Annotated in this window: 115 protein-coding genes and 1 other annotated feature (1 of these 116 running past the window's edge); of the genes, 54 read left to right on the forward strand and 61 right to left on the reverse strand. The window is 55.8% G+C overall.

The genetic code is table 11. The features are described from left to right. Both USH94_RS10690 and ppsA read right to left on the reverse strand, forming a co-directional pair. Positions 1 to 161: the start of an MFS transporter gene (locus USH94_RS10690; RefSeq protein WP_048977420.1), read on the reverse strand. 1,240 nt of this gene lie to the left of the window's left edge; the window shows 161 of its 1,401 coding nt (coding positions 1-161); the start codon lies at positions 159 to 161; its stop codon lies off the left edge, out of view. Positions 162 to 394: 233 nt separating this feature from the next. Next, entirely contained in the window at positions 395 to 2,773 is a 2,379-nt protein-coding gene (gene ppsA, locus USH94_RS10695) for a phosphoenolpyruvate synthase (protein ID WP_111965625.1), read from the reverse strand. A gap of 335 nt (positions 2,774 to 3,108) precedes the next feature. Here ppsA and USH94_RS10700 point away from each other — a divergent pair, with 335 nt between their 5' ends. Together USH94_RS10700 and aroH are read left to right on the forward strand one after the other, a co-directional pair. Continuing rightward, on the forward strand, positions 3,109 to 3,942 hold the full coding sequence (locus tag USH94_RS10700; protein WP_023311315.1) for a pyruvate, water dikinase regulatory protein: 834 nt from the start codon (positions 3,109 to 3,111) through the stop codon (positions 3,940 to 3,942). A gap of 152 nt (positions 3,943 to 4,094) precedes the next feature. After that, entirely contained in the window at positions 4,095 to 5,141 is a 1,047-nt protein-coding gene (gene aroH, locus USH94_RS10705; protein WP_008500645.1) for a 3-deoxy-7-phosphoheptulonate synthase AroH, read from the forward strand. A gap of 19 nt (positions 5,142 to 5,160) precedes the next feature. Here aroH and USH94_RS10710 read toward each other — a convergent pair whose 3' ends face one another. Beyond that, complete coding sequence (locus USH94_RS10710; RefSeq protein ID WP_181574048.1) at positions 5,161 to 6,063, reverse strand: LysR family transcriptional regulator; 903 nt, start codon at positions 6,061 to 6,063, stop codon at positions 5,161 to 5,163. Between the two features lie 140 nt (positions 6,064 to 6,203). Here USH94_RS10710 and USH94_RS10715 point away from each other — a divergent pair, with 140 nt between their 5' ends. From USH94_RS10715 to USH94_RS10735, 5 genes are read left to right on the forward strand one after another with little or no spacing between them, the layout of a single operon-like run. Further along, positions 6,204 to 6,911, forward strand: coding sequence for a CoA transferase subunit A (locus tag USH94_RS10715; RefSeq protein ID WP_111965623.1), 708 nt, complete (start codon positions 6,204 to 6,206; stop codon positions 6,909 to 6,911). A 2-nt stretch (positions 6,912 to 6,913) separates the two neighbouring features. After that, the gene (locus USH94_RS10720; RefSeq protein WP_111965622.1) at positions 6,914 to 7,570 is read left to right on the forward strand and encodes a CoA transferase subunit B; all 657 of its coding nucleotides are present in this window, start codon (positions 6,914 to 6,916) and stop codon (positions 7,568 to 7,570) included. A 9-nt stretch (positions 7,571 to 7,579) separates the two neighbouring features. Next, positions 7,580 to 8,761 carry an acetyl-CoA C-acetyltransferase gene (locus tag USH94_RS10725; protein WP_111965621.1) on the forward strand — a complete coding sequence of 394 codons (1,182 nt, stop codon included), beginning with the start codon at positions 7,580 to 7,582 and terminating at the stop codon, positions 8,759 to 8,761. A 43-nt stretch (positions 8,762 to 8,804) separates the two neighbouring features. Further along, positions 8,805 to 10,196: a GntP family permease gene (locus tag USH94_RS10730; protein ID WP_111965620.1), complete on the forward strand. Its 1,392-nt coding sequence runs from the start codon at positions 8,805 to 8,807 to the stop codon at positions 10,194 to 10,196. A gap of 10 nt (positions 10,197 to 10,206) precedes the next feature. Then, complete coding sequence (locus USH94_RS10735) at positions 10,207 to 10,977, forward strand: 3-hydroxybutyrate dehydrogenase (RefSeq protein WP_111965619.1); 771 nt, start codon at positions 10,207 to 10,209, stop codon at positions 10,975 to 10,977. Between the two features lie 44 nt (positions 10,978 to 11,021). On the opposite strand, the gene selO is transcribed toward USH94_RS10735, so the two are convergent. The 14 genes from selO to thrS all read right to left on the reverse strand — a co-directional run bounded on the left by selO (position 11,022) and on the right by thrS (position 23,660). Continuing rightward, complete coding sequence (selO, locus tag USH94_RS10740; RefSeq protein WP_111965618.1) at positions 11,022 to 12,464, reverse strand: protein adenylyltransferase SelO; 1,443 nt, start codon at positions 12,462 to 12,464, stop codon at positions 11,022 to 11,024. Between the two features lie 61 nt (positions 12,465 to 12,525). Further along, entirely contained in the window at positions 12,526 to 13,242 is a 717-nt protein-coding gene (locus USH94_RS10745; protein WP_111965617.1) for an EAL domain-containing protein, read from the reverse strand. A 294-nt stretch (positions 13,243 to 13,536) separates the two neighbouring features. Next, positions 13,537 to 14,001: a C40 family peptidase gene (locus USH94_RS10750; RefSeq protein ID WP_111965616.1), complete on the reverse strand. Its 465-nt coding sequence runs from the start codon at positions 13,999 to 14,001 to the stop codon at positions 13,537 to 13,539. 74 nt (positions 14,002 to 14,075) lie between these two features. Next, entirely contained in the window at positions 14,076 to 14,831 is a 756-nt protein-coding gene (gene btuD, locus USH94_RS10755; protein ID WP_111965615.1) for a vitamin B12 ABC transporter ATP-binding protein BtuD, read from the reverse strand. Beyond that, complete coding sequence (locus USH94_RS10760; RefSeq protein WP_111965614.1) at positions 14,831 to 15,382, reverse strand: glutathione peroxidase; 552 nt, start codon at positions 15,380 to 15,382, stop codon at positions 14,831 to 14,833. Before USH94_RS10760 ends, btuD begins: the two co-directional genes overlap by 1 nt. A gap of 22 nt (positions 15,383 to 15,404) precedes the next feature. After that, a complete protein-coding gene (btuC, locus tag USH94_RS10765; protein ID WP_111965766.1) occupies positions 15,405 to 16,385 on the reverse strand; it encodes a vitamin B12 ABC transporter permease BtuC in 981 nt (326 codons plus the stop codon). Between the two features lie 103 nt (positions 16,386 to 16,488). Beyond that, positions 16,489 to 16,788, reverse strand: a complete 300-nt coding sequence (ihfA, locus tag USH94_RS10770; protein WP_003857805.1) for an integration host factor subunit alpha — start codon at positions 16,786 to 16,788, stop codon at positions 16,489 to 16,491. 4 nt (positions 16,789 to 16,792) lie between these two features. Next, positions 16,793 to 19,180 (reverse strand): phenylalanine--tRNA ligase subunit beta, encoded by a 2,388-nt coding sequence (pheT, locus tag USH94_RS10775; protein WP_111965613.1) that lies wholly within the window; start codon positions 19,178 to 19,180, stop codon positions 16,793 to 16,795. A 15-nt stretch (positions 19,181 to 19,195) separates the two neighbouring features. After that, on the reverse strand, positions 19,196 to 20,179 hold the full coding sequence (gene pheS / locus USH94_RS10780) for a phenylalanine--tRNA ligase subunit alpha (RefSeq protein WP_020884406.1): 984 nt from the start codon (positions 20,177 to 20,179) through the stop codon (positions 19,196 to 19,198). A gap of 62 nt (positions 20,180 to 20,241) precedes the next feature. Continuing rightward, positions 20,242 to 20,366, reverse strand: a sequence feature (Phe leader region). After that, on the reverse strand, positions 20,317 to 20,361 hold the full coding sequence (gene pheM, locus USH94_RS10785; protein WP_001386830.1) for a pheST operon leader peptide PheM: 45 nt from the start codon (positions 20,359 to 20,361) through the stop codon (positions 20,317 to 20,319). Its footprint overlaps the feature before it by 45 nt. Positions 20,367 to 20,483: 117 nt before the next feature. Next, complete coding sequence (gene rplT, locus USH94_RS10790) at positions 20,484 to 20,840, reverse strand: 50S ribosomal protein L20 (protein ID WP_000124850.1); 357 nt, start codon at positions 20,838 to 20,840, stop codon at positions 20,484 to 20,486. A 50-nt stretch (positions 20,841 to 20,890) separates the two neighbouring features. Beyond that, positions 20,891 to 21,088 carry a 50S ribosomal protein L35 gene (gene rpmI, locus USH94_RS10795; protein WP_003030583.1) on the reverse strand — a complete coding sequence of 66 codons (198 nt, stop codon included), beginning with the start codon at positions 21,086 to 21,088 and terminating at the stop codon, positions 20,891 to 20,893. Between the two features lie 97 nt (positions 21,089 to 21,185). Further along, positions 21,186 to 21,728, reverse strand: a complete 543-nt coding sequence (gene infC / locus USH94_RS10800; RefSeq protein ID WP_014069901.1) for a translation initiation factor IF-3 — start codon at positions 21,726 to 21,728, stop codon at positions 21,186 to 21,188. A 3-nt stretch (positions 21,729 to 21,731) separates the two neighbouring features. Continuing rightward, on the reverse strand, positions 21,732 to 23,660 hold the full coding sequence (gene thrS / locus USH94_RS10805) for a threonine--tRNA ligase (protein WP_008500657.1): 1,929 nt from the start codon (positions 23,658 to 23,660) through the stop codon (positions 21,732 to 21,734). Between the two features lie 322 nt (positions 23,661 to 23,982). Here thrS and yncL point away from each other — a divergent pair, with 322 nt between their 5' ends. Beyond that, the gene (yncL, locus tag USH94_RS10810) at positions 23,983 to 24,075 is read left to right on the forward strand and encodes a stress response membrane protein YncL (protein WP_021241082.1); all 93 of its coding nucleotides are present in this window, start codon (positions 23,983 to 23,985) and stop codon (positions 24,073 to 24,075) included. Between the two features lie 98 nt (positions 24,076 to 24,173). Continuing rightward, entirely contained in the window at positions 24,174 to 24,281 is a 108-nt protein-coding gene (gene yniD, locus USH94_RS10815) for a small membrane protein YniD (protein ID WP_008500658.1), read from the forward strand. 80 nt (positions 24,282 to 24,361) lie between these two features. On the opposite strand, the gene USH94_RS10820 is transcribed toward yniD, so the two are convergent. Beyond that, complete coding sequence (locus USH94_RS10820) at positions 24,362 to 25,120, reverse strand: YdiY family protein (RefSeq protein WP_111965612.1); 759 nt, start codon at positions 25,118 to 25,120, stop codon at positions 24,362 to 24,364. Between the two features lie 295 nt (positions 25,121 to 25,415). Between USH94_RS10820 and pfkB the strand changes: the two genes are divergently transcribed. From pfkB to USH94_RS10835, 3 genes are all read left to right on the forward strand, one after another. Beyond that, positions 25,416 to 26,348, forward strand: a complete 933-nt coding sequence (pfkB, locus tag USH94_RS10825; protein ID WP_111965611.1) for a 6-phosphofructokinase II — start codon at positions 25,416 to 25,418, stop codon at positions 26,346 to 26,348. 106 nt (positions 26,349 to 26,454) lie between these two features. Then, a complete protein-coding gene (gene ghoS, locus USH94_RS10830) occupies positions 26,455 to 26,745 on the forward strand; it encodes a type V toxin-antitoxin system endoribonuclease antitoxin GhoS (protein ID WP_111965610.1) in 291 nt (96 codons plus the stop codon). A 105-nt stretch (positions 26,746 to 26,850) separates the two neighbouring features. Next, positions 26,851 to 27,711, forward strand: coding sequence for a fructosamine kinase family protein (locus USH94_RS10835; RefSeq protein ID WP_024909435.1), 861 nt, complete (start codon positions 26,851 to 26,853; stop codon positions 27,709 to 27,711). 36 nt (positions 27,712 to 27,747) lie between these two features. On the opposite strand, the gene USH94_RS10840 is transcribed toward USH94_RS10835, so the two are convergent. After that, positions 27,748 to 28,284 (reverse strand): YniB family protein, encoded by a 537-nt coding sequence (locus USH94_RS10840; RefSeq protein WP_023311291.1) that lies wholly within the window; start codon positions 28,282 to 28,284, stop codon positions 27,748 to 27,750. A gap of 148 nt (positions 28,285 to 28,432) precedes the next feature. On the opposite strand from USH94_RS10840, the gene hxpB reads away from it, so the two are divergent. From hxpB to USH94_RS10855, 3 genes are all read left to right on the forward strand, one after another. After that, a complete protein-coding gene (hxpB, locus tag USH94_RS10845; RefSeq protein ID WP_111965609.1) occupies positions 28,433 to 29,104 on the forward strand; it encodes a hexitol phosphatase HxpB in 672 nt (223 codons plus the stop codon). Positions 29,105 to 29,205: 101 nt separating this feature from the next. Next, a complete protein-coding gene (locus USH94_RS10850) occupies positions 29,206 to 29,796 on the forward strand; it encodes a metal-dependent hydrolase (protein ID WP_014883483.1) in 591 nt (196 codons plus the stop codon). A 127-nt stretch (positions 29,797 to 29,923) separates the two neighbouring features. Next, positions 29,924 to 31,315: an L-cystine transporter gene (locus tag USH94_RS10855; RefSeq protein WP_111965608.1), complete on the forward strand. Its 1,392-nt coding sequence runs from the start codon at positions 29,924 to 29,926 to the stop codon at positions 31,313 to 31,315. A 49-nt stretch (positions 31,316 to 31,364) separates the two neighbouring features. Here the strand turns inward: USH94_RS10855 and cedA are convergent, their stop codons facing one another. Then, complete coding sequence (gene cedA, locus USH94_RS10860; protein ID WP_072032690.1) at positions 31,365 to 31,619, reverse strand: cell division activator CedA; 255 nt, start codon at positions 31,617 to 31,619, stop codon at positions 31,365 to 31,367. 188 nt (positions 31,620 to 31,807) lie between these two features. Here cedA and katE point away from each other — a divergent pair, with 188 nt between their 5' ends. After that, complete coding sequence (gene katE, locus USH94_RS10865) at positions 31,808 to 34,057, forward strand: catalase HPII (protein ID WP_111965607.1); 2,250 nt, start codon at positions 31,808 to 31,810, stop codon at positions 34,055 to 34,057. 87 nt (positions 34,058 to 34,144) lie between these two features. On the opposite strand, the gene chbG is transcribed toward katE, so the two are convergent. The 7 genes from chbG to osmE form a co-directional block, all read right to left on the reverse strand. Then, positions 34,145 to 34,894, reverse strand: coding sequence for a chitin disaccharide deacetylase (gene chbG, locus USH94_RS10870; RefSeq protein WP_111965606.1), 750 nt, complete (start codon positions 34,892 to 34,894; stop codon positions 34,145 to 34,147). A gap of 11 nt (positions 34,895 to 34,905) precedes the next feature. Further along, on the reverse strand, positions 34,906 to 36,261 hold the full coding sequence (locus USH94_RS10875; protein ID WP_111965605.1) for a 6-phospho-beta-glucosidase: 1,356 nt from the start codon (positions 36,259 to 36,261) through the stop codon (positions 34,906 to 34,908). Between the two features lie 109 nt (positions 36,262 to 36,370). Next, a complete protein-coding gene (gene chbR, locus USH94_RS10880; RefSeq protein WP_029740446.1) occupies positions 36,371 to 37,189 on the reverse strand; it encodes a transcriptional regulator ChbR in 819 nt (272 codons plus the stop codon). A gap of 29 nt (positions 37,190 to 37,218) precedes the next feature. Further along, entirely contained in the window at positions 37,219 to 37,566 is a 348-nt protein-coding gene (chbA, locus tag USH94_RS10885; RefSeq protein ID WP_111965604.1) for a PTS N,N'-diacetylchitobiose transporter subunit IIA, read from the reverse strand. A 47-nt stretch (positions 37,567 to 37,613) separates the two neighbouring features. Next, positions 37,614 to 38,972: a PTS N,N'-diacetylchitobiose transporter subunit IIC gene (gene chbC, locus USH94_RS10890; protein WP_032657878.1), complete on the reverse strand. Its 1,359-nt coding sequence runs from the start codon at positions 38,970 to 38,972 to the stop codon at positions 37,614 to 37,616. A gap of 79 nt (positions 38,973 to 39,051) precedes the next feature. Further along, positions 39,052 to 39,369, reverse strand: a complete 318-nt coding sequence (chbB, locus tag USH94_RS10895; RefSeq protein ID WP_111965603.1) for a PTS N,N'-diacetylchitobiose transporter subunit IIB — start codon at positions 39,367 to 39,369, stop codon at positions 39,052 to 39,054. 281 nt (positions 39,370 to 39,650) lie between these two features. Beyond that, a complete protein-coding gene (gene osmE / locus USH94_RS10900) occupies positions 39,651 to 39,995 on the reverse strand; it encodes an osmotically-inducible lipoprotein OsmE (RefSeq protein ID WP_010430142.1) in 345 nt (114 codons plus the stop codon). A 232-nt stretch (positions 39,996 to 40,227) separates the two neighbouring features. On the opposite strand from osmE, the gene nadE reads away from it, so the two are divergent. Continuing rightward, positions 40,228 to 41,055: an ammonia-dependent NAD(+) synthetase gene (gene nadE / locus USH94_RS10905; protein WP_111965602.1), complete on the forward strand. Its 828-nt coding sequence runs from the start codon at positions 40,228 to 40,230 to the stop codon at positions 41,053 to 41,055. Positions 41,056 to 41,157: 102 nt separating this feature from the next. Further along, entirely contained in the window at positions 41,158 to 42,048 is an 891-nt protein-coding gene (gene cho, locus USH94_RS10910) for an excinuclease Cho (RefSeq protein WP_181574047.1), read from the forward strand. Here the strand turns inward: cho and ves are convergent. From ves to USH94_RS10945, 7 genes are all read right to left on the reverse strand, one after another. Next, positions 42,026 to 42,583: an environmental stress-induced protein Ves gene (gene ves / locus USH94_RS10915; protein ID WP_111965601.1), complete on the reverse strand. Its 558-nt coding sequence runs from the start codon at positions 42,581 to 42,583 to the stop codon at positions 42,026 to 42,028. The two genes, cho and ves, sit on opposite strands and share 23 nt — an antisense overlap. 297 nt (positions 42,584 to 42,880) lie before the next feature. Then, positions 42,881 to 43,375, reverse strand: a complete 495-nt coding sequence (spy, locus tag USH94_RS10920) for an ATP-independent periplasmic protein-refolding chaperone Spy (protein ID WP_047651943.1) — start codon at positions 43,373 to 43,375, stop codon at positions 42,881 to 42,883. A gap of 338 nt (positions 43,376 to 43,713) precedes the next feature. Further along, positions 43,714 to 44,679: a succinylglutamate desuccinylase gene (astE, locus tag USH94_RS10925; protein WP_111965600.1), complete on the reverse strand. Its 966-nt coding sequence runs from the start codon at positions 44,677 to 44,679 to the stop codon at positions 43,714 to 43,716. A 10-nt stretch (positions 44,680 to 44,689) separates the two neighbouring features. Continuing rightward, a complete protein-coding gene (gene astB / locus USH94_RS10930) occupies positions 44,690 to 46,015 on the reverse strand; it encodes an N-succinylarginine dihydrolase (RefSeq protein WP_111965599.1) in 1,326 nt (441 codons plus the stop codon). Continuing rightward, a complete protein-coding gene (gene astD, locus USH94_RS10935; protein WP_111965598.1) occupies positions 46,002 to 47,489 on the reverse strand; it encodes a succinylglutamate-semialdehyde dehydrogenase in 1,488 nt (495 codons plus the stop codon). Before astD ends, astB begins: the two co-directional genes overlap by 14 nt. Further along, positions 47,486 to 48,520, reverse strand: a complete 1,035-nt coding sequence (gene astA / locus USH94_RS10940; protein WP_111965597.1) for an arginine N-succinyltransferase — start codon at positions 48,518 to 48,520, stop codon at positions 47,486 to 47,488. The genes astD and astA overlap by 4 nt, the downstream gene beginning before the upstream one ends. Then, positions 48,517 to 49,737, reverse strand: coding sequence for an aspartate aminotransferase family protein (locus USH94_RS10945; protein WP_111965596.1), 1,221 nt, complete (start codon positions 49,735 to 49,737; stop codon positions 48,517 to 48,519). Before USH94_RS10945 ends, astA begins: the two co-directional genes overlap by 4 nt. A gap of 433 nt (positions 49,738 to 50,170) precedes the next feature. Between USH94_RS10945 and xthA the strand changes: the two genes are divergently transcribed. The 6 genes from xthA to USH94_RS10975 all read left to right on the forward strand — a co-directional run bounded on the left by xthA (position 50,171) and on the right by USH94_RS10975 (position 56,346). Next, positions 50,171 to 50,977, forward strand: a complete 807-nt coding sequence (gene xthA / locus USH94_RS10950) for an exodeoxyribonuclease III (protein ID WP_111965595.1) — start codon at positions 50,171 to 50,173, stop codon at positions 50,975 to 50,977. A gap of 6 nt (positions 50,978 to 50,983) precedes the next feature. Then, on the forward strand, positions 50,984 to 51,667 hold the full coding sequence (locus USH94_RS10955) for a TVP38/TMEM64 family protein (RefSeq protein WP_111965594.1): 684 nt from the start codon (positions 50,984 to 50,986) through the stop codon (positions 51,665 to 51,667). 15 nt (positions 51,668 to 51,682) lie between these two features. Further along, the gene (locus USH94_RS10960; RefSeq protein WP_414146657.1) at positions 51,683 to 52,843 is read left to right on the forward strand and encodes an ABC transporter substrate-binding protein; all 1,161 of its coding nucleotides are present in this window, start codon (positions 51,683 to 51,685) and stop codon (positions 52,841 to 52,843) included. Next, positions 52,816 to 54,345 carry a thiamine ABC transporter permease gene (locus USH94_RS10965; protein ID WP_111965592.1) on the forward strand — a complete coding sequence of 510 codons (1,530 nt, stop codon included), beginning with the start codon at positions 52,816 to 52,818 and terminating at the stop codon, positions 54,343 to 54,345. The genes USH94_RS10960 and USH94_RS10965 overlap by 28 nt, the downstream gene beginning before the upstream one ends. Further along, entirely contained in the window at positions 54,345 to 54,965 is a 621-nt protein-coding gene (locus USH94_RS10970; protein ID WP_111965591.1) for an ATP-binding cassette domain-containing protein, read from the forward strand. Before USH94_RS10965 ends, USH94_RS10970 begins: the two co-directional genes overlap by 1 nt. Positions 54,966 to 55,038: 73 nt before the next feature. Then, positions 55,039 to 56,346, forward strand: a complete 1,308-nt coding sequence (locus tag USH94_RS10975) for a sulfurtransferase (RefSeq protein ID WP_111965590.1) — start codon at positions 55,039 to 55,041, stop codon at positions 56,344 to 56,346. Here the strand turns inward: USH94_RS10975 and USH94_RS10980 are convergent. Then, entirely contained in the window at positions 56,343 to 56,960 is a 618-nt protein-coding gene (locus USH94_RS10980; protein WP_111965589.1) for a CDP-alcohol phosphatidyltransferase family protein, read from the reverse strand. The genes USH94_RS10975 and USH94_RS10980 overlap by 4 nt on opposite strands. Then, positions 56,953 to 57,522, reverse strand: a complete 570-nt coding sequence (locus USH94_RS10985; protein WP_111965588.1) for a carboxymuconolactone decarboxylase family protein — start codon at positions 57,520 to 57,522, stop codon at positions 56,953 to 56,955. The genes USH94_RS10980 and USH94_RS10985 overlap by 8 nt, the downstream gene beginning before the upstream one ends. A gap of 75 nt (positions 57,523 to 57,597) precedes the next feature. Between USH94_RS10985 and USH94_RS10990 the strand changes: the two genes are divergently transcribed. After that, on the forward strand, positions 57,598 to 58,014 hold the full coding sequence (locus USH94_RS10990; protein ID WP_111965587.1) for a pyrimidine (deoxy)nucleoside triphosphate diphosphatase: 417 nt from the start codon (positions 57,598 to 57,600) through the stop codon (positions 58,012 to 58,014). On the opposite strand, the gene USH94_RS10995 is transcribed toward USH94_RS10990, so the two are convergent. Continuing rightward, the gene (locus USH94_RS10995; RefSeq protein ID WP_111965586.1) at positions 57,974 to 58,252 is read right to left on the reverse strand and encodes a DUF1496 domain-containing protein; all 279 of its coding nucleotides are present in this window, start codon (positions 58,250 to 58,252) and stop codon (positions 57,974 to 57,976) included. The two genes, USH94_RS10990 and USH94_RS10995, sit on opposite strands and share 41 nt — an antisense overlap. A gap of 229 nt (positions 58,253 to 58,481) precedes the next feature. On the opposite strand from USH94_RS10995, the gene gdhA reads away from it, so the two are divergent. Beyond that, on the forward strand, positions 58,482 to 59,825 hold the full coding sequence (gene gdhA, locus USH94_RS11000) for an NADP-specific glutamate dehydrogenase (protein ID WP_111965585.1): 1,344 nt from the start codon (positions 58,482 to 58,484) through the stop codon (positions 59,823 to 59,825). 71 nt (positions 59,826 to 59,896) lie between these two features. Here the strand turns inward: gdhA and USH94_RS11005 are convergent, their stop codons facing one another. The 3 genes from USH94_RS11005 to USH94_RS11015 all read right to left on the reverse strand — a co-directional run bounded on the left by USH94_RS11005 (position 59,897) and on the right by USH94_RS11015 (position 63,520). Then, entirely contained in the window at positions 59,897 to 61,804 is a 1,908-nt protein-coding gene (locus USH94_RS11005) for a DNA topoisomerase III (RefSeq protein ID WP_111965584.1), read from the reverse strand. Between the two features lie 4 nt (positions 61,805 to 61,808). Beyond that, positions 61,809 to 62,852, reverse strand: a complete 1,044-nt coding sequence (gene selD / locus USH94_RS11010) for a selenide, water dikinase SelD (RefSeq protein ID WP_111965583.1) — start codon at positions 62,850 to 62,852, stop codon at positions 61,809 to 61,811. A 116-nt stretch (positions 62,853 to 62,968) separates the two neighbouring features. Further along, positions 62,969 to 63,520: an NAD(P)H nitroreductase gene (locus USH94_RS11015; protein WP_111965582.1), complete on the reverse strand. Its 552-nt coding sequence runs from the start codon at positions 63,518 to 63,520 to the stop codon at positions 62,969 to 62,971. Between the two features lie 167 nt (positions 63,521 to 63,687). Here USH94_RS11015 and sppA point away from each other — a divergent pair, with 167 nt between their 5' ends. The 3 genes from sppA (at position 63,688) to pncA (ending at position 67,274) form a co-directional block, all read left to right on the forward strand. Further along, on the forward strand, positions 63,688 to 65,544 hold the full coding sequence (gene sppA / locus USH94_RS11020; RefSeq protein WP_111965581.1) for a signal peptide peptidase SppA: 1,857 nt from the start codon (positions 63,688 to 63,690) through the stop codon (positions 65,542 to 65,544). Between the two features lie 62 nt (positions 65,545 to 65,606). Continuing rightward, positions 65,607 to 66,623 (forward strand): asparaginase, encoded by a 1,017-nt coding sequence (gene ansA / locus USH94_RS11025; RefSeq protein WP_008500705.1) that lies wholly within the window; start codon positions 65,607 to 65,609, stop codon positions 66,621 to 66,623. 9 nt (positions 66,624 to 66,632) lie between these two features. Beyond that, positions 66,633 to 67,274: a bifunctional nicotinamidase/pyrazinamidase gene (pncA, locus tag USH94_RS11030; protein ID WP_111965580.1), complete on the forward strand. Its 642-nt coding sequence runs from the start codon at positions 66,633 to 66,635 to the stop codon at positions 67,272 to 67,274. Positions 67,275 to 67,319: 45 nt separating this feature from the next. On the opposite strand, the gene USH94_RS11035 is transcribed toward pncA, so the two are convergent. Together USH94_RS11035 and msrB are read right to left on the reverse strand one after the other, a co-directional pair. Beyond that, positions 67,320 to 67,583, reverse strand: a complete 264-nt coding sequence (locus tag USH94_RS11035; RefSeq protein WP_411800869.1) for a YeaC family protein — start codon at positions 67,581 to 67,583, stop codon at positions 67,320 to 67,322. A gap of 56 nt (positions 67,584 to 67,639) precedes the next feature. Beyond that, positions 67,640 to 68,053, reverse strand: a complete 414-nt coding sequence (gene msrB / locus USH94_RS11040; protein WP_008500710.1) for a peptide-methionine (R)-S-oxide reductase MsrB — start codon at positions 68,051 to 68,053, stop codon at positions 67,640 to 67,642. A 340-nt stretch (positions 68,054 to 68,393) separates the two neighbouring features. On the opposite strand from msrB, the gene gapA reads away from it, so the two are divergent. Together gapA and USH94_RS11050 are read left to right on the forward strand one after the other, a co-directional pair. Continuing rightward, on the forward strand, positions 68,394 to 69,389 hold the full coding sequence (gapA, locus tag USH94_RS11045; RefSeq protein WP_014831506.1) for a glyceraldehyde-3-phosphate dehydrogenase: 996 nt from the start codon (positions 68,394 to 68,396) through the stop codon (positions 69,387 to 69,389). Between the two features lie 73 nt (positions 69,390 to 69,462). Continuing rightward, entirely contained in the window at positions 69,463 to 70,347 is an 885-nt protein-coding gene (locus tag USH94_RS11050; protein ID WP_111965578.1) for a D-hexose-6-phosphate mutarotase, read from the forward strand. A 78-nt stretch (positions 70,348 to 70,425) separates the two neighbouring features. Here the strand turns inward: USH94_RS11050 and USH94_RS11055 are convergent, their stop codons facing one another. After that, positions 70,426 to 71,172, reverse strand: a complete 747-nt coding sequence (locus tag USH94_RS11055) for a MipA/OmpV family protein (protein WP_111965577.1) — start codon at positions 71,170 to 71,172, stop codon at positions 70,426 to 70,428. 431 nt (positions 71,173 to 71,603) lie between these two features. On the opposite strand from USH94_RS11055, the gene yeaG reads away from it, so the two are divergent. The 3 genes from yeaG to USH94_RS11070 all read left to right on the forward strand — a co-directional run bounded on the left by yeaG (position 71,604) and on the right by USH94_RS11070 (position 75,495). Next, positions 71,604 to 73,538, forward strand: coding sequence for a protein kinase YeaG (gene yeaG / locus USH94_RS11060; RefSeq protein WP_008500713.1), 1,935 nt, complete (start codon positions 71,604 to 71,606; stop codon positions 73,536 to 73,538). Positions 73,539 to 73,612: 74 nt separating this feature from the next. Continuing rightward, positions 73,613 to 74,896 carry a YeaH/YhbH family protein gene (locus USH94_RS11065; protein WP_032651499.1) on the forward strand — a complete coding sequence of 428 codons (1,284 nt, stop codon included), beginning with the start codon at positions 73,613 to 73,615 and terminating at the stop codon, positions 74,894 to 74,896. A 98-nt stretch (positions 74,897 to 74,994) separates the two neighbouring features. After that, on the forward strand, positions 74,995 to 75,495 hold the full coding sequence (locus USH94_RS11070; RefSeq protein WP_111965576.1) for a YbaK/prolyl-tRNA synthetase associated domain-containing protein: 501 nt from the start codon (positions 74,995 to 74,997) through the stop codon (positions 75,493 to 75,495). Between the two features lie 20 nt (positions 75,496 to 75,515). On the opposite strand, the gene yoaI is transcribed toward USH94_RS11070, so the two are convergent. Next, positions 75,516 to 75,620: a small membrane protein YoaI gene (yoaI, locus tag USH94_RS11075; RefSeq protein ID WP_111965575.1), complete on the reverse strand. Its 105-nt coding sequence runs from the start codon at positions 75,618 to 75,620 to the stop codon at positions 75,516 to 75,518. A gap of 144 nt (positions 75,621 to 75,764) precedes the next feature. Between yoaI and USH94_RS11080 the strand changes: the two genes are divergently transcribed. Then, a complete protein-coding gene (locus tag USH94_RS11080; RefSeq protein ID WP_024908579.1) occupies positions 75,765 to 76,211 on the forward strand; it encodes a DUF441 domain-containing protein in 447 nt (148 codons plus the stop codon). Here the strand turns inward: USH94_RS11080 and USH94_RS11085 are convergent. After that, positions 76,195 to 76,986 (reverse strand): AraC family transcriptional regulator, encoded by a 792-nt coding sequence (locus tag USH94_RS11085; protein WP_111965574.1) that lies wholly within the window; start codon positions 76,984 to 76,986, stop codon positions 76,195 to 76,197. The genes USH94_RS11080 and USH94_RS11085 overlap by 17 nt on opposite strands. Positions 76,987 to 77,085: 99 nt before the next feature. On the opposite strand from USH94_RS11085, the gene USH94_RS11090 reads away from it, so the two are divergent. Further along, positions 77,086 to 78,273, forward strand: a complete 1,188-nt coding sequence (locus tag USH94_RS11090; RefSeq protein ID WP_111965573.1) for a CynX/NimT family MFS transporter — start codon at positions 77,086 to 77,088, stop codon at positions 78,271 to 78,273. A gap of 31 nt (positions 78,274 to 78,304) precedes the next feature. Here the strand turns inward: USH94_RS11090 and USH94_RS11095 are convergent, their stop codons facing one another. Then, positions 78,305 to 79,012, reverse strand: coding sequence for a CTP synthase (locus USH94_RS11095; protein ID WP_111965572.1), 708 nt, complete (start codon positions 79,010 to 79,012; stop codon positions 78,305 to 78,307). Positions 79,013 to 79,113: 101 nt separating this feature from the next. Between USH94_RS11095 and USH94_RS11100 the strand changes: the two genes are divergently transcribed. Next, on the forward strand, positions 79,114 to 79,458 hold the full coding sequence (locus USH94_RS11100; RefSeq protein WP_111965571.1) for a DUF488 domain-containing protein: 345 nt from the start codon (positions 79,114 to 79,116) through the stop codon (positions 79,456 to 79,458). On the opposite strand, the gene USH94_RS11105 is transcribed toward USH94_RS11100, so the two are convergent. Together USH94_RS11105 and USH94_RS11110 are read right to left on the reverse strand one after the other, a co-directional pair. Then, entirely contained in the window at positions 79,459 to 79,764 is a 306-nt protein-coding gene (locus USH94_RS11105; protein WP_111965570.1) for a hypothetical protein, read from the reverse strand. 80 nt (positions 79,765 to 79,844) lie between these two features. Next, positions 79,845 to 80,099, reverse strand: a complete 255-nt coding sequence (locus USH94_RS11110) for a DUF333 domain-containing protein (protein WP_111965569.1) — start codon at positions 80,097 to 80,099, stop codon at positions 79,845 to 79,847. A gap of 310 nt (positions 80,100 to 80,409) precedes the next feature. Between USH94_RS11110 and USH94_RS11115 the strand changes: the two genes are divergently transcribed. Next, positions 80,410 to 81,438, forward strand: a complete 1,029-nt coding sequence (locus USH94_RS11115) for a sensor domain-containing diguanylate cyclase (RefSeq protein WP_111965764.1) — start codon at positions 80,410 to 80,412, stop codon at positions 81,436 to 81,438. A gap of 45 nt (positions 81,439 to 81,483) precedes the next feature. Next, positions 81,484 to 81,582 (forward strand): YoaK family small membrane protein, encoded by a 99-nt coding sequence (locus USH94_RS11120; RefSeq protein ID WP_029739841.1) that lies wholly within the window; start codon positions 81,484 to 81,486, stop codon positions 81,580 to 81,582. Positions 81,583 to 81,713: 131 nt separating this feature from the next. On the opposite strand, the gene USH94_RS11125 is transcribed toward USH94_RS11120, so the two are convergent. From USH94_RS11125 to USH94_RS11135, 3 genes are all read right to left on the reverse strand, one after another. Beyond that, the gene (locus tag USH94_RS11125) at positions 81,714 to 81,962 is read right to left on the reverse strand and encodes a GlsB/YeaQ/YmgE family stress response membrane protein (protein ID WP_008500746.1); all 249 of its coding nucleotides are present in this window, start codon (positions 81,960 to 81,962) and stop codon (positions 81,714 to 81,716) included. A 284-nt stretch (positions 81,963 to 82,246) separates the two neighbouring features. Beyond that, entirely contained in the window at positions 82,247 to 83,731 is a 1,485-nt protein-coding gene (locus USH94_RS11130; RefSeq protein WP_414146655.1) for a diguanylate cyclase, read from the reverse strand. 113 nt (positions 83,732 to 83,844) lie between these two features. Next, a complete protein-coding gene (locus USH94_RS11135; protein ID WP_258525065.1) occupies positions 83,845 to 85,341 on the reverse strand; it encodes an EAL domain-containing protein in 1,497 nt (498 codons plus the stop codon). 259 nt (positions 85,342 to 85,600) lie between these two features. On the opposite strand from USH94_RS11135, the gene USH94_RS11140 reads away from it, so the two are divergent. Continuing rightward, complete coding sequence (locus USH94_RS11140; protein ID WP_111965568.1) at positions 85,601 to 87,100, forward strand: cyclic diguanylate phosphodiesterase; 1,500 nt, start codon at positions 85,601 to 85,603, stop codon at positions 87,098 to 87,100. A 288-nt stretch (positions 87,101 to 87,388) separates the two neighbouring features. Here USH94_RS11140 and USH94_RS11145 read toward each other — a convergent pair whose 3' ends face one another. The 3 genes from USH94_RS11145 to icd form a co-directional block, all read right to left on the reverse strand. After that, a complete protein-coding gene (locus USH94_RS11145) occupies positions 87,389 to 87,634 on the reverse strand; it encodes a DUF2543 family protein (protein WP_111965567.1) in 246 nt (81 codons plus the stop codon). 74 nt (positions 87,635 to 87,708) lie between these two features. Further along, a complete protein-coding gene (locus USH94_RS11150) occupies positions 87,709 to 88,056 on the reverse strand; it encodes a DUF1304 domain-containing protein (protein ID WP_111965566.1) in 348 nt (115 codons plus the stop codon). A 77-nt stretch (positions 88,057 to 88,133) separates the two neighbouring features. Next, positions 88,134 to 89,384: an NADP-dependent isocitrate dehydrogenase gene (icd, locus tag USH94_RS11155; protein WP_045327001.1), complete on the reverse strand. Its 1,251-nt coding sequence runs from the start codon at positions 89,382 to 89,384 to the stop codon at positions 88,134 to 88,136. A gap of 117 nt (positions 89,385 to 89,501) precedes the next feature. Between icd and rluE the strand changes: the two genes are divergently transcribed. The 8 genes from rluE to USH94_RS11195 all read left to right on the forward strand — a co-directional run bounded on the left by rluE (position 89,502) and on the right by USH94_RS11195 (position 97,311). After that, a complete protein-coding gene (gene rluE / locus USH94_RS11160; protein WP_111965565.1) occupies positions 89,502 to 90,155 on the forward strand; it encodes a 23S rRNA pseudouridine(2457) synthase RluE in 654 nt (217 codons plus the stop codon). Positions 90,156 to 90,164: 9 nt separating this feature from the next. After that, a complete protein-coding gene (locus USH94_RS11165; protein ID WP_111965564.1) occupies positions 90,165 to 90,638 on the forward strand; it encodes an NUDIX hydrolase in 474 nt (157 codons plus the stop codon). A gap of 40 nt (positions 90,639 to 90,678) precedes the next feature. Then, positions 90,679 to 91,791 (forward strand): tRNA 2-thiouridine(34) synthase MnmA, encoded by a 1,113-nt coding sequence (gene mnmA / locus USH94_RS11170; RefSeq protein ID WP_021241033.1) that lies wholly within the window; start codon positions 90,679 to 90,681, stop codon positions 91,789 to 91,791. A gap of 27 nt (positions 91,792 to 91,818) precedes the next feature. Then, the gene (hflD, locus tag USH94_RS11175) at positions 91,819 to 92,448 is read left to right on the forward strand and encodes a high frequency lysogenization protein HflD (RefSeq protein ID WP_013097081.1); all 630 of its coding nucleotides are present in this window, start codon (positions 91,819 to 91,821) and stop codon (positions 92,446 to 92,448) included. 19 nt (positions 92,449 to 92,467) lie between these two features. Beyond that, on the forward strand, positions 92,468 to 93,838 hold the full coding sequence (gene purB / locus USH94_RS11180) for an adenylosuccinate lyase (protein ID WP_111965563.1): 1,371 nt from the start codon (positions 92,468 to 92,470) through the stop codon (positions 93,836 to 93,838). A 123-nt stretch (positions 93,839 to 93,961) separates the two neighbouring features. Continuing rightward, positions 93,962 to 94,633, forward strand: coding sequence for a two-component system response regulator PhoP (gene phoP / locus USH94_RS11185; RefSeq protein ID WP_028019015.1), 672 nt, complete (start codon positions 93,962 to 93,964; stop codon positions 94,631 to 94,633). Next, positions 94,634 to 96,097, forward strand: a complete 1,464-nt coding sequence (phoQ, locus tag USH94_RS11190; RefSeq protein ID WP_111965562.1) for a two-component system sensor histidine kinase PhoQ — start codon at positions 94,634 to 94,636, stop codon at positions 96,095 to 96,097. A 92-nt stretch (positions 96,098 to 96,189) separates the two neighbouring features. Next, positions 96,190 to 97,311, forward strand: coding sequence for a cupin domain-containing protein (locus USH94_RS11195; RefSeq protein ID WP_111965561.1), 1,122 nt, complete (start codon positions 96,190 to 96,192; stop codon positions 97,309 to 97,311). Positions 97,312 to 97,352: 41 nt separating this feature from the next. Here the strand turns inward: USH94_RS11195 and pepT are convergent, their stop codons facing one another. Continuing rightward, positions 97,353 to 98,576, reverse strand: a complete 1,224-nt coding sequence (gene pepT / locus USH94_RS11200; RefSeq protein ID WP_111965560.1) for a peptidase T — start codon at positions 98,574 to 98,576, stop codon at positions 97,353 to 97,355. A 237-nt stretch (positions 98,577 to 98,813) separates the two neighbouring features. Between pepT and potA the strand changes: the two genes are divergently transcribed. Genes potA through potD form a run of 4 tightly spaced genes read left to right on the forward strand, consistent with a single transcriptional unit; the run spans position 98,814 to position 102,616 of the window. Then, positions 98,814 to 99,956: a spermidine/putrescine ABC transporter ATP-binding protein PotA gene (gene potA, locus USH94_RS11205; protein WP_181574049.1), complete on the forward strand. Its 1,143-nt coding sequence runs from the start codon at positions 98,814 to 98,816 to the stop codon at positions 99,954 to 99,956. Continuing rightward, on the forward strand, positions 99,940 to 100,797 hold the full coding sequence (potB, locus tag USH94_RS11210) for a spermidine/putrescine ABC transporter permease PotB (protein WP_045401925.1): 858 nt from the start codon (positions 99,940 to 99,942) through the stop codon (positions 100,795 to 100,797). The genes potA and potB overlap by 17 nt, the downstream gene beginning before the upstream one ends. After that, positions 100,794 to 101,585 carry a spermidine/putrescine ABC transporter permease PotC gene (potC, locus tag USH94_RS11215; RefSeq protein ID WP_033145228.1) on the forward strand — a complete coding sequence of 264 codons (792 nt, stop codon included), beginning with the start codon at positions 100,794 to 100,796 and terminating at the stop codon, positions 101,583 to 101,585. Before potB ends, potC begins: the two co-directional genes overlap by 4 nt. Then, positions 101,582 to 102,616 carry a spermidine/putrescine ABC transporter substrate-binding protein PotD gene (potD, locus tag USH94_RS11220; RefSeq protein ID WP_111965558.1) on the forward strand — a complete coding sequence of 345 codons (1,035 nt, stop codon included), beginning with the start codon at positions 101,582 to 101,584 and terminating at the stop codon, positions 102,614 to 102,616. Before potC ends, potD begins: the two co-directional genes overlap by 4 nt. Before the next feature lie 46 nt (positions 102,617 to 102,662). On the opposite strand, the gene USH94_RS11225 is transcribed toward potD, so the two are convergent. Beyond that, complete coding sequence (locus tag USH94_RS11225) at positions 102,663 to 103,892, reverse strand: EAL and HDOD domain-containing protein (RefSeq protein WP_111965557.1); 1,230 nt, start codon at positions 103,890 to 103,892, stop codon at positions 102,663 to 102,665. Positions 103,893 to 104,129: 237 nt separating this feature from the next. On the opposite strand from USH94_RS11225, the gene USH94_RS11230 reads away from it, so the two are divergent. Further along, complete coding sequence (locus tag USH94_RS11230; protein WP_111965556.1) at positions 104,130 to 106,061, forward strand: methyl-accepting chemotaxis protein; 1,932 nt, start codon at positions 104,130 to 104,132, stop codon at positions 106,059 to 106,061. Between the two features lie 45 nt (positions 106,062 to 106,106). Here USH94_RS11230 and cobB read toward each other — a convergent pair whose 3' ends face one another. From cobB to lolC, 5 genes are read right to left on the reverse strand one after another with little or no spacing between them, the layout of a single operon-like run. Then, positions 106,107 to 106,928: a Sir2 family NAD+-dependent deacetylase gene (gene cobB / locus USH94_RS11235; protein WP_021240739.1), complete on the reverse strand. Its 822-nt coding sequence runs from the start codon at positions 106,926 to 106,928 to the stop codon at positions 106,107 to 106,109. Positions 106,929 to 106,942: 14 nt separating this feature from the next. Then, positions 106,943 to 107,854: an N-acetylglucosamine kinase gene (gene nagK / locus USH94_RS11240; protein WP_111965555.1), complete on the reverse strand. Its 912-nt coding sequence runs from the start codon at positions 107,852 to 107,854 to the stop codon at positions 106,943 to 106,945. 53 nt (positions 107,855 to 107,907) lie between these two features. Continuing rightward, positions 107,908 to 109,152 (reverse strand): lipoprotein-releasing ABC transporter permease subunit LolE, encoded by a 1,245-nt coding sequence (gene lolE / locus USH94_RS11245; protein ID WP_111965554.1) that lies wholly within the window; start codon positions 109,150 to 109,152, stop codon positions 107,908 to 107,910. Further along, positions 109,152 to 109,853, reverse strand: coding sequence for a lipoprotein-releasing ABC transporter ATP-binding protein LolD (gene lolD / locus USH94_RS11250; RefSeq protein ID WP_111965553.1), 702 nt, complete (start codon positions 109,851 to 109,853; stop codon positions 109,152 to 109,154). Before lolD ends, lolE begins: the two co-directional genes overlap by 1 nt. Further along, positions 109,846 to 111,045, reverse strand: a complete 1,200-nt coding sequence (gene lolC, locus USH94_RS11255; RefSeq protein ID WP_024908607.1) for a lipoprotein-releasing ABC transporter permease subunit LolC — start codon at positions 111,043 to 111,045, stop codon at positions 109,846 to 109,848. The genes lolD and lolC overlap by 8 nt, the downstream gene beginning before the upstream one ends. 256 nt (positions 111,046 to 111,301) lie before the next feature. On the opposite strand from lolC, the gene USH94_RS11260 reads away from it, so the two are divergent. Beyond that, positions 111,302 to 112,375, forward strand: a complete 1,074-nt coding sequence (locus USH94_RS11260) for an acyltransferase family protein (RefSeq protein ID WP_111965552.1) — start codon at positions 111,302 to 111,304, stop codon at positions 112,373 to 112,375. Positions 112,376 to 112,393: the final 18 nt, after the last annotated feature.

Consider the following 112,393-nt stretch of genomic DNA (forward strand, 5'->3'; position numbering starts at 1 on the left):
ACTAAAAACATGGTGCCCATAATCGCGGCGGGAAGCCCAAAAACGTCTGTATAAAAATAAGCGAGAAATAACGTTGCCGTTTGCCAGACCAGCGCGCTGGCCATATCACCTAAGCCATAACCTATTTTATCTTTGGTACGCAATACAGAGGAGAGTGTCATTGTTATTTGCCTTTTTATCAGGTTAAAACGTATTTCAACCAGTTGCGCATCACTGAAAGAGAAATGCGCAGTAAGGCTCAAGTATTAGCAACGCGTTGCGCGCTAACAATTGTCTAAATTGACAGACAAATTATGATATTTGGTTTTTTACTTTATTTGTGATGGGGAGCAAATAAGAAATGAAATAAAAAAGGCGAGGAATAATATCCTCGCCTTTTCGGGTCAGCGTGGCGTTACTTGTTCAGTTCCGCCAGGCTCAGCCAGGTTTGCACCACCGTATCCGGGTTCAGGGACAGGCTATCAATCCCCTCTTCCATCAGCCAGGCGGCAAAGTCTTCATGGTCGGATGGACCCTGACCGCAAATCCCGACGTATTTACCCTGCTTCTTCGCCGCGCGGATGGACATAGAAAGCAGCGCTTTCACCGCCTCGTTGCGCTCGTCGAACAGCTCGGAGACCACGCCAGAGTCACGGTCCAGACCCAGCGTCAGCTGCGTCATGTCGTTCGAGCCGATAGAGAAGCCGTCGAAATGTTCCAGGAACTGCTCGGCCAACAGGGCGTTGGACGGGATTTCGCACATCATGATGATCTTCAGCCCGTTCTCGCCGCGCTTCAGACCCTGACGCGCCAGCTCGTCAACAACGGCTTTCGCCTGATCGACGGTACGCACAAACGGGATCATGATTTCGACGTTGGTCAGCCCCATGTCGTTGCGCACGCGCTTCACCGCCTCGCACTCCAGCGCGAAACAGTCGCGGAAGCTGTCGGACACGTAGCGTCCGGCCCCGCGGAAGCCCAGCATCGGGTTCTCTTCTTCCGGCTCGTAGCGCTCGCCGCCTACCAGGTTGGCGTATTCGTTAGACTTAAAGTCAGACAGACGCACAATCACGCGTTTCGGATAGAAAGCAGCGCCGAGCGTCGCGATCCCTTCGGTCAGACGGCCGACGTAGAACTCTTTCGGCGAGTCGTAGCCTTTCATCATCTCGCGGATTTCGTTCTGCAGCTTCGGATCCTGGTCGTCAAACTCCAGCAGCGCACGCGGGTGAACGCCGATCATACGGTTGATGATAAATTCCAGGCGCGCCAGGCCTACGCCTTCGTTCGGCAGGCAGGCGAAGTCGAACGCGCGGTCCGGGTTGCCGACGTTCATCATGATCTTCAGCGGCAGGTCAGGCATGGTATCCACGCTGGAGCTCTTCACGCTGAAGTCGAGGATATCGGCATACACGTAGCCGGTATCGCCTTCGGCACAGGAAACGGTCACGTTCTGGCCGTCCTTCATGCGCTCGGTGGCATCACCGCAGCCGACAACCGCAGGAATACCCAGCTCGCGGGCAATGATCGCCGCATGACAGGTACGACCGCCGCGGTTGGTGACGATAGCCGCCGCTTTCTTCATGATCGGTTCCCAGTCCGGGTCGGTCATGTCGGTCACCAGCACGTCGCCTGGCTCAATACGGTTCATCTCGCTGATGTCGTGGATCACTTTGACCGGACCGGCACCGATGCGGTGACCGATAGCACGGCCTTCCGCCACGATTTTGCCCTTGGCATGCAGCGTATAACGCTCCATCACCTGGCCGCGAGAGCGGACGGTTTCCGGACGCGCCTGCACGATAAACAGCTTGCCGGTGTTACCGTCTTTCGCCCATTCGATGTCCATCGGACGGCCGTAGTGTTTTTCAATCTGCACCGCCTGCTTCGCCAGCTCCTGAACTTCAGCGTCGGTCAGGGAGAAGCGGTCGCGCTGTTCCTGCGGTACGTCTTCAATTTTAACCTGCTTGCCATGCTCCTGCGTCGGAGCATAGATCATGCGGATTTTCTTTGAACCCATGGTGCGGCGCACTACCGCCGGACGGCCAGCGGCCAGCGTAGGCTTATGAACATAGAATTCGTCAGGATTTACCGCACCCTGCACGACCATCTCACCCAGGCCCCACGCGGAGGTGATAAACACCACCTGGTCGAAGCCGGATTCAGTATCAATGGAGAACATCACGCCGGATGAGCCCACGTCCGAGCGCACCATGCGCTGTACGCCAGCGGAGAGCGCCACGCCGCGATGGTCGTAGCCCTGATGCACGCGATAGGAGATGGCACGGTCGTTGAACAGGGAAGCAAACACGTGCTTCACCGCCACCAGCACCGCATCGTAACCCTGGACGTTCAGGAAGGTTTCCTGCTGTCCGGCAAACGAGGCGTCCGGCATATCTTCCGCGGTCGCAGAGGAACGTACGGCAAAGGAAGCCTGCGCATCGTCAGCGGAGAGCTGGTTGTACGCGTCGTGAATGGCTTTTTCCAGTTCCGGCTGGAAAGGTGTGTCGATGATCCACTGGCGGATCTGCGCCCCGGCTTTGGCAAGCTCGGTGACGTCATCAATATCCGTTTTATCCAGCAGGTCGTAAATGCGCTGGTTAACACCGCTCTGGTCTAAAAACAGGTTAAAGGCATCGGCGGTGGTGGCAAACCCGTTCGGTACGGAGACACCCATACCCGAGAGGTTTGTAATCATTTCACCCAGGGAGGCATTTTTGCCCCCAACTCTGTCTACATCATTCATGCCGAGTTGGTTATACCAAAGCACCAGCGGTGACGAGCCATTGTTGGACATCGAAACAATCCTTTTGTGATATTTGATCGGAGTAAGTAACACCTGACTACGTTTTTATACTGGCATATTTATTTCCGCTAAAAAAACGGTGAATCGTGTAAGCAATTTAAAATTTCAACTTTTCGGATACTTTCCCATCAACGATTAACCCGATGATTCCTCTATATTCAGCCAGAAACCCCAAAAATAAAGTCGCTATTTGAAAAATGAAATCCACTTTTCAGGAAAATCAAAAACAGTGTTTCACTCATAATTAGGATAAGTTCTTTGCTGTGTAAATTACTTTTTTAATTTATGCTTTCAGACAATTACGTCTGATATTCAGGGTGGGTAAAATGGATAGTGCTGTCGATCGTCACGTTTTTTATATTTCTGATGGTACGGCGATCACCGCCGAGGTGCTGGGACACGCGGTGATGTCGCAGTTTCCCGTATCGATCAACAGCATTACGCTGCCGTTTGTCGAAAATGAGAGTCGCGCCAAAGCGGTAAAGGACCAGATCGACGCCATTTACCAGCAGACCGGCGTCCGCCCGCTGGTGTTCTACTCCATCGTGATCCCCGAGATTCGCTCCATCATTCTGCAGAGTGAAGGCTTCTGCCAGGATATTGTGCAGGCGCTGGTGGCTCCGCTGCAAAGCGAGCTGAAGCTCGACCCGACGCCTATCGCCCACCGTACCCACGGGCTGAACCCCGGCAACCTGACCAAGTACGATGCCCGTATTGCCGCCATCGATTACACCCTCGCGCACGACGACGGTATCTCGCTGCGCAATCTCGACCAGGCGCAGGTGATCCTGCTTGGCGTGTCGCGCTGCGGCAAAACCCCGACGAGTCTCTACCTGGCGATGCAGTTCGGCATTCGCGCCGCCAACTACCCGTTTATCGCTGACGATATGGATAACCTGGTGCTGCCCGCTGCCCTCAAGCCGCTGCAGCACAAGCTGTTCGGGCTGACCATTAATCCGGAGCGCCTTGCCGCTATCCGCGAAGAGCGCCGCGAGAACAGCCGCTACGCCTCCATGCGCCAGTGCCGGATGGAGGTCTCCGAAGTGGAAGCCCTGTACCGCAAAAATCAGATCCCATGGCTGAACAGCACCAACTATTCGGTGGAAGAAATTGCCACCAAAATTCTCGACATCATGGGCCTTAATCGCCGCATGTACTAATATGCTAGTACATTAACTCAGATTCAGGTATCATCATCGGCAACCACGGGGCGGTGTCGCCCCGAACTTGAAATCAGCAGGGATTGGTTTAAGGTGATGCCCATCACTTCCCGGTAGTCTGCCGATGAAGCAAAAATTTTCTGAGACATTCCATGAATAAAACCGATGAACTCCGCACTGCGCGCATTGACAGCCTGGTTACGCCGGCTGAACTGGCCCAGCGGCATCCTGTTTCCGCTGCCGTTGCGGAACACGTGACGGCCTCACGCCGCCGCATAGAAAAAATCCTTAATGGTGAAGACAAGCGTCTTCTGGTGGTGATTGGTCCCTGCTCCATCCACGATCTGGATGCCGCGATGGATTATGCAAAACGGCTTCAGGGCCTGCGGGATAAGTATCAGCACCGCCTTGAGATTGTTATGCGCACCTACTTTGAAAAACCGCGGACCGTGGTGGGCTGGAAAGGGCTGATCTCCGATCCTGACCTCAACGGCAGCTATCGCGTGAACCACGGCATCGAGCTGGCGCGGAAGCTGCTTTTGCAGGTCAACGAGCTGGGCGTGCCGACGGCAACCGAGTTTCTCGATATGGTGACCGGGCAGTTTATCGCCGATCTGATCAGCTGGGGCGCAATTGGCGCACGCACCACCGAAAGCCAAATCCACCGCGAGATGGCCTCCGCCCTCTCCTGCCCGGTCGGCTTTAAAAACGGGACCGATGGCAACACCCGTATTGCGGTTGATGCCATCCGCGCTGCCCGTGCCAGCCATATGTTCCTGTCGCCGGATAAAAGCGGTCATATGACCATCTACCAGACCAGCGGTAACCCTTACGGGCACATCATTATGCGCGGCGGGAAGAAACCCAATTACCATGCACAAGATATTGCGGCAGCCTGTGAAACGCTGGCCGAATTCGACCTGCCGGAACATCTGGTAGTGGATTTCAGCCACGGCAACTGCCAGAAGCAGCATCGCCGCCAGCTGGACGTCTGCGATGAGATCTGCCAGCAGATCCGCAGCGGCTCGACCGCCGTTGCCGGGATTATGGCCGAGAGCTTCATCAAGGAAGGCACGCAGAAAATCGTTGCCGGACAGCAGATGGTTTACGGCCAGTCGATCACCGACCCGTGCCTGAGCTGGGAAGACAGCGAGCTGCTGCTGGAGAAGCTGGCCGCAGCAGTAGATACCCGCTTCTGAAGCATGCGGGTCAGCCGGGTCACACCGCCTGACCCGGCTGAAAAAAATCCTTCAGCGTTTCCAGCAGGGCATGCGCCGCTTTTGAGAGCTGCGTGTGCCCGGGATGGATCGCCCCGATGCACTTTTCAATCGACGGGTTATCCAGCGGAATACAGACCGCGCCCAGCGCCGTCATCTGCGCCTCGCAGAGCGCCGGGACGGCACTGCCGCCCAGCCCGCTCGCGACCATTCGCCCGACCGTAACCAGCTGATGACTCTCCAGCGCCACGTCCAGCTTTCTGCCGCTTCGCGCCAGCTCCTCCTCCATCATCAGACGTACCGCCGAGGGGCGCTGCAGGGTGATGAAATCCAGCGTCAGCAGCGCTTCCCATGTCAGGCGCTTTTTGCCTGCCAGCGGGGAATCTTTCGGCACAATGGCTACAAACCTGTCGAGGCCCAGCGGCGTAAACAGCAGGTTGTGCGTGGGCGCGGGCTCAAAGGCGATACCCATCTCCACGCGCCCTTCCCGCACCATCTCTATCACCTGCTCGTTGATAACGTCATGCACGGTGACGTTAATCCCGGCATGACGATCGCGAAACGCTTTCAGCACCTCGGGCAGGACATTCGCGGCAAACGACGGCATGGCCGCAACCGAAATTTTACCGCGCTGCAGGGTAAAGCACTGGTGCATCGCCTCTTCGACGTTATCCCAGTCGGCAAGCAGCTGGCGCGCCATCGGCAAAAACGTCTCGCCCTCCTGCGTCAGCGCGACCTTGCGCGTGCTCCGCTGCAGCAGCGGTCCGCCGAGCGCGTCCTCCAGCGCTTTAATCGTCAGGCTCAGGGCCGGCTGGGAAAGATTCAGCCGTTCGCTGGCGTGCGCGAAATTGAGAGTGTGAGCTACCGCTAAAAACGCGCGTAACTGTTTGACACTCATTCTCATTTTTCACCTTGTTAACTAATTGAAAAAATTTAGTTAACAGGAAATTAATAAAAAAACCAAATGAGTGGGTCACAAATTCAAAATTAACAAATGAGTTGCCGCCCCTAATGATACCGCCACGGTTAAGAGGAGGAATGACGATGGCGGGACTGGATAAGCGCGTCGACAGCTATGCGCAGGCGCTGGATGGGCTGACGGACGGAATGACTTTGCTGGCGGGCGGCTTCGGCCTGTGCGGGATTCCGGAAAACCTGATAGCAGAGGTCAGACGCCGTCAGGTGAAAGATCTGACGGTGGTATCAAACAACTGCGGCGTGGACGGCTTCGGTCTCGGGCTTCTGCTTGAGACGCGGCAGGTTCGCAAAGTGGTGGCCTCTTACGTCGGCGAAAACGCGCTGTTCGAGCAGCAGGTGCTGAGCGGCGAACTGGAGATTGAACTCACGCCTCAGGGCACGCTGGCGGAAAAGGTGCGCGCGGGCGGTGCGGGTATCCCGGCATTTTACACGGCCACCGGCTACGGCACGCCCGTGGCTACCGGCAAAGACGTGCGCCAGTTTGCCGGTAAGCACTACATCCTCGAAGAGGCCATTACCGGTGATTTCGCGCTGATCAAGGGCTGGAAAGCGGACTGGTACGGCAACGTCGTCTACCGGCATACCGCGCAAAATTTTAATCCGCTGATGGCAACGGCGGGCCGGATAACGGTCGTCGAGGTGGAAGAGATTGTTCCCCCGGGCGAGCTGCCCCCGTCGTCCATTCATACCCCGGGCATTTACGTCGACAGGCTGATTGTCGGCCAGTTTGAAAAACGTATTGAACAGCGCACCCTGCGCGCGGAAGGAGTGTGACGATGTTAACCCGTGAACAGATGGCCATGCGCGTCGCCCGCGAGCTGCGCGACGGATATTACGTCAACCTGGGGATCGGTATTCCTACCCTGGTGGCGAACTACATTCCGGAAGGAATGGACGTGATGCTTCAGTCGGAAAACGGACTGCTGGGGATGGGCGCGTTTCCTGACGAAAAGAGCCTTGATGCGGACATGATCAACGCCGGTAAACAGACCGTGACCGCACGGACGGGCGCGGCCATTTTCGACTCGGCCCAGTCGTTTGCCATGATCCGCGGCGGCCATGTTGACCTGACTGTGCTGGGCGCGTTTGAGGTGGATGTCGAAGGCAATATCGCCTCGTGGATGATCCCCGGAAAGATGGTGAAGGGTATGGGCGGCGCGATGGATCTCGTCGCCGGAGCGCAGAACATCATTGTGGTGATGACCCACGCGTCGAAAAGCGGTGAGTCAAAGCTGCTGTCGCGCTGCACGCTGCCGCTCACGGGGGTGGGCTGTATCCGCCGGGTCTTAACCGACCTCGCGCTGCTCGAGATCGCGGACGGCGCGTTCATCCTGCGGGAATACGCCCCCGGCGTCAGTATCGATGAAATCGCGGCGAAAACGGCCGGGAAAATGATTGTGGCGGACGACGTTCGCGAGATGCGCTTTAGCTGAGGACTCACCATGAAAGAGGTCATGATTGTCGGGGCAACGCGAACCCCCATTGGCAGTTTTCGCGGATCGCTCGCGCCCCTCTCTGCGGCCGAGCTGGGAGCCGTCGCGGTTCATCGTCTGCTTGAAAGCAGCGGTCTTCCAGCAGAGACGATAGACGAGGTGATTTTCGGCCAGGTGCTGACGGCGGGATGCGGGCAAAACCCTGCGCGTCAGACGGCCATCGCCGCCGGGTTACCCGTCAGCACGCCGGCGACTACGGTCAACCTGGTGTGCGGCGCGGGCTTGAAAGCGGTGCAGCTCGCCGCGCAGGCGATCCGATGCGGCGACGCGGACGCGATTATCGCAGGCGGTCAGGAGAGCATGAGCAACGCCCCCTATCTACTGGACGGCGCGCGTTCAGGGCTGCGTTTTGGCCATACGGGCCTGCAGGACAGCATGATTACGGACGGCCTGTGGGATGCGTTCAACGATTACCACATGGGGATCACCGCTGAAAACGTCGCCCGGCAGTTTGGCGTTTCCCGCGAAGAGCAGGACGCCTTCGCTGCCCGGTCGCAGCAGAAAGCGGCTTCCGCCGCGGAAGCGGGTCGTTTTGACCCGGAGATTGCGCCGGTGACGGTGAAACAGGGTAAAAAGCCTCCGCTTATTGTCAGCCGTGACGAGCAGCCCCGGCCAGGCACCACCGCCGAGCAGCTTGCGCAGCTGCGCCCCGCCTTTTTGCAGGAGGAAGGCACGGTCACGGCCGGAAATGCCTCCACCCTCAACGACGGTGCCGCTGCGGTGCTGCTGATGAGCGGCGAAAACGCACGGGCGAGCGGACTGCCGATCCTGGGCCGCATCGTGAGTTACGCCGTGACGGGCGTTGATCCGGCGGTGATGGGCATCGGTCCGGTCAGCGCCTGCCAGACCGCGCTGGCACGAGCGGGCTGGACGCTCGATGACGTGGACCTCATTGAAGCCAATGAAGCCTTTGCCGCACAGGCGCTGGCAGTGGGCAAGCAGCTTGGCTGGGATGAGCGAAAGGTGAACGTTAACGGCGGCGCGATCGCCCTGGGTCATCCGATTGGCGCCTCCGGCTGCCGCATCCTCGTGACGCTGCTGTACGAAATGCAGCGCCGTGACGTTAAAAAAGGACTCGTCACCCTGTGCGTAGGCGGCGGGCAAGGCATCGCCCTCACCGTTGAACGTTAAGCATCTCGTTGGTACCCGAAAATAATTAAAGTGAGGAGTCGTAATGAGCGTGTTAATTGCCCTGGCGGCGCTGGGGCTGCTGATGCTGGCGGCCTATCGCGGATATAGCGTGATTTTGTTTGCGCCGATTGCGGCACTCGGTGCCGTACTGCTGACCGATCCGGGCGCCGTTGGCCCAACCTTTACCGGCCTGTTCATGGAAAAGATGGTGGGCTTCGTCAAGCTCTACTTCCCGGTGTTCCTGCTGGGTGCAGTGTTTGGCAAACTGATTGAGCTCTCCGGCTTCTCGCGATCCATCGTCGCCACCGCGATTCAGATCCTGGGCCGTCGCCACGCCATCCCGGTAATTGTCCTGGTATGTGCGCTGTTAACCTACGGCGGCGTGTCGCTGTTCGTGGTGGCGTTTGCGGTTTATCCGTTCGCCGCGGAGCTGTTCCGCCAGAGCGGTATCCCTAAACGGCTGATCCCGGCCACCGTGGCGCTGGGGGCCTTCTCGTTTACCATGGATGCCCTGCCCGGTACGCCGCAGATCCAAAACATCATCCCCACCAGCTTCTTTGGTACCAACGCCTGGGCCGCACCGTGGCTGGGGCTGTTCGGATCTCTGTTTATTATCGTCTTTGGCCTGCTCTGGCTGGAGCGCCAGCGTCGTAAGGCGCTCAGCAACAACGAGGGTTATGGCACGGATCTGAAAAATGAACCGGAGACGCCGGACAACATTAACCTCCCTCACCCGCTGATTGCTATCTCCCCGCTGCTGGTGGTGGGCATACTGAATCTGCTGTTTACCCGCTGGATCCCCGGCTGGTACGGCACGACCCACGAGCTGACCCTGCCCGGTCTGGCGAAACCGATTGTGACCGAGGTGGGCAAGATCACCGCCATCTGGGCCGTTGAAGCGGCGCTGATCGCCGGTATCTTGCTGGTGCTTATTTTTGGCTTTCGCAACATCCGGGGGCGTCTGGCGGAAGGCAGCCGGACCGCGGTGAGCGGCGCCATTCTTGCGGCGATGAATACTGCCTCGGAGTATGGTTTCGGCGCGGTTATCGCCGCCCTGCCCGGTTTTCTGGTGTTATCCCACGCGCTGGCGGCTATTCCGAATCCGCTGCTGAATGAGGCCATCAGCGTGACGGTGCTTGCGGGGATCACCGGCTCGGCGTCCGGGGGGATGAGTATTGCGCTCGCCGCCATGTCCGACTCGTTTGTCGCCGCCGCCCACGCCGCCAATATCCCGCTTGAGGTGCTGCACCGCGTGGCTTCAATGGCGAGCGGCGGTATGGATACGCTGCCCCATAACGGCGCGGTGATTACCCTGCTGGCTATTACAGGCCTGAGCCATCGCCAGGCCTACGGCGGCATTTTCGCTATCACTATCATTAAAAGTCTGGCAGTGCTTTTTGTCATTGCCGTGTTCTATCTGACCGGCATTGTGTAAGGAGAGAAAGATGAATCTGAACGGTAAAACCGCCCTGGTCACCGGCTCGACCAGCGGCATTGGTCTTGGGATCGCCCGCGTACTGGCGAAGGCCGGGGCGCAGCTTATCCTCAACGGTTTCGGCGATAGCGAATCAGCAAGAGAAGCTATTGCGCACCTGGGCAAAAAGCCGGGCTATCACGATGCGGACCTGCGTGACGTGCTGGAAATTGAAGCTATGATGCGCTACGCCGAATCGCAGTTTGGCGGCGTGGACATTCTTGTTAACAACGCTGGCATACAGCACGTGGCGCCGGTTGACGCGTTTCCGGTAGAGAAATGGAACGACATTATCGCCATTAACCTCTCGTCGGTGTTTCACACCAGCCGGCTGGCGCTCCCTGCCATGCGCGAGAAAAACTGGGGGCGCATCATTAATATCGCCTCCGTTCACGGGCTGGTCGCGTCAAAAGAGAAGTCGGCCTACGTTGCTGCCAAGCACGGCGTGGTGGGCTTTACGAAATCGCTGGCGCTGGAAACCGCGCGCACCGGCATTACCGCCAATGCGATCTGTCCCGGCTGGGTACTGACGCCGCTGGTGCAACAGCAAATCGACAAGCGTATCGCCGACGGCATTCCGCCGGAGCAGGCTCGGGAACAGCTTCTGGGGGAGAAACAGCCTTCGGGCGAGTTTGTTACCCCGGAGCAGCTGGGCGAACTGGCGCTGTTTTTGTGCAGCGACAGCGCCGTTAACGTTCGCGGCGCCGCGTGGAATATGGATGGCGGCTGGGTCGCGCAGTGATGTTCAGGCCGGGTAAGGCAAAGCCGCCTCCCGGCAAAAAATCTCTAGCTTGAGCAACTGACCTCCAGCCGCTTGCCCCAGTCAGGTGGGCGGCTGATGTAATCATCATCACGGTCGGCAAACGGCGTGCGCAGCGCCACGTGCAGACGGTGTAACTCGTCGTACTCGCCCTGCTCCGCCTGCTCAATCGCCCGCTGCGCCAGCCAGTTGCGCAACACCATCGCCGGGTTCGTGGCGTTCATCTGCGTCTGGCGAGTCGCATCATCTACCTCTTCCTGCTGCAGCCGCGCGCGGTACGATGCAAACCAGTCGTCAAACGCCTGTCTGTCAATAAACTCATCGCGCAGAGGCGAGGCGGCGCTGTGCTGCTCCGTCTGCCCCAGCATCCGGAAGGTGCGCGTATAATCGCTGCCCTCGCGCGCCATCAGGGCAAACAGGCCATTGAGGATGTCGTTATCGCCCCTCTCCTGCGTCACCAGCCCCAGCTTGTTGCGCATCAGCGTGCCATATTCCCACAGTAATATGTCCTGATAGCTGTCGAGCGCATCATTCAGGGCATCAACGTCGATAAACGGCGACAGGGTTTGCGCAAGCCGCTGCAGGTTCCACAGGCCCACCGCGGGCTGATTGTCAAAGCTGTAGCGCCCCTGATAGTCGGAGTGGTTGCAGATATACCCCGGCTGATAATCGTCCAGGAAACCAAACGGGCCGTAGTCGAAGGTCAACCCGAGAAGCGACATGTTGTCCGTATTCATAACGCCATGGGCAAAGCCTACCGTTTGCCAGCGGGCAATCAGGGTTGCGGTACGGGCCACCACATCCCTGAACCAGAGCACGTATTTATCCGCCTCGTCCATCAGATGCGCCCAGTGGTGGCGAATGGCAAAGTCTGCCAGCTGGCGCACCTTTTCCGGCTCGCGACGATAGTAAAAGTGCTCAAAATGACCGAAGCGCAGATGGCTTTGCGCGATACGCATCAGCATTGCGCCCTTTTCCACGGTTTCGCGCACAACCGGCGTATCGCTGGTAACGATCGACAGCGCGCGGGCGGTGGGGATCCCCAGGGCATGCATCGCTTCGGAGCCCAGGCATTCGCGGATCGTTGAACGCAGAACCGCACGCCCGTCGCCCATTCGCGAATAGGGCGTCAGGCCCGCGCCTTTCAGGTGCCAGTCAACCGTTTCTCCGTTGGAAAGCCGTTGTTCACCGAGCAGGATCCCCCTGCCGTCGCCCAGTTGACCCGCCCAGACGCCAAACTGATGTCCGCTATAAACCTGCGCCAGTGGTTGCATTCCGGCGAGTAACGTTTCACCTCCCCAGACGCCAGCGCCCTCTGAACGCTGAAACAGCTCAGGCGGAATGGCCAGTTCTTCTGCCAGCAAATCGTTATGCCAGATAAGGCGTGAATTTTGTAACGGTGTTGGTTTGAGTGCGGTGTAAAAGCCGGGCAACTCGTCATGCCATTGAGCAGTAAAAGACAGGGTCATAGGTCCTCCTGCTTTTAGTGTAGAGGGTTTACCCGGACTTAAACACGGGCGAAAGCAAGGGTTATCGCTGCTGAACCAGCGTTGTAACGTGCTCGGCAGAGACGGCTGGCCAAAGTGCGCCCTGCATGGCGCCAAAATTGAAGGACAACACGCGTTGCAACAGGCTGTGATCGTCAATGCCCGAGACGATCACTGACTGGCAATGCGGTGTGATTTGCCAGAGGATGGCGCGCATAAAAGGCTCAAAAGAGAGCTCCGGTGCGCGCTGCTGAATGAATCCTTTATCGAGGATTACCCGTTTAAATAATCCATCATAGACAGCTTTGAGCGAGGCGGCGCCTGCGCCAAAGTTTGCCAGCACCAACGGGAAATGGATTGCCATTCTCGCCAGCTGCAGATCGTCCTTGCCGTTATTTAAACCTGGATAATTCTCATTAACAGTAAACTCAAGAAACGGATAACGCTCAAGAATTGAAACAGCGTTTCCATTACTTAATAAAAATTCAACTATTGCAGGTGTAATATTGATCCATGCAATTAACTGATGCTGAATAAAAAACAGTTTACAGGTATCAAGCAATTGCAGTTTTTCGTTAAAAAGCACTAACTCTTCAGCTGCTGAAAGCCGAGGGATAACGAGTTCAGTGGGGATCCTCACATCGCTGCCGACGCCAGTAAAGTTAACCAGAACCTCTAAACCTTTAAGCTCCCCTGCGCTATTACGGGCGGGCAGAAGCAGCAGTTCAGACTGGTAAGCATTATCTAGCGTAATAATCATTGCACTCGCTCCGCATTAAAGATGAGAGAGGACATCCTGGAGCAATTGCCGACACAATTCCACTGTCTTGATTTTAATAAGAATAATTTCATTAGTTCCGTATTTATTTTCAGATTTATCCCTGAATCTAAAATAATTTTATCCTGGTTGCAAAATAATAGCCAGTTTTAGATAAAACAGACACATGCAGGATTCGGTAATTTTAGATAAATTTAACTTTAAGCATCTTATTTGAGAAAAAACGGCATGATTTATTAGTTACCATGCCGCCATAAGAGAAGTTTCTGACAAAGACTATATACGTCGTGCCTGCCAGAAATTTTTACGCCAGTAAACATTATCAAGAGAAGAACGCATCACGCCGCGGCTGGTCGAGGCGTGAATGAACTGATTGTCTGTATCATAAATGCCCACGTGCAGACCACTTTCACCCGAGCCGGTTTTGAAGAAAACCAGGTCCCCGGGCAGTAGATCGTCTTTATCAATTTCAGTACCAATTTCGGCCTGCTTGCGCGTTTCGCGAGGAAGCTGTAAATCAAACTTGTCGCGAAACGTCATCAGAACGAAGCCGGAGCAATCTACGCCGCCGCGGCTCATGCCACCGTAGCGATAAGGCGTACCGCGCCAGTTGCTCAGCTGGTCGTTGAGGCTGGCAATGACGGTGATCGAATCTGAAAGCCGTGGGTTAGGCGGCGGCGCACGATGGCTACTGCATCCCGCAAGAAAGAGTGCGGCCATCAGGATAAACCAGAATCGCATTTTCAGACGAATCCTCTGCTTTTTTTGTTCTTTTCGTAATTTAGCGTGCAATTGTGCTAAGAGGCAAGAAACGGTTACGTTTGCCCGGTAGAAATCAGCATCTTATGTCCCTCTATATCCAGCCTTCGGAACGACATGTTGTATGCGCGGGCAAGATGGGGCGGCGTAAGCACCTGATCCCGAGTACCGCTGGCGACCATCTTTCCCTGCGACAGTAGCCACACCCGGTGGGCATGACGCAGCGTGTGGTTGAGGTCATGACTGCTCATCACCACGGCGATGCCTTGTCGGCTCAGGGCGCTTAAAAGCGTATCCAGTGCTGCCTGCTGCGCCACATCCAGACCGCTCATGGGTTCATCGAGAAGCAGCATCCGCCCGTGAGGATTGCCTGCCGGGTGGATCTGAAGGATGACAGCCGCAAGTCGCACCCGCTGCCACTCTCCGCCGGAAAGCTGGCTGGCGTGCCGGGATAGTTTATCTTCCAGCCCGAGGGCCGCGGCCACGTCAGTCAGCAGTGCTGTATGTTGTTTGTCGTGCAAATGCAGCATCAGATAATGCCAGACCGGCATCGCAAAGGGCGGCACCTGCTGCTGCACGAGGTAACTGCGCCGATGCGCCAGCGAGACCGGTGACCAGTCGGCGAGCGTATGCTCAAGCAGCGTTATCTGCCCTTCTCCGTCAGTCATGCCTGCCATCCGTGCCAGCAGCGTGCTCTTTCCTGCGCCGTTCGGCCCGACAAGATGCAGGATTTCTCCCGCATTGACGGCGCCGGTTATCGGCTCCAGACGTCCCTTCTCGGCAACGTCCATGAGCTGCATAAGCAAAGACATTATTTCGCCAGCGCCAGCTTGATCGATTCCATGACGATCGGATCCTCAGGGGTCATATCGGGCGAAAAACGCTGAACGACCTGGCCATCGCGACCAATCAGGAATTTTTCAAAATTCCACAGGATATCGTCCGGGTAAAGCGGCGCGCGGCCTTTGCTGGCCATGCGTTCATAAAAACCGCTTCCTTCAGGCGCAACGGCCTTCGGCGCGGCGGCGATCAGCTTCGCATACAGCGGATGGCGGTCTTCGCCGTTGACATCGATTTTGCTGAACATCGGGAACGTCACGCCATAGGTGGTGCTGCAGAAGGTTTTAATCTCTTCTTCGCTGCCCGGCTCCTGGCCCAGGAACTGGTTGCACGGGAAGCCCAGCACGGTAAAACCGTCTTTCTCCCAGGCCTTCTGAATATTTTCCAGCTGCTCGTACTGGGGCGTCAGGCCACATTTGGATGCCACGTTGACGATCAGCAGCACGTTTCCTTTGTAGCGTTCCAGCGTGGTTTTATCGCCATCAATGGTGGTCACTTCAGTATTCAGGATATCTGACTGCATAGCATTTCCTCAGGTTGTCGATTTAACGTCCAGCTTTTAATAGTAGCCAGATAAATACCGGCGCGCCCAGCGTGGCGGTCACCACACCAATGGGCAGCTCTGCGGCCGTCAGGGCAAGCCGGGCGATGACGTCGGCCACCAGCAGCGTGACGGCCCCGGCAACCGCCGAGGCCGGAAGCAGGGTTCTGTGGTCCGTGAGGCCACACAGACGCAGCATGTGCGGGATCACCAGCCCGATAAAACCGATCGCGCCCGCCAGAGCCACGCTGACGCCGACCAGCCAGCCAATGGCTATTACCAGCACATTGCGCCAGAATCCAATCGGCATACCGAGCTGGCGGGCAGAGGTTTCACCCAGCGCGAGCATATTCAGCGGCTGCGCCTGCAGGGCAGCCCACACGATGACCGGTACCAGCAGCGCCATCAGCCAGCCCTGGTGCCAGTCAACGCCGCCAAAACCGCCCATCATCCAGTACATGAGCTGTCGCAGGTCAAAGGATGTTGAGAAGTAGACCGCCCAGGTCATCAACGCGCTACAGATGATCCCCAGCGCCACGCCGGCAAGCAGCAGACGGCTGGTCGATAAGTGCCGTCTGGCGAAACGAAGAAGGATCGCTGTGATCAGCAGTGCACCGAGAATAGCGCTCAGGCTAATACGCCATCCCGAGAGTTCTCCTCCTCCCAGCATTACCGCCGCAATCAGGCCTACGCCCGCTCCGTTCGACACGCCGAGCAGCCCCGGCTCCGCCAGAGGGTTATCAAACAACGCCTGCATTATGGTGCCGCATAGCGCCAGCGCGGCACCGACCAGTACCACCGCGACGGTGCGCGGCAGGCGAATTTGCCAGACGAAGAGCTGCCCGTCAGGCCCCCACCAGCTTTCAGGCCCAATCCATCTGTCGCCCGCGCAGAGGCTCACGCCCGCGGAGGCAATGAGCAACAGCACCAGCAAAAGCAGGTGACGCCGATCGGAACGGTGCTGGTGATGGGCATAATCAAGCATGTGTACGGTTTTAGTAGCGTGAGATGTAATTGATTTTACGGCGGGTTTGCCGAAGAGCGCAAAGAAAAAAGGCCGCATGGGCGGCCTTTTTAGTTAGTTCATATTACTCTGCTTTAGGCGTTGCGTTTTCGACACGGCTTTTTAACTTCTGGCCGGGTCTGAAGGTCACCACGCGGCGGGCTGTAATGGGAATATCTTCCCCCGTCTTCGGGTTGCGGCCCGGACGTTGGTTTTTGTCTCGCAAATCAAAATTGCCAAAACCGGAGAGTTTTACCTGCTCACCATTTTCCAGAGCACGACGGATCTCTTCGAAAAACAGCTCTACCAGCTCTTTGGCATCCCGTTTGCTAAGCCCAAGCTTATCAAACAGATATTCTGACATTTCAGCTTTTGTAAGCGCCATAGGTTCAATCCCTCAATGATGCCTGGAATCGCTCTTTTAATGCCTCTACACATTTGGCGACGGTAGCGGCAATCTCCTCTTCTTCGAGTGTACGGCTGGTATCCTGAAGGATAAGGCTAATAGCGAGGCTCTTGAAACCTTCTGCTACGCCCTTGCCGCGGTACACGTCAAATAAGTTTACGCCAACTACCTGATTTACGCCAACTTTCTTACATTCGGCCAAAATATCTGCTGCAGGCACATTTTCCGCGACCACAACCGCGATATCACGGCGGTTTGCCGGGAAGCGGGAGACGTCCTGAGCCTGAGGAATCACGCGGTCAGCCACCGGGTTCCATTCCAGCTCGAACACGATGGTACGGCCGTTCAGATCCAGTTTACGCTCCAGCTCAGGGTGAACAACCCCAATAAAACCAACGCGTTTGCCGTCTAAATAGATGGCAGCGCTCTGGCCCGGATGCAGGGCCGGGATGGCTTCTGCGCGGAATTCAATTTCAGATAATTTACCGGTCAGATCCAGAATCGCTTCCAGATCGCCCTTCATATCGTAGAAATCAACCGTCCCTTTTGCCAGGTCCCAGTGCTCTTCATAGCGGTTACCGCTGATGGCGCCGGCCAGCATGAGATCCTGACGGATGCCTAAATTTGCCTGATTATCCGGTACAAAGCGCAAACCGCTTTCGAAAATGCGCACGCGGTTTTGCTGACGATTCTGGTTATAAACGATAGTACCCAGCAGGCCCGTCCACAGGGACAGACGCATCGCGGACATTTCGCTGGAGATTGGGCTTGGCAGGATCAGCGCTTCCTTGCCCGGATGGATCAGTTGCTGCAGTTTTGGATCAACAAAGCTGTAGGTGATCACTTCCTGGTAGCCTTTGTCGTTCAGCATGGTTTTCACACGCTTCAGGGACAGGTCGGCTTCACGGTGGGTGCCCATCACCAGACCTGCCTGCACAGGCTCGTCAGGGATGTTGTTGTAGCCATAAACACGGGCCACTTCTTCCACCAGATCTTCTTCAATTTCCATGTCGAAACGCCATGACGGCGCAACGGCTTTCCATTCGTCCTGGCCTTCGGTTACTTCACAGCCCAGACGCTTCAGGATATCGGTCACCTGCGCATCGGCAACGTGGTGACCAATCAGACGATCCAGCTTGCTGCGGCGCAGGGTGATGGTCGCACGCTTCGGCAGCGTCGCCTCGTTGGTGACGTCGATGACCGGGCCCGCTTCACCGCCGCAGATGTCGATCAGCAGGCGGGTCGCACGTTCCATCGCTTTATACTGCAGCGCCGGGTCAACACCGCGCTCGTAGCGGTGAGAGGCATCGGTATGCAGGCCGTGACGGCGTGCGCGACCGGTGATGGAGAGCGGGCTGAAGAACGCACATTCCAGCAGCACGTTTTGCGTCTCGTCGTTGACGCCCGAATGCTCGCCTCCGAAAATACCGCCCATTGCCAGCGCCTTGCTGTGGTCAGCAATCACCAAAGTGTCGGCGTTCAGTTTCGCTTCGCTGCCGTCCAGCAGAACCAGGGTTTCGCCCTCTTTCGCCATGCGCACAACGATGCCGCCGTCGATACGATCTTTATCGAACGCGTGCATTGGCTGGCCCAGCTCCAGCAGGACGTAGTTGGTCACGTCGACCACGGCGTCGATAGAGCGAATACCGCAGCGGCGCAGCTTCTCTTTCATCCACAGCGGAGTTGGCGCTTTCACGTTGATGCCTTTCACCACGCGACCGAGGTAGCGCGGGCAGGCATCCGCAGCGTCAACCTGAATAGGCAGCACGTCACTGATGGTCGCTTCAACCGGCGCGATCTCCGGCGCGTTCAGTTCGGTCTGGTTCAGCACGGCCACGTCGCGCGCCACGCCGATGATACCTAAGCAGTCGGCACGGTTTGGCGTGACGCTGATTTCAATAGTGTTGTCGTCAAGCTTCAGGTATTCACGGATATCGGTGCCGATTGGCGCATCCAGCGGCAGCTCGATGATGCCGTTGTGATCGTCGGAAATACCCAGCTCGGAGAAGGAGCACAGCATGCCTTCAGACGGCTCGCCGCGCAGCTTAGCCGCTTTAATTTTGAAATCGCCCGGCAGTACCGCCCCGACGGTCGCCACGGCCACCTTCAGGCCCTGACGGCAGTTTGGCGCACCGCAGACGATATCCAGCAGACGGTCACCGCCCACGTTCACTTTTGTCACGCGCAGTTTGTCAGCGTTAGGGTGCTGGCCGCACTCTACCACTTCGCCGACGACCACGCCGTTGAAGGCACCGGAAACCGGCTCAACGCCGTCTACTTCCAGACCCGCCATGGTGATCTGGTTAGAAAGCGCGTCGCTGTCCAGCGTGGTGTTCACCCACTCGCGTAACCACAGTTCACTGAATTTCATTGTTCTGTCCTGCCCTTATTTAAACTGTTTGAGGAAACGCAGATCGTTTTCGAAGAATGCCCGTAAATCGGTCACACCGTAGCGCAGCATGGTCAGACGCTCCATGCCCATACCGAAGGCAAAGCCGGAGTAGACTTCCGGATCGATACCTACGTTGCGCAGCACGTTTGGATGCACCATGCCGCAGCCCAGCACTTCCAGCCACTTGCCGTTTTTGCCCATCACGTCAACTTCCGCAGACGGTTCGGTGAACGGGAAGTAGGACGGACGGAAACGAACCTGCAGATCTTCCTCAAAGAAGTTGTTCAGGAAATCGTGCAGCGTGCCCTTCAGGTTGGTGAAGCTGATGTTTTTATCAACAATCAGGCCTTCCATCTGGTGGAACATTGGGGTGTGGGTCTGATCGTAGTCGTTACGATAGACGCGGCCCGGCGCGATAATACGGATTGGTGGCTCTTGCTCCTTCATGGTACGGATCTGAACGCCGGAGGTCTGAGTACGCAGCAGACGCGTTGCGTCGAACCAGAAAGTGTCGTGGTCAGCGCGTGCCGGATGATGGCCAGGAATGTTCAGGGCGTCGAAGTTGTGGTAATCATCTTCGATTTCCGGGCCAGTCGCCACGGTAAAGCCGAGCTCACCGAAGAAACTTTCAATGCGATCGATGGTGCGGGTAACCGGGTGCAGACCGCCGTTCTCGATGCGGCGACCCGGCAGAGAGACGTCGATCGTCTCTGCGGCCAGACGCGCATTCAGCACAGCGCTTTCCAGCTCGGCTTTACGTGCGTTAAGCGCCTGCTGTACCTGCTCCTTGGCTTCGTTAATCACCGCTCCCGCTGCCGGACGTTCTTCTGGCGGCAGCTCACGCAGGGTTGTCATCTGAAGGGTCAGGTGCCCTTTCTTCCCAAGATATTCGACGCGGACATTGTCTAACGCGGCAACATCTGAGGCCTGATTAATGGCGGCTGTTGCACTGGCAACCAGCTCTGCGAGATGTGACATGATTTTCCTCATTATGTCGGTGCAGACACCGATTTGGTGGAGTTATTCTCTCAAATTCAGGCACAAAAAAAGCCTCCATCGGGAGGCTTATCTGGCGCTGTTTTTCGTTTCATCTTTCACGCGCTAGCCTCCTGAAGTCAGGTGCTAAAGTAAAAGAAGAAGCGGAAAATAGCAGCATTCATGCTTGCGTTACCTTGTCTGGTAAAAACTGTTAAGACCTTATTGAAAAGCCTGCACGGGTAAATGTCAATCTTCTTACAGGGTTATATGAAAAGAGGGAGCCAGGCCCCCTCTCTCAACTGGCTTATGCCAGTGCTGCTTTCGCTTTTTCGACCAGAGCGGTGAACGCTACTTTGTCGAATACTGCGATGTCAGCCAGGATCTTACGGTCGATTTCAACAGAGGCTTTTTTCAGGCCGTTGATGAATTTGCTGTAAGAAATACCGTTCTGACGTGCTGCTGCGTTGATACGCGCAATCCACAGTTGACGGAACTGACGCTTACGCTGACGACGGTCACGGTAAGCGTACTGACCTGCTTTGATAACAGCCTGGAAGGCAACGCGGTAAACGCGTGAACGCGCACCGTAGTAGCCTTTAGCTTGTTTCAAAATTTTCTTGTGACGTGCACGTGCAATTACACCACGTTTTACGCGAGCCATATGTGCTCTCCTGTATCTATATTCTTAGTAAAAAATTAAACGTTAACGGCTTATGCGTACGGCAGGCACGCGATAACCAGACCCAGATCGCCTTTAGAAACGAGGCCTTTTGGACGCAGGTGACGTTTACGCTTAGTAGATTTTTTGGTCAGAATATGACGCAGGTTTGCGTGCTTACGCTTAAATCCACCACCACCGGTTTTTTTGAAGCGCTTAGCAGCACCGCGTACGGTCTTAATTTTTGGCATCTTAATAACTTCCACTTCGCATTGTTAAATAAACGAAACATAGGCGAACAAAACCTATGAAACCCGAAGGCTCCACAGATTTTGCTGCTTGAAGGCCTTACTGTTTCTTCTTAGGAGCGAGCACCATGATCATCTGGCGGCCTTCGATCTTCGTAGGGAAGGATTCGACTACTGCCAGTTCACTCAGATCGTCACGGACGCGGTTAAGCACTTCCATACCAATCTGTTGGTGGGCCATCTCACGACCACGGAAACGCAGTGTGATCTTGGCCTTATCGCCATCTTCCAGAAAGCGAATCAGGCTGCGGAGTTTTACCTGATAATCGCCATCGTCGGTACCAGGACGGAATTTGATTTCCTTAACCTGGATAACTTTTTGCTTCTTCTTCTGTTCCTTAGAAGACTTACTCTTTTCATAAAGGAACTTGCCGTAGTCCATGATACGACAAACTGGCGGTTCGGCGTTAGGGCTGATTTCAACTAAATCTACTCCAGCTTCTTCAGCTTTTTCGATCGCTTCTCTCAGACTCACAATCCCCAGTGGTTCACCTTCAAGATCTGTTAAGCGAACTTCCTGGGCGCGAATCTCGCCATTGATACGATTCGGACGTGCCGTTTGAACTCGTTTTCCGCCTTTAATACCTTATTCCTCCAGTTGTTGAAGACTGCGGCTGCGAATCTCTTGTTGCAGCTTCTCAATCACTTCACTTACGTCCAGGCTGCCCAGGTCTTTACCACGGCGGGTGCGAACGGCAACTTTGCCTGCTTCCACCTCTTTATCACCACAGACCAACATATACGGGACACGACGTAAAGTGTGCTCGCGGATTTTAAAGCCAATCTTCTCATTTCTCAAGTCTGCTTTTACGCGAATGCCCGCATTTTGTAGTTTCTGCGTCAATTCTTTAACGTAATCCGCCTGAGAATCGGTAATGTTCATCACCACGACCTGCACTGGCGCAAGCCAGGTTGGGAAGAAGCCAGCGAACTCTTCGGTCAGGATGCCGATGAAGCGCTCCAGAGAACCGAGAATAGCACGGTGAATCATTACTGGTACCTGACGTTCGTTGTCTTCGCCAACATAAGAGGCGCTTAAACGCTGCGGCAGGGAGAAGTCCAGCTGTACAGTACCGCACTGCCATGCGCGATCGAGGCAGTCATACAGGGTAAATTCAATTTTCGGACCGTAGAATGCGCCCTCACCCAGCTGGTATTCGAACGGAATGCCGTTCTCTTCCAGCGCCACGGCGAGATCCGCTTCTGCGCGATCCCAGGTCTCATCGCTGCCGATACGTTTTTCCGGACGCGTTGAGAGTTTGACCACGATCTTCTCGAAGCCAAAGGTGCTGTACATATCGTAGACCATACGAATACAGGCGTTAACTTCGTCACGGACCTGATCTTCAGTACAGAAGATATGCGCATCATCCTGAGTAAAGCCACGAACACGCATCAGACCGTGCAGCGCACCTGATGGTTCGTTACGGTGGCAGCTACCGAACTCCGCCATACGCAGCGGCAGGTCGCGGTAGGATTTCAGACCTTGGTTAAAGATCTGAACGTGGCCCGGGCAGTTCATTGGCTTGATGCAGTATTCACGGTTCTCAGACGAGGTGGTGAACATCGCATCTTTGTAGTTGTCCCAGTGGCCGGTTTTTTCCCACAGCACACGGTCCATCATGAACGGGCCTTTTACTTCCTGATACTGGTACTCTTTCAGCTTGGAGCGTACGAACGTTTCCAGCTCACGGAAAATGGTCCAGCCGTCGTTATGCCAGAACACCATACCCGGCGCTTCTTCCTGCATGTGGTACAGGTCAAGCTGCTTGCCGATTTTACGATGGTCACGCTTCGCCGCCTCTTCCAGGCGCAGCAGGTACGCGTTCAGGGCTTTTTTATCGGCCCACGCGGTACCATAAATACGCTGCAACATCTTGTTGTTGCTGTCGCCACGCCAGTAGGCGCCCGCGATCTTCATCAGCTTAAAGTGATGACAGAAGCGCATGTTCGGCACGTGCGGTCCACGGCACATGTCGACGTATTCTTCGTGATGGTACAAGCCAGGCTTGTCATCATGGGAAATATTTTCGTCAAGAATAGAGACTTTATAGCTCTCGCCGCGCTTCACGAAGGTTTCACGCGCTTCGTGCCAGCTGACTTTCTTCTTGATGACGTCATAGTTCGTTTCGGCGAGCTCGTGCATACGTTTTTCGAGCGCGTCGATATCTTCCTGAGTCAGAGTATGGTCAAGGTCAACGTCGTAGTAGAAACCATTGTCGATAACCGGACCGATCGCCATTTTGGTGTTTGGCCACAGCTGTTTGATGGCATGACCTAACAGGTGCGCGCAGGAGTGACGAATGATCTCCAGACCTTCTTCGTCTTTCGCGGTGATGATGGCAAGCGTCGCATCGTTTTCAATCAGGTCGGAGGCATCCACCAGCTCACCGTTAACACGGCCAGCAATAGTCGCTTTCGCGAGACCAGGACCAATGTCCAGGGCAACATCCATTGGGCTAACAGCACGGTCGAAATGGCGTTGGCTGCCATCAGGAAGAGTAATTACAGGCATTTTATATCCTTATTTGCAGTGATGCCCCACACATAAGAGCATATACAAAGAAAATAATCGTGATTTGACAATAGATTACGACACCATCTGACCAACAATCGTCAAATTGGTTCGTCATCATTTACCTGCCGAATTCAGATTAATTCGGATTTACGGCAAGCGACGTAATGTTAACACTAACGGAAAGGAGATTGCACCCTCTGCGGCCAGATTGATGGGCTGGCACTTTCGCACGAATTTGCAGGTTGCTTCTCCCCTGCGCTCGCATTTCGAAGATGCTGGGCTACTCTTGAACAGGTCCTTAAACCCAAAGGTGCATACCATGAACGTATCCAGTAGAACGGTTGTGATATTGAACATCCTTTCCGCCACAGGTTTATTGTTGATTCTCGCCGAACGATTCCACTGGTTCTGAGCCAAACCCTACGCTGGCATAACCCAATCGATCCTGAAAAGGGGCATATTTCGGCCCTGTTTGGTAGACTGTGGATATTAACGAACAAGGATTAGGTTATGCCAACAAAACGATTTGCCGTAAAACACTGGAAAATGGTGCTGGTGCTGATTGCCATCTGCGGCGCAATGCTGCTACTCCGTTGGGCGGCAATGATTTGGGGCTAGGGGCGAATGCAGGTCATCAGAAGGGACATCAAAAAGTTACAGACAATAAACGGGCCGACATCATCATCGGCCCGCTTTTATTACATTCTATAACCCAGTGAAACCGTGGTTCTGCGGTCGGTATGATCCGGCGCAGATTCTGGTGGTGAAGAGTTCCAGGTCACGTTGTAGGCGAGTTTCAGACCAAAGTGTTCGTTGATAGCCACGTTAAGCGCCGTCTCAGAGTTCAACGTCGTATCGTCGGCACCAAATACAGAAACACCCTGGGTAAATTTGGTGTTGTCAGTCATCTGCCAGGCATAGGTACCGGAAGCGTAACCGAGCGGTTGAGTTTTGGTATCGCCATTGGTGTATTCGTCATAACGCACACCCGGACCGAATTCAAAACGGAAGCTGTGTACCGGTCCGTTCAGGAACTGACGACCATAACCGGCGGTGAAGACATCGCGCTGGCGATAACCGTTGTAACGGTCGGTTAACCAGCTCCCCTGACCAAACAGATAGTCATAATCGGTCATGTTGTAACGGCTACGTCCGCCTACCGCATATTTCTCGGAAGAACGTTCGTCGTTAGCGGAAGTGTTGCTGGCATTACCCCACAGAGACCAGGCGGTAGTATTACCGTACCATGTGAGCGTACTGTCCGCCGTCAGAGAAGAGCTTTTCGTGTTACCGGATTGTGCCAGGTACCCAGCATTCAGGTTACCTTCAAACGGTTTTTTCGCGGTGGATGGATCGTCCATGACAGTAAAAACGGAATCATCGGCGGTCGCGTTCATAGCCGCAAACACGCCACCCGCCAGCATCAGTGCAGCGGGCACTGTCTTTAAAAGCTTCATTTTATTAAGGAGTCCGTACAACAAAAAAAGAGACCACACGGTCCCGGAATCTTTCTTGAGGATCAATGACAAGGCGTCCAGAGAAAGGTAACAAATTATAAAAAGCCGCAAATAACATAGCAATGTTTTCTTATTTCATTTTTTGAATAAGAACGATCTCAAAAAGCGTTTTATTTTATATATCTCCGGCCTGACTTTTATTCAGTATTCATATTTAAAATCATACTGTTATTTACATTGCCTTCCTGACAAATGGTGCCAGACTAAAAGGAACCCATGCTAAAAGGAGGTAATGATGGTTTCTATCTACACCCTGACGCTCTCCCCTTCCCTTGATTCCGCCACCCTGACGCCGCAGATTTACCCGGAAGGTAAATTGCGCTGTAGCGCCCCGGTCTTTGAGCCTGGCGGCGGCGGGATCAACGTGGCACGCGCCATTACCCATCTCGGCGGCAAAGCCACGGCCATTTTTCCCGCAGGTGGTGCTACCGGTGAACACCTGGTCTCTCTGCTGGCCGATGAACAGGTGGCCGTAGACACCGTCGAGGCGAAAGACTGGACGCGGCAAAACCTGCATGTCCACGTGGGATCCAGCGGCGAACAGTACCGTTTTGTCATGCCGGGCGCGAAACTTACCGATGACGAGTTTCGTCAGCTTGAAGAGAAAGTGCTGACGATAGAAAGCGGCGCGCTGCTGGTGGTAAGCGGCAGCCTGCCGCCTGGCGTCAGCACGGAAAAATTGACGGCGCTGATTCAGGCTGCACAGCAACGCGGTATCCGCTGCATCGTTGACAGCAGCGGTGAGGCCCTGCAGGCGGCACTGGTGCCGGGCAATCTTGAACTGGTCAAACCCAACCAGAAAGAGTTAAGCGCGCTGGTCAACCGCGAACTGACGCAGCCTGACGATGTTCGCACCGCCGCGCAGGAGCTGGTGCGCAGCGGCAAAGCGCGGCGCGTGGTGGTTTCCCTTGGCCCTCAGGGGGCGCTTGCAGTTGATGAATCGTCATCCGTTCAGGTTGTTCCGCCGCCGATGAAGAGTCAGAGCACGGTTGGCGCGGGTGACAGCATGGTGGGCGCGATGACGCTCAAACTGGCGCAGTGCGCGTCTCTGCTCGAAATGACACGCTACGGCGTAGCGGCGGGTAGCGCCGCCACCATCAACCAGGGCACACGTCTCTGTTCACTTGCCGATACGCAAAAAATCGTCGATTACCTGTCCCGAAATTAACGCCTGTTCCCCTTCGTCTTTACGGAGGGGAATGTCATCACCGAGTCGCCAAACGCAAACTATCGACTATGCTAAGAAAACTTCCATGATAACAATGAGGTGAATTATGAGCAGTGGTGACATCACACGCTACGTCGTGACCATCAACCTTCATGAGGCATCGCTGACCGAGCTGAATGAGCTCAACAATGCGTTTACCCGGGCTAATTTTCTCCTCACGCTGACGGATGACGAGGGCAATATTCATGATTTAGGCACCCTGACATTTGGTCTGATCGGCGCCCTTAGTCAGGAAGAGGTTCAAGCGCTGGCCGCCAGTCTGGTGGAGAGCGTGACCGACAAGCCTGGCGAAATTAGCGTGGATACATGGGAAAACTGGCGAAAAAAAGAACAATAAGTGCGCTGCATGAATTTAAACCGCTCAGGTGTGCGTTAGTTCGTATTTTTTTACCGCAATTATGCGCTAACTTTATGATCTGGCAGACAACATGGGAGAGTGAACATGTGGCAGGCTATCAGTCATCTTTTACGTGAGCAGCTGGGTGAAGGTGAAATTGAACTGCGTAACGAACTGCCAGGCGGTGAGATCCACGCCGCGTGGCATTTACGCTACGCAGGGCGCGATCTTTTCGTTAAATGCGATGAACGAGAGCTGCTTCCGATATTTACCGCCGAAGCCGATCAGCTGGAGCTGTTGTCGCGCAGTAAAACGGTGACGGTCCCACAGGTTCTGGCCGTAGGTAGCGACCGCGATTACAGTTTCCTGGTGATGGAGTACCTCCCCGCCCGTCCTCTGGATGCGCATAATGCATTCATTCTTGGCCAGCAGCTAGCGCGCCTCCATCAGTGGAGCGACCAGCCGCAGTTTGGGCTCGATTTTGACAACGACCTCTCCACCACGCCACAGCCCAATGCCTGGCAGCGTCGCTGGTCGACTTTTTTTGCCGAGCAGCGCATTGGCTGGCAGCTTGAACTTGCCGCCGAGAAAGGGCTGGAATTTGGCAATATTGATGCCATCGTCGAGCATGTTCAGCAGCGTCTGGCATCCCACCAGCCTCAGGCGTCTCTGCTTCACGGCGACTTATGGTCCGATAACTGCGCGCTGGGTCCAAACGGCCCCTACATCTTCGACCCGGCCTGCTACTGGGGTGACAGAGAGTGCGATCTTGCCATGCTGCCGCTGCATCCGGAGCAGCCGCCGCAGATATATGACGGATACCAGTCGGTTTCTCCCCTGCCGCCCGGTTTCCTCGACCGCCAGCCGGTGTATCAGCTTTATACGCTGATGAACCGGGCCATACTTTTTGGTGGAGAACACCTGGTTAACGCCCAGCGGGCACTTGAGCGTATGCTTGCCGCCTGAGACGCGAACGGGTGGCTATGCCGCCACCCGTATCGCTTACAGAAAACCGAGCAGTGAGAAGAAGAAGTATCCCGCCACAATGATAATCACGGGAAGAATATAGAGCGGGAAAATTTGCAGGAAAATGGTGTGACGCGGCACAACAATGCGGGATTCAATCTGCTCCCGACTCATGCCTTCCGGGCCTTTGGCCTGCTCCAGAATCAACTGATCCTCAACGCCTTCGCGTAAAAAGCGCGTCTGACGGCTCATTCGCGCCCCAGAGGCTTGCAGTGCAAGCGCGACAAAGATCAGGGCGTATATCACCCAAAAGCCGATATTCAGCTGTTGATGAAAATCCGGGGTGGGTGAGTTGAACCAGAAGACATTCAAAAATGGCGTATTGAAACGCATCATCTCAATCATAACATGCGCAAAATCAAGCATTACCGCATTGATACCCGGCTGTTTTTCGCTGTGGTCGTACATAAATTTGAGTACAGAAATCAGCGTAGAAATGACGGCAGGAATAAAAATCACCCAGCCTGCAATACGTTTTAAGACCGCAATGCGTCCAGCTTGTTGATACGTCATCAGTTCCTCTTCATAAAGACGCGTTATTTGTGCCTAAGTCTACCTGCTGGTCATCAATTTCGCCCGCTCTTTAAAAGCAATATGCTAAATTGCAGATTGTGCTTAGCACTTATCGTCTGTCGTACACCCTGGATAAGGAGACGTTGTGATGTCGACACCGCGCCAAATTCTTGCCGCAATTTTTGACATGGATGGATTACTGATCGATTCCGAACCGCTGTGGGATCGCGCCGAACTGGACGTTATGGCCAGCCTGGGCGTGGATATCAGCCGCCGTAATGAACTACCCGATACGCTGGGCCTGCGCATCGATATGGTGGTTGACCTGTGGTTTGCCCAACAGCCGTGGGTGGGTCCAAGTCGTGATGAAGTGACCGCGCGCATTATCAGCCGCGCCATTTCGCTGGTGGAAGAGAACAAGCCGCTGCTGCCCGGCGTACGTGAGGCCGTCGCGCTGTGTAAAGCCCAGGGACTGAAGGTCGGACTGGCCTCGGCTTCACCGCTGCATATGCTGGAAAAAGTGCTCACGATGTTTGAACTGCGCGACAGTTTCGACGCGCTGGCGTCCGCTGAAAAATTGCCTTACAGCAAGCCGCACCCGCAGGTCTATCTGGACTGCGCCGCTAAGCTCGGCCTGGATCCCCTCAACTGCGTTGCGCTGGAAGACTCCGTTAACGGCATGGTCGCCTCTAAAGCCGCGCGGATGCGCTCCATTGTGGTGCCTGCGGAAGAAGGCCGCCACGATCCCCGGTTTGCCCTCGCCGATGTGAAGCTAAATTCACTGGCAGAACTCACGGCGCATCATCTGCAGGGCGGTTAACGCCCTCCTCCGGTTTGTGACAAACAGTTACACCGTCACCTCTTCCGCCTACTGTATAAAAACCCTATACTGTATGAATTGACAGTTTTGTGGGTTTTATCATGACGGCGGAAGGCCACCTGCTTTTTTCAATCGCGTGCGCGGTATTTGCCAAAAACGCTGAGCTCACCCCCGTGCTGGCACAGGGGGACTGGTGGCATATTGTTCCTTCCGCCGTATTGACCTGTCTGCTGCCCGACATCGACCACCCCAAGTCCTTCCTCGGACAGCGCCTGAAGTGGGTATCTAAACCCATCGCCCGCGCGTTCGGCCACCGGGGGTTTACGCACAGCCTGCTGGCCGTGTTTGGCCTGCTGACGCTTTTCTATTTAAAAGTGCCTGAAAGCTGGATAGTCCCCGCTGATGCCATTCAGGGGATGGTGCTGGGCTATTTAAGCCATATCCTTGCCGATATGCTGACGCCTGCGGGCGTGCCGCTACTTTGGCCCTGCCGCTGGCGTTTCCGTTTTCCCATCCTGGCGCCGCAAAAAGGTAACCAGCTTGAGCGGGTATTGTGCATGGCGCTGTTTGCTTACGCCGTCTGGATGCCGCAAACGTTGCCCGAAAACAGTGCAGTCCGCTGGTCATCCCAGATGATTAATTCGCTGCAATTTCAGTTCAATCGCTTTATTCATCACCAGATTGAACAGTAAACCAACAAAATTATCCCATTTGTCATAACCAATTCCATTTGGATATAAGCGCTACATCACACTTCTGCTAACCTTCCGCCAACAGGATCGGTAAAAACCGACCCGATAATAAATCAGGAGAACGGGGATGAATTTTCCACTCATCGCGAACGTCGTTGTGTTCGCTGTATTGCTATTGCTTCTCGCGCAGGCGCGCCACAAACAGTGGAGCCTGGCGAAAAAGGTGCTGGTTGGTCTGGCCATGGGTGTCGTATTTGGTCTGGCATTACAGGCAATTTATGGCTCCGATAATCCAGTTCTTAAAGATTCCATTCAGTGGTTCAACATCGTCGGTAACGGCTATGTCCAGCTGCTGCAGATGATCGTTATGCCGCTGGTGTTCGCCTCTATTCTGAGCGCCGTTGCCCGCCTGCATAACGCGACCCAGTTGGGAAAAATCAGCTTCCTGACCATTGGTACGCTGCTGTTCACCACGCTGATTGCAGCGCTGGTGGGTGTGCTGGTCACTAACCTGTTTGGCCTGACCGCAGAAGGTCTGGTTCAGGGTACCGCTGAAACGGCGCGTCTGACCGCGATTCAGACCAACTACGTTGGAAAAGTGGCTGACCTGACCGTGCCGCAGATGGTGCTCTCCTTCATTCCGAAGAACCCGTTTGCAGACCTGACCGGTGCGAGCCCAACCTCGATCATCAGCGTGGTTATTTTCGCCGCGTTCCTGGGCGTAGCGGCGCTGAAGCTGCTGAAAGACGACGCGCCAAAAGGCGAACGCGTGCTGACCGCGATTGACACCCTGCAAAGCTGGGTGATGAAGCTGGTTCGTCTGGTCATGCAGCTCACCCCCTACGGCGTGCTGGCGCTGATGACCAAAGTGGTTGCCGGCTCTAACCTGCAGGACATCATTAAGCTGGGCAGCTTCGTTGTCGCCTCTTATCTGGGCCTGGGCATTATGTTCGTGGTGCACGGCATCCTGCTGGGCGTGAACGGCGTCAGCCCGCTGAAGTACTTCCGTAAAGTCTGGCCGGTACTGACCTTTGCCTTCACCAGCCGCTCCAGCGCCGCGTCTATCCCGCTGAACGTGGAAGCGCAGACCCGTCGTCTGGGCGTGCCTGAATCCATCGCCAGCTTCTCTGCCTCCTTTGGTGCTACCATTGGTCAGAACGGATGTGCGGGTCTTTACCCGGCGATGCTGGCGGTGATGGTTGCTCCTACAGTCGGCATCAACCCACTTGATCCGGTCTGGATCGCCACGCTGGTCGGGATTGTTACCGTAAGCTCCGCAGGCGTTGCGGGTGTTGGCGGTGGCGCAACCTTCGCCGCGCTGATTGTGCTGCCTGCGCTGGGTCTGCCCGTGACGCTGGTCGCCCTGCTGATCTCCGTTGAACCGCTGATCGACATGGGTCGTACCGCGCTGAACGTGAGCGGCTCCATGACCGCCGGCACGCTGACCAGCCAGTGGCTGAAGCAGACCGACAAAACGATTCTGGAAAGTGAAGACGACGCCGAGCTGGCGCACCGTTAATCACCGTCTGAAATAAAAAAACCGCCTGATGGCGGTTTTTTTATGGCTGTTATTCCTCAACCTCTTCATCCTGGCGGATCTGCATCGCCCATCGCTGCGCTGACTCCGGCACCGTAAAGGTGGGTGAGCGACGGAAATGTTCGCCGATCAGCACAAAGGCCACGTATTTCCCCCGCAGCAGCCAGACATCGCGAAAACCCTCCACTTTCAGGGCATGGTCAGGCGGCGCGGGCTCAACGCGGGGCACATAGCTAATTACCTGGCGGTTTTGTTGACGAAGAGGTTTCATAAGCGACTGGTTCACTAAAGCAAATTCTTGAAGCAGGAAAACTCTATGATAGCCGATCCTGCTGCCTTCCGTCGCGCCCCGAGTGGGTGAGAGGGCTCCTTTCGTTAATCACGTCATATGAAAACTCTTAGTTCGCGAACCATGTCGCGACATTGTTCTATCCTTAATAGGGTTTTTAGCAATGGATAAAGGAGAAGCGTGCAATGTCGAACAAAGATAAAACACATCAATCACCGATTCATGGCACTGAAGAATCTCAACCGGGTATGGACTCTCTCGCCCCTGCTGACGGCTCTCACCGCCCCTCGCCTGGCCCTTCCGCGCCGGGAGAACAGCCTACCGCACCGGGAAGCATGAAATCGCCGGATACGGGAAACGAGAAGCTGAAATCTCTTGAGCCACACCGTAAAGGCGGCGAAGGTTTTGCGCTCACCACCAATCAGGGCGTACGCATTGCTGACGATCAGAACTCCCTTCGCGCAGGCGCGCGCGGGCCTACCCTGCTGGAAGACTTTATCCTGCGGGAAAAAATTACCCACTTCGACCACGAGCGGATACCGGAACGTATCGTCCACGCGCGCGGTTCCGCTGCGCACGGCTACTTCCAGCCCTATAAGAGTCTGAAAGCGATCACTAAAGCGGATTTCCTCTCCGACCCGGATAAAATCACCCCGGTGTTTGTGCGTTTCTCCACCGTGCAGGGCGGTGCGGGGTCGGCAGATACCGTCCGGGATATCCGCGGCTTTGCCACCAAATTTTATACCGAAGAGGGGATTTTCGATCTGGTCGGCAACAACACCCCGGTGTTCTTCATTCAGGATGCGCATAAATTTCCTGACTTTGTCCATGCGGTAAAACCGGAGCCCCACTGGGCCATACCGCAGGGACAAAGCGCGCACGACACCTTCTGGGACTATGTCTCCCTGCAGCCTGAAACCTTACACAACGTGATGTGGGCGATGTCAGACCGAGGCATCCCCCGCAGCTACCGCACTATGGAAGGGTTTGGCATCCACACCTTCCGGATGATCAACGCCGAGGGGAAAGCCACGTTTGTCCGTTTCCACTGGAAGCCGGTGGCGGGTAAAGCCTCGCTGGTATGGGACGAGGCGCAGAAGCTGACCGGGCGCGATCCAGACTTCCATCGCCGCGAGCTGTGGGAGTCCATTGAAGCGGGCGACTTCCCGGAGTACGAGCTGGGTCTGCAGCTCATTCCGGAAGAGGACGAATTTAAGTTCGATTTCGATCTTCTGGACCCGACGAAGCTGATCCCTGAAGAGCTGGTACCGGTGCAGCTGGTAGGTAAAATGGTGCTCAACCGCAACCCGGATAACTTCTTTGCCGAAAACGAGCAGGCCGCGTTCCACCCGGGGCATATCGTGCCGGGAATGGACTTCACCAACGATCCGCTTTTGCAGGGTCGCCTGTTCTCCTATACCGATACGCAGATCAGCCGTCTTGGCGGGCCGAACTTCCACGAAATTCCGATTAACCGCCCAACATGCCCGTACCACAACTTCCAGCGCGACGGTATGCACCGTCAGGATATTGATACCAATCCGGCTAACTATGAGCCGAACTCCATCAACGATAACTGGCCGCGTGAAACCCCTCCCGGGCCGAAACGCGGTGGCTTCGAATCGTACCAGGAGCGTATCGATGGCAACAAAATTCGCGAGCGTAGCCCCTCGTTCGGCGAATATTACGCCCACCCTCGCCTGTTCTGGAACAGCCAGACGCCGATTGAGCAACAGCACATCATCGGCGGCTTCAGCTTTGAGCTGAGTAAAGTGGTGCGCACCTACATCCGCGAGCGGGTAGTCGATCAGCTGGCGCATATTGATATTCAGCTAGCCCAGAGCGTTGCGGATAACCTGGGCATTACGCTGACCGACGAGCAGCGCAATCTTGCCCCGCCGAAAGAGGTTAACGGGGTGAAGAAAGATCCGTCTCTGAGCCTGTATGCGGTGCCGGGCGGCTCGATTAAAGGCCGCGTGGTCGCCGTTCTGCTGAACGACAAAACCCGCGCCAGCGACGTGCTGGGAATTATGCAGGCGCTTAAAACCCAGGGCGTGCATGCCAAACTGCTCTATTCCCGCATGGGTGAAGTGACGGCCGACGATGGTTCTGTGCTGCCGGTCGCGGCGACCTTTGCCGGTGCGCCATCGCTGACCGTCGATGCGGTAATTGTGCCGGGCGGGGATATTGCCAGCCTGCTGACCAACGGCGACGCCGTCTATTATCTGCTGGAAGCCTATAAGCACCTGAAGCCGATCGCGCTGTCCGGCGACGCGCGACAGTTTAAGGCGCAGCTGAAGGTAGCCGATCAGGGTGAGGACGGCATTGTCGAGGGAGATAACGTTGACGATGCCTTTATGACGAAGCTGTTTGATTTGCTCGCCGCGCACCGAGTCTGGTCGCGAAGCAGCAAGATTGACCAGATACCGGCGTAAAAAAGCCGGGTGGCGCTTGCGCTTACCCGGCCTACATTCGATTGGTTTTGTAGGCCCGGTAAGGCAAAGCCGCCACCGGGCTTTATTTCAAAGATCCCCGAACGTCCCCAAACGATACCCTCGCTCGGCAATCGCGTATTTCAACGACGGCGACGTCAGGACATCCAGCTCCGCCAGGCGCGGCCAGCAGTAGGCGCTTTTATGCACGGTATGATCGACAAAAGCAGGATGCGCCATGACCTCCAGCGACCGTTCCCCTCGCGCGGCGGAATCATCCAGCACCGTCAGGAACAGCGCGTCGCTGATCTCTTCTCCGTAAAATGCGCTGCTGAACCCCTCTGTGGTGGTGACAGCGCAGTCCGGCAATCCGCGCACCTCCCGATCCACGCGCATCGCGACGCCGTTGCGCTTTGCGAAATCAGCGACAATCGGGAAAATCGCCGGGATCATATGCACGTGGTGATGGCTATCGATGTGCGTCGGCGCCCTACCAAACACATCAACAAAGCGATTGAACTGACTCTCCAGCTCGCGGGCAATCTCTTCGAGCGGCAGAGCACCCTGCTCCGCCAGTTCCCAAATCCATTTGCCCAGCTGGCCGTCGCGCGTCAGGCCCGGCATTGGAGAAAGCGGCATCCCGAGCGTCAGTACAAAATGCATGCCGACGCCCAGCTCAGGCACCTCGCGGCTCAGCTGCGCCGCGTGTTCAACCGCCTCACCATTAACCAGCGCCGTGGTAGAGGTCACCACACCCCGGCGACAGGCTTCAATAATGCCGTAGTTCTGGCCTTTCGAGAGGCCAAAATCATCAGCATTAACGATCAGCAGGTTTTCCATTGTGCGTCCTCTTATTGCTGTTTGAACTTCAGCTTCTCGATTGTAGCGGCAAAGTTTGGCAACCATTTCTCATGCGCCAGGATCATCTCGCTGGCCAGCTGCTCCGCGTCGCGGTCGGAATGCACCAGCGGGCTAAGGTTCAACGCCAGCAGCACGTCATTGAGTTCGCCGCTTAGCGCCGCATTGCTTGCTGCCACTTCAAAGCCTTTGATGGTATGAATCAGGCCCATGACCTTGTCATCGAAGCGGGTGATACGGGGATGCGGTTTAGCACCATCGCGTCCCAGGATGCAGGTCATCTCAACCGCCCAGTCAGCCGGAATATTGTCGATATGGCCATGATGCGGCACATTCACATAGTGCTCAGCCTGCTTGTCGTTGTAGATGGCGTTGATCACTTCGCACGCCGCATCGGAGTAGTAGGCCCCGCCGCGCTGCTCCAGCTCTTTCGGTTTGACGTTCAGGTTCGGATCTTTATACAAATCGAACAGCTTCTTCTCGACCTTCTGAACGATCTGCGCACGCGCGCCGCCCTTATAGTACTCTCCCATTTCGATGGCCAGCATCTCTTTCTGCTTGAAGTAGTAAAGCAAATACGAGCAAGGCAGCAGATTCAGCGAGCGGATCAACCCTTCGCTGAACGGCAGGTCAAAGATGTTTTTCACCGATGCCGCCGTCAGGCGACCGGAAGCCACGCCGTCCAGCAGTTCGGCAAACCGCGATTTACCGTTCACGATAACGTCTTTAATGAATACCATGTGATTCAGGCCGAACAGGTCGATGGAGAGGTCGTCGCTGTCGGTCAGCTCCAGCACGTCGCGGATGAACATCTTCATGCCGATCGGAATATTACAGACGCCGATAAAACGTTTGAAGTTCGTATGCCGATAGACCGCCTCGGTCACCATCCCGGCCGGGTTGGTGAAGTTAATCACCCACGCGTTCGGGCAGATCTCCTGCACGTCTTTGACGATGTCGAAAATGACCGGGATGGTACGCAGGCCTTTAAAAAGGCCGCCCGCGCCGTTGGTCTCCTGCCCGAGATAGCCGTAGCTCAGGGGAATACGTTCGTCCAGCTCACGCGCTTTCAGCTGGCCGACGCGCAGCTGGGTGGTCACGAAATCCGCATCTTTCAGCGCCAGACGACGGTCCAGGGTTTTATGCACGGTCAAAGGCACGCCGGCTTTTTCCACCATGCGCTTGCACAGGTCGAAAATAATATTCAGCTTTTCCTGACCTTCCTCAACGTCCACCAGCCATAATTCGCTGACCGGTAATTCATGATAACGTTTCAGAAAGCCTTCCAGTAATTCCGGGGTATAGCTGCTGCCGCCACCAATGGTTACGACTTTTAATTTCTTCTGCATAATATCTCCCTTAGCGTATCAGGTTAATCGCCTGCAAGGTATAGCGTGCTCTTCCCGCTATTTGGGCAAGCCATTAAAGCAATATTCGTGGCGGATAATCCGCCGACAGTTAATTAATTACCGTTAAATTTTTCCGGTAACTGTTCGGGGTAAATGACGTCAATTTCTTAAAGGTTTTAATAAACAGGCTGGGACTGCTGTATCCTGACTCGTATGCAATATCGGTGACAGAATAGTTGGTGATTTCCAGCTGTTTTTTAGCAAAATTAATGCGGATTTCATTAATAATTTGCACGGGCGTTTTACGATAATAACGCTGCGTCGCGCGGGTCAGATATTCCTGGGATTTCCCCGACAGGGAGACCATATTTTCCAGCGCATTTTCGCTGAACTGGCCTTTATCGTGCATCAGCTCAACGGTGCTGCGCAGCCACTGTGGAATATCATCCGTTACCTGCTGCTCTTCACGATGATGGCGCAACCGGTTCATCACGTAGAAGGTCACCGTTTCAATAAACTCATCAAATTCATTGTCGCGGAAGTTAAGCGAGGCGATAACCGTTTCAATCCACGTCATGAATTCGTTTTTGACCCGATAGACCTGGGAGGCCACAAAGCAGAACGGCACCAGCGGCAGATAGTGCTTCTCGAAGAATCGTCTGCTGACGCCCACGTTCAGAATACGGGTGGCACCAAATTCGTAAAAGCTCTGGTGGTAAGACCCCATCGGCAGGAAGACGAAATCCCCTCGTTCAAGCAGGACGCGCTTACCGTTGATCTCCTGATAGTAGCGACCGGTCAGAACAATCGTGAACTCGTAGTAGTCATGCTGGTGCAGACCGCTGGCGCTCTCCGTTTTGTTGTAGATAACCACGTGAAAATTTTTGCCGTTAAACAGCTGCTGTTCAAGCGCGGTTTTGATTTCCATCGTGCTGACCTCCTGCTACTCAGTCTGACTTACTGCATCTTCTCGTGAAGCTCAATGAGCTCCGCCACCAGCTCGCGCGCCAGCATCGAGGTCATCAGGTGATCCTGCGCGTGGACCAGCACCAGGCTGACCTTCATCTTCCCTTCGCCCTGATCGCTTTCAATCAGCTTTGTTTGCACCAGATGCGCTTCGTTCAGCGCCGTGCGGGACTGTTCCATCATGGTTTTTGCCGCGGCGAAATCCCCCTGCTTGGCCTGCTTCAGTGCGCCATAGGCCAGGCTGCGGGCCTGCCCTGAGTTGATGATAAGCCCCATCACCACTTCTTCGAGATCGTTCTCAACGGCTTCGTCTGCGACAATACTATCCAAATCTAACATGTTTAAGCTCCTTGTGGCTGGCGCGGGTTTCCCCGCGCCGGTCAATCTTAGAATTTCAGTGAGAGGGCAATATCCTCTTCGCTCTCTTCTTCATCAATGATGGTGGCGGCTTTGTTCGCAATCGCCACGAACGGCATGTACAGCAGGGTGGCAACCCCGAGGTTGAATATCGCCAGCAGGAAGGCCGCGACGCTGCCGTTGGTGTTGAAGAAGGCGCCCAGACCCGCCGGCATGGTCCACGGCGCAATGTTGGTGACCGGTGGAATGATGCCCATGTAATACGCCGTAAGGGTGATAGCGGCCAGCAGCGGCTGAATCAGGATGAATGGAATGAACATTACCGGGTTCATGATGATTGGCAGACCGAACAGAATCGGTTCGTTAATCTGGAAGATGCCTGATGGCAGCGCCAGCTTCGCGACCTGACGGTAGTCAGCACGGCGAGAAACAATAAAGACCGCGATGATCAGACCCAAGGTTGCCCCGGTACCGCCCAGGAAGATATAGGAGTCAAGCATCGGCTTCGCCCACACATGGAAGGTTTTACCCGCTGCCAGCGCCGCGTCAACGGAGCCGTACTGTTGGTAAAGCGCAACGTTTTCCAGTGCCCATGGGGTCATAATTCCGCTGTCCAGCGCGGCCAGTGCCAGTGAACCATGCACGCCAAAGAACCACAGCAGAGAGGTGAAAATCACATACGCCCAACCGACCACGCCACCCATCGACGCCAGCGGCGTAGAGATAGAGTCCATGATGATCTGGTGGAAGTTTGTGCCCCAGTGGGAGAGCGCCCAGGCGATAATCCCCATGATGGAGAGAATAATGAAGCCCGGAATCAACGCGGAAAATGAACGAGAAACAGAAGCCGGTACGCTATCCGGCAGGCGGATAACCCAGTTGCGGCGGATAATAAAGGTGAACATCTCTGCCACCACCAGGCCGATAACAATACCGGAGATGATGTTGGCCCCGCCCAGCCAGTTGGCGCCAACGGCATAGGCTTCACCCACGCTGTATGGCGTTACGGTCATAAAGGCGGCGACGGATAATAACCCGGCGGCCAGCGGATCCACCTTACGCTCTTCTGCCAGTGCCATCCCAATAAAGAAAGGCGCCATCAGCGACATAATCCCCAACGTACCGTTATAGACGTTGCCGCCGATGGCTTTAAAACCATTAAGGGTTTCAATAGTAGAAGCGTCTAACCGAATTCCTAATGAATAAAAGAAGGAACCTTCACCAAAGCTCAGAAAAACGTTGTTAATTAAAACGAACATGGCCCCGGCCAGCGTCAACGGCATTAATTTAATAAAGCCGTTTTTGATGGCATTAACGTGAGGCTGCTTTCCTATTTTAACAGCAAAAGGAAGGAGTACCTTTTCAAGTGAAGCGATGACTTTACTCATAGGAAAATACCCTTAAATGCCGTAACGCATGTTACGGCGTATTGTGTGTGAAATAACTCTTTGACGGGAAAAATAAAAATTAATTAGCAGCTTTTTTAATGGCTGCCACAGCAGCTTTAAGAACACCTAAACCATCAATTTTGCCGTACAGCCCCGAGTCGATCACTTCGACCGGTTTATTCGGTAACAGTCGTTGAATTTCGGGCAACATATAGGCGATTTGCGGTCCCAGTAAAACGACATCGGCTCTCTGACCTTTTTCGCCCGCCAGCGTCTCGGGGAACGCTTCAATCACCACAGGGACTTCATACTTTTCAGCCTGCGCACGCATTTTTGAAACCAGAAGCGAGGTTGACATGCCCGCTGAGCAGAACAGGTAGATATGTTTCTTTTCCATCGTGATTTCCCTCTTGTATGACTACCTGCCATCGCGCTATCACTCGACTCGCTGTCCCAGCAGACAGGTAGCTTGCGTACTGTTGTTTATCGTTGGAGTGAGTATACGCAATGGTACAGACAGGGGATAATTCTGGATAGACACAAATTGTCTCTCATTGACCTGGCTTGTTGACTCCCTTCACATTTCGGGCAAATAATTCGCGCAAAGAAATAAGATTTTCTGATGCATAAAAAAACCGGCCCTGGGGGCCGGTTTTTTACATCCTCAGGCAAGCAGGGTTACTGCGCCTTAGGTGCCTGCGGATCGGTATCGTATTCAGCACAGGTCTGATAGCCGGAGTTAATCACATGGCCGGTATCATCCAGGGCGACAAAGTAGGTTTCTGCCTTACCATCACGTTGACCCAGGATATAGGTCTGGCAGGTCCCTTTCGCATGAATCATGGTCACTTCAGAAGAAGGTTTACCGGCAATCGCAGCCACCTGCGAACGGGTCATCCCTTTTTTAACGTCTTTTACTACGGGCTGCGTAAACTGATCCTTAGTGCGATCGTAAGCCGTACACCCTGCCAGCATAGTCAGTACCGCCGCTGCGCTAAGAATTCCTGCTACGTTCTTGTTCATATTCCGTCCTCTTGTTTATCAGCGTGTTATCTAAGCATGGGATAAAAAGTACTATTGTTCAACTTTGTGAGTTACGCCAGACGAATTTCGGAAAATTCTAATAAAACAACGATAAGCTGCTAAATCGGCGCAAATTAGCGCACTCGAAACTGTGATCCTTGTCGTTTCTCGCCCAAAGGGTTAGTTTTAACAGCTAACACATTCTGTTTATGTACTGCATATGGAGGGCGTGATGGCTCTGCAACAAGAGATTATTCAGGCACTGGGCGCGAAGCCTACGGTAGATGCACATGAAGAGATCCGCCGCAGCGTGGATTTTTTAAAATCGTACTTAAAAAAGAACGCTTTCCTGAAATCCCTGGTGCTGGGCATCAGCGGCGGCCAGGATTCTACCCTGACCGGTAAACTCTGCCAGATGGCGATTTCAGAGCTTCGCGAAGAGACGGGCGATGAGACGCTGCAGTTTATCGCTGTGCGCCTTCCTTACGGCGTACAGGCGGACGAGCAGGATTGCCAGGATGCCATTGCCTTCATTCAGCCTGACCGCGTGCTCACCGTGAATATTAAGGGCTCGGTGCTGGCAAGCGAGCAGGCGCTTCGCGAAGCGGGCATTGAGCTGAGCGATTTTGTCCGCGGCAACGAAAAAGCCCGCGAACGTATGAAAGCACAGTACAGCATCGCAGGGATGACCAAAGGCGTCGTGGTCGGCACCGACCATGCGGCAGAAGCGATCACCGGTTTCTTCACTAAGTATGGCGACGGCGGCACCGACATTAACCCGATCTTCCGCCTGAACAAGCGTCAGGGCAAGCAGCTGCTTGCCGCGCTGGGCTGTCCTGAGCATCTGTACAAGAAAGCGCCGACAGCCGATCTGGAGGACGATCGCCCTTCCCTGCCGGATGAAGCAGCCCTTGGCGTCACCTATGACAACATTGATGATTATCTGGAAGGCAAAAAGCTGGATGAACGTACCGCGAAAATCATCGAAGGCTGGTATCTGAAAACCGAGCACAAGCGCCACACGCCCATTACGGTGTTTGACGACTTCTGGAAAAAATAAAGCAAAACGGTAACCCCGTTTAGTAGGCCGGGTAAGGCGTCGCCGCCACCCGGCTCTTTTTTAACCACCACACTCCTGCTACACTGTATACCTGAACAGTATATGGAGCAGTATGTGAGCAGGCGTCAATCCGCCCCGCGTCTTGAGTTTGAAGCGGCGGCTATCTACGAATATCCCGAGCACCTTCGCCCCTGGCTTGAAGCATTGCCTAAACAACCGGGCGTGTACATCTTTCACGGTGAAAGCGACACGCTGCCGCTCTACATCGGCAAGAGCGTTAACATTCGCAGTCGGGTGTTATCCCATCTGCGTACCCCGGACGAGGCCGCCATGCTGCGCCAGTCGCGACGCATTACCTGGTTCCAGACGGCCGGAGAAATGGGCGCGCTATTGCTGGAAGCGCGTTTGATTAAAGAGCAGCAGCCGCTGTTCAACAAGCGCCTGCGCCGCAACCGTCAGCTATGCTCCCTGCAGATCAACGATGGCAAGCCGCAGGTCGTCTACGCGCGCGAGGTCGATTTTTCACATGCCCCCAATCTCTATGGGCTGTTCGCCAATAAACGCGCCGCGCTCCAGGCGCTGCAGACGCTGGCGGACGAGCTGCAGCTTTGCTACAGCCTTTTAGGTCTGGAGGCAACCACCCGCGGACGCGCCTGTTTCCGATCCGCGCTGAAGCGCTGCGCCGGTGCCTGCTGTGGGAAAGAGAGCATTGAGGCGCACCACGCCCGGCTCCTCTCCGGTCTGGGGGCCATCAGCGTGAAGTGCTGGCCCTGGGAAAGCGCCGTTGCGCTAAAAGAAGTGGGTGACGCGATGACCCAGTATCACATCGTCAATAACTGGCTCTGGCTGGGCGCTGTCGACGACATCAACGACGCGGCAACCCTGCTGCGCACGCCCGCCGGATTTGACCACGATGGCTACAAAATTCTCTGTAAACCTGTCCTGGCCGGTAAGTTTGAGATCATTGAACTCAATGGCCTGGCAGCCACGTGATTTCGCTGAACAATAAGGTGCCATGAGCTTCCAGCAGACGCAGCGTATGGGTACCCTCCTCCCAGCTGGCGCCCTGATCGGCCGTCAGCAATTTATCACCCAACTGCCACGCCCCGCTTAACACAAACACCACGCCCCCGCGTGAGCCAAAGGTGGTAAAGGTACGGTCAGCCACGCGCACCTTCGCCCGGCAGCAGTCGCGCCGGGTCATGATGTTGAAGTCCATCGCCATCCGCCCATCGGAAAGCAGCGCTTTCACCGGCAGATCGCCGGCAAAGCTGTAGGGCTGATGGTGCTTGAGGGTATGGAAGAATGCCTGACCGGCATCCAGCGTCACCTCCCCTCCTTCCAGTAACGTGATCACCCGGTCGACGCCGGGAAACGAGGAAAATTCGCCGTTGCTGGCAATAGTCGCGATACTGGCACGCCACTGAAAATCCCGCGTCGCGGGAGGGAAACAACAAATCTCACGCGTTTCACCCGCACCATTTCGCCAGAGGCTGACCGGCATCTTACGGATATCAAAGAACTCCATCACCACTCCTGAATGGCACAACACGTGCCAGGGCAAGGATATCGCTATCGTTGCTGTCTTGTTTGTTATCGTTGGGTATTCACAGAAACAGTATCGGCAGCAGAGCGGGCAGGCCTTAGCGGAACGTTAATAAAAATTCTAACGCCATGACTCTACAAACCTTCTCTAATGCGACTACAGGAGCATACCGCGCTGGCGGCGGCAGGCAAGAGGGCAAGAAAGAAAAACCGCCGGTCCTGTCCACAGCGATTGCGCTTTTGTGGACAGGATCCCGGCGGTCTTAAGAGAGTGAACCGATTATTCGGTTGGTGCTGGCATTTTACCTTCCATCGCCGGACGTTCTGTCAGACGCTTCTCAAAATTCGCATTAAATTGTTTTTTCTGTTCAGGGGTCAGAATGTTGTAGATCTTGTTCTGGGTTTCCATGTGAGCCAGCATGCGGGCTTTGTGCTGCTCGGCCATTTTGTCGATCTGCGCTTCGGCTTTCGCCTTATCGAAGCTGTCGCTGGCGATGATGTCATGCATCGCACGACGCTCTTCAAGCGGTGGACGTTTCATCTGGTCGCGTTCGCCTTTTCTGATATCGCGGATCTGCTGCTTCTGCGCATCCGTCAGGTTGAGATCCTTGAACATCATCATCTCGTTGTGCATACCCGGACCTTTATGATGCATCATCATTTTGCCTTCAGCAGGCGCGGCAGGTGCAGTGGTCGCAGTATCTGCGGCGAACGCCATGCTGGTAGCGCCCAGAGCCAGGGTAGAAGCAACAAACAGTGCAGTAAACTTACGCATAATTTATTTCCTTTCTTTCAGTTATTCTTCGGCGCTATGCCGTGTTGACGAGATTAACTTTACGGGGTTTATCGTCAATTAGTCAGAGCAACGGTAAAACAATGAAAGTGTAAAAAACAAATTTTCGCCAAATGTGGAGGAAATAAGGATAAAGCGTGGAGAGTTGCAACGAAAAATATTTAATACGATGATTTAAAAGCGATTTAGCAGAAGTATAACGCAGTGAAGATGAATAATAAAGCAATTCACCAGGAATATTCTGCAAAACACGCACAGGCGCTTTAATTGTTAAGAAAAGGTATTTTACTTCCCCTCCCGGATGAAGAGAGGGGAAAGGTTCAGGATATTTTTTCCAGCATCAGTCCGGCACGCAGGCCAAACGCCACGCTCGGATTAGGGAATAAAACATACTCGGTGGTTTTCTGCACCTCGTAACGCTCCTCGCCATCCTCGGCCAGCAGCGCCCCTTTGCGGAACGGGGTGAAGTTGAGTGTGTGTGCGGCCATGTGGAGCAGGAAGGCGTCGCTGCGGCGCGTGATCTGCTGTACGACCCGGTAACGCTCAACGGTCTGATGCGTAGGCTCGGGAGCCGTTCCGCCCAGCAGCGCCCGCAGGGCGAGATGCGTTGGCGCAAAGCGGGTAAGATCGTTTTGCCCAAACGGCAGCGCTTTCCCCAGCTCCAGCGTACAGGACAACGCCCCAAAGTGCTCACAGGTGAAGTGCGTAAAGGTTCCGCCCGGCGACTGGTGAAACACCAGCGCCTCCAGCCCGGCGTCTCCCAGCCAGCCCAGGAAATCTTCCTCCCACGGCTGATTGCGCTGCGGCAGAACGCCGAAGCGAACGTGGTAGGACGCGCGAATTGCCGTGTGCAGATCCAGATGCCAGCGCACGGGTCCCGCAGCGGCAAAAAACGGGGTCACGATGTTCTCCAGCCACTGTGCCCGCGCCGTTTCGTCACTCTGCGAAAACTGCGACCAGCGCCCGCCGAACATGCGGTTGATATCGCTGACCAGATACCGCTTGTTTTGCGCCAGCGCAGGCGGATTGCCGAGCACCACCAGCACGCGGCACTTCAGGGTAATCTCATCGCGATACAGCGCGCGCAGCAGCAGATCGACAATCTCAACGGGCGCCGTTTCATTCCCGTGAATGCCCGTTGAAACGAGCAGCGAGAGATCGCTCTTTGCGGTCGGCGTCAGCTCAAGCACCCCGCGTCCCAGCCACCGCCAGCGAAATGAGGGGCCATCCCCCTCTTTCTGTTCCGGTGTTTCATCGGCCAGGGTCAGCGCCAGTAAATTTTCCATACCCACTCCTTTAGCGCTGGAACGGATAAACCGATCCCAACTGCAGGATTGTCGACAACGCGTCCAGCGCCTCGCGACCTTCGCGCAGAAGCTGCGGGTCAACCAGATCGGCCTGCGTTAGACGGTCGCGATAGTAGCGATCGACCCAGTCATTCAGGCGCGTAAAGAGCGTATCGTTCATCATGACCGCCGGATTAACCGCCTGCATTTCGTCCTGAGTCAAGACCACGCGCAGACGTAAACAGGCTGGACCACCGCCGTTGGCCATGCTTTCACGCAGGTCAAACACGCGCAGTTCGTCAATCGGGTTATCGGCCTTCACCAGCTCGGTCAGGTAGCGCCATACGCCCTGATGATCCCGGGACTCCTGCGGCAGGACCAGCATCATGCTGCCGTCATCGCGGCTGAGCAGCTGGCTATTGAAGAGATACGTTTCTACCGCATCCTGCACGCTCACCGCCTCCGTTGGCACCTGGACTGGCGTGAAGCCACGCACGCGCTCATGCAGCGTGGCGAGCAGTTTCTCCTGATGGGCAAACGCCTGCTCGTGGCAGAACAGCACCTGGCGGTTAGAAACGGCAATCACGTCGTTATGGAACACGCCCTGGTCGATCACATGCGGGTTCTGCTGGGCAAAAATCACCTGGGAAGGATTCACCTGGTTCAGGCGGGCAACCGCCTGGCTGGCCGCCAGCGTCTGACGAGCAGGGTAACGAGTTGGCGCGGCGTGGCCCCCCTCTTCTCGCCCGTAGATAAACAGCTGCAGGCCCGGGTCACCATAATCGCCCCCCAGGCGGTTATGGTTGGCCGCGCCTTCGTCGCCAAACATCGCCACCTGCGGCAGGGCCTGATGCACCGCAAAATGGGCGTCCTGGTTGAAAATGGCGCGCAGCACGCGCTCGGTGGTTTCCGCTTCGGTGGCGCGATGAAACTTGTTATTCAGGTTCGCCACCGTCAGGTGGACTTTGCCATCCAGCGTATCGGCTGACGGCGCGACGGTTGCCGCGTTGGCGACCCACATCGAAGAGGCCGAGCTTGCCGCCGAGAGCAGGTGCGGCGTCTGCGTACCCGCTTTTTCAACCACCTGCTCATCGGTGCCGCTAAAGCCGAGCTGGCGCAGCACCGCCACGTTCGGACGCTCCTGCGGCGGGATCACCGCCTGCGGGAAACCGGCATCCGCCAGCGCTTTCATCTTCAGCAGCCCCTGTTTTGCCGCCAGCTTCGGGTTGGAAACCTGAAAGCGGTGCTTCGTCGAGGCTTCATTACCAAAAGAGAGACCGGCGTAGTGGTGCGTCAGCCCCACCAGCCCGTCAAAGTTGACTTCACGCGCTTTCATGACGATCCCCTCCGGTAAAGACCAGCCCCGGATTAAGCGTCTCCGGCAGCGTCAGCGCCGGGGTTTCCAGGCTCGCCATCGGCCATGCACAATAATCGGCGGCATACCACGCGCTGGCGCGATGGTTACCCGACGCGCCCACGCCGCCGAACGGCGCGGTGCTCGCGGCCCCGGTCAGCGGTTTATTCCAGTTCACGATCCCGGCGCGCGCTTCCAGCAGCAGCCGATCAAACTTCTCGCGATGCGGCGAAATCAGCCCGCTCGACAGGCCGTAGCGGGTGTCATTGGCCATCGCAATCGCCGCATCAAAATCGTCGTAACGCCAGACGCACAGCAGCGGACCAAAGACCTCTTCATCCGGGACGTTGCTCGCGCCGCTCATCTCTACGATGCCCGGCGTCAGCAGCGAGGTTCCCGGCTGAACCGGCTTCGGCTCCAGCAGGGTTTTCGCGCCGCGCGCGACGTGGTCCTGCCAGGCCTTAAGCACGTTCAGCGCGGCCTGTTCGGAAATCAGCCCGCCGATAAACGGCTGCGGATCGGCATCCCACGCGGCTGGGACCAGGCGCGCGCTTACCTCTACCAGACGTTTCAGGAAAGCATCACCCTGCGCGCCTCTTTTCACCAGCAGACGGCGGGCACAGGTGCAGCGCTGTCCTGCGGTTATAAAGGCGGACTGAATCGTCAGGTGCACCGCGGCGTCGATATCGTCAGGGTCTTCAACAATCAGCGGGTTGTTGCCGCCCATTTCCAGCGCCAGGATTTTCTCCGGCTGCCCTGCAAGCTGGCGGTGTAGCTGATAGCCCGTCCCGGCGCTGCCGGTAAACAGCAGGCCGTCAATATCGCTCAGCGCGCTCAGCGCCTGACCGGTTTCCCGTCCGCCCTGCACCAGGTTCAGCACGCCCGGCGGCAGGCCTGCCTGTTCCCACAGCTTAACCACCGCTTCGCCGGTTAATGGCGTGAGCTCGCTCGGTTTGAAGATGACGGTATTGCCCGCCAGCAGCGCGGGCACAATGTGGCCATTCGGCAGATGCCCCGGGAAGTTGTACGGGCCAAACACCGCCAGCACGCCGTGCGGACGGTGGCGCAGCGTGGCCGCGCCGTCCGGCATCTCGGTGTGCTGTTCGCCGGTTCGGGTGTGGTATGCCTTCACCGAAATGGCGATTTTGTTGATCATCGCCGTCACTTCGGTTGTCGCTTCCCAGCGCGGTTTGCTGGTTTCAGACGCGATGATGCGCGTCAGCTCAGCCTTGTTTGCCTCCAGCAGCCCGGCAAACTTTTCAACAATTTCCTGACGCACGGCGAAAGGCTGTTTTGCCCACGCCGGAAACGCGCGGCGAGCGGCATGACAGGCTTGCTCCACCTGCGCGGCGCTGGCGTCGTTCCCCTTCCAGAGCGCCTCTCTTCCTACCGGATTGGTCTTTACGCGCTGTTCGCCTTCGCCCGTGACCCAGTCACCGTTAATCCATAATGTCATGCTGTTTTCTCCTCAGGGCAGAGACGCACCAGGCGAACCTTATCGCCGGCGTTACATTTCAGGGCATCCAGTTCTGCAGCCGTCAGCACCAGACGTTCGCATTTCGGGTTGGTCCGCACCAGCATCGCACGGAAGTTGGCGTAATTTTCGTTCGCCACCAGGCATGCCGGCCAGTCGCCCGGCGCGGGCTGGCCTTCAGAGACCTCAACCAGACGGCTTTTACGGATCGCGCGCACGCGGTCGATATCGCACTCAAGCGTAGGCCCACCGTCAAAAATGTCGACATAGTTGCGGTAGCGGAAGCCTTCTTTCTCCAGTACCGCGCGGGCGGGCGCGGTTTGCGGATGGACTTCGCCAATCACCGCCTGCGCTTCCGGGCTGAGGAAATGGGTATAGATAGGATGCTTCGGCATCAGCTCGGCGATAAAGGCTTTCTGGCCGGTACCGCAGAGATAGTCCGCCCGGCTGAACTCCATTGAGAAGAAGCGCTCGCCCAGGCTCTCCCAGAACGGTGAGTAGCCGGTGTCGTCGATCACGCCGCGCATCTCAGCGACCACTTTTTCGTTAAAGCGATCGCGGAAGGCGGCCATAAACATAAAGCGCGATTTGGAGAGCAGATAGCCATTGCCCTCTTTGCGCCACGCCGGGTCGAGGAACAGCGTGCACAGCTCGCTGGCGCCCGTGTGGTCATTGCAGAGAAACAGCGTGGGCAGCGCGTTATAGACGTTAAGCTCTTTCGAGGCGTGAACCATGGTTCCGACGCGGTAGTTGTACCACGGGTCGTTAAGCCCGACGGCCACCTCAATGGCGCAGATCCCGGCCACGGTTCCCGTGTCGGTGTCTTCCAGCACGAACACATACCCCTGTTCGCTTTTTGGCAACGTCCCCTGCCAGGTTTGCAGGGCGCGCTCAATGCGCGCCGACAGCGTATTTTCATCGGCAGGAAGCGAGGTCAGCCCGCCTCCCGTCTTACCGGCAAGCTGCATGAGCCCGGCGAGGTCTCCGCGCTCAACGGGACGGATGACCATCATGATGACACCCCGGATTTCACCTTTTCACACGCCAGCGCAAAGCGGTCCAGACCGGTTTGCACCTCTTCCTCGCTGACGATCAGCGCGGGAGCAAAACGCACGACGTTGGCACCGGCAATCAGCACCATCACGCCCACTTTTGCCGCTTCCTGTGAAATAAGTTTAGCTTTCCCGGCAAACTCAGCTGTGAGCTCGCAGCCGATTAACAGCCCCAGGCCGCGGATCTCTTTAAACAGCCCCGTTTTGCCGTTGATGGCGTTCAGACGCTCAACAAACCAGTCGTGGCGCTGCTTAACGCCCTTCAGCACCTCAGGGGTGTTAATGATGTCGAGCACCTGTCCGGCGACGGCGGTGGCCAGCGGGTTACCGCCGTAGGTGGTGCCGTGGGTGCCGACGGTCATCACGCTGGCGAATTTATCGGTGGTCAGCGTCGCGCCAATCGGGAAGCCGCCGCCCAGCGCTTTGGCGGTCGAAAGCACGTCCGGCGTGACGCCGTAGTGCATATAGGCATACAGCTCGCCGGTGCGGCCCACGCCGGTCTGCACTTCGTCGAAAATCAGCACCGCGTTATGACGATCGCACAGCTCGCGCAGCCCTTGCAGGAATTCCTTTTTCGCCGGAAGCACGCCGCCCTCGCCCTGCATCGGCTCGACGATCACCGCGCAGGTGGTGTCGTTAATCAGCTCGCTGGCGGACTGCAGATCGTTATAAATACCGTGACGGATATCCGGCGGCAGCGGGGCGAAATCCTGCGAGTATGAAGGCTGGCCGCCCGCGCTGACGGTAAAGAGCGTGCGCCCGTGGAAGGCATTTTTAAACGCCACGATGCCGCTCTTGTGGGTACCAAATTTATCGTGCGCATATTTGCGCGCCAGCTTCAGCGCCGCTTCGTTGGCTTCCGCCCCCGAGTTACAGAAAAAGACCTTCTCCGCAAACGTCGCGTCGATCAGTTTTTTGGCCAGGCGCAGCGCGGGCTCGTTGGTAAAGCCGTTGCCGGTATGCCAGAACTTCGCCGCCTGGTCATTGAGCGCCTGACGCAGCGCCGGGTGCGCATGACCCAGCGCGTTCACCGCAATCCCACCGGCAAAGTCGATATACTCTTTACCCTGCTGATCCCACAGGCGCGAGCCTTCCCCACGAACCGGAATAAAAGCCGCCGGAGCGTAAACCGGCATCATCCATTCATCGAAATTTTCACGCGTAATTGACAGAGACATAGCGACCTCATCCGGTAAATAAAAGGTTATTTGAATGTTAAATAATTGAGTGTTTGCACTGTGAATGTAGATTGCAGCCTTCGTGCCAGCCAGCGATAAAATTGCATAAACGGGTTGAGGTAACAGAATATCAATAAGTTACAATATGGAGTTATTCACCTTTAGTGCATAAAAAGTGAATATTTTTACGACAAGCGGCGCTTTGCCGCATGAAAATCAGAAAGAGTATGCACAGGCCAAATATAATTCTGGAATTGTGATCGCTCGCGAAATTTATCGGTCATTTACGCCCTGTTTGAGGGCAAGGCGCGTCAGAATGGTGCAAATATTGCACCACCGGCAATATCTGTTGCAGTTATTGGTCGAAGCCGGTAACAGTTGACGCAAATTCTGCTACCATCCTTGCACTATTCACCTTGCACTGGCAGCGACTATGAAATTTGTCTCTTTTAATATCAACGGCCTGCGTGCCCGCCCTCATCAGCTTGAAGCTATCGTTGAGCAACATCAGCCAGATGTGATCGGCCTGCAGGAGACAAAGGTTCACGACGACATGTTCCCCCTCGAAGAGGTGGCGAAACTCGGCTACAACGTCTTTTATCACGGCCAGAAAGGTCACTATGGCGTCGCGCTGCTGACCAAAGCGCCGCCGGTTTCCGTGCGTCGCGGCTTCCCGGGCGACGGTGAAGAAGCGCAGCGCCGCATTATCATGGCGGAAGTGCCTTCCGCGCTCGGAAATATCACGGTCATTAACGGCTATTTTCCGCAGGGTGAGAGCCGTGACCATGAAACAAAATTCCCGGCTAAAGCCAAGTTTTATCAGGATCTGCAGGACTACCTGACCACCGAACTCAAAAAAGAGAATCCGGTGCTGATCATGGGCGACATGAATATCAGCCCGACGGATCTGGATATCGGTATCGGCGAAGAGAACCGCAAACGCTGGCTGCGCACCGGCAAATGCTCCTTCCTGCCGGAAGAGCGTGAGTGGATGGAGCGCCTGCTGGGCTGGGGCCTGGTGGACACGTTCCGCAACGCCAACCCGGAAACGCAGGATCGCTTCTCCTGGTTTGACTACCGCTCAAAAGGCTTTGACGACAACCGCGGCCTGCGTATCGACCTGCTGCTGGCCAGTTCGCCGCTGGCAGAGCGCTGCATCGAAACCGGGATCGACTACGACATCCGCAGCATGGAAAAACCGTCTGACCACGCGCCGGTGTGGGCTAAATTCAAGCTGTAATGACGCGTGAACATTCGAAAAACACTCTTCCTGTGCGCCCTTCTGGGCGCATTTATTCTGACGTTTGTCATGCTTCCCCCGGGAACCCTCTCCCTGGAAGGGATTAAAACCCACCAGCAGGCACTCCTCTCCCATGTTGACCACGCGCCGCTGCGCAGCGCGCTGACCTTTTTTGCGATCTATGTGGCGGTCTCCGCCCTCTCGATTCCCGGCGCGGCGATCCTTACCCTGCTGGGCGGGGCGTTGTTTAGCCTGTGGGAAGGCACCGTGCTGGTCTCGTTTGCCTCCACCCTCGGGGCGACGCTTGCGATGCTCGCAAGCCGTTATCTGCTGCGCGACTGGGTTCAGCAGCGGTTTGCTCAGCAGATGAAAACGGTAAACGCTGGCATGGCGCGCGACGGAGCGGGCTATCTTTTTGCCCTGCGCCTGATGCCGCTGTTCCCGTTTTTCCTGGTGAATTTGCTGATGGGGCTGACACGCATTGGCGTCTGCCGCTACTGGTGGGTCAGCCAGACAGCCATGCTGCCCGCCACGATTATCTTTCTGAACGCCGGGCGCGAGCTGGGGAAAGTGACCTCGCTGCGCGATATTTTGTCGCCTGGCATGGTATTCGCCTTTACACTACTGGGGTTATTACCGCTGGTCACCCGCCGGCTGTTTTCCCGTTTTCTCCCGTCTGCTAAAAAGTGAGGCATTATGCGCCGTGTGCGTTTTTGCACGTTTCTGACCGGTCTGCTGCTAACCGCTCCTCTGTGTGCCGCCGAAAGCTGGCACGCTATACAACAACAAGCCAAAGGCCAGACCGTCTGGTTTAACGCCTGGGGCGGCGATCCGGCCGTCAACCGCTATCTGGAATGGGTCAGCGGCGAGATGCAAACGCACTATGCCATTACCCTAAAAATCGTCCCGCTGGCGGATGCTGCCGACGCCGTAAAACGTATTCAGACCGAATCCGCCTCGGGGCGTAAGACCAACGGCTCGGTTGACCTGCTGTGGATTAACGGCGAAAACTTCCGCACGCTGAAAGAGGCGAACCTGCTGCAAACCGGATGGGCGCAGACGCTGCCAAACTGGCGCTATGTTGATACCCGCAAACCGGTCACGGAAGATTTTGCCGTCCCAACCGACGGGGCGGAAGCGCCATGGGGCGGCGCGCAGCTGACCTTTATCGCCCGCAAGGCAAGCATGCCGACGCCGCCTGTGGATCCTCAGGCGCTGCTGGCTTACGCGCAGCAGCACCCCGGTAAGATCAGCTATCCTCGCCCGCCCGATTTTACCGGCACGGCATTTCTTGAGCAGCTGCTGCTAACTCTCACCGATCGTCCTGAGGCTTTACAAAAAGCACCCGATGAAACGTTTACGCACGTTACGGCGCCGCTCTGGGCCTACCTCGATAAGCTGCACCCGCTACTGTGGCGTGAAGGCAAAGACTTTCCCCCTTCCCCTGCACGGATGGATGCCCTGCTTGCCAGCGGCAGTCTGAACCTGTCGCTGACCTTTAACCCGGCCCATGGTCAGCAAAAAATAGCGAGCGGCGAACTGCCTGCCGACAGCTACAGCTTTGGTTTCCAGAGTGGGATGCTAGGTAACGTCCATTTTGTGGCGATTCCGGCCAATGCCGGCGCCAGCGCGGGTGCAAAGGTGGTCGCTAATTTCCTGCTGTCACCGCAGGCGCAGATCCGCAAGGCCGACCCGGCCATCTGGGGCGATCCGAGCGTGCTGGATGCCAAAACGCTGCCCGAAGGTGAAGCCAAACAGCTGCTGGCCCATACGCCTCAGGGGCTGCCAAAGGTGCTTGCAGAGCCGCAGTCCGCCTGGGTGAACGCGCTGGAGCAGGAATGGCTTCGTCGTTACGGCACCCGCTGAGCGGGCTAGTCTGGCTGGCGATGGCGGTAATTTATCTACCGCTCCTGCCCGCAGGCGCCATGCTGCTGGCACCGGCGTTTTCGTTGACAAACTGGCAACGGCTGGTGAACGATCCGCAGCTCCCGCAGGCGGCCGTCGCTACGCTGGTCTCAACGCTCATCGCCACGCTCGGGGCGTTGCTGATTGCCCTTTTCCTCGTCAGCCTTTTATGGCCCGGTAAGCGTTGGCTCCGTCTCATTACCCGCCTGCCGTGGCTGCTGGCGATCCCCCATGTGGCGTTCGCCACCGGCGCGCTACTGCTGTTTGCCGAGGGCGGTCTGTTTTATCAGATCTGCACCGTCTGTTCGCCGCCGTTTGACCGATACGGCGCCGGACTGGGCCTGACGCTCGCGGTCAAAGAGAGCGCGTTTGTGCTGTGGGCGATTTACGCCGTGCTGCCGGAAAAGCGGCTCGCGCAGCAGAAGATCGTCCTGCAAACCTTTGGCTACGGGCGTTTTCAGACGCTCAGCTGGCTGATCATTCCGGCTATCGCCCCTGTCCTCGGGGCAGTAATGCTGGCGGTGCTGGCGTGGTCGCTGTCGGTCGTCGATGTGACGATCGTTCTCGGGCCGGGCAACCCGCCTACCCTGGCCGTGCTGGCCTGGCAGTGGCTGAGCCAGGGCGACGCGCAGCAGCAGGCAAAAGGGACGCTGCTGTGCCTGCTTCTCCTTCTGCTGCTGGCCGCGCTTGCCGCCCTGGGATACGGCCTCTGGAAGGCATGGGTTCGCACGTTTGCGGATTTCACCGGAACGCGTCCCCGGTCTCAGCTCGCCCTGCCTGAACGGGCACTGAGCGGGTTCCTGCCCGCGTGCGGCGTGCTGTGCGCCGCGGTGCTGCTGCTGCTGGCGCAACGGGATGACGTTGGCCCGGTGGGAAGCAGCCTTTCCTTCGGTCTGCTTTCAGGCCTGATCGCCCTGGTCGTCGGCTTACTCTGGCTGGAATGGGGTCCGCAGCGCGGCACGCTGTGGGTATGGTTACCGCTCGCCCTTCCGGCCCTCCCGCTCGTCACCGGCCAGTATGCCATTGCGTTGCACCTGGGCATCGACGGGCACTACGCCGCCGTGCTCTGGAGCCACCTTCTGTGGGTATTGCCGTGGACGCTGCTGGTGCTGCAACCCGCCTGGCGCCGGATCGATCCCCGGCTGCTCCTCACCGCCAGAACCCTCGGCTGGCGACGGACCAAAGTCTTCTGCCTGGTGAAATGCCCCCTGCTGGTGCGCCCTGCGCTACTGGCCTTTGCCACCGGCTTTTCCGTCAGCATGGCGCAATACATGCCGACGCTGTGGCTTGGCGCGGGGCGTTTCGCCACGCTGACCACCGAAACCGTCGCGCTCAGCAGCGGGGGCAGCATCCCGATCCTCGCTAACCGGGCGCTGGGATTACTGCTGGTCACGGGCACGGTGTTTGGTCTTGCCGCCCTTTTATCCCGGCTCGCGGGCCGCTACCGTCAAGGATTACGATAATGCTGAAGGTAAAAGATCTCACCATCGAACCGCTTTTCCGCGAGGTCAGTTTTTGCGTGCCCCGCGGGGAGATCGTCACCCTGATGGGGCCGTCCGGCAGCGGCAAATCGACCCTTTTTGCCTGGATGGTCGGCGCGCTGTCAGACGATTTCCAGGCGCGGGGCGAACTGTGGCTCGACGCGCGTCGCTGCGACGGTCTTCCCGTGGAGTCCCGCGGGCTGGGTATTCTCTTTCAGGACGCGCTGCTGTTCGAACAGTTCAGCGTCGGGCAGAATTTGCTGCTGGCGCTGCCCGAGCGCATCGCCGGACGCGCGCGTCGGGAAGCGGTCGAGCAGGCGCTGAATTCCGCGGGGCTGAACGGTCATTACGCCAGCGACCCGGCCACCCTTTCCGGCGGGGAGCGTGCCCGGGTCAGCCTGCTGCGGGCCCTGCTCGCGGAGCCGCAGGCGCTGCTGCTGGATGAACCGTTCAGCCGCCTCGATAAAGCGTTGCGGGCCTCATTTCGGGCATGGGTGTTTGACGCCGTCCGCTCGCGCAATATCCCGGTGGTGCTGGTCACGCACGATGAGGACGATATTCCGCCCGGCGGCAAGCTGATTGAGATTTCTCGCTGGCAATAATGTGCTAACGCAATGTTTTCCGTTTCGGGAGAGACGACAATGCCCCCCTCTTTTACTGACGTCAGGTTATTCGATGAAACGTGTTTCTCAACTGACCGCGCTGGCTCTGCTCTGCGGCCTCGCTTCTTTTTCCTCTCTGGCGGCTGATATGCCCAACGCCATCACGCTGTCTCAGCTTCAGGCGCAGCACGGCACGCCTGTCGACACCCGCGCCAGCGCGTTTTATAACGGCTGGCCGCAGACGCTCAGCGGCCCCTCCGGGCATGAACCCGCCGCACTCAACCTTGCTGCCGCCTGGCTTAGCGCAATGAGTGACGAGCAGCTTGCGCTTTGGGCAAAACAGCATCAGTTGACCCCTGCGACGGCCATCGTCCTGTACGGTGACGATAGGGATAACCAGGCGGTGAAAGCCCGTCTGGAGAAAGCAGGATATCGCCACGTTTCGCTGCTCAGCGACGCTCTGCAGACGCCCGAGCGCCTTCAGCGCCTGCCGCACTTTGAACAGCTGGTTTACCCGGAGTGGATCCATCGCCTCCAGCAGGGTAAACCCATCACCGCTGCGCCGTCAGGTGACTGGAAAGTGATTGAGGCCGCCTGGGGCGCACCGAAGTGTTACCTGCTGAACCACATTCCCGGCGCGGGCTATATCGACACCAACGAGGTGGAAAGCGAGCCGCTGTGGAATAAAGTCTCCGACGACAAGCTCAAAGCGATGCTGGCGAAGCACGGGATCCGTCACGATACCACCGTCATTTTGTATGGCCGCGACGTCTACGCCGCCGCGCGCGTGGCGCAGATTATGCTGTATGCGGGCGTGAAGGATGTGCGTATTCTCGACGGCGGCTGGAAGGCGTGGTCAGATGCAGGCCTGCCGGTTGAGCGCGGTACGTCCGGTAAAGTGATGCCCGCCCCCGATTTTGGCGCGCCGATCCCCGGTCAGCCGCAGCTGATGGTGGATATGGAACAGGCGCGCGGCATGCTGCACCGTCAGGATGCCTCCCTGGTCAGCATTCGCTCGTGGCCGGAGTTCATCGGCGAAACCAGCGGCTACAGCTACATCAAACCAAAAGGTGAAATTGCCGGTGCCCGCTGGGGCCACGCGGGCAGTGATGCGACCCACATGGAGGATTTCCATAACCCGGATGGCACCATGCGCAGCGCGGACGATATCGCCGCCCAGTGGAAGCGCTGGAATATTCTGCCGGAACAGCACGTCGCGTTTTACTGCGGCACCGGCTGGCGGGCGTCCGAAACCTTTATGTACGCCCGGGCGATGGGCTGGAAGAATGTCGCCGTCTATGACGGCGGCTGGTACGAATGGAGCAGTCATCCGCAGAACCCGGTCACCAGCGGAGAGCGCGGGTCAGAGAGCGCTCTCTAAGGGTTGAGTGACTTCAGCGTCACATAGCCGCTCCAGACGCGCGTTGTGGTGGTCAGCCAGCACAGCGCGCCGAATACCCACGCGAACAGCGTAAAGTGCGCCGGGAAGAGGCAGCACAGCACGAACAGCGCGATGGTCTCCGTTCCTTCCGTTAACCCACCGATGTAATAAAACGACTTATGCGCATAGCCGGGGTTGTCGATGTCGTGCTTTGCGGCCAGCGCCGCAAACGCCAGAAAACTGCTGCCGGTCCCGATAAACGCAAACAGCAGCCATGCGGCCGCCAGCGCATTCTCTGCCGGAGCAGCGAGCGCAAAGCCAAACGGCACCAGGGCGTAGAAAAGAAAATCGAGCGCGATATCGAGAAATCCCCCCGCATCGCTCAGCCCTCTGCGGCGCGCCAGCGCCCCGTCCAGACCATCCAGCAGGCGGTTCAGCACGATGGCGACCAGCGCCGCCGGATACCAGCCGAGGGCCAGAAACGGCAGCGCCAGCACGCCGATGGCAAACCCTGTCAGGGTCAATCCGTCGGGCGTAATGCCCGGTCGGTCCAGCACAGAGACCATACGATTCAGAGCGGGTTTTATCCGCGGGTGAAGATGGCGGTCAAGCATGAGGCGTCTCGTTAAATGTGGCGCACAGCCCCTGCGCCGGGATGTCCAGCGCGGCGTTAAAGCGGGCAGAGAGATTCTGAAAGGCAATGAGCGCCGTCATCTCTGTGATGGCGTCATCCGTAAAGTGGCGCTTCAGCGCCGCTCTGATGGCCTCATCCGCCCGGGGCGGCGTGGCGGTCACCGCCTCGGCGTAGGCCAGCGCCGCGCGCTCCTGCTCCGTGAACAAGGCGGATCCCTGCCAGTCGCTCACGACCTGCACCTTATCCAGCGCCCCGCTGCGCTCGGCCAGCCGCAGGATGTTGGCATCAATACAGAAAGCGCAGTGGCAGAGCTGGGATACCCGCGTCATGAGCAGCGAACGAAGAACGGGCGTCAGGCGCGCGCGACGACGCTCCAGAAAACCGACGAACAGCGCCACCAGCCAGAACAGACGAGGCATGCGACCCCACCAGCGCGTGGGATTCAGCACCGCGCCAAAATGCTTTTTTTGCATCACGGCAATCGGTCTAAGGCTGGCGGGAAGGGATTCGATAGGGGCAACCCAGGCGGTAGTCTCTTTCACCTGATTCTCCTGATAGCTGGACTCTGAGAAAGGGCACGATAATATGTCTTTTTTCGCCATCAATTATTGACGACCATGCTGAAAACACTCGATGTCGTTGCCGCCATCATCGAAAAAGACGACAAAATTTTACTGGCACAGCGCCCTGCCCACGCCGACCAGCCGGGCATGTGGGAATTTGCAGGCGGCAAAGTCGAGGCGGGTGAAACCCAGCCCGAGGCGCTTATCCGCGAGCTGCGTGAAGAGTTGGGTATTGAAGCGCTGCCCGCTCAATACGTGGCAAGCCACCAGCGTGTAGTCTCGCAGCGGTTAATCAACCTGCACGCCTGGCACGTTCCTGCGTTTAGCGGTGCGCTCACGGCGCACTACCACAGCGCGCTGGCGTGGTGTACGCCCGAAGAGGCGTTTGGCTACCCCTTAGCCCCCGCAGATATTCCGCTGCTGGAAGCGTTTATTGTTTTACGCGACGCCAGACCAGCGGGTTCGTGCTGATGGCGCGCTCGTCGCGCTGGCACTGCAGCAGAATGCCGTCCGCTTTCACCACGGCGCCTTCCGAGTAGTTCTGATTCTGATAGATACAGCACTGATTACAGGGCTGCACCGTTTGATTCTGGCCGCTGGAGTTAAACACTTCCGGCGGCACATTCACTTCCACATCCGGACGAATGCGGTCAGCCTGCGCGCCAGCGGTGAAGATCAGACATAACGCGGTTAATAGATAACGTTTCATAGACACATCTTCCTGTTGTTCCCTTGATGATGACTATAACGGTAAACCCGCGCGGAACCTTTAATTTATCTCGTCATCGTTTTTGGTTATGACGCCTGCGCTCTCATTAATTTCCCTTTCGCCCTAAATTTCTGCTTGCCAGACAAAGCAGTACGGGTGGTATAGTCAAAAAAACAACACAAATCGCATAAGTCATATACAAACATTATTATAAGAGGTTCTTATATCTATGGATCAGACACGCTCTCTGGAAAGTTTCCTTGCCCATGTTCAGCAGCGCGACCCGCACCAAAGCGAGTTCGCGCAGGCCGTGCGTGAAGTGATGACCACCCTGTGGCCCTTCCTTGAACAAAACCCGCGTTATCGCCAGATGTCTTTGCTTGAACGCCTGGTCGAGCCAGAGCGCGTGATCCAGTTCCGCGTGACGTGGGTTGACGATCGCAATCAGGTGCAGGTTAACCGCGCGTGGCGCGTACAGTTCAACTCGGCCATCGGCCCGTTTAAGGGCGGCATGCGTTTCCATCCGTCCGTGAACCTGTCGATTCTGAAATTCCTCGGCTTCGAGCAGACCTTTAAAAACGCCCTCACCACGCTGCCCATGGGCGGCGGGAAAGGCGGCAGCGATTTCGACCCGAAAGGCAAAAGCGAAGGTGAAATCATGCGTTTCTGCCAGGCGCTGATGACCGAACTCTATCGCCATCTTGGTCCTGATACCGACGTGCCTGCCGGTGATATCGGCGTCGGCGGACGTGAAGTGGGCTTTATGGCCGGGATGATGAAAAAGCTCGCCAACAACAGCGCCTGCGTCTTTACCGGTAAGGGGCTGTCGTTTGGTGGGAGCCTGATCCGCCCGGAAGCGACCGGGTACGGCCTGGTTTACTTCACCGAGGCTATGCTCAAGCGCCACGGTTTAGGCTTTGAAGGCATGCGCGTCGCGGTGTCCGGCTCCGGTAACGTGGCGCAGTACACGATTGAGAAAGCGATGCAGTTTGGCGCTCGCGTGGTAACCGCCTCTGACTCCAGCGGAACGGTGGTGGATGAAGCGGGCTTTACGAAGGAGAAGCTGGCACGCCTGTGTGAAATTAAAGCCAGCCGCGATGGCCGTCTTGCAGATTACGCCCGGGAGTTTGGCCTGACGTATCTTAAAGGGAAACAGCCGTGGGGCGTGCCGGTGGATATCGCCCTGCCGTGCGCCACGCAGAACGAGCTGGATGCTGAAGCCGCGCGCACGCTGATTAGCAATGGCGTGAAGGCGGTAGCCGAAGGGGCGAACATGCCGACCACTATCGAAGCGACGGATCTGTTCCTGGAAGCGGGCGTACTGTTTGCACCGGGCAAGGCTGCCAACGCGGGCGGCGTGGCGACGTCCGGCCTGGAGATGGCGCAAAACGCCGCGCGTCTCGGCTGGAAGGCGGAAAAAGTGGATGCCCGCCTGCATCACATCATGCTGGATATTCACCATGCCTGCGTGGAGTACGGCGGCGAGGCATCGCAAACCAACTACGTGCGCGGGGCGAATATCGCCGGATTCGTGAAGGTGGCGGATGCGATGATTGGGCAGGGTGTGATTTAAGGTTTATAGCGTGCGGCCGGGTGCCCTCACCCCAGCCCTCTCCCACAGGGAGAGGGGGTAAACCGGGCGTATCAGGCCGCGCTCTTTTTCTTTTTAAACGGTTTCTTCGCGCCACCACCGGGTGCAACCATCCCTCTGAACGTTTTCACCGGCGTGCTGCGCGCCTGATCGATTAGCTGGTAAAGCGTCCCGACCAGCGGCTGCATAAAGTCCTGATAGCGACACTGCTTCTCACTGATCTGCGTCAGCACCGATTCCCAGTGCGCGGTCATGTCCGGCCTGGCGGCCAGCTCCGGCAGGGAATGAATCAGCGCGCGTCCCGGCTCGGTCGAATGGATATAGCGCCCCTTTTTCTCAAGAAAACCGCGCTTAAAGAGCAGCTCGATGATCCCCGCTCGCGTCGCTTCCGTACCCAGACCGTCGGTGGCGCGCAGGATCTTCTTCAGATCTTTATCCTGCACGAACCGGGCGATCCCGGTCATCGCCGACAGCAGCGTCGCATCGGTGAAATGGCGCGGCGGCTGGGTCTGGCGTTCCACCACTTCCCCTTTTTCACACAGCAGCTCATCGTCTTTAGCGACGACGGGCAGCGGCGTGCCGTCGTTCTCCTCGTCACGCTCTTTGTTGCCGAGCAGCGTGCGCCAGCCTGCTTCCGCGAGGAAACGGGCTTTGGCGATAAACTTCCCTTTTGCGATTTCCAGCTCGATCACGCATTTGCGGAACACCGCGTCCGGGCAGAACTGCATCAGGTACTGACGAGCGATCAGGTTGTAGACCTTCGCTTCGTTATCCGTCAGGTTGACGCTGCTGGCGCGCGCCGTCGGGATAATCGCGTGGTGGGCGTCCACCTTTTTGTCGTCCCAGCAGCGGTTATGGGTATCCGGATTAACCGCCGGCTGCGGCAGCAGATCCGGCGCGTGCACGCTGATGGCGTTCATCACCGAATGACGTCCGGCAAAGTGCTCTTCCGGCAGGTAGCGGCTGTCCGAACGCGGATAGGTGATCAGCTTGTGGGTTTCGTAGAGCTTCTGGCAGATATCCAGGACGTTCTGCGCGCTGAGGCCAAAGCGCTTCGCGGCCTCAATCTGCAGGGCCGACAGCGAGAACGGCAGAGGCGCGGGTTCTGATTCCCGTTTATCGTTATAGCTGGTGACGATAGCGGGCTGTCCGGTAATGCGGTTAACCACGTGCTCCGCCAGCGGACGGTGCAGCAGACGCCCCTCTTCATCCTGATACGATTCGCAGGCATCGCTCGGCTGCCAGACGGCGGTAAAACGCTCGTCTTCAGGCGTAACGATATGCGCTTTGACCTCAAAGAAATCTTTGGCGACGAAGTTTTCAATCTCTTCATCGCGACGCACGACCAGCCCCAGCACCGGCGTCTGCACGCGCCCCACGGAGAGCACGCCCTGATAGCCCGCGTTGCGCCCGAGGATGGTGTAGGCACGGGTCATGTTGATACCGTACAGCCAGTCCGCGCGCGCGCGGGCCAGCGCGGAGACGCACAGCGGGATAAATTCGCTGTTGGCGCGCAGGCGCGAGATCGCACGCTCCACCGCCTGCGGGTTGAGGTCGTTGATCAGGCAGCGCTGCACCTGCTGACGCTTTTCCGGCGCGAGCTCCAGATAGTCCAGCACCTCATCCACCAGCAGCTGTCCTTCCCTGTCCGGGTCACCCGCGTGCACGATTTCATCGGCTTCATGCAGGAAGCGCTTGATCACGTTGAGCTGTTTGGTCACCGAAGGTCGGGGCTGCAGGCGCCATTTTTCAGGCACGATGGGCAGATCGTTCAAATTCCAGCGGGCGTAGCGGCTGTCATAGACATCCGGCTGCGCCTGCTCAAGCAGGTGACCAATACACCATGTAACCACCTGCCCGTTACCGCATTCGATAAAGCCGTCGCCTTTGCGATGCGGCTTAGGCAGCACGTCGGCGATGGCACGGGCCAGGCTCGGCTTTTCGGCAATAAACAACCGCATCGAATTAACGGATCTCAATCATCGGTCGGCCACCGCGCGCGGTCAACAGCTCGCCGATTGCCGTCAGGGTAATACCGAACTCGGCGGCCGTAGCCTGAACCTCGGCTTCGGATTCCGGCGTCACCGCCAGCAGCAGGCCGCCGGAGGTTTGCGGATCGCACAGCAGGTTGCGCCACTCCTCAGGCATTTCGCCCATCAGGTGACCGTAGCTGGCGAAGTTACGCTGGGTACCGCCCGGAACCGCGCCCTGAGCTATATACTCTTCCACGCCCGGCAGCTTCGGCACGTCCTTATACCAGACCTGCGCCTGCACGCCCGCGCCCTGACACACCTCGGAGAGGTGTCCCAGCAGACCAAAACCGGTCACGTCGGTCATCGCCTTCACGCCGTCGATATTGGCAAACGCCGCACCGGCAAGGTTCATCTGACACATGACTTCGGTTGCCAGCCCTTTGTGCTCCGGTTTCAGCAGGGATTTTTTCTCGGCGGTGGTCAGCACGCCAATGCCCAGCGGCTTGGTGAGAAACAGCTTGCAGCCCGCCTGCGCGGTGCTGTTGCGCTTCACGCGTTCGGTCGGCACCACGCCGGTAACGGCCAGGCCGAAGATTGGCTCCGGCGCATCAATAGAGTGACCGCCGGCCAGCGCAATTCCCGCCTGCTGGCAGGCAAAACGGCCGCCATCAATCACTTCACGGGCCACTTCCGGCGGGATGGTGTTGATCGGCCAGCCCAGAATGGCGATCGCCATAATCGGCTTACCGCCCATTGCGAAGATATCGCTGATGGCGTTGGTGGCCGCAATGCGTCCGAAGTCGAACGGGTTGTCGACAATCGGCATAAAGAAGTCGGTGGTGCTGATAATGCTGGTGCCGTTACCTAAGTCATAAACCGCTGCATCGTCACGCGTTTCGTTGCCGACAAGCAGGTTCGGGTCGACAAACTTCGCCTGTTCGCTGTGCAGGATGGTCTCCAGCACTTTCGGGGAAATTTTACAACCGCAACCGGCTCCGTGGCTGTACTGCGTTAAACGAATGGTTTGCTCGCTCATGGACGTCTCCTGTCATCTCAATCGCGCTATGGTAGCGCTCATTCCATAAAGAGGTAAGTATGACTGTCTGAATTCTGCGGCAGATGCTCAGAATCCAGACAGTTTAGCGCGCGTTATCAGAAATGGCTGACGAAAGGCGTGGTGTCCGGCACGCTGGTGGTGCTGGAGGCTTTAAGCTGCGGGGTGCCGAGATAGAGGAAGCCGACAATTTTGTCATGTTCGCCACAGGATAATCCTTCCCGTACGGCTGCGCTCTCCGTCAGCGGCCCGGTACGCCAGATACCGTTAAAACCCTGCGCGACGGCGGCCATTTGCATCGCCATTACCGCACAGCCCGCGGACATTTCCTGCTCCCAGACCGGGACCTTATGGTCGGCCTGACATTTCGCCACGACAGCAATAATCATCGGTGCACGGAACGGGGCATTGCGCGCCTTGTCGATGCCCTTCTCATCCTGCCCGGCGGCAACCGCGCCCTGCTCCAGCAGCTGACTGAAGCGATCGCGGCCTTCGCCTTCAATCACAAAGAAGTGCCACGGCTGCAGTGTGCCATGATCGGGGGCACGCATGCCGGCACGCAGAATGTTCTCCAGCTGCTCGCCTGCCGGGGCAGGTTCGGCCAGACGGGAAGCGCTACGGCGGTTAACAAGCAGTTCGAGTGCGTCCATTGGTTAACTCCTTTCTTGAAATTTACTCACAAAATTAACACGACGGCAGATTTTGTTACAGCCTGGCAGGCGATTCCTGCTGACAAGTGGCGGTTGGGTCATTACGATAACCCAACATTACCGTCCAGTGGCGACGGAAACAGTCATTTTCTGGTTAGGGAGAATACATGCGAACCCTTTGGCGAATCATTGCCGGTTTCTTTAAATGGACGTGGCGACTGCTCAACTTCGTCCGCAACCTGGTGATGAACATCTTCTTCATTTTTCTGGTTCTGGTTTGCGCGGGAATCTGGATGCACATCAGTAACGCAAATCAGGCGCAGCATTCGACTCGCGGGGCGCTGTTACTCGATATCACCGGCGTTATTGTTGATAAACCTTCCGCCAGCAGCCGTCTGGGCGTAATCAGCCGCCAGCTGTTTGGCGCGACATCAGACCGCCTGCAGGAAAATTCCCTGTTCGATATCGTCGATACCATCCGTCAGGCCAAAGACGACCGCAACATCACCGGTATCGTGCTGGATCTGAAAGATTTTGCCGGTGGCGATCAGCCTTCCATGCAGTACATCGGTAAAGCGCTGCGCGAGTTCCGCGACAGCGGCAAACCGGTGATTGCCGTGGGCGATAGCTACAGCCAGGGGCAATATTATCTGGCGAGCTTCGCCAATAAGATCTGGCTCTCCCCGCAGGGCACGGTCGATCTGCACGGGTTTGCCACCAACGGCCTGTACTACAAATCGCTGCTCGACAAGCTGAAGGTCACCACCCACGTCTTCCGCGTCGGCACGTATAAATCCGCCGTGGAGCCGTTTATCCGCGACGATATGTCCCCTGCCGCCCGCGAAGCGGACAGCCGCTGGATTGGCGAGCTGTGGCAAAACTATCTCGGCACCGTTGCCGCTAACCGTCAGATTACGCCTGAGCAGGTGTTCCCTGGCGCGCAGGGCGTGCTCGAAGGCCTGCGTAAGGTTGACGGTGATACCGCAAAATATGCGCTCGATAACAAACTGGTCGATGCCCTGGGCACCAGCGCCGAGATTGAAAAATCCCTGAGCAAACAGTTTGGCTGGAGCAAAGAGGACAAAAATTACAGCGCCATCAGCATGTATGATTACTCGACGAAAAAACCGGATGAGAACGGTGACAGCGTCGCGGTGGTCTTTGCCAACGGTGCGATCATGGACGGTCAGGAGACCCCGGGGAACGTGGGCGGCGATACTACCGCGTCGCAAATCCGCGATGCTCGCCTCGATCCGAAAGTGAAGGCAATTGTCCTGCGGGTCAACAGCCCTGGCGGCAGCGTCAGCGCCTCTGAGGTGATCCGCGCTGAACTTGCCGCGGCCCGCGCCGCAGGCAAGCCGGTCGTCGTCTCAATGGGCGGAATGGCCGCCTCCGGAGGTTACTGGATCTCCACGCCAGCCAACTATATCGTGGCTAATCCAAGCACGCTGACCGGCTCGATTGGCATCTTCGGGGTGATCAACACCGTGGAAAACAGCCTGGATTCTCTGGGCGTGCATACCGATGGTGTAGCAACCTCTCCGCTGGCGGATGTGTCGGTGACCAAATCCCTGCCGCCGGAAGTTTCTGAGATGATGCAGCTCAGCATTGAGAACGGCTATAAACGCTTTATCACCCTGGTCGCGGACTCGCGTAAAAAGACGCCTGAGCAGATCGACCAGATTGCACAGGGCCACGTCTGGACCGGCCAGGATGCGAAGAGCAACGGGCTGGTGGACAGCCTGGGTGACTTCGATGACGCGGTGAAGAAAGCCGCCGAACTGGCGAAGCTTAAGCAGTGGCATATCGAGTATTACCAGGACGAACCGTCGTTCTTCGATATGGTCATGGACAGCATGTCCGGCTCGGTACGTGCCATGCTGCCGGAGGCGCTGCAGGCTTACCTGCCTGCGCCTGTCGCCACGGCGGCAAAAGCGATGAAGGCGGAAAGCGATAAGCTTGCGGCCTTTAACGATCCACAGAGTCGTTACGCGTTTTGCCTGACCTGCGCGAACGTCCGTTAAAACCGTCCCCTCTTCTCGCGAAGAGGGGATTTTTTTCTTTTGAAGAACAAGAACTCACTACCATGCAGAAGAAATCGATTTATGTAGCCTACACTGGCGGTACCATCGGTATGCAGCGCTCCGAAAACGGCTATATCCCCGTCTCCGGGCACCTGCAGCGTCAGCTTGCGCTGATGCCAGAATTCCACCGTCCGGAAATGCCTGACTTTACGATCCATGAATACGAGCCGCTGATGGACTCCTCCGACATGACGCCGGAAGACTGGCAGCATATCGCGGATGACATTAAAGCCCATTACGACCAGTACGACGGCTTCGTGATCCTGCACGGCACCGACACCATGGCGTTTACCGCCTCGGCGCTCTCCTTCATGCTGGAGAACCTGAGCAAGCCGGTTATCGTTACCGGGTCGCAAATTCCGCTGGCGGAGCTGCGCTCGGACGGGCAGATCAACCTGCTGAACTCCCTGTACGTGGCGGCGAATTACCCGATTAACGAAGTGTCGCTGTTCTTTAACAACCGTCTGTATCGCGGTAACCGCACCACCAAAGCCCATGCCGACGGCTTTGACGCCTTCGCCTCCCCAAACCTGCAGCCGCTGCTTGAGGCCGGTATTCATATCCGTCGTCTGGGAACCCCTCCTGCGCCGAACACAGCGGGCGAGCTGATTGTGCATCCGATTACTCCGCAACCGATTGGCGTGGTCACCATCTATCCGGGTATCTCTGCGGACGTGGTGCGTAACTTCCTGCGCCAGCCGGTGAAGGCGCTAATCCTGCGCTCCTACGGCGTGGGCAATGCGCCGCAGAATGGCGAATTTCTGAAAGAGCTTCAGGAAGCCAGCGAGCGCGGAATTGTGGTCGTGAACCTGACCCAGTGTATGTCCGGTAAAGTGAATATGGGCGGCTATGCCACCGGCAACGCGCTGGCGCATGCGGGTGTGATCAGCGGCTTCGATATGACCGTTGAGGCAACGCTGACTAAACTTCACTATTTACTGAGTCAGGATCTGGACATTCAGTCCATTCGCAGCGCGATGATGCAAAACCTGCGCGGCGAACTGACCCCGGACGAATAAGGAGTGCTCATGAAGCAACGCGCCCTGCTACTGGTCGATTTGCAAAATGATTTCTGCGCGGGCGGTGCGCTGGCCGTCGCCGAAGGTGACAGCACCGTTGACGTGGCAAACACGCTGATTGACTGGTGCAAAGCTCGCGGTGAAGCGGTTGTCGCAAGCCAGGACTGGCACCCGGCAAATCACGGCAGCTTTGCCAGCCAGCACAACGTAGAGCCCTTCACCCGGGGTGAACTCGACGGGCTGGCGCAAACTTTCTGGCCGGATCACTGCGTACAGCAGACAGAAGGCGCGGAGTTACATCCGCTCCTGAACCAGAAAGCCGTCGACGCAGTGTTCCATAAAGGTGAAAACCCTGCTATCGACAGCTATAGCGCGTTTTTTGAAAACGGGCATCGCCAGAAAACGGCGCTGGACGCCTGGTTGCGTCACCACGAAATCACGGAGCTGATCGTACTGGGCCTGGCGACGGACTACTGCGTGAAGTTCACCGTGCTGGATGCGCTTCAGCTTGGCTACACCGTTAGCGTCATCACCGACGGCTGCCGCGGGGTGAACATTCAACCACAGGACAGCGCTCAGGCGTTTATGGATATGGCTGCGGAAGGCGCAACCCTGTATACGCTCGAAGACTGGCTGGAAACGCAGGCATAGTCTTTTACGCCCTCTCCCTGTGGGAGAGGGCATCAATCCGCACCGTTATTGCATTTTAATCGTCGCAATCGGCTTCGGCGTGATACCGAAGTCCTCTTTCAGCTCGCGCTTGCTCTTCATCACCATCTGGCCTTTGGTGTCGATCGTCATGTGCTGTGCGTCGGTGTTGTTGCGCGCCTGCCACAGCATCACCAGCTGCAAACTGTTCTCTTTTTGCTCCGGCGTCAGCGCAACGCCGTCGGGCCATTTTCCCAGCTCCACGGCGGTCACCAGACGCTGATAAATCTCCGGCGTCATGCCGCTAATCATGTCATCAATATTCACACTCGCGCCCTTTCAAAGGAATAATTTGCTGAATCGTTTTTTCAACCCTTAATCTGGTCACCGTTTTCATCATCGGTGAAGCTCATTGAGGCTGAATTTACGCAGAAACGTTCGCCGGTAGGCTGAGGTCCATCCGGGAAAACGTGCCCAAGGTGCGCATCGCAGTTGCCGCAGCGAATTTCCGTACGCACCATGCCGTGCGACGAGTCGGTCAGATAGCGGATTGCCTCATCGCTCACCGGCTCATAGAAACTCGGCCAGCCGCAGCCAGAATCAAATTTCGTTTGTGAATTAAACAGCGGGGCATCACAGACCAGGCAGTGGTAGACGCCGTCCCGCTTGTTGTGCAGTAAACGCCCGGTGAACGGCGGTTCCGTTCCGTGATTCTGCGTCACGTAAAACTGCATTTCTGTGAGGTTTTTTTTCAAATCGTCAGGGTTACGTTGGTTCGACATATGCTTACATCTCGCTGTAGAAACAGACATCTTTCAACCCGGATTCTAACAAAACATTAACACCCTTGCGTGCACTTTTGATCTAAACTTATGTGTCGCGAATAAGCGGTCAGGCAATTGTGATCACGTTCACATTTTTATCCTGCGAGGACTTTAAAATCCCGGCGCAGCCCCCATATGGGTGCAAGCTCAAAGGGAAAGTGAGGCGAGTCAGTCGCACAAACGTTAGTCACAGGATTGATTTGTCGCAATGATTGACACGATTCCGCTTGACGCTGCGTAAGGTTTTTGTAATTTTACAGGCAACCTTTTATTCACTAACAAATAGCTGGTGGAATATATGACTATCAAAGTAGGTATCAACGGTTTTGGCCGTATCGGCCGTATTGTTTTCCGTGCTGCTCAGAAACGTTCTGACATCGAAATCGTTGGTATCAACGATCTCCTGGACGCTGAATACATGGCGTACATGCTGAAGTACGACTCAACTCACGGTCGTTTCGACGGCACCGTTGAAGTGAAAGACGGCCACCTGGTTGTTAATGGCAAAACCATCCGCGTTACTGCTGAAAAAGACCCAGCTAACCTGAAATGGAACGAAATCGGTGTTGACGTTGTTGCTGAAGCAACCGGTATCTTCCTGACCGACGAAACTGCGCGTAAACACATCACCGCTGGTGCGAAGAAAGTTGTTCTGACTGGTCCTTCCAAAGACAACACCCCAATGTTCGTTCGTGGTGCAAACTTCGAAACTTACGCTGGCCAGGATATCGTCTCTAACGCATCCTGCACCACCAACTGCCTGGCACCGCTGGCTAAAGTTATCAACGACAACTTCGGCATCATCGAAGGTCTGATGACTACCGTTCACGCGACCACCGCTACTCAGAAAACCGTTGATGGCCCGTCTCACAAAGACTGGCGCGGCGGCCGTGGCGCGGCTCAGAACATCATCCCATCCTCTACCGGTGCTGCTAAAGCTGTAGGTAAAGTACTGCCAGAACTGAATGGCAAACTGACTGGTATGGCGTTCCGCGTTCCAACTCCAAACGTATCTGTTGTTGACCTGACCGTTCGTCTGGAAAAAGCTGCTTCTTATGAAGAAATTAAGAAAGCAATCAAAGCTGCTTCCGAAGGCGCAATGAAAGGCGTTCTGGGCTACACCGAAGACGACGTTGTTTCTACCGACTTCAACGGCGAAGTATGCACTTCCGTGTTCGATGCTAAAGCTGGTATCGCACTGAACGACAACTTCGTTAAACTGGTTTCCTGGTACGACAACGAAACTGGCTACTCTAACAAAGTACTGGACCTGATCGCTCACATCTCCAAATAAGTTGAGATGAGTGCTTGATCCAAAAAGGCGACTTCGGTCGCCTTTTTTTATTTATAAGACAGAGGATTGCTTAATGATTAATAAAATTTTTGCACTTCCGGTAGTCGAACAGCTTACCCCTGTGCTCTCCCGCCGTCAGATTGACGGTGCTGATATCATCGTCGTTGACCATCCGCGTGTTAAAGCGTCCGTGGCGCTCAACGGCGCTCACCTGCTCTCCTGGAAACCGGAAGGCGAAGCTGAAGGTTTGTGGCTGAGCGATGCGACCTCCTTCAAAAAAGGGGCCGCAATCCGCGGTGGCGTGCCTATCTGCTGGCCGTGGTTTGGCCCGTCCGCCCAGCAGGGTTTGCCTTCTCACGGTTTTGCCCGTAACCAGCAGTGGACCCTGAAAGCGCACAACGAAGACGATAACGGCGCAGTGCTGACCTTTGAGCTGCAGGCTAATGATGAAACCCTCGCCCTGTGGCCGCACGATTTCACCCTGTATGCCCGCTTCAAGCTGGGTAAAACCTGCGAAATCGAACTGGAAGCTCACGGCGAGTTCGAAACCACCTCTGCCCTGCACACCTATTTCAACGTGGGTGATATCAGCGAAGTGAAGGTGAGCGGCCTGGGCGATACCTATATCGATAAAGTCGATAACGCGAAAGAAGGCAAACTGAGCGACGGCGTTCAGGCATTCCCTGACCGTACCGACCGCGTCTACCTGCACCCGGAAGCGTGTAGCGTGATCCACGACGGCGCCCTGAACCGCGGCATTGAAGTGGTCCATCATCATCACAGCGATGTGGTGGGCTGGAACCCGGGTCCTGCGCTGTCCGTCAGCATGGCCGACATGACGGATGAGGGTTATAAAACGTTTGTCTGCGTGGAAACGGCTCGCGTGACCAACCCGCAGAAAGCGAGTGAAGAAAAACCGTCTCGTTTAGGGCAGACGATTCGCATTGTGAAGCGATAATTTCGCTGCACCATGCTAAAGCAAACGGGGCGCAAGCGCCCCGTTTTGATGCATAGATTGCACTAAATTAATGCACAATCAGAACTTGTAGCTCACACCCACAGAGAAGATACCTGCCCAGGACTTATCGACCATCGGGCTATCCTTCACTTCGTCGCTCAGACGCTCGTAGCGGCCGGTACCGTACACGCTCCAGTCGCCAAGGAAGTTGTAGCTCGCTGTCAGCTCCAGGTAAGGATCCCAGCCGTCATCTGCACTATAACTTTTCAGACCACTGCGGCGGGACTCGTTTTTAGAGACGCCGTAGTAATAGTCGTTGTAGTTCTCGCTGTTGTACTGCACACCGATACCCGGCGTCAGGGTCAGCCCACCGTTGGTATAGCGGTACAGCCACGCCAGGTCCCAGATAAAGCCGTTGCTGTTATCCAGCGTGTCACCCGCCAGGGCCGTACGCAGGAAGCCATACTGGGTGTTATGCACGTATGAGAGGCCGGCCATCATCGAGCTTTTACGCTTGTCGAGCTGGCGAAGCGCGTGGCTGTCACTGTCACCCGGCTTGAAGTGCGTTGGATCGTAGTAGGCCATGATGGAGAGCTTATCGGCCTTGTCGTTCCAGAGATAGTAGCCGCCGCCGAGCCCGCGGAACCAGACGTTATCCCCTTCATAGGTGATAACCGGAACAGGATACACATCACGGTCATACTGTTTGTACGGGCTGTTAATGACGCCAACACCCGCGCCAAGCGTCCACTGACTTTCCGCCTGTGCGGTACTTACTGCGGTCGCGACAAGGATGCCTAATGCCAGAAGTTTGAGTTTGGTCACAATCCATTCTTTCCTGTAGTCAAATAATCAGCGGGTGAAGTGTAACCGCCATTCCCGTACATCCCAAAATTTTTTGCCTGCTAATCAGTCTGATTAACCCGTTATTCTTAACTTTTCAGATGACAACACGCTTTCATTTATATGACCGCTGAATGAAAAACGTGCATTTGTCTTATAACGACAGTGGAAATTTTTGGATGAGTTATTGATATGTCATTGAAAGTAGATTTTATGGGCATGCAAGTTTTGCAAATGCCATCTACGCTTTAATTTAAGAAGAGTTTTCCTGAACACCCTGCGGTTCTTAGCGTCTGACCTGGCACACAGGTTGCTGCTCTGGCAGTGAGGTGCGAGAGATTCTCTTCCGGGAGCCTCCACTACTCATACGAACGGCTCTTATCCTGTGCTAAAAAACGAAAGGACGGCATGCCATGAATATATTCGATCACTATCGCCAGCGCTATGAAGCTGCCAAGGACGAAGAGTTCACACTGCAGGAGTTTCTTACCATCTGTCGGCAAGATCGCAGTGCCTATGCCAATGCGGCAGAACGGCTATTGATGGCTATTGGTGAGCCAAACATGGTTGACACTGCCCTGGAGCCTCGGCTTTCCCGTCTCTTTTCGAATCGGGTGGTCGCCCGATATCCGGCGTTTGAAGAGTTCTATGGTATGGAAGATGCCATCGAACAGATTGTCTCCTATCTGAAGCATGCCGCTCAGGGTCTGGAAGAGAAGAAACAGATCCTCTATTTACTCGGCCCGGTGGGCGGCGGTAAATCCTCGCTGGCGGAACGCCTGAAGTCGCTGATGCAGCGCGTGCCTATCTATGTGCTGAGCGCCAACGGCGAGCGCAGCCCGGTGAATGACCATCCGCTGTGCCTGTTCAATCCGCAGGAAGATGCGCAGATTCTGGACAAAGAGTATGGCATCCCGCGTCGCTATCTCGGCACCATCATGTCGCCGTGGGCGGCAAAACGCCTGCACGAGTTTGGTGGCGACATAACCAAATTCCGCGTGGTGAAGGTCTGGCCATCTATCCTTGAACAGATCGCCATCGCCAAAACTGAACCCGGCGATGAGAACAACCAGGACATCTCGGCGCTGGTGGGTAAAGTTGACATCCGTAAGCTGGAAAACTTCGCGCAAAACGACCCGGATGCCTACGGTTACTCAGGCGCGCTCTGCCGGGCTAACCAGGGGATCATGGAGTTCGTCGAGATGTTTAAAGCACCGATTAAAGTGCTGCATCCTCTGCTGACGGCAACCCAGGAAGGAAACTACAACGGGACGGAAGGTATCTCCGCCCTGCCGTTTAACGGGATCATTCTCGCCCACTCGAACGAATCTGAATGGGTGACCTTCCGTAACAACAAAAACAATGAGGCCTTCCTTGACCGCGTGTACATCGTCAAGGTGCCTTACTGCCTGCGGATCTCTGAAGAGATCAAAATTTACGAGAAACTGCTTAACCACAGTGAGCTGGTGCACGCTCCCTGCGCGCCGGGCACGCTGGAAACGCTGTCTCGCTTCTCCATCCTTTCGCGCCTGAAAGAGCCGGAAAACTCCAGCATCTACTCGAAAATGCGCGTGTATGACGGTGAGAGCCTGAAGGATACCGATCCGAAAGCGAAATCGTATCAGGAATACCGCGACTACGCCGGGGTCGATGAAGGGATGAACGGTCTGTCCACGCGCTTCGCGTTTAAGATCCTCTCCCGCGTCTTTAACTTCGACCATGCGGAAGTGGCGGCCAACCCGGTTCATCTGTTCTACGTGCTGGAGCAGCAAATTGAACGCGAACAGTTCCCGCAGGAGCAGGCTGAACGCTACCTTGAATTCCTGAAAGGTTACCTGATCCCGAAATACGCCGAGTTCATTGGCAAAGAGATCCAGACGGCCTACCTGGAATCCTATTCAGAGTACGGGCAGAACATTTTTGACCGTTACGTCACCTACGCTGACTTCTGGATCCAGGATCAGGAGTACCGCGACCCGGATACCGGCCAGCTGTTTGACCGTGAATCCCTGAACGCGGAGCTGGAAAAAATCGAGAAGCCTGCCGGGATCAGCAACCCGAAAGACTTCCGTAATGAGATTGTGAACTTCGTCCTGCGCGCCAGAGCGCATAACAACGGGCGCAATCCGAACTGGACCAGCTACGAGAAGCTGCGCACGGTCATTGAGAAGAAAATGTTCTCCAATACCGAAGAGCTGCTGCCGGTGATCTCGTTTAACGCCAAAACCTCAACCGATGAACAGAAAAAACACGACGATTTTGTCGACCGTATGATGGAAAAAGGCTACACCCGCAAACAGGTGCGCCTGCTCTGCGAATGGTACCTGCGCGTGCGTAAATCGTCTTAAAACAAGTGCCCGGCGGCGCTTAGAGCCTGCCGGGCCTACAAAATGCAAGTTGGCAAATGCAGTACGGGGGGTATATGACCTGGTTTATTGACCGGCGTCTTAACGGCAAAAACAAGAGCACGGTGAACCGCCAGCGCTTCTTGCGTCGTTATAAAGCGCAAATTAAACAGTCTATCTCCGAGGCCATCAACAAACGCTCGGTGACCGACGTCGACAGCGGCGAGTCTGTCTCCATCCCCACCGATGACATCAGCGAACCGATGTTTCATCAGGGGCGAGGCGGCCTGCGCCATCGCGTACACCCAGGTAATGACCACTTCGTTCAGAACGACAGAATTGAGCGCCCTCAGGGCGGCGGAGGTGGTTCAGGAAGCGGTCAGGGACAGGCCAGCCAGGACGGTGAAGGTCAGGACGAATTTGTCTTCCAGATTTCAAAAGATGAATATCTCGACCTGCTGTTCGAAGACCTGGCGCTGCCGAATCTGAAAAAGAATCAGCATCGTCAGCTTAATGAATATAAAACCCACCGCGCGGGCTATACCGCCAACGGCGTGCCCGCCAACATCAGCGTCGTACGTTCGCTGCAGAATTCGCTGGCGCGGCGCACGGCCATGACGGCAGGAAAACGTCGCGAGCTGCGCGAGCTGGAGAGCAGCCTGAAGGTGGTGGAAAACACGGAACCGGCGCAACTGCTGGAAGAGGAGCGCCTGCGTAAAGAGATTGCAGAGCTGAGGGCGAAGATCGAACGGGTACCGTTTATCGACACCTTTGACCTGCGCTACAAGAACTACGAAAAACGCCCTGAGCCCTCCAGCCAGGCGGTGATGTTCTGTCTGATGGACGTGTCCGGCTCGATGGACCAGGCAACCAAGGATATGGCGAAGCGTTTTTATATTTTGCTCTACCTTTTCCTGAGCAGAACCTATAAGAACGTGGAGGTGGTCTATATCCGCCACCACACCCAGGCGAAGGAGGTGGATGAACATGAGTTCTTCTACTCTCAGGAAACCGGGGGGACCATCGTCTCGAGCGCGCTGAAGCTGATGGATGAAGTGGTCAAAGAGCGCTACGACCCGGCGCAGTGGAATATTTATGCTGCGCAGGCGTCGGACGGCGATAACTGGGCCGACGACTCACCGCTGTGTCACGAGATTCTGGCGAAGAAAATTCTGCCTGTGGTGCGTTACTACAGCTATATCGAAATCACCCGCCGCGCGCACCAGACCCTGTGGCGAGAATATGAGCATCTGCAGGCGATGTTCGACAATTTTGCCATGCAGCATATCCGTGACCAGGATGATATTTATCCGGTGTTCAGGGAGCTGTTCCACAAGCAGTCTGCTACCAGCAATGCATAATCCAACAGCCAGCGAGCCCGCTGGCTGTTTTCTTTCGACCCCGCTCATCCCGTGCTAATGTAGAACGCTGCATACTGGATTATCACCGGGAAATCGTTATGACTGATGACGTTATTGGGGCAGGAACCCACCAGCAACTGATTACCTTACTCACCGAGCAGGGCGCGCGGTTTCGCGTCATGGAGCACGAGGCTGTCGGGAAATGTGAAGCGGTAAGTGAAATTCGCGGGACCGACCTGCGGCAAGGCGCAAAAGCCCTGGTCTGCAAGGTGAAGGGAAACGGCGTAAAAAAACACGTTCTGGCGATCCTCGCCGCCGATCTGCAGGCTGACCTGAGCCAGCTTGCAAGCCATTTTGGCGGGCTAAAAGCCTCCCTCGCCAGCCCGGCGGAAGTCGATGCCCTGACCGCCTGCGTTTTCGGCGCTATCCCGCCCTTTAGCTTCCATCCTGATTTGGCACTGGTTGCCGACCCGCTGCTGTTCGAGCGTTTTGACGAAATCGCGTTTAACGCCGGCCTGCTGGAGAAATCCGTGATTATGGATACCCAGGATTACCTGCGCATCGCCCGTCCTGAGCTTGTCACCTTCCATAAAGCGTAACTGCGATGGCTGACGCCCTGTCAGCCTTTTCGTTCCAGAAACAGCACGGAGGCAACGAGAATAGCGGCAATAGCGAAAAACGATGAGGAGATAATCAGCGTTTCAACAAACATGTGATCGTTCATGATGGCGACCCTTTTGCGATATCTGCTTTCGTTTTAATCCGCGTAAATGACAAGGTAATGACAACGATAAAATCTTTTTAAAACTGTTCTCTACCGCGTTTGCGCGTACAGTAAACAGAACAATTTTTCTGGCAAGGATTCCCTATGTTTGACCCTACTCTGCTCATTCTTCTGGCACTGGCCGCGCTCGGCTTTGTCAGCCATAACACCACCGTCGCCATCTCGATTCTGGTGCTGATTATTGTGCGCGTGACCCCGTTAAATACCTTTTTCCCGTGGATAGAAAAACAAGGCCTCACCATCGGGATCATTATCTTGACCATTGGGGTAATGGCGCCGATCGCCAGCGGCACCCTTCCCGCATCAACCCTGCTGCACTCGTTCGTAAACTGGAAATCGCTGGTGGCGATCGCGGTGGGGATTTTTGTTTCGTGGCTGGGGGGACGCGGCGTTACGCTGATGAGCAGCCAGCCCTCGCTGGTGGCGGGTCTGCTGGTGGGCACCGTGCTGGGCGTGGCGCTCTTTCGTGGCGTACCGGTCGGCCCGCTGATTGCGGCTGGCCTTGTCTCTCTGTTTATCGGGAAGTCGTAGTCAGGCTGGCCATATAACGCACTGGCGTCTGGCCCAGTCCCTTTCTGAACATGGTGATAAACGCGGTGGTAGAGTCATAGCCCAGTGACTGGGCCACCTGCTGTACCGATTTCCCGCCGATCAGGTGCTGTAATGCCACAATCAGCTGCAGCTGGTGACGCCAGCGGCGAAAGCTTAAGCCGGTCTCTTTCACCACCAGCCGCGCCAGGCTGCGTTCGCTCATGGCGAAGTGGCTCGCCCACTGCGCCAGCGTCTGCCAGGCGGCGGGCTCTTCCGCCATTTTCTCGCTCATCAGCCGAATTTTGGGATGGGGCGAGACGGGCAGCTGCAGATGCTCCTGACGCTGGAGCGGCAGCTCGTCAAACAGGACGTCCACCAGACGCGAGGTGGCCGCGAGCTGCAGCTGTTCACGAGATTTTTCCGCGAGCGATAAAATCAGCTCCCGCACCAGGGTGGAGATTTTCAGGGTACAGCAGCGCTCGGGCAGGCTGACGGCCCCCGGCTCAATAAACAAAAAGCAGAGCTGCGCGCCCGGCGTGGCCCTGTTGCTGTGCGGCATTTGGCCGGGGATCCAGACGGCATACTGAGGTGGAACCATCAGCATGGCATTTTCCACTTCACAGGTGATTGCGCCGCCGAGGGCAAGAATCAGCTGCCCCTTACGGTGATGATGCCGGGGAATATACTGTTCCTCCGCCACTACCTGAATGCGAAATGCGACGGCCGCATCGTACTGGCTATCAGGATCGTAGCCTTCCAGTCCCAGACCAATCATCAGTTTGTCCGATATTAGCGATAAACTGTCATTTTAGCCTGATTTCAACCGCTGATAAAATGGGTATTGTGTGCGCTCGCTTGAACGTATGAGAACATAATGACTACTGCTATTCGCACCTCAGGAAAACACGGCGCGCTGTTGATTGCAGGCATCCTGATGATTGCCACTACGCTTCGCGTCACCTTTACCGGCGCAGCGCCGCTGCTCGATACAATTCGTCTTGATTATGGCTTAAGTACGGCGCAAACCGGTCTGCTGACCACCCTGCCCCTGCTGGCTTTCGCCCTCGTCTCGCCGCTCGCCGCGGGCGTTGCCCGGCGTATCGGCATGGAGCGCAGCCTGTTTATCGCCCTGCTGCTGATTTGCGTCGGGATTGCCGTTCGCTCCCTGCCTTCCGCCGCTTTGCTTTTCACCGGAACGGCGATCGTCGGCTGCGGTATTGCGCTCGGGAACGTGCTGTTACCCGGATTAATTAAGCGTGATTTTCCCGGCCAGGTGGCGAAGCTCACCGGAGCCTATTCCCTGACGATGGGCGTCTCGGCGGCGTTTGGCTCAGCGATGATCGTTCCCCTGGCACAAGGGAGTGCGGGCTGGCATGGCGCGCTGCTGATGCTGATGGCGTTTCCGCTGGTCGCGCTGCTGCTCTGGCTGCCCCAGTGGCGTCAGAAACACGTCGCAACGGTAACGGCCGCAGGCGCGCTACATAACCGCGCGATCTGGCGCTCGGCCCTCGCCTGGCAGGTCACGCTCTTTTTGGGGATAAACTCGCTGATTTACTACGTCATCATCGGCTGGCTGCCGGCGATACTGCTGAGCCACGGCTACAGCGAAGCCCAGGCTGGCTCGGTGCACGGTCTGTTGCAGCTGGCTACGGCCGTTCCGGGACTCGCCGTTCCGCTGATCCTCCACCGCCTGAAAGACCAGCGGGCGATCGCAGGCGCGGTGGCGCTGATGTGCGCGATAAGCGCGGCGGGATTATGGTTTATGCCGGGCATGGCGGTGATGTGGACGCTGGTGTTTGGCTTTGGCACAGGGGCAACGATGATCCTCGGCCTGACGTTCATCGGTCTGCGCGCCAGTTCTGCGCACCAGGCGGCGGCGTTGTCCGGCATGGCGCAGTCGATTGGCTATCTGCTCGCCGCATGCGGTCCCCCGCTGATGGGAAAAATTCACGATAGCGCAGGAGACTGGCAAATCCCGCTTCTGGGCTGCGCCCTGGCCGCCGTGATAATGGCCCTATGCGGTATCTTAGCCGGGCGAGACCGGGAGATCGCGCCCCGTTAAACAGTGTGGCAGACCCTCGGGTCTGCCTTTTTTACCCGCGAGCGGCGCGCAGCATCGCCTGCACCAGCACGACCGGACGCCCTTCGAGCGCGGCACGCTCGTGCTGGAATAAGGTGATCACGAAGAACGGGTGCGTAACCAGCTCCGCGGCGCGAATTTCACCCTGATCGTCCCAGCCCGTTACATGCATATCACCGCTTTCCAGCGCCTGCGCAAACGCCGGCGACACGCCATAGTTACAGTGATACCCCTCTTCAATTTCGGGCTTGCCGTACGCTTTGGCGATCAGCGTATTATTGCGCAGCTCAATGGCATCCGTTTTTTCCACCAGCGAGCAGGTCAGCGGCGCAATCACCATGGTGCCTTCGGTATCCGTCTCAGCGTGTGCCGCATCAGCCCAGCCCAGCACGTTTCGGGCATACTCAATCAGCGCGTGCTGGAACCCGCCGCAGGTTCCCAGGAACGGGATGCTGTTTTCACGGGCGTAGCGCGCGGCTATAAAAGCGGCCTCGGTGTTTTTGTAGGGGCTGGCAGGAACCAGCCAGATGGCATCGTAGCCCACCAGATCTTCAGGGCTAGTCAGCTCCGTGGTGGCCAGCCAGTCGTAATCCGCGGTGAGGTCAAGGACTGCTGCAGCGTCGTCAATGGCCAACGGGATCGCCTGATGCGCAATAACATTGGGATTGTAATCGCCAACCAGCGCAATGCGCAGCGTCGTTTTAACCGGGAGGTGTTCCATGAAAGGTTCCTTATGCCAGAGTATTATCAGATAACATAAGGAACCTCAGACTACCGATCTTTTGCAGTTATCACAATACCTTAAATTGGGAGGGTGGAATCATGATTCAGTGCAAACGCGTTTACGAACAGGCAGGTCCGGACGACGGCTATCGGGTGCTGGTGGACAAGCTCTGGCCTCGCGGGCTTAAAAAAACGGACCTCGTCTATGATGAATGGTGTAAAGCGCTCACGCCCTCGAATGAACTACGCAAGGCCTTTCATAGCGAAACCATTGATTTCACCGCCTTCAGTAAGGCCTATCGGGAAGAGCTTGCGAAGCATGCTGACGAGGGAGTGCGTCTGGCGACGCTGGCGCGCAGGCAGACCGTCACCCTGCTCTTTGCTGCCAAAAACACGGAGCAAAATCACGCCCTGATCTTAGCCGACTGGCTGCGTCATTTGTGATCAGCCGATCGTCAGTTCATCCAGAATTTGCGGCGCTTCATCCGGGGTGAGCGGCATCAGATGTTCGGCGCGTACAAACGCAAAGCCGTGCTGGTTGTCAAAGGCGTAGACATCACCCGTCACCAGCCAAAGCGCGCGATCTGCGGTGGCCGGTAATTGCGTCATCACGCCGTTGACCGGGTTAACAAAACGCAGACCAGGCTGGCAGAGGCCAAATAGCTCAACAGATTTACCAATATTGCGACGGCCTGACGTCGTGCGGGCACCCACGATCATCGCCATGCTGCCCGGTTTTAGCTGAAACATACTTCTCTCGCGGAAACGAATGCCAGAAACTGGCTAAGATTAATCCTAAAGAGGAGTGTATCGCAGGTGGTATCCGTCTGTCACCTGGTGGGTTGCGGACGATCGCGACGATAGAGCGTCCATTCATCGATCACTTCGCCGCCCGGTAATTTGCACTCGGTGCGAACGCCCTGCGGGCTTTGAACCGGGATCTGTTCCCCGCCTTTCTCCAGGCAGTAGACGGAGGCCGGGTTCGCCATACCAATAACGTGCGGCGGTTTCGGCGCATCGGGTGGCGTGGGTTTTGCGGTACAGGCGGTCAGGGGAAGCGCCAGCGCCAGAAGCAGAAATCTCATCTCATTGATCCTTTTGACGTCATTACACCCTAAGGGTAACGGGTCATCGCCGCGTTCTCCATGATTTCTCCATTTTAACTGCACTTTTCAGCACTATAGTGTGGCATGTTCTCGATATGACCAGAGAACATCATTCCGTAATCAAGATGTCTTTGCCCCGTTCTCAACAACGGGGCTTTTTTTTCACGCATGCTGCCCTCTCCCTGCATATATTAAATTTTCTGTATTCATGTTTTACTATGCCTGAAGCCTCAAAACTCAGCATAACATGCAGATGCAGACGTCTTCTGCCTGGGAGTCATTCTACGTCATGTCGGATCTTATCCTCGCTCGCGTTTCAGAAACCCTTGCCACCGAGCAGTCCCTTGAAAGCCTCGTTCGCCAGCTGCTTGAGATGCTGGAGATTGTCACCGACATGGAGTCGACCTACCTGACGAAGGTGGATATCGGAGCGCGGCTGCAGCACATCCTCTACGCCCGCAACAGCAAGCAGATGACGATCCCGGAGGGTCTGAGCGTCCCATGGGACGAGACGCTGTGCAAGCGTGCGCTGGACAGTGACACGTTATTCAGCAATGACGTACCCGAACGTTGGCCCGAGTGTGAAGCCGCAAAAGCGCTTGGCATTACGACCTACATGAGTATACCTGTCCATCTTGCGGATGGTTCACTCTACGGTACGCTCTGCGCCACCAGCACCGCCAGAAAGCCGCTTAGCGAGCGCGGGGAACAGGTTCTGAAGCTCTTCGCCGGGCTGATCGCCCAGTCCATTCAGAAAGAGTCGCTGGTAACCCAGCTTCGCGAAGCCAATGCGGCCCTCATCGCGCACTCCTACACGGATGCCCTTACCGGTTTACCCAACCGTCGCGCCATTTTTGAAGATCTGACCACGCTGTTTTCTCTGGCCCGGCACCTTAAGCGTAACGCCATCATCGCGTTCATCGATCTGAATGATTTCAAACTGATTAACGATCGTTACGGCCATGAGGCTGGCGACCAGTTCCTGATAGAAGTGGGCAAGCGTTTGACGGAAGAGAAACAGGAGGACGATATTATCGGCCGACTGGGCGGTGATGAATTTCTGGTCGCATCGCTGAGCCAGCTCCACGAGGACGGAGATAACGCGCAGGTTACGCTGCTCAAAACGCGCCTCAGCGCCTGTATCGCAGGCGAATACTGGCTGGGCAGCGTTCATATTATTTATCCGGGCGCCAGCCTCGGCGTTATCGAAGTGGACCCTGCCGCAACCGATCCTGACAGCGCATTACGCGACGCGGATGTCGCGATGTATCAGGATAAGAAAGGAAAAAGCAAAACACGCTTTCTCACTATGGATTAACCCCGTACACTCTACGGCGTTACAAAAACCGAAACAGGTGATGATATGAGAATAGGGATCCTCTTCCCGGTCGTTATTTTTATAACGGCGGTGATTTTTTTAGCGTGGTTTTTTGTCGGTGGTTACGCGGCGCCTGGGGCATAAATGAGAAAAACGACCCTCATTATGCTGATCGTTGCCATCGCGGCGTTTGCCGGCACCCAGCTTGGCTGGTGGTAAATTCCAATACGTAAAAAGGCCGCCATCTGGCAGCCTTTTTTCAACGCTTTTAAGCCTTAGCTTTTGATTTTTCTGTAGATAAACAGAACAACCAGCGCACCAATCACCGCGACGGCGAAACTGCCGAAGTTAAAGCCATCGACTTTGCCAAAACCGAACAGCGTACTGATCCAGCCGCCGACTACTGCGCCGACAATACCCAGTATTACGGTGACGATAAACCCACCGCCATCTTTGCCCGGCATGATCCACTTCGCCAGAATACCCGCAATAAGCCCAAAGATAATCCAGGATAAAATTCCCATAACTTTCCTCTCTGTATGGTTTTTGTCATTAAATCAACGACACAAAAAGAATAGCACAGGATTTCAGAAAGGAAATTTGTGATAGGCATCACAAGGAGAGAGTGAGTAATTATTCATCAACAAAAAGAGCGTGCCACATAAACTGTGGGGTTGCATCTTTTGTTGAGAAAGATTATCTTTCTCAACACTGAATAGTTGAGCGAAACACTCAGGTATTCAGTACGACATTGCTCACATTGCTTCCAGTATTTCTTGCCCACTCCTGAGTGGGCTTTTTTTTCTGCTCATACCCCAACAAACGCGTAACGGTTACGTCCTGCGCGCTTTGCCTGATAGAGCGCCTGGTCAGCGGCAATAATGATATTTTGCTGGCTGCCAGCGATGTCGACGGCACGTGCGGTAGAAATCCCGACGCTGACCGTTACCCGTCCGAAGGGGCTAAAAGCATGCGCAATTTGTAGGGAAAACACATTGCGAATAATCGTCTGGGCCAGTCGGAGCGCATCCTGGATATCCGTATCAGGCAATATCAGCGCAAACTCTTCTCCGCCGTATCGCGCCACAATCTGATTATCACGCGTAAGGCTCTCCCTGAGGCTGTTTCCGAGCATTGCCAGACACCGGTCCCCTTCCGGATGACCATAGTTATCGTTGTATTTTTTGAAGTAATCCACGTCCACGATCAGTATCGAAATCGGTGCGTCATGCTCAGCACACATAGTGATTTCCGAGAGGATTTTTTCATCAAAGAAGCGGCGGTTGTACAGCCCGGTCAACGCATCTTCTGAGGCAATAATCTTCAGCGCTTTGTTATCCCTTGTTTTTCGGGAGAGATCGGAATACAGGAAGTATGACGCCACAATGAGGATCGCCGTGAACACGAAAATGAGCACCGCCAGCTGAATGGCCTGTTTGCGCCAGGGTGCAAGGGCTTCATCAATGCTAACGGCCACGGTGGTGACCAGTCCGTAGCGTCTGTTTTTCTCGTAGGCATAAATGCGCTCGATTTTATCAAACCGTGAGATGGAGCTGGCTATCCCCGAATTTTGTACCTTGAGATATTTCCTGAATAGCGGTGAATCAGAAACAATCGTGCCGATATAAGTATTTTTAAAGGGATAACGGACCAGCAGCACGCCTGATTGCGTCGTTAAGCCGATGACGCCCGAGTGACCGATATTAATCTGCCCGTAGAGTGCCAGAAAATTTTCGATACCCAGCGTCACCACCACCACTCCGTTAAATGCCCCGCTCTCGGTTTCAAGGCGTCGACTGATGGTGATAACCCATTTGCCATTGGTTCTGCTTACCACCGGCTCCCCAATAAAAATCTGCTGAGTTTTATTTTCTTTGTGATAGATAAAAAACTCTCTGTCCGAGCCTTTGCGTGACCCGGTAAAACTTTCATGCAGTGCGGTGAAGATATCGCCCTGAGCGTTGTAAACAACCACATTATTAATCTGGGTAAGAAGGTTATCCTGATTATTGATCATGTGCTGAATATTGGTCGCCTGCTGCGGGGTCATACCATAAATTTCGATTATGTCGGAAACGGTAGTAATTAACATTTCACTCTGGCGCATGATCCCCTCGGTGTAGACATCAAGGGTATGGCTCAGGTTAGCAACGCTGGTATTAATTTGCTGGATTGACTGCTGTCTGGACGTGGCTATTTGGACGGCGAGCGACAGCGAGAGGATCAATGAAACAATGATGACGGTAATGGTTGTTGTGTAAAAAGTATTTTTCACATGCACGAGCTTTTCCACCTTATCACGCCTGACATCCCTGGCTGACAACTCTTGTCACTGTAACAAAGCTCGGGATAAGAGGAAAATGAATTGCACTTAAGCAGACAACGGAAGCTTGCCTTTATTTTGATTTACAAACTTACGATCTCCCTGGGTTTAGATAAAATGACTTTAATAAAATCGATATAGGAGACGGGCTTACCAAAATAATATCCCTGTAACAGGGTAATCTCATTACGGTTGAGATACTCCAGCTGCTCTTTTGTTTCTACTCCTTCAGCTACAATGCGCAATGAGAGTTTTTTCGCCAGATCAATGACGCAGTCCAGCAGGATCGTTGAGTCCTTTTCCTCTGAAACCCGGTTCACAAAGCTTTTATCAATTTTAATATAATCAATGGCAAGCGCATTAAGACATGACAGCCCGGAATAACCCGTACCAAAATCATCAAGGGCAATAACAAAACCAGCGTTATGCAGCATGTTGAGGTTTTCCACCAGGTGAGGATTATCGATCAGCGGTTCACGCTCGGTCACCTCGAGAACCAGTTTGACCTCTTTACCCTGAAACCCCTTCCCGAAGACGCGACAGTCCCCGATAAAGGAAGGTGCATTGATGTGTCTGGCGCTGATGTTCACCCCGATATGAAACCCGTCCGGTAGCTTAGGCAACAGTGGTTTAAGCTGTGCGACCACTTTCGCCATCAACCCTTTGGTTAACGGGATAATTAAACCGCTACGTTCGGCAATCGGAATAAAGACATCCGGCGGGATAAAGCCTGACTTTGGATGTTTCCATCTCGCCAGGACCTCAACACCGTACAACCCGCCGGTATCCCCGTTCACGATCGGCTGATAATAAGGCTCGATCTCCCCCTGCAAAATGGCTTTACGCAAATCGTCTTCGAATGAGGTGCTTTTCCCCTTGTAACGGCGGATCAAAATGCCCAGCACCACGGATAATGCAAGAATAAGCAGTATCAGGCTCCATCCCTGGTGCAGTAGCCGCGTCAGGCTAAAAAAGGCAGGAGGCTGCCAGGCCAGGCTAAAGGGGAACTGCGAAGATGTCGTAAGTGACCCCGTCCACGAAGCCGCTTTCCAGCTGGTCACATCACCGCTGCGGGTAAACATTCTTTCGCCGACAACCAGTCCCAGGCCAACGCTATTTGATGCGCTCGTAATGGCGCCCTGCAAATGCGCGTCGCTGATGCTGACCATGACGCGCCCTCCCGCAACGGGCATCTGAAAGACAAGCACCGGCATGCCGTTCACCAGCCGATTGCCGGGTAGCAGCATCAACTTTTCGGCAGGTAAGGTCTCAGGGTGAATAATCAATACGCCATTCCCGGGAAGGGAAGTACAGATGATTTTGCCCTGCTGCTGGATCATGATGGCACGCAGATGCGGTTTTAGCGCGGCTTCCGTCCCCAGCGCCAGCTGTCCGCTACTGGTACACCCCTGCTCCGCAACGCGCTTCGCCGTGTTGGCCGCACTGACTGCTTCAGCCAGTATATTTTCTATTTTTTGGGTGCTTGCCATCGCGGCATGACTATTACTCAGCTTCGCCATCTGCCATAGCTGCCAGTTAATAATCAGAATGCCGCTCATAAAAAGAAACAGGGCACTCATAATAGGGATCATCACGTTGCGCACGATGTTTTCCTTAATAGAAAAAACAAGCATGGATGTTCTGGAAGAAAAGCCTGTGCTAATCCGGCGTTGCTTATGGCAATGAAAATAGCTTAGCTGAGAATTGTCTTAAAAAACTGATGCTTTCGTATGAGTTCACCTGCCCGAATTTACTCACATGACGTGACTATCAGGCTTGTTCCTTGCCCTGGCTGTGTTAAGCTTTGTGAAATCAGGGAGCGGACTGGATATCTGGAAAATGAAAAAGCTCATTGCCGTTGCTATCGTTTCAACGCTTCTGGTCTTCCTGTCTCTTTATGCCGTCAATGCTGTCATCACAGGACAGCAGAAGAGCAAACAGCTCGAAATATCCCGAACCCTTTTACATTATTCAGAAGACCTGTCCCAAAACGTTGCGCTGGGCCTAAAAAGCATAACGACGCAGGGATGTGATAAAGCCAGCCTTGATAGCTACAGACAAATCAAGCTTAATAATCTTTATTTTGGCGATATAGGTTTTATCGAAAAGGGAAAAATAGTCTGTACCGCTTTTTGGGGGAAACTCGCAACGCCCGTTGCACTTCCTGCAGAACTGCATAAAACGCCGAGAGGCTTTCTCCTGGCCCAGTTTTCGCGAAAAGACTTTTTCACGGGCAACGCGGCAATTTATAACAATATTATTATCTTCACCTCCCGCTATGCTTACGATAAATTCAGCCCGGTTACCGCAAGTTATTCGCTAAGTGCTACCACGAAAGACTTCGGCAGAGTCTTTTTTTCGGCCGCTCCGGAGCTAAATCAGCAGAGCTGGCTGCATTCGACGTTGTTTACCCTGACCCTGACGCAGTGCAGCGCCTTCTGGGACCTGTGCGTCATCGTGAAGCATCATGACGCTGGGCTGGCCTCGTTACCTCCGTTTATCTTTGCGCTTCTTGCGGTCATTCTCTGTTTGATCTGGATCGCGATTACGTTGTTTATCTTCCGAATCTATGAAGATCGTTTTTCTCTGGAACGCACGCTGATCAAAGCCGTCATCACGAATACCATCTGCGTTAACTATCAGCCCATTATCCGTATTCGCGATCAAAAAATCGTGGGCGTCGAAGTTCTGTCGAGATGGCGCGATCAAAAGCACGGGGACGTCTCTCCGGAGCTTTTTATTCCATTAATTAAGAAGATTGGTCTGTATAAAAAATATTATAGTAATATTATCGAAAAATCCCTTTCCGAAATTGCCCCACTGGCAATAAAACACCAGCTGATAGTATCAATAAACGTTGGGCGGAAGGAAATTGAAGATGGACAGTTCATTACCATTTTGCGTCGTGCGTGTTTTGCCAATCACCTTCCCCTTTCCCTGATGAAGGTCGAACTCTCTGAGAAAGCCGTTTCCACGGCAGATATCCTGGAGGGATTCTGTCGGGAGCTCAAATCGCTCGGCGTTAAAATATCAATAGATGATTTTGGCGTGCAAAACTCGAACCTCGCACGCCTGTCGCTGCTTGAATATGATGAAATCAAAATTGATAAGTCGCTGGTGGACGGCATCAGCGAGCATTATAAACAAAACATCTTCGCTATCTTCAGCGATGCTCTTGCAAGATTGAATAAAACGCTTGTATTCGAGGGCGTGGAAAATGAAATTCAATATCGCTTTATTGCGGACAGATATCCCGATGCCCTGATCCAGGGATGGTATTTTTCAAAAGCACTCACCCGCAGCGAACTGGCGAAGCAACTCACCGGCGTCACACCGTAATCCAAAACTGGCGTGCCCGTTTTTTCCCGTCGGGCATTTCAATTTTTTACGCAAAAACATATAGTCGTCACAATCAGACGGTAGATTACCCTGAAGCACACTCATATTTTGGTTAAAAACGTGAAATTATCCTTACTATTCCCAGTGGTACTCTTTTGCCTGACCGTTATTTTCGCGCTGTTTATCGACGCCCCCGCTTCGCATATTCTGCGGAAAAAGTGCATGTGGTCCGATAGCGTGATGCTGAGCTGTATCGCAAAGCATCAGCATAACGGTTTTTGAAGCAGGCTATTCATTTCCCCACTGATTGAGGAAGTTCGCAATATCATCAATGCGCCCCGCACGGATCCCGGCCTCTGCGGCCATCTCCTGCTGGGCTTCCTCGCTAATCTCCTCGTTATTCGATAAACGGGTAAGCAGCAGCTGGAAATAATGCGCAAGCGCGTCGAGCTCTGACTCAGCGACGGACTCTGCGGCTTCCGTCGCGTACTCATCGGCAATGTCATAATATTTCAGTGGGATATCGTTGTTCATAACTGTCTCGTAGCAAACCTGTAAGGGTGAAGCCATCAGTATATCGGACGCCTTATCTCAACCAAAGCATTGCGTCAGATGAGCAACGCAAGCAGCGCCGCGAGAGCGGGTACGGCCTGTACATACAAAATTTTCCGGCTGGCGGTGGCTGCGCCAAACAGTCCGGCGATCAGTACACAGGTCAGGAAGAAGATGGCTACCTGGATCCCCTTTTCGCCGAGCCAGAGGCTCCAGAGCAGACCTGCCGCCAGAAAACCGTTATACAGCCCCTGATTCGCGGCCAGTACGCGGGTATCGCGCGCAAAATCAGGACGCAGATTAAAGGCCTTGTGCCCTGTTTTGGTATTCCACAGGAACATTTCCAGCACAAGAATGTAGAGATGGATGAATGCAACGACAGCGATAAGAATAGTAGCTAGCATCGTGGTGTCTCCCGCAGGCAGAGGCAAAAAAAACGGGAACCCTCAGGCCCCCGCTCTTGTTTAACCCAGAATCTGGATTACATGTTCGCGATAATCGCGTCGCCAAACTCTGAGCATTTCAGCAGCTTAGCGCCTTCCATCAGACGTTCGAAATCGTAAGTTACGGTTTTCGCGTTGATCGCGCCTTCCATACCTTTAACGATCAGGTCTGCGGCTTCGAACCATTCCATATGACGCAGCATCATTTCTGCAGACAGGATGATAGAGCCCGGGTTCACTTTGTCCTGACCCGCGTATTTTGGTGCAGTACCGTGTGTCGCTTCGAACAGGGCGCATTCATCACCGATGTTCGCGCCAGGGGCGATACCGATACCGCCAACCTGCGCTGCCAGGGCGTCAGAAATGTAGTCACCGTTCAGGTTCATACAGGCAATCACGTCGTATTCTGCAGGACGCAGCAGGATCTGCTGCAGGAACGCATCGGCGATCACATCTTTAATGACGATCTCTTTGCCGGTGTTCGGGTTCTTGATCTTCTGCCATGGGCCACCGTCGATCAGCTCACCGCCGAACTCTTCGGTCGCCAGCTGGTAGCCCCAGTCTTTGAACGCGCCTTCGGTGAACTTCATGATGTTGCCTTTGTGAACCAGGGTCACAGAGTCGCGGTCGTTGGTGATAGCGTATTCAATCGCCGCACGCACCAGACGCTTGGTCCCTTCTTCGGAACATGGCTTGATGCCGATACCACAATGCTCAGGGAAGCGAATTTTCTTCACGCCCATCTCTTCGCGCAGGAATTTAATCACTTTTTCTGCGTCAGCAGAGTCCGCTTTCCATTCGATACCCGCGTAGATGTCTTCTGAGTTTTCGCGGAAGATAACCATATCGGTCAGTTCAGGGTGCTTAACCGGGCTTGGGGTGCCCTGATAGTAACGAACCGGACGCAGACACACGTACAGGTCCAGCTCCTGACGCAGTGCCACGTTCAGGGAACGGATACCGCCGCCAACTGGCGTCGTCAGTGGGCCTTTAATAGCAACGCGGTAGTCGCGGATCAGGTCCAGCGTTTCTGCTGGCAGCCAGACGTCCTGGCCATAAACTTGAGTAGATTTCTCACCGGTGTAAATTTCCATCCAGGAAATTTTACGCTCGCCTTTGTAGGCTTTCTCAACAGCGGCATCAACCACTTTCAGCATCGCCGGGGTAACGTCTACACCGATTCCGTCACCTTCAATGAACGGGATAATCGGATTGTGAGGAACGTTAATCTTGCCGTTTTGCAGGGTGATCTTTTTACCTTCCGCCGGAACAACTACTTTGCTTTCCATTAACCTCTCCTTCGAGCGCTTCTGGTTGTTACTGATCTTATGTTAATAAATTGTAATGAGCCCTTCGATAGTACCTGATTGTCCTGCGCCATGAAAGGTCTTCGTTATTAGGCTATAATGCGGCAATTGATAACGCCTGAAAATACCATGAAGAAAACTTCTTTTACAAAACACCGGGTTGAGCGATTCAGCTCACGACAAGCCGCCAGAAGACCGCAAGAAACCCAGCCAAAGCGGGTTATTTTGTTCAATAAACCCTACGATGTTTTGCCGCAGTTTACCGATGAAGCCGGGCGCAGCACGCTGAAGGATTTTATTCCCGTTCAGGGCGTCTACGCAGCCGGGCGTCTGGACCGCGACAGCGAAGGCCTGCTGGTCTTAACCAACGACGGCGCGCTGCAGGCGAGGCTCACGCAGCCGGGCAAACGCACCGGCAAAATCTACTTCGTCCAGGTCGAAGGCGAGCCGGACGAACAAACGCTGGAAAAATTGCGCAAAGGCGTGACGCTGAACGACGGCCCAACACTGCCCGCAGGTATTGAACGCGTGAATGAACCGGAGTGGCTGTGGCCGCGCAATCCGCCGATTCGTGAACGCAAATCCATCCCGACCAGCTGGCTCAAAATCACCCTTTACGAAGGCCGCAACCGTCAGGTTCGCCGCATGACCGCACATGTCGGCTTCCCTACCCTGCGTCTGATTCGATACGCCATGGGCAGCTACACCCTGGATACGCTGGCAAACGGCGAATGGCGCGACGCTGCCCCTTAAGGAGAAATGATGTTTAAACCTCATGTTACGGTTGCCTGCGTGGTCCACGCCCGGGGTAAATTCCTGGTTGTCGAAGAGAGCATTAACGGCAAAGCGCTGTGGAACCAGCCTGCCGGACACCTTGAAGCCAATGAAACTCTGCTGGAGGCAGCAAAACGCGAGCTGTGGGAAGAGACAGGCATTCACGCTGAACCCCAGCACTTCATCCGTATGCACCAGTGGATTGCGCCCGACAGCACCCCGTTCCTGCGCTTTTTATTCGCCGTTGAGCTTAGCGAAACGTGCGCCACTGAGCCGCACGATGACGATATAGACCGCTGTCTGTGGGTCACCGCCGACGAGATCCAGAACGCGCCAAACCTGCGCTCCCCGCTGGTTGCGGAAAGCATTCGCTGCTGGCAGTCAGGCGCACGCCTGCCGCTGGATGTCATCGGCGCATTTAACTGGCCGTTTACAGAGGGTGCCAATGGTGGGGGGGCGTGATAGAATACGCCGCCTTGAAGTTCAATGTCGTGAGTATTCCATGTCAGATAACAGCCAGAAAAAAGTGATCGTCGGCATGTCCGGCGGTGTCGATTCCTCCGTTTCCGCCTACCTGTTACAGCAACAGGGCTATAAGGTGGAGGGCCTGTTCATGAAGAACTGGGAGGAAGATGACGGCGAGGAATACTGCACTGCCGCAGCGGATCTTGCCGACGCGCAGGCCGTATGCGATAAGCTCGGCATTGAACTGCACACCGTTAACTTTGCCGCAGAATACTGGGACAACGTTTTTGAACTGTTCCTGGAAGAGTACAAAGCGGGCCGCACGCCGAACCCGGATATTCTGTGCAACAAAGAGATCAAATTTAAGGCCTTCCTGGAATTCGCCGCGGAAGATCTGGGCGCTGACTACATCGCGACCGGCCACTATGTGCGTCGTGCAGACGTGAATGGTAAAAGCCAGCTGCTGCGCGGTCTGGACGGCAACAAAGATCAAAGCTATTTCCTCTATACGCTGAGCCACGAGCAGATCGCCCAGAGCCTGTTCCCGGTCGGCGAGCTGGAAAAGCCGCAGGTGCGTAAAATCGCCGAAGAGCTGGACCTGATCACCGCGAAGAAAAAAGACTCTACCGGCATCTGCTTCATCGGCGAGCGTAAATTCCGCGATTTCCTGGGGCGCTACCTGCCCGCACAGCCGGGTAAGATCGTCACCGTCGACGGTGAAGAGATTGGCCAGCATCAGGGGCTGATGTACCACACGCTCGGCCAGCGTAAAGGCCTGGGTATCGGCGGAACGAAAGAAGGTAGCGAAGATCCGTGGTACGTAGTCGACAAAGATGTCGAAAACAATATTCTGGTTGTTGCTCAGGGTCACGACCATCCGCGTCTGATGTCCGTTGGCCTGATCGCGCAACAGCTGCACTGGGTCGATCGTGAGCCGCTGAAAGGCACGCTGCGCTGCACGGTGAAAACACGCTACCGTCAGACCGATATTCCTTGCACCGTTACCGCGCTCGATGACGATCGCATTGACGTGCGCTTCGACGAGCCGGTTGCCGCCGTCACCCCAGGTCAGTCTGCTGTCTTCTACAGCGGTGAGATCTGCCTGGGCGGCGGGATCATTGAACAGCGCCTGCCGCTGCCTGCTGTTTAATACGATTGCACACATAAAGGAGACCGTGTGGCGAAGAACTATTATGACATCACCCTGGCGCTGGCGGGAATTTGCCAGTCAGCCCGTCTGGTGCAACAGCTCGCGCATCAGGGTCATTGCGACGCTGATGCCCTGCACGTTTCACTGAACAGCGTTATCGATCTTAACCCCGGCTCGACCCTGGGTGTGTTCGGCGGCAGTGAAACCAATCTTCGTCTCGGTCTTGAAACCCTGCTTGGCGTGCTTAACGCCAGCAGCCGTCAGGGATTAAACGCAGAGCTGACCCGCTACACGTTGAGCCTGATGGTGCTGGAGCGTAAGCTGAGTGCAGCAAAAGGCGCGCTTAATACCCTGGGCGATCGCATTGCCGGGCTACAGCGTCAGCTCGATCATTTTGACCTGCAGTCCGAAACGCTGCTCAGCGCGATGGCCGGCATTTATGTTGACGTCATCAGCCCGCTGGGCCCGCGTATTCAGGTCACCGGATCCCCTGCCGTGCTGCAAAGCCCGCAGGTACAGGCAAAAGTGCGCGCGTCCCTGCTGGCTGGGATCCGCGCCGCCGTGCTGTGGCACCAGGTCGGTGGTGGCCGCCTGCAGCTAATGTTTTCTCGTAATCGCCTGACCACTCAGGCAAAACAAATTCTTGCTCATTGTTAACCTCCCGGAGTTGCGAATTATGGAATTATCCTCACTGACCGCCGTATCCCCTGTCGATGGACGCTACGGCGATAAAGTCAGCGCGCTGCGCGGGATCTTCAGCGAATATGGTTTGCTGAAGTTCCGTGTTCAGGTTGAAGTACGCTGGCTGCAAAAGCTGGCCGCCCAGGCAGCAATCAAGGAAGTTCCTGCTTTTGACGAAAAGGCAAACGATTACCTTGATAAAATCGTTGCCGAGTTTAGCGAACAAGACGCCGCGCGCATTAAAACCATTGAACGCACCACCAACCACGATGTTAAGGCGGTTGAGTATTTCCTGAAAGAGAAAGTGGAAAGCGTTCCTGCGCTGCACGCCGTGTCTGAGTTCATCCACTTCGCCTGTACCTCTGAAGACATCAACAACCTGTCCCATGCGCTGATGCTCTCCACCGCGCGCAAAGAGGTGGTGCTGCCTTACTGGCGTAAAATCATCGACGCGGTGAAAGCGCTGTCCGTGGAATACCGCGACATTCCGCTGCTCTCCCGTACCCACGGCCAGCCAGCCACCCCGTCCACGATGGGTAAAGAGATGGCCAACGTAGCGTATCGTATGGAACGCCAGTACCGTCAGCTGGAGCAGGTTGAGATCCTCGGCAAAATCAACGGCGCGGTCGGTAACTATAACGCCCACATCGCCGCGTATCCGGAAGTGGACTGGCACCAGTTCAGCGAAGAGTTCGTGACCTCGCTGGGCATTCAGTGGAACCCGTACACCACCCAGATTGAGCCGCACGACTATATTGCGGAGCTGTTTGACTGCATCGCGCGCTTTAACACCATCCTGATCGACTTCGATCGTGACGTGTGGGGCTACATCGCCCTGAACCACTTCAAGCAGAAAACCATCGCCGGTGAAATCGGCTCTTCCACCATGCCGCACAAAGTGAACCCGATCGACTTCGAAAACTCCGAAGGTAACCTGGGCCTGGCGAACGCCGTGCTGCAGCATATGGCGAGCAAACTGCCGGTATCCCGCTGGCAGCGCGACCTGACCGACTCCACCGTACTGCGTAACCTGGGCGTGGGCATTGGCTATGCGCTGATCGCGTATCAGTCCACCCTGAAAGGCGTGAGCAAGCTGGAAGTGAACCGTGACCGTCTGTTGGACGAGCTGGATCACAACTGGGAAGTTCTGGCGGAGCCAATCCAGACCGTGATGCGCCGTTACGGTATCGAAAAACCGTATGAGAAGCTGAAAGAGCTGACCCGCGGCAAACGCGTTGACGCCGAAGGCATGAAGCATTTTATCGACGGTCTGGCGCTGCCGGAAGAAGAGAAAACGCGCCTGAAGGCGATGACCCCGGCGAACTACATTGGCCGTGCCATCACCATGGTTGACGAGCTGAAATAACGCCCCTCTCCCCCTTTTCGCCCGAAAAGGGGGATGCTTTTCCCCGGTTTACTCAATGTTTATCCCCAAAACAACATAATCAGCGTTAAACTATTCATACCAATTATTTAGGGAGAAGAGATGATGCGCGTACTGGTTGTTGAGGATAACGCATTGCTACGTCATCACCTGAAGGTTCAGCTTCAGGAGATGGGACATCAGGTGGACGATGCTGAAGACGCAAAAGAAGCCGATTATTATCTCAATGAACACCTGCCGGATATCGCCATTGTCGATTTAGGGCTGCCTGACGAAGACGGTCTGTCGTTGATTCGCCGCTGGCGCAGCCATGATGTCTCCCTACCGGTTCTGGTTCTGACCGCCCGTGAAGGCTGGCAGGATAAGGTCGAAGTGCTCAGCGCGGGTGCGGATGATTACGTCACCAAGCCGTTTCATATTGAAGAGGTGGCGGCGCGCATGCAGGCGCTGTTACGCCGCAATAGCGGGCTGGCTTCACAGGTTATTTCCATCCCGCCTTTCCAGGTCGATCTCTCCCGTCGGGAGTTAGCGATCAATGATGAAGTGATCAAGCTTACCGCCTTCGAATACACCATTATGGAAACGCTGATCCGTAACAACGGCAAAGTGGTAAGCAAAGATTCCTTAATGCTCCAGCTTTACCCTGATGCGGAACTGCGCGAGAGCCATACCATTGACGTGCTGATGGGGCGTTTGCGCAAGAAAATTCAGGCGCAGTATCCGCAGGATGTGATTACCACCGTCCGTGGCCAGGGCTACCTGTTCGAATTACGCTAAATGAGACGGATTTTACGCCATATTCTGCCCCTCTCCCTGAGGGTTCGTTTCTTACTGGCAACGGCCGCCGTCGTGCTGGTGCTGTCACTCTCCTACGGCATGGTCGCCCTGGTGGGCTATAGCGTCAGCTTTGATAAAACCACCTTTCGGCTGCTGCGTGGCGAAAGCAATCTTTTTTATACCCTGGCGAAGTGGGAAAACAATCAAATCACCGTCGAAATGCCGGAAAACCTCAACCAGCAGAGTCCAACGCTGGCCCTGATTTATGACGAAAAGGGCAAGCTACTGTGGGCGCAGCGTGACATCCCATGGCTGGTCAAAAGCATTCGTCCGGACTGGCTCAGAACCAACGGGTTTCATGAAATTGAAGCCGATCTCAACACCACCAGCTCGCTGATCCGTGAAGATCGCTCCCTGCAGCAAAAGCTGAACGAGATCCGCGCCGACAATGCCGAAACGGAGATGACGCACTCCGTCGCGATTAACCTCTATCCGGCGACGCTAAACATGCCGCAGCTGACCATTGTGGTGATCGACACCATTCCGGTCGAGCTGAAGCGATCTTATATGGTCTGGAGCTGGTTCATCTATGTTCTGGCTGCGAATCTCCTGCTGGTGATCCCGCTGCTGTGGGTGGCGGCATGGTGGAGCTTGCGCCCCATTGAATCACTGGCGAAAGAGGTTCGCGAGCTGGAGGAACATCATCGCGAGAAGCTGAACCCGGAAACCACGCGCGAGCTCACCAGCCTGGTGCGAAACCTCAACCGCCTGCTGAAAAGCGAACGCGAACGCTATGATAAATACCGTACGACGCTTACCGACCTGACCCACAGCCTGAAAACCCCGCTCGCGGTCATGCAAAGTACCCTCCGTTCAATGCGCAGTTCGAAGCTGAGCGTCGACGATGCCGAGCCGGTGATGCTGGAACAGATCAGCCGTATTTCACAGCAAATTGGCTATTACCTGCATCGCGCCAGCATGCGTTCCGGCAGCGCGCTGCTGAGCCGTGAACTGCACCCGGTTGCCCCGCTTCTGGATAACCTCACGTCCGCCCTCAACAAGGTGTATCAGCGTAAAGGGGTGAATATCAGCCTCGATATCTCGCCAGAGATAAGCTTTGTGGGTGAAAAAAATGACTTCATGGAAGTGATGGGTAACCTGCTGGATAACGCCTGCAAATACTGCCTGGAGTTCGTGGAAGTATCTGCGCGCCAGACGGAAACCGAGCTGCATATTATCGTTGAGGATGATGGCCCGGGGATCCCGCGCAATAAGCGTGACGTGGTGTTCGATCGCGGTCAGCGCGCCGATACGTTACGTCCAGGACAGGGCGTAGGATTAGCCGTCGCGCGCGAGATTGTCGACCAGTACGACGGGAAAATCGAAACCAGCGAGAGCCTGCTGGGCGGCGCCAGAATGGAGGTCATTTTTGGTCGCCAGCAGCCCACATCGAACGATAGTTAACCCGTTATGTGAAAAATGCGAGGATCTCGCAGCCGGGGGGCTGAGCTTCCGTTATAATCCGAGTCAGTAAGAGCCTGCGGAATAAAAAAATTATGGATTATCACTTAACGCTTAACTGGCCCGAGTTTATTGAACGTTACTGGCAAAAACGCCCGGTGGTTCTGAAACGCGGGTTCAGCAATTTTGTCGACCCCATCTCGCCTGACGAGCTGGCCGGTCTGGCCATGGAAAACGAAGTCGACAGCCGTCTGGTCAGCCACCAGGACGGGAAATGGCAGGTTAGCCACGGTCCTTTCGAAAGCTACGATCACCTCGGTGAAAACAACTGGTCTCTGCTGGTGCAGGCGGTCAACCACTGGCACGAGCCAACTGCCGCCTTAATGCGTCCGTTCCGCGCCCTGCCCGACTGGCGCATGGACGATCTGATGATCTCCTTCTCCGTGCCTGGCGGCGGCGTGGGCCCGCATCTGGACCAGTACGACGTATTCATCATTCAGGGTACGGGCCGCCGCCGCTGGCGCGTGGGCGAAAAAGTACCTATGAAGCAGCACTGCCCGCATCCGGACCTGCTGCAGGTTGATCCGTTTGAAGGGATTATCGACGAAGAGCTGGAGCCGGGCGATATTCTCTACATTCCGCCTGGATTCCCTCACGAGGGTTACTCGCTGGAAAACTCCCTCAACTACTCCGTGGGGTTCCGCGCGCCAAGCGGCCGCGAGATGATCAGCGGATTTGCCGACTACGTTCTGCAACGCGAGCTGGGCAGCTATCGTTACAGCGACCCCGATGTGCCTGCACGCGAGCATCCGGCCGATATCCTGCCTGCAGAGCTGGATAAGCTGCGCGGCATGATGCTGGATTTGATCAACGAACCGGAACATTTCCGTCAGTGGTTTGGCGAGTTTATCAGCCAGTCTCGTCATGAGCTGGACGTTGCGCCACCGGAGCCGCCTTATCAGGCTGACGAGATTTATGATGCGCTCCAGCAGGGCGACAAGCTGGTACGTCTGGGCGGGTTGCGCGTGCTGCGCATTGGCGAGGAGGTATTCGTCAACGGCGAGAAGCTGGACTCTCCGCACCGTCCAGCGCTCGAATCCATAGCCAGCCATCTGGTGCTGACTGCCGATACCTTTGGCGATGCGCTGGAAGACCCGTCTTTCCTCGCGATGCTGGCCGCGCTGGTTAACAGCGGGTACTGGTTCTTTGAGGACTGAGTCGCCTTAATGCCCGGTGGCGCTTTGCCACCGGGCTTTTCTTACCGCTTCGCGGTCAACTCCGCTATCCGCACTATCACCTTCACCGCTTTTTCCATTCCTTCCAGCGTCACAAACTCATGCTTGCCATGGTAGTTGTAGCCACCGGTAAACAGGTTCGGGCACGGTAGCCCCATGAATGACAGCTGAGAACCGTCGGTGCCGCCGCGAATCGGTTTTAATATCGGTTCAATATCGCAGTCGCGCATCGCCTGCTGGGCGATATCGAGAATATGCGGATGCGCCATCACCTTCTCGCGCATATTGTAATAGCTGTCTTCGATGATGAGCTCAATGTAGCAGTCGGGATGCAGGCCCTTACCCACCTTTTTGGCGATCTCCATCATCTTACGCTTGCGTGCCTCAAAGGCTTTACGGTCGAAATCGCGGATGATGTAGTGCATCTGCGCGCTGTCCACGGTGCCTTTGATGCTGGTCAGGTGATAGAAACCTTCATACCCCTCGGTCTGTTCGGGGCTCTCTTCCGCCGGGACTTCCGCATGAATTCGCGACGCCAGCGACAGCGCGTTCACCATGACGCCTTTCGCCGAACCGGGGTGAACGTTGTTGCCGACAATTTTGATCGTGACGGACGCGGCATTGAAGTTTTCATATTCCAGCTCACCGACGCCACCACCGTCGACGGTGTAGGCCCACTGGGCGTTAAAGGCGTCCACGTCGAAGTGCTTCGCGCCCTTGCCGACCTCTTCATCCGGCGTAAAGGCCACGCGGATGTCGCCGTGCGGAATATCTTTGCCCTTCAGCACCGCCAGCGCCGTCATGATTTCCGCGATCCCCGCTTTGTCATCCGCCCCCAGCAGGGTTTTCCCGTCGGTGGTGATCAGCGTCTGGCCCAGCAGCTGATGCAGCACCGGGAACATCACGGGCGAGAGCACTTCGTCGCCAATGCCCAGCGCAATGTCACCGCCGCGGTAATTTTCCACAATCTGCGGGTTCACATTTTTACCGCTAAAATCAGGAGAGGTGTCGACATGGGAGATAAAGCCAATCGCCGGAATGTCACCCGGGACATTCGCCGGCAGCGTTCCCATCACAGTGCCTTTCTCGCTTAACGTGACGTTGACCAGCCCCATGGCGTCAAGCTGCTCTTTCAGCAGGTTTAATAACTTCCACTGGCCTTCGGTGCTCGGCACCTGGCGAACACCCGGTTTAGATTGGGTATCCAGCGAAACGTACTGTAAAAAACGCTCAAGTAATTTATCCATGCAGTCACCCTCACTTTTTGTGACAACATTATCAATAAGCATCAAAACGCAAATATTGCGTCAGGTCACTTTTATCCCGCAAACGAGAATATTTTCCGTTTATATCGTTATGCGTTAGTAAATGTAGCTTATGAATCAGTGACAAGGATTGGCGATTACCGGGGATTGCCGTAGAATGTCCGCCCTCATTACGAGTCACCAAGGTGGTTACACACAAACCCCGCTTCAGTCTGCTGCCTGAGGCGTCTATATGGGACAGCGCAAAAATTGAATACACAAACCCGTTCACCGCTGGTGAAACTGGAACGAATTCGTAAAAGTTTTGATGGCAAAGACGTTATTTCCGACCTCACTCTTACCATCAATGACGGTGAGTTTCTGACGCTGCTTGGCCCCTCCGGCTGCGGCAAAACAACCGTACTGCGCCTTATCGCCGGGCTGGAAAGCGTCGATAACGGCCATATCCATCTAGAGAACCAGGACATTACCCGGGTTCCTGCCGAAGATCGCCACGTTAATACCGTCTTTCAGAGCTATGCCCTGTTCCCGCACATGACCGTTTTTGAAAACGTGGCGTTTGGCCTGCGGATGCAAAAAACCCCGGCGCATGAGATCGAACCGCGCGTCACCGATGCCCTGCGCATGGTACAGCTTGAGACATTTGCCCAGCGTAAACCCCATCAGCTTTCCGGCGGCCAGCAGCAGCGCGTGGCCATCGCCCGCGCCGTGGTTAACAAGCCGCGTCTGCTTCTGCTGGATGAATCCCTCTCCGCGCTGGATTACAAGCTGCGCAAACAGATGCAGAACGAGCTCAAAGCCCTGCAGCGCAAACTCGGCATTACCTTTGTCTTCGTCACCCACGATCAGGAAGAAGCCCTGACCATGTCAGACCGCATCGTGGTGATGCGCGACGGCAAAATCGAGCAGGACGGCACGCCGCGCGAAATCTACGAAGAGCCGAAGAACCTGTTTGTCGCCAGCTTCATTGGCGAGATCAATATCTTTGACGCCACGGTGATTGAACGTCTGGACGACCAGCGCGTGCTCGCCAGCGTCGAAGGACGCGAATGCAATATCACGGTGAATTTCCCCGTCGAGAAGGGACAAAAGCTCAACGTTCTGCTGCGCCCGGAAGATCTGCGCGTCGATGAAATCCACGGCAATACCGAGGCCGAAGGGTTAATCGGCTATATCCGCGAGCGCAACTACAAAGGGATGACCCTGGAGTCTGTCGTCGAGCTTGAGAACGGCAAAATGGTGATGGTCAGCGAGTTCTTTAACGAGGACGACCCTGACTTCGACCACTCGCTCGACCAGAAAATGGTTGTCAACTGGGTAGAAAGCTGGGAGGTTGTGCTGGCTGATGAAGAACACAAGTAAGTTCCAGAATGTGGTGATTGCCACGATCGTCGGTTGGCTTGTGTTGTTTGTCTTTTTACCCAACCTGATGATCATCGCCACCAGCTTCCTGACCCGCGACGACGCAAACTTCGTTTCGCTGGTCTTTACGCTGGATAACTACGCGCGCCTGCTCGATCCGCTCTATTTTGACGTGCTGCTGCACTCGCTCAATATGGCGCTAATTGCCACCGTTGCCTGCCTGGTGCTCGGGTATCCCTTCGCATGGTTCCTCGCGGGCCTGCCGCAAAAGGTGCGGCCCCTGCTGCTGTTTTTACTGATTGTTCCATTCTGGACCAACTCGTTAATCCGCATCTACGGGCTGAAAATCTTCCTCAGCACCAAAGGCTACCTCAATGAGTTTCTACTGTGGCTGGGGGTGATTGATACGCCGATCCGCATCATGTTTACCCCGAGCGCGGTCATTATCGGCCTGGTCTATATCCTGCTGCCGTTTATGGTAATGCCGCTCTACTCCAGCATAGAGAAGCTGGATAAACCGCTGCTGGAAGCGGCAAGAGATCTGGGTGCCAACAAGCTCCAGACCTTTATCCGCATTATCATCCCGCTGACTATGCCCGGTATTATCGCGGGCTGTTTGCTGGTCATGCTTCCGGCCATGGGTCTGTTCTACGTTTCTGACCTGATGGGTGGCGCGAAAAACCTGCTGATTGGGAATGTGATCAAGAGTCAGTTCCTGAACATTCGCGACTGGCCGTTCGGGTCCGCCACCAGCATCACGCTGACGGTGGTGATGGGTCTGATGCTGCTGGTCTACTGGCGCGCTTCACGGCTGCTGAACAAGAAGGTGGAACTCGAATGATCGGTCGACTGCTTCGCGGCGGTTTTATGACCGCCATTTACGCTTACCTGTATATCCCGATCGTTATTTTGATCGTGAACTCGTTTAACAGCTCACGCTTCGGGATTAACTGGCAGGGCTTTACCACCAGCTGGTACAGCCTGCTGATGAACAACGACAGCCTGCTGCAGGCCGCTCAGCACTCGCTGACGATGGCGATCTTCTCCGCCACCTTCGCCACGCTAATTGGTTCACTGACCGCCGTGGCGCTCTACCGCTACCGCTTTCGCGGTAAACCGTTCGTCAGCGGCATGCTGTTTGTGGTGATGATGTCGCCGGATATCGTGATGGCGATTTCGCTGCTGGTGCTGTTTATGCTGCTGGGCGTACAGCTTGGCTTCTGGTCGCTGCTGTTTTCCCATATCACCTTCTGCCTGCCGTTTGTGGTGGTGACCGTCTTTGCGCGCCTGAAAGGGTTCGACGTGCGCATGCTGGAGGCGGCGAAAGATCTGGGCGCCAGCGAGATGACCATCCTGCGCAAAATCATCCTGCCGCTGGCGATGCCCGCCGTGGCGGCCGGATGGCTGCTGAGCTTTACCCTGTCGATGGATGACGTGGTGGTCTCCTCCTTCGTGACCGGGCCGAGCTATGAAATTCTGCCGTTGAAAATCTATTCGATGGTGAAAGTCGGCGTTTCACCCGAGGTGAACGCGCTGGCAACCATTCTGCTGGTATTTTCGCTGGTTCTGGTGATCGCCAGCCAGGTTATTGCTCGTGATAAAACAAAATCTCAGGGGACAATGAAATGAAAAAAATGCTCGCCGCTGCGGCGCTGGTGCTCGGCATGGGTTCCGCGCACGCTGATGACAGCAAAACGCTCTACTTCTACAACTGGACCGAGTACGTGCCGCCGGGCCTGCTGGAACAGTTCACAAAGGAGACGGGCATCAAAGTGATCTACTCGACCTACGAGTCGAATGAAACCATGTACGCCAAGCTGAAAACTTACAAAGATGGCGCGTACGATCTGGTGGTTCCTTCCACCTACTTTGTCGACAAAATGCGCAAAGAGGGCATGATTCAGAAGATCGATAAAACGAAGCTAACCCATTTTTCAAACCTCGATCCTGAGATGCTCAACAAGCCGTTCGACCCGAATAACGACTACTCCATTCCGTATATCTGGGGGGCAACCGCGATTGGCGTTAACAGCGAGGCCGTCGATCCGAAATCGGTGACAAGCTGGGCCGATCTGTGGAAACCGGAATACAAGGGCAGCCTGCTGTTGACAGACGACGCGCGCGAAGTGTTCCAGGTGGCACTGCGCAAGCTGGGCTACTCGGGCAATACGACGGATCCTAAAGAGATTGAAGCGGCGTATGCCGAGCTGAAAAAGCTGATGCCTAACGTGGCGGCATTCAACTCTGATAACCCGGCAAACCCGTATATGGAAGGCGAAGTGAATCTGGGGATGGTCTGGAACGGCTCCGCGTATGTTGCCCGTCAGGCCGGTACGCCGCTTGAGGTGGTCTGGCCGAAAGAAGGTGGGATCTTCTGGATGGACAGCCTGTCTATTCCGGCCAATGCGAAAAACGTTGAAGGGGCGCATAAGCTAATTAACTTCCTGCTGCGCCCGGACGTGGCGAAACAGGTTGCCGAGACGATTGGCTACCCGACGCCAAACCTCGCCGCACGCAAGCTGCTGAAGCCTGAAGTGGCTAACGATAAATCGCTCTATCCGGATGCCGAAACCATCAGCAAAGGCGAATGGCAGAACGATGTCGGCGACGCCAGCCGCCTCTACGAAGAGTATTACCAGAAGTTAAAAGCGGGCCGTTAACGGTATCGCGTTCTTCCTCACGCCGCGTGTACGGCGTGAGGAAGGATTAACTGACCGCATTCTCTCCTGCCCAGATCGTCGCCTTTCGCATCGCCTCTACCACTTCTTCATCCGACAGACCCAGCCTCTGACGTACTCTGGTCGCTTCGTCCCACTGCTGCTGTTCATAGTAACGGCAAAGGTTGATCATATCGGCTAACCGTCCCTCCTGATGACAAAGCGCGTTGCTCACGCTCTGCGGGACCGCAATTTGCTTCATCAACTCTGCCATCGGCAGCTCAAGGAGGGCATCCAGCAGAGAAAACAGGCCGCACATGAACGCATTTTCAGCCAGTATCGGTTCGTTCATCGTCTCTGCGATCAGCTCGCAGAACTTGCCGCGCATCATGCTCAGCGGATAAAGCTCGCTGACGGTATCATTGCCCGCACTGGCGAGGACCACGACGGCAACAAACCGTCGGAGCTGATTTTCGCCAAGATACCTGAGCACCTCGCTCAGGGTTAACTTGCTGAAATTACAGGCGCCGACATGCTTAAACGCCGTATGCTTCATATAGCGCATGATTTTATAAGAGAGCGTAAGATCGGTTTTTATCAACGACTCGATAATTCGAAAATCAGGCTTATTGCGTCCGACCTCCATTTGCAGTCGAAAAATCGCCAGCTGATTTTGCGACAGCCGTTTATATTTAATGACCTCCGGGCGGCAGAAAAAATAGCCCTGAAAAAGGGAAAACCCCTCGTCCCTGTATTGGTTGAATTCCTCTTTAGTCTCAATTTTTTCAGCGAGATATTTAATATGACCGGTCAGATGTTTACGCGTTTTCAGATACTGTTTAATTTGCGCTAAGGTGTAATTTCTGACGTCAAATTTCAGTATTGAAATATAGGGTAAAAAAGCATCCCATTCTGGTGCAAGGGTGAAATCATCAAGCGCAAACTGATAACCATGCGCATTCATCTCCCTGACGGCCTGCAGCAGTTCCGCTCCCGGCACAGCATCTTCAAGGATCTCAATGACCACGCTCTCTTTATCCAGCGCTTCTCCACTGCGGTCTATGACCATTCGCGAAGGGAAATTAATAAACGACGTATGTGCCCCGGCGATGCGCTGGGACGGCACGCATAAAAACTGATCGGATATCATTCTGGAGGTGGCATATTCCGCCGACACATCCGGAAAACGGTTTGTCATCCCGTCTCTGAAGAGCAGCTCATAGGCCACCGTCTTCATCTCAGGGTTAAAAATGGGTTGTCGCGCAATAAATCCGTACATATCCCATCCTCCTTTACCACTTAATATTTATTAGCATCCTCTTTCTACACGATGATAACGAGCATTATCGAGCGCTATTTTGATTGAATGCACAAAATAAAAGCATCCACACTAATTAACGGGATTAAATATTCTGGAATTTAAATTAAATATATCCGGCGCTCTACAGAAAGAGGATGAAATATCCGATAAGTACTGTGTGCCAGCCCGACATGCACAACATTACGGGAGATGAGAATGAAAGACGCCATGGTCCGAAAACAAAAAATAAGAGTCAAGACGTTGATGCTATTGTCCATTTTCCTCACCGTGACGGTGGGCTTTACGGCAACGATCGGGTTTATGATGTGGCAGTGGATGGCGCAGCAGGAGGTGCTGGCCAAAAAACATATCCGCCAGATAGCCGAGGTACAGGCTTTACAGGTCAGCAAACAGCTGGATTCCGCCCTGACTGCCGCCCGGGATATGGGCAACAGCGCCCTGGCGCTGCGCGAGGCGGGCGTATCCGACCGCCAGAGCCTGAACCAGCTGCTTATCCACTACCTCTCGGCTCACCCACAGTTTCTCTCCATGTCGATGGCCTTTGAGCCCAACGCGTTCGACGATAAAGATGCCGCCTTTGCCGGTCAGAGTGGTGAAGATCCTGCCGGACGCTACGCCCGCTACGTCGACCGCGATGCCACCGGCAAACCGGCATTACACCTGCTGACTGACATCGAAACCCCCGGCAGCGGTGATTATTACCTGCTGCCGAAACAGCGGCATAAAGATGTGATCATCGAGCCCTATATTTACCCCTACAACGGCGTGGACGTGATGCTCACCTCGATTGCCGCACCCATCATGCGTGACGGCCAGTTTCTGGGCTCGGTCACCTCTGACTTCTCCCTCGCCACGCTGCAGTCCACGATCGGCGCGATTAAACCGTGGAACGGCACAGGCTACGCCCTGCTCCTCTCAGCGGGTAATAACGTAGTGTCCAGCCCGGACAAACAGGCGGCAGGCAAGCCATACGCGGGTCAGATTGCCGGTCATGACGTCACCCGGGTAAACGATCCGCTGCTGATGGAAGAGGTGTTCATCACCTGGCAGGACATCGCCGTCGGTAACAGCCAGACGCCGTGGAAGCTGGCCATTATTACTCCGGTTAGCGAAGTGATGGCCGAAGCGCGGGCATTTTTACTGAAAGCCATCATGATGATGATGTTAAGCATCGTTGCGGTCAGCCTGGTGATGGCCCAGATCTTTACCCGCAAGGTTGACCGTCCGGTTGGAGGGGAACCCTCGGAGGCCGCCGGGATCGCCCTGGCCGTTGCCCGGGGAGAGCTGAACAACACCATCCCGGTTCGTTCCGGGGATACCCACAGCATTTTTTATGCCCTGCACACCATGCAGACGCAGCTCAAGCGCATCGTCGACAACATCAGCGAAGCCAGCCACTCCGTGCACGGCGGCACCAGCGAAATTTCGGCGGGCAACCTTGACCTCGCCTCACGAACCGAAGAACAGGCGGCGGCGATTGTTGAAACAGCAGCCAGCATGGAAGAGATTTCGGTCACGGTGAAAAATAATGCCGACAACGCCCACAAGGCGACCACGCTGACCGATCGCGCCGCGAGCCTCGCCGGGCATGGCGAAACGCTGGTAAACGACGTGGTGATGGTGATCGGAGAGATTGACGAGAGCGCGCGTAAGATCGGTGAGATTAACAGCATCGTCGACGGCATCGCCTTCCAGACCAATATCCTGGCGCTGAATGCGGCCGTTGAAGCGGCGCGCGCGGGCGAACAGGGGCGCGGTTTCGCAGTGGTCGCAGGTGAAGTGCGCAACCTGGCCCAGCGAAGCGCCAACGCGGCAAAAGAGATCTCTCAGCTGATTGCCGAGTCCTCAGGCCGCGTCAGCAAAGGCGTCGAGCTGGTCAATGAAACCGGCGTAATGATGAAACAGGTGATTGAGGCGGTGTCGCACGTGCATCTGGTCATCAACGACATTGTTCAGGCGCTGGACGAGCAGAACCGCGGGATAAGCCAGGTCAGTACCGCCGTTAACCAGATGGACAGCACCACCCAGCAGAACGCCTCTCTGGTTCAGCAGATCTCCGCTGCGGCGCTCTCGCTGGATGAGCAGGCTAAATCGCTGGAGAAGACGCTGGCGTTCTTCCATTCATAAATAAAAAGGCACCCGCCCGGCGGGTGCCTTTTCAGGCGATTGCCGTTACAGCCCTTTCAGCAGCTTGTCGACAAACTCCGGGACGACCGTGCTTGCCAGGCCATAGTGTTTCTCTTCAAACTCGCTGCCCACCTGGCTTGGCTCAAGGTTGAGCTCTACCGTATGCGCACCGTGCAGACGCGCTTCGTGGACAAACCCTGCCGCAGGGTAAACGTGGCCGGATGTTCCGATGGCGATAAACACGTCGGCCATCGCCAGCGCGCTGTAGATCTCATCCATTCCCAGCGGCATTTCGCCAAACCAGACCACGTGAGGACGCAGGCGCGACGGGAACTGGCAGCAGTGGCACTTATCCTCTGGCAGCACGTCCTCTTTCCAGTCCAGCACCTGACCGCTCCAGGCGCAGCGAACCTTGAGCAGCTCGCCGTGCATGTGGATGATGTTCTTGTTACCGGCCCGTTCGTGGAGATTGTCGATATTCTGCGTCACCAGCAGAAAACGATCGCCCAGCGCCTCTTCCAGCTTTGCCAGCGCCAGATGCGCCGCATTCGGTGCGACGTCAGGCTGCTGAAGCTGACGACGGCGTGCGTTGTAAAACGCCTGCACGAGATCCGGGTCGCGGGCAAAGCCTTCCGGCGTGGCGACATCCTCCACGCGGTGCTCTTCCCACAGTCCGTCCGCCGCGCGGAAGGTTCGAATTCCTGACTCGGCCGAGATCCCCGCTCCGGTCAGCACCACCACTCTGGGTTTATCCATCGCTTCTGGCATCATTCTGTCTCTGAAAAAGATCCGCTGGCGCAAGCGCTCACGCAAGCGGCGTTTGTTTTTGCGAAAACGGCTGAGTCGACCCTGGCGACGCGACAGCATAGAAACCTCGTAAACTAATCGGTGAGATGAAGGAATGCGGCTCCGCGCATGCCTCCTGCGTCCCCGTGTCGCGCGCGTTCAATACGCGGCACGCGGGCAACCGGCAATAAATGTCGGGGCAAACGCCCGGACAACCGTTCCGTAATCGCGGTAAAGTTTGAAAGCCCTCCCCCGATCACCAGCAGATCCGGGTCGACGATGGTGAGAATATTTCCCAGACACACCGCCAGCAGATCCAGATAGCGCTCGACGTGCTCACGCGCCTGCGCATCCCCTTGCTCCCACAGGGTAATGATTTGAGGGGCCTCAAGTTTCTGATGATAGAAGTGTTCGTAAAGCCATGCAAACCCGCGGCCTGACAGGTAGTTCTCAATACAGCCGTGCTGCCCACAGCCGCAGCGTGTCAGCGGGAAATCACGCCCCACCACTTCCAGCGCGTCCACCGGCAGGCGGATATGGCCAAACTCGCCGGTAATGTAGCTGCGGCCGGTGATGGGCTTACCGTTGATGATGATTCCTCCGCCGACGCCGGTACCGAGGATCAGCCCCATCACCAGCGGGTAGCGACGAAACTCATCATCCCAGGCTTCAGAGAGCGCGAAGCAGTTGGCATCGTTGTCTAAACGCACGTCGCGTTCAAGGAGAGCAGAGAGATCGGCACGCAGCGGTTTACCGCTGGCGGCAGGCACGTTGGCCGCGTACAGCGTGCCGTCGTCGGTTTCGGGCATGCCCGGAATACCAATGCCGACGCTGCCTTTGACCCCAAAGCGTTCATCCGCCTGAGCCACCAGCGCGGCAATGGCGGTTAAAAATTCGTCATAACTTTCGCGCGGCGTGGGAACGCGGGTTTCCCACTGCAGTTTGAGGTTTTTATCAAACACGCCGAGCGCAATCTTGGTGCCGCCAATATCAAATCCGTAATACATAACGCATTCCTCTTTTAACCTGGCGGCCCGAAAGCCGCTAGATCATGACGTAATTACTGGCCACTTAATACCCTCGCCGGATCAATTCGGCTTGCGCGACGCGCCGGATACCAGCTTGCCAGCAGACTCAGTAAAAGTGCTGTAAGCAGCACATAAAAAACATCCAGCCAGTGCAGTTCAGACGGCAGGAAGTCAATAAAATAGATGTCACCCGACAGGAACTGGTGGCCAATAAGCTTTTCAATCCCGTTTATAATCGGCGTCAGCTGCAGGGAAACCACCACGCCAATCACTACGCCGCACAGGCTGCCAAACAGCCCTGCCAGCAAACCGTACCAGACGAAGATGGCGCGAATAAGACCGTCTTTCGCCCCCAGCGTACGCAGCACGGCGATGTCGCCGCTCTTGTCCTTGACCGCCATCACCAGCGTCGAAACGATATTAAAGCACGCCACGCCAATCACCAGCACCATCGCCAGATACATGATGGCGCGGATCATCTGGATATCACGGTACATATACCCGTAAGTGCCGATCCAGCTTTTGATGTAGACATAGTTATTGGTCACGCTGCCCGCGTCACGCACCAGTTTGTTGGCGTTAAAGACGTCGTTCACCTTGATGGCAATGCCCGTCACGCTGTCGCCCATGTCGAGATACTGCCGCGCATCCTCCATCGGCACCATCGCAAAGCTGTGGTCAAGCTGACCGCTCAGCTGAAGAATACCGGTAACGTGCAGGCGCACGCGTTTTGGCTGCTGCAGTTTGTGGTCGGTGCTGGCGTTCGGGATCATGATTGACACCCAGTCGCCCTGCTTCACCTTCAGAGCATCGGCAACGCCTTTACCCATGATGATCTGCTGCTCGCCAGCTTTAAAGTTGGCCCAAGCGCCGTTCTGCACATAGTTCGGCAGCGCGCTGAGACGCGCTTCCTGTGCCGGGTTGACCCCTTTCACCTGAATGGCGCGCAGGTTTACCCCGCTTTCCACCAGCCCGGTAAAGTTAATGTAGGGCGCGGCCGCGGCGATGCCTGGCACTTTTTCAACTTTGGCGAGCGCATCGCTCCAGTTCGTCCACGGCTGGTTAACCGGCTCGATCTCCCCGTGCGGCACCACCGCCAGAATGCGGTTATTCAGCTCGCGCTCGAAGCCGTTCATGGCGCTTAAGCCCACAATCAGCACCGCCACACCCAGCGCAATACCGATGGTCGAGATAACGGAGATCAGCGACACCATGCCGCCGCGACGGCGGCCGCGGCTAAAACGTAAACCGATGAGTAACGATAACGGTGACGCCATTACTCTGCTCCCATCAGGGTCAGTTCCGCGTTCAGAAGGCCGTCGCGCATTTCAAGCTGACGCCCCATACGTTTTGCCAGCTGCAGATCGTGGGTTACGACCAGAAACGCGGTGCCCTGCGAGGCGTTCAGCTCGCCCAGAAGCTGGAAAATACTGTCCGCATTGCGCGCGTCCAGGTTCCCGGTGGGCTCATCCGCCAGCACCAGACGCGGGTTGTTGACCAGCGCACGGGCAATCGCCACGCGCTGGCGCTCGCCGCCGGAGAGCTCCGACGGACGGTGGTTACCGCGATGACCCAGCCCTACCGCCTTCAGCATGTCGCTGGCGCGAGCGTTAATCTCTGCCGGTTTCTTTTTGCCAATCAGCAGCGGCATCGCGACGTTTTCCAGCGCCGTGAAGTCCGGCAGCAGATGGTGGAACTGGTAGATAAAGCCCAGCTCGCGGTTGCGCAGCTCGGCCTTCGCCGCCGAGGACATTTTGCTCATCGGCTGGCCGGAGAAAATCACGTCGCCGTTGGTTGGCGTATCCAGCCCGCCCAGCAGATGCAGCAGCGTACTTTTGCCCGAGCCGGAGCTGCCGACAATCGCCATCATCTCGCCTTCGCCCACGCTGAAGCTCACATTGTGCAGCACGTCGGTTTGCACAGTGCCTTCCTGATAGCGTTTGGACAGGTTGTCGCATTGCAACAGGATCTTATTCATAACGTAAAGCCTCAGCGGGTTGAGTGGCGGCGGCGCGCCAGGAAGGATAAAGCGTAGAAAGCAGCGCAATGGCCATCGCGGCCAGCGCAATACCGACCACCTGCAGCGGCTCGATAGCCACCGGCAGCGCCGCGCCGTCGAGCAGCGCGCCGATGATCGGCATTAAATTGTTAAGCTGGCTGGCAAGCAGCGCCCCCAGCACCGCCCCGAGCAGCGCGCCGATGATACCGGCGCTGGCGCCCTGCACCATAAACACGGCCATGATCTGGCGCGGCGTCAGCCCCTGGGTTTGCAGGATAGCAACCTCGCCCTGCTTCTCCATTACCATCAGACCCAGCGAGGTGATGATGTTAAATGCCGCCACGGCGACGATCAGGCTCAGCAGCAGCCCCATCATGTTTTTCTCCATCCGCACGGCCTGGAACAGCTCGCCTTTACGCTCGCGCCAGTCCTGCCATTTGGTGCCGTCCGGCAGTTTTTGCTGGCTGAGAGTATCGACCTTCAGCGGCGCGTCGAGCCACAGTCGCCAGCCGGTGATATTTCCTGCCGGGTAGCGCATCAGGCGTGACGCGTCCTGAATGTTAACCAGCATCTGGTAGCCATCGACTTCGCTGTTGGCAGCAAAAGTACCAATCACGTTAAACAGACGCTGGCTTGGCAGGCGCCCCATCGGCGTAAACTGGCTGGCAGAAGGGACCATTACGCGCAGCTGATCGCCACGGTTGACGCCAAGCTGTCCGGCAAGCTGCTCGCCCAGAATCACGTTGTATTTCCCGGCTTCCAGGTCGGTCTGCTTCACGTTAACGAGATACGGCGTCAGCGGATCGTTTTGCGCCGGGTCGATACCCAGCATCACGCCGACCGCCACGCTGCGGGCGCTTTGCAGCACCACGTCGCCGGTGGTCAACGGCGCTACGCGCGTGACGCCCTGTAACTTCGCCGCGCTTTCCGGCAGCTGCTGCGGGTTAACCGAGCCGTTAGTCGATGAGAGAACGGCCTGCGGCATCAGCCCCAGGATGTTGTTTTGCAGCTCGCGCTCAAAGCCATTCATGACGGAAAGCACCGTCACCAGAGCCATCACGCCAAGCGTAATGCCAATAGTCGATAGCCAGGAGACAAAGCGACCGAAGCGGTCCGCGGCGCGCCCACGCATGTAGCGTAAGCCTATGAAGAGTGCGACAGGTTGATACATGAAGTCCGTCTGTTTGCTGATAGCAGACCCACGAGTATATAAGCGAATCCGTTAAGCGTAAATGACTGAAACCGTAAGCTTTGGTAATCATTTTTCCAAAAAATTCAGACAAATCAGGGTACTAATATCTGAAACCGCATCTCATAACCTCCACCTTTTCCGAAAAACCTCCTGATACAGACTGTTACCCATTACAGCACGGTTTCGTTTAACAACAATTGCTCGTTCGTCTATGGCAATAAGGTAGTTGCGAACAATGAAGCAAAAAGCATTATGGATTAACCAGATAAAAGGGCTGTGTATCTGCCTGGTGGTTATCTATCATTCGGTTATCACGTTTTATCCGCATCTGATCGGGCTGCAACACCCGCTCTCCGGCCTTCTCGCCAAATGCTGGGTCTATTTTAATCTCTATCTTGCCCCCTTCCGTATGCCGGTCTTTTTCTTTATCTCCGGCTATCTGATCCGTCGTTATATTGACGAAGTGGACTGGCGAACCAGTCTCGACAAGCGAATCTGGAGCATTGTCTGGGTGCTGGCGCTGTGGGGGATTCTGCAATGGCAGGCGCTGACCCACCTGAATGCCTGGCTGGCGCCCGATCGCGAGCTTGCCACCTCGTCGAACGCGGCCTACGCCGACTCGCTCTCGGGATTTGTGCAAGGCATGCTCACTGCCAGTACCAGCCTGTGGTATCTGTATGCCCTGGTCGTGTACTTCACGCTGTGTAAACTGCTGAGCCGCTGGAAGCTGCCGATGCTGGGACTGCTGGCGCTGGCAAGCATCGCGATCAACTTCCTGCCGCTACCGTGGTGGGGAATGAACAGCGTGGTCCGCAACATGATCTACTACAGCCTCGGGGCGTGGTATGGCGCGACGCTGATGGCGTGGATGAAAAGCGTCAGCCTGCGCCGCCTCTGGCTGGCAACCGTCGCTTTCGCCGCCGTCTCCGTGGTGCTGTGGTTTGCTAACGTTCCGCTGCTGCTCTCATTGCTGTCGATTGTGCTGATTATGAAGCTATTCTACAGCTTTGAGCAGCGCTATGCCGTTCACCCTGACAACCTGTTGAACGTGATTGGCTCCAATACCATTGCGATTTATACCACCCACCGCATCTTAATTGAGGCCTTCAGCCTGTTCCTGATTGGCGAGATGAATGCCGCTTACTGGCCGGTCTGGGCTGAACTCACCTTAATTCTGGTCTACCCGTTTGCCAGCCTGCTGATCTGTACCCTGGCCGGACTCGGGGTCCGTAAGATCTCCACCGCGCTGTTTGGCGACGTTTTCTTCTCTCCTCCGTCTACGCTGACCCTGTCCCCCTCAACGCGTTAATTCCCTCTCCGCCCCCGC

Origin of the sequence: Enterobacter sp. 148H3 (assembly GCF_034107425.1) — a bacterium.
Lineage (GTDB): Bacteria > Pseudomonadota > Gammaproteobacteria > Enterobacterales > Enterobacteriaceae > Enterobacter > Enterobacter vonholyi.

What these genes read in the sequence shown, in the direction of transcription:
- USH94_RS10725 (WP_111965621.1), top strand. Translation starts at nt 7,580, where the DNA reads ATGAAAGAGGTCATGATTGTCGGGGCAACGCGAACCCCCATTGGCAGT.
- potD (WP_111965558.1), top strand. Translation starts at nt 101,582, where the DNA reads ATGAAAAAAATGCTCGCCGCTGCGGCGCTGGTGCTCGGCATGGGTTCC.
- rluE (WP_111965565.1), top strand. Translation starts at nt 89,502, where the DNA reads ATGCGGCAATTGATAACGCCTGAAAATACCATGAAGAAAACTTCTTTT.
- USH94_RS11110 (WP_111965569.1), bottom strand. Translation starts at nt 80,099, where the DNA reads ATGAGATTTCTGCTTCTGGCGCTGGCGCTTCCCCTGACCGCCTGTACC.
- USH94_RS11095 (WP_111965572.1), bottom strand. Translation starts at nt 79,012, where the DNA reads ATGGAACACCTCCCGGTTAAAACGACGCTGCGCATTGCGCTGGTTGGC.
- nadE (WP_111965602.1), top strand. Translation starts at nt 40,228, where the DNA reads ATGGCTCTGCAACAAGAGATTATTCAGGCACTGGGCGCGAAGCCTACG.
- mnmA (WP_021241033.1), top strand. Translation starts at nt 90,679, where the DNA reads ATGTCAGATAACAGCCAGAAAAAAGTGATCGTCGGCATGTCCGGCGGT.
- USH94_RS11230 (WP_111965556.1), top strand. Translation starts at nt 104,130, where the DNA reads ATGAAAGACGCCATGGTCCGAAAACAAAAAATAAGAGTCAAGACGTTG.
- hxpB (WP_111965609.1), top strand. Translation starts at nt 28,433, where the DNA reads ATGTCGACACCGCGCCAAATTCTTGCCGCAATTTTTGACATGGATGGA.
- icd (WP_045327001.1), bottom strand. Translation starts at nt 89,384, where the DNA reads ATGGAAAGCAAAGTAGTTGTTCCGGCGGAAGGTAAAAAGATCACCCTG.
- USH94_RS11195 (WP_111965561.1), top strand. Translation starts at nt 96,190, where the DNA reads ATGGATTATCACTTAACGCTTAACTGGCCCGAGTTTATTGAACGTTAC.
- katE (WP_111965607.1), top strand. Translation starts at nt 31,808, where the DNA reads ATGTCGAACAAAGATAAAACACATCAATCACCGATTCATGGCACTGAA.
- yeaG (WP_008500713.1), top strand. Translation starts at nt 71,604, where the DNA reads ATGAATATATTCGATCACTATCGCCAGCGCTATGAAGCTGCCAAGGAC.
- USH94_RS11115 (WP_111965764.1), top strand. Translation starts at nt 80,410, where the DNA reads ATGTCGGATCTTATCCTCGCTCGCGTTTCAGAAACCCTTGCCACCGAG.
- USH94_RS10760 (WP_111965614.1), bottom strand. Translation starts at nt 15,382, where the DNA reads ATGCAGTCAGATATCCTGAATACTGAAGTGACCACCATTGATGGCGAT.
- USH94_RS11065 (WP_032651499.1), top strand. Translation starts at nt 73,613, where the DNA reads ATGACCTGGTTTATTGACCGGCGTCTTAACGGCAAAAACAAGAGCACG.
- astD (WP_111965598.1), bottom strand. Translation starts at nt 47,489, where the DNA reads ATGACATTATGGATTAACGGTGACTGGGTCACGGGCGAAGGCGAACAG.
- nagK (WP_111965555.1), bottom strand. Translation starts at nt 107,854, where the DNA reads ATGTATTACGGATTTGATATTGGCGGCACCAAGATTGCGCTCGGCGTG.
- USH94_RS11145 (WP_111965567.1), bottom strand. Translation starts at nt 87,634, where the DNA reads ATGAACAACGATATCCCACTGAAATATTATGACATTGCCGATGAGTAC.
- USH94_RS11120 (WP_029739841.1), top strand. Translation starts at nt 81,484, where the DNA reads ATGAGAATAGGGATCCTCTTCCCGGTCGTTATTTTTATAACGGCGGTG.
- USH94_RS11070 (WP_111965576.1), top strand. Translation starts at nt 74,995, where the DNA reads ATGACTGATGACGTTATTGGGGCAGGAACCCACCAGCAACTGATTACC.
- USH94_RS10875 (WP_111965605.1), bottom strand. Translation starts at nt 36,261, where the DNA reads ATGCAGAAGAAATTAAAAGTCGTAACCATTGGTGGCGGCAGCAGCTAT.
- USH94_RS11035 (WP_411800869.1), bottom strand. Translation starts at nt 67,583, where the DNA reads ATGATTAGCGGCATGACGCCGGAGATTTATCAGCGTCTGGTGACCGCC.
- ihfA (WP_003857805.1), bottom strand. Translation starts at nt 16,788, where the DNA reads ATGGCGCTTACAAAAGCTGAAATGTCAGAATATCTGTTTGATAAGCTT.
- USH94_RS11150 (WP_111965566.1), bottom strand. Translation starts at nt 88,056, where the DNA reads ATGCTAGCTACTATTCTTATCGCTGTCGTTGCATTCATCCATCTCTAC.
- USH94_RS10970 (WP_111965591.1), top strand. Translation starts at nt 54,345, where the DNA reads ATGCTGAAGGTAAAAGATCTCACCATCGAACCGCTTTTCCGCGAGGTC.
- USH94_RS10840 (WP_023311291.1), bottom strand. Translation starts at nt 28,284, where the DNA reads ATGACGTATCAACAAGCTGGACGCATTGCGGTCTTAAAACGTATTGCA.
- USH94_RS10750 (WP_111965616.1), bottom strand. Translation starts at nt 14,001, where the DNA reads ATGCGATTCTGGTTTATCCTGATGGCCGCACTCTTTCTTGCGGGATGC.
- USH94_RS11085 (WP_111965574.1), bottom strand. Translation starts at nt 76,986, where the DNA reads ATGATTGGTCTGGGACTGGAAGGCTACGATCCTGATAGCCAGTACGAT.
- astA (WP_111965597.1), bottom strand. Translation starts at nt 48,520, where the DNA reads ATGATGGTCATCCGTCCCGTTGAGCGCGGAGACCTCGCCGGGCTCATG.
- osmE (WP_010430142.1), bottom strand. Translation starts at nt 39,995, where the DNA reads ATGAACAAGAACGTAGCAGGAATTCTTAGCGCAGCGGCGGTACTGACT.
- yniD (WP_008500658.1), top strand. Translation starts at nt 24,174, where the DNA reads ATGCCAACAAAACGATTTGCCGTAAAACACTGGAAAATGGTGCTGGTG.
- USH94_RS10975 (WP_111965590.1), top strand. Translation starts at nt 55,039, where the DNA reads ATGAAACGTGTTTCTCAACTGACCGCGCTGGCTCTGCTCTGCGGCCTC.
- ansA (WP_008500705.1), top strand. Translation starts at nt 65,607, where the DNA reads ATGCAGAAGAAATCGATTTATGTAGCCTACACTGGCGGTACCATCGGT.
- potC (WP_033145228.1), top strand. Translation starts at nt 100,794, where the DNA reads ATGATCGGTCGACTGCTTCGCGGCGGTTTTATGACCGCCATTTACGCT.
- USH94_RS10945 (WP_111965596.1), bottom strand. Translation starts at nt 49,737, where the DNA reads ATGTCTCTGTCAATTACGCGTGAAAATTTCGATGAATGGATGATGCCG.
- USH94_RS10730 (WP_111965620.1), top strand. Translation starts at nt 8,805, where the DNA reads ATGAGCGTGTTAATTGCCCTGGCGGCGCTGGGGCTGCTGATGCTGGCG.
- chbA (WP_111965604.1), bottom strand. Translation starts at nt 37,566, where the DNA reads ATGTTAGATTTGGATAGTATTGTCGCAGACGAAGCCGTTGAGAACGAT.
- sppA (WP_111965581.1), top strand. Translation starts at nt 63,688, where the DNA reads ATGCGAACCCTTTGGCGAATCATTGCCGGTTTCTTTAAATGGACGTGG.
- selO (WP_111965618.1), bottom strand. Translation starts at nt 12,464, where the DNA reads ATGACCCTGTCTTTTACTGCTCAATGGCATGACGAGTTGCCCGGCTTT.
- USH94_RS11005 (WP_111965584.1), bottom strand. Translation starts at nt 61,804, where the DNA reads ATGCGGTTGTTTATTGCCGAAAAGCCGAGCCTGGCCCGTGCCATCGCC.
- USH94_RS10710 (WP_181574048.1), bottom strand. Translation starts at nt 6,063, where the DNA reads ATGAGAATGAGTGTCAAACAGTTACGCGCGTTTTTAGCGGTAGCTCAC.
- chbC (WP_032657878.1), bottom strand. Translation starts at nt 38,972, where the DNA reads ATGAGTAAAGTCATCGCTTCACTTGAAAAGGTACTCCTTCCTTTTGCT.
- USH94_RS10820 (WP_111965612.1), bottom strand. Translation starts at nt 25,120, where the DNA reads ATGAAGCTTTTAAAGACAGTGCCCGCTGCACTGATGCTGGCGGGTGGC.
- lolC (WP_024908607.1), bottom strand. Translation starts at nt 111,045, where the DNA reads ATGTATCAACCTGTCGCACTCTTCATAGGCTTACGCTACATGCGTGGG.
- USH94_RS10995 (WP_111965586.1), bottom strand. Translation starts at nt 58,252, where the DNA reads ATGAAACGTTATCTATTAACCGCGTTATGTCTGATCTTCACCGCTGGC.
- USH94_RS10720 (WP_111965622.1), top strand. Translation starts at nt 6,914, where the DNA reads ATGTTAACCCGTGAACAGATGGCCATGCGCGTCGCCCGCGAGCTGCGC.
- potB (WP_045401925.1), top strand. Translation starts at nt 99,940, where the DNA reads ATGAAGAACACAAGTAAGTTCCAGAATGTGGTGATTGCCACGATCGTC.
- USH94_RS10700 (WP_023311315.1), top strand. Translation starts at nt 3,109, where the DNA reads ATGGATAGTGCTGTCGATCGTCACGTTTTTTATATTTCTGATGGTACG.
- USH94_RS11090 (WP_111965573.1), top strand. Translation starts at nt 77,086, where the DNA reads ATGACTACTGCTATTCGCACCTCAGGAAAACACGGCGCGCTGTTGATT.
- pfkB (WP_111965611.1), top strand. Translation starts at nt 25,416, where the DNA reads ATGGTTTCTATCTACACCCTGACGCTCTCCCCTTCCCTTGATTCCGCC.
- gdhA (WP_111965585.1), top strand. Translation starts at nt 58,482, where the DNA reads ATGGATCAGACACGCTCTCTGGAAAGTTTCCTTGCCCATGTTCAGCAG.
- aroH (WP_008500645.1), top strand. Translation starts at nt 4,095, where the DNA reads ATGAATAAAACCGATGAACTCCGCACTGCGCGCATTGACAGCCTGGTT.
- cobB (WP_021240739.1), bottom strand. Translation starts at nt 106,928, where the DNA reads ATGCTGTCGCGTCGCCAGGGTCGACTCAGCCGTTTTCGCAAAAACAAA.
- btuC (WP_111965766.1), bottom strand. Translation starts at nt 16,385, where the DNA reads ATGCTTGATTATGCCCATCACCAGCACCGTTCCGATCGGCGTCACCTG.
- USH94_RS10745 (WP_111965617.1), bottom strand. Translation starts at nt 13,242, where the DNA reads ATGATTATTACGCTAGATAATGCTTACCAGTCTGAACTGCTGCTTCTG.
- USH94_RS11080 (WP_024908579.1), top strand. Translation starts at nt 75,765, where the DNA reads ATGTTTGACCCTACTCTGCTCATTCTTCTGGCACTGGCCGCGCTCGGC.
- USH94_RS10855 (WP_111965608.1), top strand. Translation starts at nt 29,924, where the DNA reads ATGAATTTTCCACTCATCGCGAACGTCGTTGTGTTCGCTGTATTGCTA.
- cho (WP_181574047.1), top strand. Translation starts at nt 41,158, where the DNA reads ATGGAGCAGTATGTGAGCAGGCGTCAATCCGCCCCGCGTCTTGAGTTT.
- USH94_RS11140 (WP_111965568.1), top strand. Translation starts at nt 85,601, where the DNA reads ATGAAAAAGCTCATTGCCGTTGCTATCGTTTCAACGCTTCTGGTCTTC.
- USH94_RS10965 (WP_111965592.1), top strand. Translation starts at nt 52,816, where the DNA reads ATGGCTTCGTCGTTACGGCACCCGCTGAGCGGGCTAGTCTGGCTGGCG.
- USH94_RS11100 (WP_111965571.1), top strand. Translation starts at nt 79,114, where the DNA reads ATGATTCAGTGCAAACGCGTTTACGAACAGGCAGGTCCGGACGACGGC.
- USH94_RS10735 (WP_111965619.1), top strand. Translation starts at nt 10,207, where the DNA reads ATGAATCTGAACGGTAAAACCGCCCTGGTCACCGGCTCGACCAGCGGC.
- USH94_RS10850 (WP_014883483.1), top strand. Translation starts at nt 29,206, where the DNA reads ATGACGGCGGAAGGCCACCTGCTTTTTTCAATCGCGTGCGCGGTATTT.
- chbB (WP_111965603.1), bottom strand. Translation starts at nt 39,369, where the DNA reads ATGGAAAAGAAACATATCTACCTGTTCTGCTCAGCGGGCATGTCAACC.
- ppsA (WP_111965625.1), bottom strand. Translation starts at nt 2,773, where the DNA reads ATGTCCAACAATGGCTCGTCACCGCTGGTGCTTTGGTATAACCAACTC.
- astB (WP_111965599.1), bottom strand. Translation starts at nt 46,015, where the DNA reads ATGAAAGCGCGTGAAGTCAACTTTGACGGGCTGGTGGGGCTGACGCAC.
- spy (WP_047651943.1), bottom strand. Translation starts at nt 43,375, where the DNA reads ATGCGTAAGTTTACTGCACTGTTTGTTGCTTCTACCCTGGCTCTGGGC.
- USH94_RS10990 (WP_111965587.1), top strand. Translation starts at nt 57,598, where the DNA reads ATGCTGAAAACACTCGATGTCGTTGCCGCCATCATCGAAAAAGACGAC.
- selD (WP_111965583.1), bottom strand. Translation starts at nt 62,852, where the DNA reads ATGAGCGAGCAAACCATTCGTTTAACGCAGTACAGCCACGGAGCCGGT.
- ves (WP_111965601.1), bottom strand. Translation starts at nt 42,583, where the DNA reads ATGGAGTTCTTTGATATCCGTAAGATGCCGGTCAGCCTCTGGCGAAAT.
- USH94_RS10980 (WP_111965589.1), bottom strand. Translation starts at nt 56,960, where the DNA reads ATGCTTGACCGCCATCTTCACCCGCGGATAAAACCCGCTCTGAATCGT.
- USH94_RS10835 (WP_024909435.1), top strand. Translation starts at nt 26,851, where the DNA reads ATGTGGCAGGCTATCAGTCATCTTTTACGTGAGCAGCTGGGTGAAGGT.
- msrB (WP_008500710.1), bottom strand. Translation starts at nt 68,053, where the DNA reads ATGTCGAACCAACGTAACCCTGACGATTTGAAAAAAAACCTCACAGAA.
- chbG (WP_111965606.1), bottom strand. Translation starts at nt 34,894, where the DNA reads ATGGAAAACCTGCTGATCGTTAATGCTGATGATTTTGGCCTCTCGAAA.
- rpmI (WP_003030583.1), bottom strand. Translation starts at nt 21,088, where the DNA reads ATGCCAAAAATTAAGACCGTACGCGGTGCTGCTAAGCGCTTCAAAAAA.
- USH94_RS11260 (WP_111965552.1), top strand. Translation starts at nt 111,302, where the DNA reads ATGAAGCAAAAAGCATTATGGATTAACCAGATAAAAGGGCTGTGTATC.
- xthA (WP_111965595.1), top strand. Translation starts at nt 50,171, where the DNA reads ATGAAATTTGTCTCTTTTAATATCAACGGCCTGCGTGCCCGCCCTCAT.
- USH94_RS11050 (WP_111965578.1), top strand. Translation starts at nt 69,463, where the DNA reads ATGATTAATAAAATTTTTGCACTTCCGGTAGTCGAACAGCTTACCCCT.
- purB (WP_111965563.1), top strand. Translation starts at nt 92,468, where the DNA reads ATGGAATTATCCTCACTGACCGCCGTATCCCCTGTCGATGGACGCTAC.
- pepT (WP_111965560.1), bottom strand. Translation starts at nt 98,576, where the DNA reads ATGGATAAATTACTTGAGCGTTTTTTACAGTACGTTTCGCTGGATACC.
- pncA (WP_111965580.1), top strand. Translation starts at nt 66,633, where the DNA reads ATGAAGCAACGCGCCCTGCTACTGGTCGATTTGCAAAATGATTTCTGC.
- btuD (WP_111965615.1), bottom strand. Translation starts at nt 14,831, where the DNA reads ATGTCTTTGCTTATGCAGCTCATGGACGTTGCCGAGAAGGGACGTCTG.
- lolE (WP_111965554.1), bottom strand. Translation starts at nt 109,152, where the DNA reads ATGGCGTCACCGTTATCGTTACTCATCGGTTTACGTTTTAGCCGCGGC.
- yncL (WP_021241082.1), top strand. Translation starts at nt 23,983, where the DNA reads ATGAACGTATCCAGTAGAACGGTTGTGATATTGAACATCCTTTCCGCC.
- USH94_RS11135 (WP_258525065.1), bottom strand. Translation starts at nt 85,341, where the DNA reads ATGAGTGCCCTGTTTCTTTTTATGAGCGGCATTCTGATTATTAACTGG.
- USH94_RS11225 (WP_111965557.1), bottom strand. Translation starts at nt 103,892, where the DNA reads ATGTACGGATTTATTGCGCGACAACCCATTTTTAACCCTGAGATGAAG.
- yoaI (WP_111965575.1), bottom strand. Translation starts at nt 75,620, where the DNA reads ATGAACGATCACATGTTTGTTGAAACGCTGATTATCTCCTCATCGTTT.
- astE (WP_111965600.1), bottom strand. Translation starts at nt 44,679, where the DNA reads ATGGAAAATTTACTGGCGCTGACCCTGGCCGATGAAACACCGGAACAG.
- USH94_RS11015 (WP_111965582.1), bottom strand. Translation starts at nt 63,520, where the DNA reads ATGGACGCACTCGAACTGCTTGTTAACCGCCGTAGCGCTTCCCGTCTG.
- phoP (WP_028019015.1), top strand. Translation starts at nt 93,962, where the DNA reads ATGCGCGTACTGGTTGTTGAGGATAACGCATTGCTACGTCATCACCTG.
- USH94_RS10715 (WP_111965623.1), top strand. Translation starts at nt 6,204, where the DNA reads ATGGCGGGACTGGATAAGCGCGTCGACAGCTATGCGCAGGCGCTGGAT.
- lolD (WP_111965553.1), bottom strand. Translation starts at nt 109,853, where the DNA reads ATGAATAAGATCCTGTTGCAATGCGACAACCTGTCCAAACGCTATCAG.
- chbR (WP_029740446.1), bottom strand. Translation starts at nt 37,189, where the DNA reads ATGGAAATCAAAACCGCGCTTGAACAGCAGCTGTTTAACGGCAAAAAT.
- rplT (WP_000124850.1), bottom strand. Translation starts at nt 20,840, where the DNA reads ATGGCTCGCGTAAAACGTGGTGTAATTGCACGTGCACGTCACAAGAAA.
- thrS (WP_008500657.1), bottom strand. Translation starts at nt 23,660, where the DNA reads ATGCCTGTAATTACTCTTCCTGATGGCAGCCAACGCCATTTCGACCGT.
- pheT (WP_111965613.1), bottom strand. Translation starts at nt 19,180, where the DNA reads ATGAAATTCAGTGAACTGTGGTTACGCGAGTGGGTGAACACCACGCTG.
- USH94_RS11125 (WP_008500746.1), bottom strand. Translation starts at nt 81,962, where the DNA reads ATGGGAATTTTATCCTGGATTATCTTTGGGCTTATTGCGGGTATTCTG.
- phoQ (WP_111965562.1), top strand. Translation starts at nt 94,634, where the DNA reads ATGAGACGGATTTTACGCCATATTCTGCCCCTCTCCCTGAGGGTTCGT.
- gapA (WP_014831506.1), top strand. Translation starts at nt 68,394, where the DNA reads ATGACTATCAAAGTAGGTATCAACGGTTTTGGCCGTATCGGCCGTATT.
- USH94_RS11105 (WP_111965570.1), bottom strand. Translation starts at nt 79,764, where the DNA reads ATGTTTCAGCTAAAACCGGGCAGCATGGCGATGATCGTGGGTGCCCGC.
- USH94_RS11165 (WP_111965564.1), top strand. Translation starts at nt 90,165, where the DNA reads ATGTTTAAACCTCATGTTACGGTTGCCTGCGTGGTCCACGCCCGGGGT.
- pheS (WP_020884406.1), bottom strand. Translation starts at nt 20,179, where the DNA reads ATGTCACATCTCGCAGAGCTGGTTGCCAGTGCAACAGCCGCCATTAAT.
- ghoS (WP_111965610.1), top strand. Translation starts at nt 26,455, where the DNA reads ATGAGCAGTGGTGACATCACACGCTACGTCGTGACCATCAACCTTCAT.